Source organism: Tildeniella sp., from assembly GCF_059505325.1.
Map to the genome: position 1 here is coordinate 18561 of NZ_JCACKI010000064.1, position 115343 is coordinate 133903.

Here is a 115343-nt window from a genome sequence, read left to right on the forward strand (position 1 = left end):
CTGACCGCTGACCACTGACCGCTGACCACTGACCGCTGACCACTGACCGCTGACCGCTGACCGCTGACTGCTGACCGCTGACTGCTGACTGCTGACCGCCAGACAAGGATTGAATCTGTAGCTACAGTTTGGGGAAATGGTATAAGCCAAGTGCTGACGGCTAAAAGCTTGACACTTGAATCAGGGGCTTCGACTTATCCTGATGAGAAGCGCGCATAATGCTCCACGTACTAACGAGACATCTTGAGCCAGCCAAAAATTTGACCAACGGTGAGTTCCAGGTTCACCGCTTTGAGAACGGGCAGCCGATCATTCCCTTCATACAGCACTGGCTCTTGTTTTGGCAAAAAAGCAAGAATCGAGCGATCGCCTGGATCAATCAACCAGCCTAAACTGCAACCGTGCTGAAGGCAGTGCAGGATGTTGCCCGTGACACGGTTTGAACCCTGCTCAGGCGAAAGAATTTCAATCGTCCAGTCTGGCGCGATGAAAACATCTTCGAGCAGTTCGCCGCCTGTATCTAGCCCGATTTTACTCCAGGTTAAAATAGCAAGGTCAGGAATAATGGATCGTCCCCCAAATGTGCAGCGCAGTTCTGGAAACGCATAAGCAATTTGCTTTTCCTCAACTTCTTCATTGATTGTGCTGATCAACCTCGCTTGTAATCTAGAATGTCGAGTCTTTGGCATTGGCTTTTGGATGATTGCGCCATTGATGTATTCACTAGCAGGTTTTGTTTCTGGCAGCTTCAGAAACTCCTCTAGCGTGATGGGCTGCTGGGCGGCGATCGTCATAGCTTCAAAGTCTCACTACTTGGTGCAGAGAAATCAGTGCAGAGAAATCACTTGGGCATCACAAAGGTCGCTAAACCGTACAAACATCTTTGAGCCATACGACTTCTTCGGGGCTAAGAGTGGCAGAGAGTTTCGCCACGATCGCGGCGTTGTAGTGCTCCAGCCATTCACGCTGGCGATCGTCGAGGCGATCGCGATCGATCAGCCGCTGATCAAACGGAATGTAGGTGAGCGATTCAAAGCCATACCAGGAGAGCTTGTTGGGATCAGGCTTTGAGTCTGCCGCTGGTGTCTCATCTGTAGGAGTCAGATCCTTGACAACATAGAGATTCTCAAGGCGAATGCCGCCCCAGCCCGGTTTATAAAAACCCGGTTCAATGCTGGTTACCATGCCCGGTTCCAGCGGTTCGCTGACCTTTTTGCTAATGCCATTAGGACCTTCGTGGACGTTGAGAAACGCACCTACACCGTGACCTGTGCCATGTCCATAATCCAGCCCTGCAAACCAGAGGGTCGATCGCGTAATGCCATCCAGTTGCGCCCCAGTGGTGCCTTTGGGAAAACGCTGCATGGCACAGTTAATGTGAGCCTTGAGAACTTCGGTGTAGCACTCGATTTGCTCTGGAGTTGGATCGCCCACAATCAAGGTGCGCGTATCGTCTGTGGTGCCAGAGGCGTATTGTGCACCCGAATCGAGCAGCAAAAAATCGCCAGAATGCAGCACTCGCTGAGGGTTGGGCGTACCATAGTGAACGATCGAACTGTTTGCCCCAGCGCCTGCGATCGTGTTAAAGCTTAACCCTTGAAAGTCAGTTTCCTCGGCATAAAACCGCTCCACTGTGGCTGCCACATCGGTTTCCGTGAGCGCTTGATCACTGTTGAATTGATCGGAAACCCATTTCAAGGTGCGTGTTTTAGCGCGACTTGCCTTCAGATTTGCCTGTTGCATCTGCGTGATTTCGATCGCGTTCTTACGCGCTTTCATGCCCTCGATCGGGTTGTTTCCTTCAACAATTTTGCAGGCGATCGCGGCAGCGGGATCGGTAAGCAACTCATACGTGCCCATTGTGGTGTGCTGCGGATCAAGCAACACTCGATGGTTTGGAGCTTGAGCAACCAGCGCTTTCAGCGTCTCAGCATAGGCTTCATACGGCAGCAAGTTGACCTGCGGTTGCAAGAACGTGTGTAAGTCGGGCGGGATGCGATCGAGGTTAGTAAAAAGGTAGGCTTCGGCGGCTGTCACGATCGTATACGCGATGAAGACGGGATTGTAGGGCACATCCCAACCACGCAGGTTATACAGCCACGCGATCTGATCAAGCTTTGTAATGGGCAGAACGTCTGCATTTGCTTTTTGCAGCTTTTCCCTGACTCGCGTGAGCTTTTGCGCGATCGTCTCGCCTGTTTGAACATCCGGCAAGTAAAACAGCCTGGAATCGGCATAGGTAGGCAGCGGTTCTGCGTCTAACCAGGGCTGTTGCAGGCGGACGCGATCGACCAGATTGCCAGCCAGCGGCACCAGCGACACTCCCGACGGTTCTAACTGCTTCTCAAAGCTGCGAAACTGACTGACTGTAATGGTGAACGGGTCAAATCCCAGCCGAAAGGTAGACCCTGCTTTCGCTGCTTCTCGTCCTAACGCCTCCAGGGTTTCATCCAGCGTCTTTTGTCCCTCCAGACCCAGTTTCGACACCTGCATCAACGCGGGATCAACTTCCAGATCTGCCTGCTCGTAATAGCGCGAATCCACAAACAGCCACGCGGTTTCCTGCCCCACCAGCAAATCGCCAGCCGATCCCGAAAAGCCGCTCAGCCAGATGCGTCGCCGTTTTGCTTCCGGCAGATACTCGTTCAAATGTTCATCCGCCGCCGTGACAAGATAGCCATCTAACTGATGCGTTACCAGGAGCGATCGCAGCGTGGCAAACTTTTCTTGCGTCGTCGTAGACAGCGTTTGAGACGTGACTAAATCAGTAGAAGACATAGGCAAAAGATGAGCGTCTAGTCCGATTTATAGCACTTATGGATGGAATGAGGAGTGAAGAGAGTTTTGGGTAGCACTCTGCGCCGTGTTGCTAAAGAGTTTTGAGTTTTGAGTTCGGAAGTCTTCTCCCCAGCCTCCCTAGCTTCCTCTACTTCCCCAGCCTCCCTAGCTTCCTCTACTTCCCCTACTTCCCCTGCCTCCCCTGCCTCCCCTGCCTCCTGCCCTCTGCCTCCTGCCTTCTGCCCTCTGCCTCCTGCCCTCTGCCCCCTTTCTACGAACCAAGCTTAAACGCATCCACAAAGAGGCTGTAAATCAAGCCAATTTTGATCGCATTCAGGCAGTCCAGCCAGAGCGATCGCGCTACGTCTGGCTTCCGGCGATAGACAACAGCACTCAACAGTTCAGTCAAAGCAGCGAGAGTAGCGGCAATGACCACATCTAGCTGTCCTTGTTGCCCAGCGACCAACGCGATCGTTGGTCCCAAATAGTTGCCAAAGAGCAGGCTAATGATGAGAACGGATGACCGTCGCCACGGGTTACGTAGCCAACTGCTGAGGCGATCGCCCGTTACGTCCACCAAACTATTGAGACGAGTGTTTTGCATTGTTCTTTCCCCTCGATCGCCTGGTTAGCAGTTGCAAGCCCATATTGGAGCGGGTGAATACATACTGGAACGTTTTATCATTAACTGTATCTGGCTGGCTTGAAAATAGTATTGAGAATGCTGGGATCGGCAACCAAAGGGATATGGCGATCGCCCAAGTTGCGCTAGTCTTTTCAAGCTCTTTGTTGAGTATTTTGAATTTAGACCAGGTGACGCAGATTCTGACTTCACCATTACCTTTCGGCATTAAACTGGCACAGTGACTGGGAAGCAAACTTTATGGCTATGGCTCAAACCGCTCCAGGCAGCTTTTTGATTGAGCGTTCCCCCACTCCAATTTACCAAAGAATAACCAGCAATTATCGAAGCGCTCTGGAGCGTTGTCATCATCGAGTAATCTATTTTAACCCCAGCGAATACGCCAGTTTTGCTGACGCGCTAGAGGCGTTATTAAAACTCGCTCAATCTGGAGAAATCGAATACCTTCTCATTTTCGATAATTCATCACTGCTGCGGTTTTTCTTAGAGCAGTCCAACTGTTTTACTTTTGAGCTATTTCAGTCATTTCTGATCTTTATTCACCATGACAATATTTGGAGTAGCTTTGCTGACCACGAAATTGAGACTGGTAAACATCTTTTAGAAGGTTGGCAACGGGTTAAGCATCGAAGCATTCACTTCTGCATCGAATACACTAACTTCATCGATTTGAGGAGCATGGGATTTGAGCGGACTTACTCCATCTTTCATGCCTCTGAATTTGAAAGAATGCCGCTGCCGGAGTCTTATGCGTTTGATCTTTCGTTTGTTGGACATATTCTGCCCGGTATGGATCTGGTTGCTAACTCTTACAGCAACCTGCCTTTCTTTCACCGCATTGCGGCTGACTATTGGTCACGACTGATTGCACTCGATCGCGAAATTGAGCCGTCTGCTATGGCCTATGCTCAATTCCAGCTAGATGTTGACGATCGCCTACAAGAAATCAGAGAACGATCAAATTATCAATATGTGGTAAGTTGCCTATCATTATGCTTTCGGGGAGAGGTAATTCGGCGTATTAATCCCGTCTTCCCAATCAACATTATTGGAGGTGATCCCAGTTATTTGAAAGGGCTTCCGATGAATTATGTGATTCATCAGCAAAATATTACGTATCATGCCCCGACGAAGGATTATACAGAAACTCGTAGTCTTTACACTAGCACCAAAATTAATCTCAATGTCACTGGCATCCACTTTGATCGTGCTGTTGTTAATCGAGTCATTGATGTAGGTGCAGCAGGAGGGTTTATCCTCACTGATCGGAAGGCAGACCTCAAAAAGCTAACCTCAGTTAGCAAGGAAATTTCTTATCGAACTATTGAAGAATTAAACGAAAAAATTGCTTATTATCTAAGTCATGAAGATGAACGTTTAGAAATTGCCAATCAACTGCATCACGACGTTGTGCAACACTGTAGTTATGATCGGCTCGTTGCGTTCGTGCTTTCTAAAATTCAAGCCCCTTTAAATTCTGGTGAGCCAATGTATATCGATTTAGGCTGTGGCATTCATAAGCAAGAAGGGTTTATTGGAGTCGATGTCACTGGCGGCTCTGGGGTCGATGTCGTTGCCGATCTAAATCAGCGGTTTCCTTTTTCCGACAACAGTATTGATCTTGTTAGAGCATATGATGTGATTGAGCATTTACGCGATCGTATCCACACCATGAACGAAATCTGGAGAATCTGCAAACCCAATGCCCTGGTAGATATTCGCGTCCCTTCTACAGATGGTCGTGGAGCCTTTCAAGATCCAACACATATCAGCTTCTGGAACATTAACTCATTCAAATACTATTGCGTTGAGTTTCCAGCATATCTGGAGCTGTGCCAGAGCTACGGGTTTCAGGGTGCATTTAGTGTCGTTAAGTTAGAACATGAAGAAGAAGTTATTGATGATGTGATTCAAGTCAGGGCAACCCTTAAAGCAATCAAAGCAAGTTCTTCCTTGGTTGATTCTCTCTCCGAAAGATTCAATTTGAGGCAGAACAACCTGCTCCTTTGTCCAGACTGGCTTGAGCCAGAAGCGGTGCTTTACCCAGCAATTTTAGAAGTATTTCATACAGTTGCTCGAAATCTTGACTGTAAGCATACTAATCTTTTGATTAGCCAGGGAAACTTTCCGAACGGCGAAGTAACAATAGAAGACGTTCTCTACAATCTCGTATTGTCCACTTTTCTGAACGAAGGAATCGATCTTGCTAATGAAGGTCTAGAAATGACAATTGTTCCACCGCTCATGTTGGAAGAGTATGACGCGCTGCTTCAACGCGTAACGTGCCGAGTGATGCTGCCTCAAGAATATATTCAACCTGAGATGAACACAGGATTAGAAAAAATACCTGCATACTCTCTGCAAACGCTTAGAAATAGTGGGCTGCAACGTGCAGATTCAGTCTGACGGAACCATAAAGAAGCCCTCGCCCTGGTGGTTTGTCAAGGTTTAAGTAGAGAGACCAGGAGTTGATAGGTGGAGAGTGCAGGGGTCGATGGTCGGTCAGCAAGCAAGCTCATCGACTCATATACCCATCTAACCGTTCACTCAAAGTGGACACTCTACCAGGTTGCCAGAGCAAAGCCGTTAAGTGACCGTCAGGGGGGAATAACCTCGACGCGATCGCTCAAGAATGTTCTTCACCCTTATGAACCGAAAGTTGTTATTACTAAGGTAGGGCTATGAATGGCGGACAGGCAATGGCGGGCAAATCAGCTAGGCAAATGAAACCACGATGGCAATTTGCCGTTGGTGTGACCGCAGCGGCAGTCTTATGTTTGGTGAGCGCCTGGGTTGTGTTTAAACGCTTCACTGTTACCGCGATCGTGCCATCAACGCTGGACTCACTGTCAACGCCCATCGGTGCGCCAACACCAGCAGCGAAAGGACAGCCAATGCCTGCCCCAAGTAGCACAAACCTGCCTACAGTAACGCCAAGCAAGCCAGAAGTGCCTCAGTCCGTTGGCAAGCAGCCTGCTGGAGCGCCAGCCACCCGCCAAGGCGTTTTTAGAATTGGTAATCCTACTGGCTATCCAGTTCGCGTGGCGCTGTTGTCAAAGAAGACCTCTAGCGAATCCGCACTGCCTGGAGGCAACACTTCGACTGTAAAAGCGGTCAGTCAAGCCAACTACGAACTTCCGTCGCACTGGGATTTTGCCCCTGAAGAGGGTGGTGCCAGAGGACTGCTGGTTTCGTTGCCCGATCGCACCCTCAAGCTAAAGAAAGGCGATGTGCTAGTTGCTTTTGCCCAGGATGGCTCTGGACGATATTGGGGACCTTACGTCGTGGACGAAACAGCCCTGCCGCTGTGGAATGCTAAAGCCGTTGAGTGGCAGTTAATTTTGCAGCCCTAGGGCGCGTCATCAATTGGCTCTAAAACCCTGCGGTATCAGCCTGATCGCGCCCGCCCCAACACACCAGACTAGGGGCTGGAACCCTTGCTGCAAGTCATGTGTAGTTGTAATTGATGGCAGCCCCTAGAACATGCAATCCCAACGCTTGCAGCTTACAGCCCTGCAAACCACTCGTAACCGAGATCTTCCCAATAACCCTTCTGCTGCGCTAGTTCGCTGACCAGCGTCATACCCGTCACCCATTTGCTCAGCTTATAGCCTAGCTTAATTGGCGATGCCAACCGCAGTGGTGCACCATTCTTAGCCGGAAGCGGCGCACGGTTCATTTGATATGCCAGCACGGTTTGAGGATGCAGCGCAGATGCTAGATCCCAGCTTTCGTAGTAACCATCGGCTGAGTGGAAGTAGACATAGCGCACGTCTGCCTTTGGCTGCGCGAGTTGAATGAGATCTCGCAGCCTGACCCCACCCCACTGCACGATCGCCGCCCAACCTTCAACACAGACATGGCGCATCACCATTGAGGTTAACGGCATTTGCTGAATAGTCGTCAGGTCAAGGCTAAGTGGCTTATTCACAGCACCATCCACTGTGAGGCGAAACGTCGTCTGATCAATGCGAGGGATGAATCGAAACGTATTCTCAATCAATGCGTCTGGTTCGATCGCGCTCACTGGAAACTCTGGTATGAGCTTTTGCGGCTTCAGCAGCAATGCGTCGAGGCGATCGTTCACAGGCATAAACAGCTTACCCGCCACACTTTCGACCAGCGTGAGACCCGCACTGGTGACAATCCAGCCTGCACCAGTCAGTCCAGCGATTCTGAGAAAACTGCGGCGAGGGAGAGAATCGGGGGTATCGGAGGGGGAGTGCATGAGGGTAGGGGAGCAGGGGAAGCAGGGGAGGCAGAGGGAGTAGGGGAGCAGGGGAGCAGGGGAGGCTAGGGAGGCAGGGGAGGCAGGGGAAGTAGGGGAGGCAGAGGGAGTAGGGGAGCAGGGGAGAAGGTTTGAGTTGCGGGTTTTGAATTGCTGCTGACCGCTGACCGCTGATAGCTGACCGCTGACCGCCGTCTTTTCTTCACTCCTCCAGAAACATCGAATCAACCAGCCGATCGCCCCCTGCTTTGAGTGCCAGCCAGGAATGGACGATCGCAAACACAATGACTGTTGGCACCGTCAGGAAATGCACAACCCTGAGCGCAAACCAATCGCCAAACAAGTCCACAATCCAGTAAAACTGAGCCGGTTTATACATGCCGATCCCACTCAAGAGCGCCAGCAGCAGGATTGGGATAATCGACGTGTAAGCAATCCGGTGCCATGCGTAAAAACGGCGCTTCAGACTTTTGCTCTGCTGCAATGCCTTGATGTCGTTGCTGCCCACATATCGATGTTTCCAGCGCTGCGTCAGGAGAACGTATACGCCATACCAGAGCAGATTCAGCGAGAAAAACCACATCGCGGCAAAGTGCCAGTGTCGTCCACCCGCCAGCCAGCCACCAAGCAGACCAACAAACGGAAAATGGAAGCCTTCACGCCCACCAAAAACCGGATTAGCGTTGTAAATCTGCAACCCACTGGTCAGCATGAGAAAGAGACTGACAATGTTGACCCAGTGAAAGATTTTTGCAGGGGGTGCCTGGAGTGATCGACGCTGAGGCTTGACGACAGACGATGAAGTCACTGTTTCGGTTTGTAACGACTGCTCATTCTACTGTACAGCGTTGGGCGCGATCGGTGCTTGACTCAACGAACCACTCGCGCTTCCCGCTACCTCTTTCCCTCCCATACACAAAAACACAGCTTCTATACTGGAGAGAGAAACGGCTTTCTAGAGAACCAAAATGGCTCCGAATCCCGATATTATGCAAGCGGTTGAACGCCTCGATTACCGCGTTACGGTTGGTGATGTTGCCAGTCAGGCAGGGTTAAATGTGAACTTCGCCCAGCAAGGACTCTTAGCGCTTGCCTCCGATGCAGGTGGGCATCTTCAGGTCGCAGAGTCTGGCGAGGTGGTTTATCTATTTCCCCAAAACTTCCGCACAGTGCTGCGTCGTAAATACTTACAGCTACAGTTGCAAGAATGGTGGGGCAAGGTTTGGAAAATTCTGTTCTACCTGATTCGGATTTCTTTTGGCATTGTGCTGGTAGCATCCATTGCGCTGATTTTGGTGACGATCGTCATCATTGTGACAGCAGCAAACTCAAGCCGTGACGGAGACGATCGCCAGGATTCGGGCGGCGGTGCAATTTTTATGCCCAATGTTTGGCTGGGTCCAGATTTTTTCTGGTTTTTCTCGCCCAACTATTACGATCGCCCACGCCAGTACAGTCGCGCACGGTACGACGACAAGCCGAAGATGAACTTTTTAGAGGCAACCTTCTCCTTCCTGTTTGGCGATGGCAACCCCAATGCTGATTTAGAAGAACGTCGCTGGCAGGCGATCGGCACCGTCATCCGTAACCAGCGTGGAGCCGTTGTAGCTGAGCAGCTTGCACCTTATCTCGATCATCTGGGGCAAGGCTACAGCCGAGAATACGAAGAATATATGCTGCCAGTGCTGTCTCGGTTTAACGGTCAACCGGAAGTTAGCCCTGACGGAGATATTGTCTATCACTTTCCAGAGTTACAGGCAACGGCAGCGCAAACCCGTCCTAAACCCGTTGCTGCTTATTTCCAGGAATTTCCCTGGCGGTTTAGTCAGGCTAGTTCTGGGCAACTGACGGTAGCAGCAGCGTTGGGCGGAGTCAATCTTGTTGGCGCACTGGTGCTGGGCAAACTGCTTGCTGATGGTTCTGCTGCCATTGCCCTGGGGGGCTTAGTGGCATTTGTGCAGTCGATTTATTGGGTGCTCCTGGGTTATGGCAGTGCCTTTCTAGCCCTGCCGCTGGTGCGCTACTTCTGGATTCAGTGGCGCAATGGCAAGATTGCTACTCGCAATGCTGCCCGTCAGGAGGAAGCGATGCAGTTGAATCAGGCAGAGGCTAAACTGCGCGACAAAATTGCCTATGCCCAACAGTTTGCCCTCGAAACAGTCATTGGTACAGACGATCTGGCATACACCACAGAGCACGATCTATTGGAGCAAGACGTAGAGCAAGCATCCAAAATTGATGCGGAGTGGCAACGTCGCCTCCAAGGATACAACTAGGGCAGGGGCAGTCATAGCCAGAAAAGGCGATTAGCAAGCTCAGACTCAGATAGGTGTTGGTGTGCATGGCACCGTACGCATGGCTGAGACGTGCAAAAAAGAATCACGTCGAATTTACGGAGAGCGTTGAACTCTTCATTAAATCGATCGCGTAATAGAATGTGTATCGAGCAATACTGAGAGCATCGATCACCTTACAGCGAAGTGTGCGCTTGAAGACATGAACATTCAGCTTGGAGATATTCTGACTGCTGAAAATGGCGCTTTTTATCGAGTCATTGAGTGCAAAGAGGGCATTGTTTCGTTAAAACGCATGAACGGCTACACATCATTTTCTTGTAGCGCTGCGTTTGCTCAAGCTCAATTTCACTCTGTGCAGTCAACGCCTGCTCCCTGTAGCTGCGCTATCTGAGCGTGGCAGCTTGAAGCATTGGTGAGCCAGACTCAACACATTACTTTTGTAAAGAACGTGGCAATTCTGAGGCAACCGTGCAAAATGTTAGGAGCCAACTTGTCAGCCCGTCCGTTTACCCAGTAGCATCGCGATCGTAGCGGCTAGGCACGTCTGACCTGTTTGGAACGTTCTATCGGTGAGCCGCAACGTGACGTTAATGCACCTACAGACACTAGCAGCCTGTGCGCTAGCGGCGATCGCAACGTATGAAGGGGTTCACGCTGCCATAGCGTCTGCATCGACCGAACCGGATGCTCAAACGGCTGTCAGCACTCAGTATTACCAGGACTATCAGCCGCTCGCAGCACCCACCCCTGCGCCAATTACTCCTGCACCGACAGCGCCTGCACCGACAGCGGCACCCACTACTATTCCCGCGATCGGGTCTGATCAACCAGCAATCGACTTTGGTGCGCCTTTATCCTCAACCGCCACATCGCCAACGACTAGCCCATCGGCAACGGACACGCCAGCCTCAACTGTCAATCCATCAACACCTGCGTCGCCAACCTCGATCGATGCGCCCATCTGGGTAGTACCGACTCAACAAGCCACTACGCCTGAAACTGCTCCAGCCAGCCAAACAGGAACTGTAACAGTGCCACCGTTGCCAACAGCAACGCCAACGACGCTTCCCAGTCAACCGACTGCTACACCTCCCAGCCAACGTGCTACCACAGGCACGATCGCGTCGCCCGATTTGGTGGTGACGGCAACCGATGTTCAGGTGGTAGGAGTCGAAGCAGAGCTACAGCAAGTCGTTCGCAACACCGTCAAAACGAGACCGGGTGGCGGTACTAGCGGTAGCCAGCTCAAGCAAGATGTCGCAGATATTTTGGGCACTGGGCTGTTTGCCAATGCCAGCGTGAGCAGCCGTACCAATCCTCAAGGTTTGAGTGTAGTGTTTCAGGTGGAGCCGATCGTGGTGCGATCGCTCCGGCTATCAGGCGCACAGGCACTCACGCTGGATGTTGCCAACCAGTTATTTGGGGCGCAATTGGGTGCAGCGGTTAAACCCACGCTGCTCAACGAAAGCGTCAAGCGCATCAACGAGTGGTACGCCCAAAACGGCTACACGTTAGCGCGAGTACTGACGCTACAACCCACACGAGAAGGCATTGTCACCGTTGAAGTGGCTGAGGGCTATGTCGGCGATGTGCAAGTTCGCTTTGTCAACAAAGAGGGTCAGCCTGTTGATGACAAGGGACAACCGATCAAGGGGCGTACACAACCAGGTTTCTTACGCCGACAAATAAAACTGCAACCAGGGCAGGTATTCCGCGATGATGTTGCGCGCGCAGATTTGCGGCGGCTCAGCGAATTGGGCATTTTTGACGGTGCCAATGTTTCGTTTGAAGGCGATGCACGTCGGGTTGCCGTCATCTACAACGTGGTGGAAGGGTCGGCGCGACGCGTCAATTTTAGCGGTGGTTACAACGATGAACAGGGGCTTTTCGCCTCGATCAATTTTCAGGACAACAACTTTGCTGGCTTGGGACAACGGTTCAGTGCCAACGTCCAGCCTGGCACCTTAGATACCCAGTTTGATGCCCGTTTCGATAGCCCGTACCGCGATACAGACCCCAACACGCCTGGTTATGGTGCGAACGTGTTTCGGCGACAGGGTCTTTCTAACGTGTTTGATGATGAAATCAAGCTGCCAAACGGTAGCCGTGTGCGAGAACGGAAAATTGGCGGCGGTGTTAACGCAACGAGACCACTTGGATCAACCTGGAAAGGAACGGTGGGGCTGAACTATACAAATGTGAGCCTGCGCGATCGCGATGGCAACATTTTTGCCCAAGATCGTCGAGGGAATCCTCTTTCGCTCAGCGGTACGGGCATTGATGACCTGACAACGCTCTCTTTCACGGCGCTTCAAGACTTGCGCGATAATGTGGTCAATCCCAGCCGTGGCTCCGTCGTTACCCTGAGTACAGAACAATTTATCCCGATCGGTCGCGGTGAAGTGTTTGGTAATCGCTTGCAGGCAAATTACGCGACGTTCATTCCAGTGAGTCTGATCAAACCCGGTGCCGATGCTCAACAGCCGCAAGTTGTTGCCTTTAATCTTCAGGGTGGTACCACGTTCGGCGATCTGCCGCCCTACAATGCCTATGTGCTGGGCGGTCCTAATTCGGTACGCGGCTATGGTGCAGGCGATGTGGCAACCAGCCGCAGTTACTTTCTGGCATCCGCTGAATATCGCTTTCCGATCTATCGCTTTTTGGGTGGTGTCGTCTTTGCCGATTTTGCCTCCGATTTAGGCACCAGTGATGAGGTGCTAGGCGAACCAGGTGTGCAGCGGGGCAAACCGGGAACAGGGGCTGGCTTTGGCGTTGGTTTGCGAGTGAACTCGCCTTTTGGCATCATTCGCGCTGACTTTGGCGTGAGTGATCAAGGCGATAGTCGCTTTCAGTTTGGCTTTGGTCAGAGATTCTAGACCAGAGAAGATGTGAATTCAATCCATTAAAAACTGCTGGGATTAGAAACCGCCCGACTGGAAGGGCACAAGAAAAGCTACAACAAGGGAAGGGGTTTAAATGTATGCCCTTGCTGATCTGTGTTCCCTATCGCTCTGATGCATGACTGGTTCCCCTTTCGCTGCCGAACGCCTGCTTTTCACTCCAGCTACTCCAACGGTTGATGCCGTGCCCACAATTTTTGCGTTTCCGAATGAGTACAGCGTTGGTATTACCAGCCTGGGCTACCAAGTTGTGTGGGCAACACTAGCATCGCGTGCTGATGTGGAGGTGAGCCGTTTGTTTACGGATGCTCAGGAACCGTTGCCGTCAGCGCCAGAACTGCTCGGCTTTTCGCTGTCGTGGGAGTTGGACTATGTGAATGTCCTAAGCCTATTGGAGTCGTTGACGGTGCCGATTCGGGCAGCAACACGATCGGACACTCATCCGCTGGTGTTTGGGGGTGGTCCAGTGTTGACGGCAAATCCAGAACCCTTTGCGGCATTCTTCGATATCATTTTGCTGGGCGATGGCGAACTGCTGCTGCACGACTTCATCACTGCCTATCAAGCGGTGCGCCATGCCGATCGCCTCACCCAACTGCGACACCTAGCGCAAGTGCCAGGAATTTATGTGCCGAGCCTGTATGTAGCGACGTATCACAGCCCCGATGGTGCGTTGGAGTCGATCGCCCCTGTAGATGCAGGCATTCCAGCACGGATCGAGAAGCAAACCTATCGCGGTAATACTCTGTCAGCATCGACCGTCGTTACAGAGAAAGCGGCGTGGGAAAACATCTACATGATTGAAGTGGTGCGGAGTTGCCCGGAGATGTGCCGCTTTTGCCTTGCCAGTTATCTGACGCTACCGTTTCGGACGGCAAGTGTAGAGGAGTCGCTGATCCCCGCGATCGCGCAGGGGCTAACCGTCACCGATCGTTTGGGTTTGCTTGGCGCGTCCGTTACGCAACATCCCGAATTTGAGACGCTGCTGGATTACCTTAATCGTTCTGATTATGACCATGTGCGGCTGAGCATTGCCTCGGTGCGAACCAACACCGTCACCCCCAAACTGGCAGCCACGCTGACGAAACACGACACTCGCTCAATTACGATCGCCGTGGAAAGTGGGAGCGATCGGCTGCGTCAGATCATCAACAAAAAGCTGACCAACGACGAAATTATTCAGGCAGCGATGAACGCCAAAGCAGGCGGACTCAGCAATCTCAAGCTGTATGGGATGGTCGGCGTTCCGGGTGAGGAGCCAGAGGATCTCGAGCAAACGGTGGCGATGCTGCGGGACATTAAGAAAACTGTACCAGGATTGCGTCTGACCTTTGGTTGCAGCACTTTTGTACCCAAGGCACACACGCCCTTTCAATGGTTCAGCGTAAATGCTCAGTCTGAAAAGCGGCTGCAATGGCTCCAAAAACAGTTGCGCCCTCAAGGCATCGATTTTCGACCCGAAAGCTACAACTGGTCGGTGATTCAAACGCTGCTTTCCAGGGGCGATCGTCGCCTTTCTGATCTCTTAGAATTGACTCGCCACTATGGCGATTCGTTGGGCAGCTATCGTCGCGCCTTCAAAGAACTACGGGGCAAGCTTCCCAGCCTGGATTTCTACGTCTACACCGAATGGCAACCGGAACAAGTGCTTCCCTGGAGTCATTTGCAAGGTCCGCTACCGCAAGCAACGTTGCTCAAGCATTTAGCGAGTGCAAGGGAGCAGTTCAAGCAACCTGCTGAGGCGTTGAGGTAGAGGCGAGGGGAGAGGAGTGAGAAGTGAGGGGAAAGAAAGTAAATGCAGAATACGGCGGAATACTACTGTGCCTACTGTGGCGAGGAAAACACTACGTTTGTTGATGTTAGTGGCGGCAATCAGCAGTCGTATGTAGAGGATTGTCAGGTCTGCTGCCGACCAAATATTCTCTATGTACGCATTGATGAAGAGACGCTAGAGATTGAAATTGACAGCGAGTATGAAGGGTGAGGCACAAGGCGGGAGGCAGGAGGCAGGAGGCAGAAGCTAATACTCCTCACACCTCACTTCCGCGAAGAGGCAGGAGTCGGGAGGGAAGCGGCGGCACGATCGCGTTGCAAGTTCATCCTCTTGCTTCCTCACTCAGGTGTCGGGATTCCAATTGGATGGCTACAGGTACTGCGACAACAATGTTTCAAGCTGTGGGATCGCGATCGGTTTGCTGAGATAAGCGTTTGCCCCGGCAGTAATAAATTTTTCGCGATCGCCAGCCATTGCCATTGCCGTCACCATAATCACCGGAATGTCTTGCAGCTTGGGTTGGGCGCGGAGTTCGGCAAGTAACTCTAACCCACTGCGATCGCTCGCTAGCTGCACATCAAGCAGAATCAAGCGAGGTTGCAAGCGGTGCACCGTCTCTAAAAAGTGATCGCCATCGCTCAGATGTTCCACTTCATGCCCAAACGCTTGTAAGTAGTCCTCCAGCACGATCGCGCTACAGGTATCATCTTCAACTACCAGAATGCGTTGTGATGTCCACAGTTGGGCATAGAGTTCTTTCGCCGCTGGTGAAGCGACTGCTGGAGAGGGCAATCCTGCCGTTTGAGGATTGGGTAGGTAAAGCGTAAAGCGACTGCCTTCACCAACCAGCGAAGTCACTGTGATATCGCCGCCGTGTAACCGAGCAAGGTTGCGCGACAGCGCTAACCCCAGACCTGTGCCTGCATACTGGCGATTGAGCTGGCTGTCTAGCTGCGAGAACGGTGTAAAGAGCAGGGGCAACTGTTCTGAGGCAATGCCAATGCCAGTATCAGCCACCGTGAAGGCAATCCCTTCAGGCTGCTTCTCGACGATGAGGGTAATCGTCCCCGTTGGCGTGAATTTAATGGCATTAGAAAGCAAATTAATCAGGATTTGCTTCAGTCGGCGTTCGTCTGCTATGCAGGTGCCAACCGCGTGGTCAAACTGGTTGGCTAACTGTAAGCCGCGATCGTACGCCTGTTCGCGCACGAGGGTAAGGCAGTAGCTACAAAGGTCTAAGACATTGATTGAAACCGGGTTAAGGGTGTCTTGCCCTGATTCAACTTTTGCCAGATCCAAAATATCGTTAATGAGCAACAGTAGGTGATCGCCGCTGCTGTGAATGTGGCTGATATATTCTGCCTGCTTCGCATTTAGCGTTCCAAAAATTTGCTGCTCTAGCAGTTGCGATAAGCCCAGGATGGCGTTAAGAGGGGTGCGTAGCTCATGGCTCATGGTGGCTAGAAATTCGCTCTTGGCACGATTAGCGGCTTCTGAGAGCAGTTTCTCGTGCTCTAGCTCCTGCGTTCGTTCTTTAACCAGGTGCTCCAGCCGCTCATAGCTTTGGGCGTTGGAGATGGCGATCGCCGCCTGGTCTGCAATCCGCTGGAGCAATTGGATCTCTTCCTCAGTAAAGACGCGACGGCAGGTAGTAGTTTGTAGCGCGATCGACCCAAAAAGCTGACCGTGAATCAAAATGGGGGAGGCGAGAACAGAGACGGTTTGTGCCTGTTCAAGCTGCCGTTTACGAGCGTCGGTGAGTAGTTCCTGGCTGTAGTCAGGCGAATGGAAACAGCGACGTTGGTAAAAGTCTGATTTGGCATCCAGTAGATCGGGCCAGTCTGCCAGCGGCACCTTAAGACTAAGCTGTGAGACAACCTGTTCGTTTGCCCGCCATTCATTCCGCACCTCTGCCTCTTCTGCAATGGTCAGAATCAAGACGCGATCGACCTGGAACCCTTCCCCAATCAGGTTGGCAATTTCTTGCAGAATATAGTCAGCATCCAGGCTGGAGTTCAGCGTTTGGCTAATCTGGTTGAGCAACTGTTCGCGCTGTGCTTGCTGCTGTACCTGGCGAAACAGTTGCGCCTGCTGAATAGCGATCGCCACCTGCGTTGCCAGTGGCTCTAGCAGCGCAATTTCAAAGGGTTGCCACTGTCGCGCACCAGAGCATTGATGCACCGCTAAGATGCCCCAGAGCTGATTGCCCTGCACGATCGGCACCACTAGCTTTGCTTTGATGTCGAGCTGCTGCATGATTGCTAGATAATCGGCGGGTAGCACCAGTTGGGCAATATCGTTGACAACGTAGGTTTCGCCCCGCTCATAGGTGTCATTCTGGTCTCGATACCAGACTTGATGCAGGTTACTTGCTGTATGAACATCCCACTCAGGCGCGACTGCATCGGCAACCAGTACACCTGTATGGGCAGCATCAAAGCGGTAGATGAGCACGCGATCGGTCTGCAAAAACTGACGCACTTCCGCTACTGTGCGCTCCAGAATTTCTTCCAGGTTCAGCGATTGGCGGATACGCAGGGCGATCGCGCTCAGCACCCGATCGCGCTCAGCTTGCTGCCGGAGTTGCGCTTCAGCTCGCTTGCGATCGGTAATATTGCGCTCGATCGCCAGCACTTCATCCGTGCCGCAAACAACCATACGAGATTCCTGATCCCGTTGTTCGCCGTTGATCACGATCTGATATTCAAACGTTTGCACGTCGCCTGTTGCCAGGGTCTGTGCAATGTACTCTAAGCGGTTTTGTGCTAACTCTGGCGGTAGATACTCCTGAAATTTTCTGCCGATCAGTTGGTCAAGTGGTAGCGCCAGTTCAGCCGTTGTATCCGTCTTACAATCGAGGTTGGTACCATCACGGTGATGCCGAATCCAGAAATCTGGAATGACATGCAGCAACGCACTGGTCTTTGCCTCGCTTGCTCGTAGCGCTTGCTCAGCTTGCTTTTGCTCAGTAATATCTCGCCCGGTGCCCTGAAACTCGACAATGGTGCCCTGGGCATCAAAAATGGCGCGATCGGTCCATTGATGCCACCGCGATTCACCATCGGCAGTAATGAACAGTTGATCGGATGTTAGCGCTGGACATTCGTCGCTGATTGCAGCCAGCTTCTGCCGAATTTCGCCCTGCACCTGTTCTGGTGACAGCAAGATAAAGTTTTGCCCGATGAGTTCGGCGCGAGTTTTTCCATGAAAGCGGCAGTAGGCATCATTGACAAAGGTGATGGTACCGTCAGGCAAAAAGCGATCGATCATCTCCGTTTGATCTTCAACCACTGCCCGATAGCGGGCTTCACTCTGCTGCAAGGCAAATTCTGCCTGTTTGCGTTCGGTAATGTCTTCGCCTGTCCCTTCGTAGTACAGCAGCGTACCGTCCGCATCATAAACAGCGCGGGCATTCTCTGAGACCCAGATTTTTCGCCCGTCTTTGCAATACACTTGTGACTCAAACTCTGCGATCGTGCCGTGCGTCTGCACCAGGCGAATGAATTCAGCCCGTCGATCGCTATCTACATAAAGCTGATGCTGGATATCGGTCAAGCTTGCCATCAGTTCTTCTGGCGAATCGTAGCCATAAAGCTTTGCCAGTGCAGCATTAGCGCTTAAATAGTGACCATCTGGCGTGCTTTGAAAGATGCCTTCGATCGCGTTCTCAAAGATACTGCGATAGCGTACTTCCGCCTGCTGCAAGGCGGCTTCAGTCTGTCGTCGTTCAGCAATTTCGGCTTGTAAGGCTGCGTTTGCCTGCGCTAATTCGGTCTGCAATTCTAGGATCACCTGCGCGTGCGTGCGGTCGGTAAGACCCGCTTCAAGCTGCTGTTCATTGTCATCATCGCAGAGAAATTTTTGCAACGCTTCAAAGGCGGCATCATCTCGACAATATTCACGCAGACTCTGAAATCGTTCTGCCGTCATGAACTTCGCTGAAGTGTATGCATTTACCGTAGCAAGACTGATGTACTTTCGGTGACTGCTGGTCAAGTCTGTAACTGCTGGCGATCGCTGAAAACGTAAAGCTGCTTATGTAAGCCTTGCCTACTGCACCGATCGCAATAAAAAATGATTGACTATTTAGCCAGATCACAAAAGGTTGCCATTGCTGCTGAAACTGCATAAGAGCGATGTAAAACAGACAGCATGACCTTTTAGCTAGAGCGATCGCTGCACTGGTGAGAGCGCTAGATTTCTCTAAGCTAGATTTCTCTAAGGGAATTGCTATTTTAGCTTAATAAAAATTAGACTTATAAAGAATAATGCCAAGAAAGTCTGTACTTCTAACGTAAGCGATGCCTCAAGTTTCACTGCCTGTTTTAGCAGCCAAGGCTCACTCTGGGGACTGTATGATCAGTTTTCCAACTGACACTGTGCCAGCACTCAGCGTGCGCCCCGATCGCGCCGACCTGATCTTTACTGCCAAACAGCGCCAGTTGGAGAAACCATTGATTTTGATGGCAGCAACGATCGCCGAGCTTTGGTCATACGTCACTGGCAGTCCCGCAGAACGTCAAATCTGGCAGCAGGTGGTCGATCGCCATCTGCCTGGAGCCTTGACACTGGTATTACCTGCCAGCGATCGTGTACCGCCCACTATGAACCCGAAACAGCCTTCAACGATTGGGGTGCGGGTGCCCAACCACCCGATCGCGATCGCCATCCTTGCTCAGACGGGTCCTCTTGCCACTACCAGCGCGAATCGCTCTGGTCAACCAGCCCTGCAAACAATGGCTGAAATTGCGATCGCGTTTCCCCAGGTGTTCACACTCTTGCCGTCAGAAGTAAGCGCTTTGACAGCAGACACGCTAAGCCCATCGGGAGTTCCATCAACGGTTATCCGGTGGACGGGAAACAGTTGGGAAGTGTTGCGTCAGGGAGCAGTGGTGTTGGAGGATGAGGGGGTGAGAAGGTGAGGAGCGGAGAAGGCTAAAGTCTAAGATCTAAAGTCTAAAAAGCTGAAGGCTAAAGTCTAAAAGTTTAAGCGGCGGTCAGTCGTTAGTAGCCAGAATTAACTCAAAACTCCCCGCTTCCCTTGCCTCCTCTGCTCCCCATCTTCCTCTCTCCTCTCCCCTCACCTCAAATTAGGGCATCCTACCTGCAAGAGTCTATGATTTTCTGAGACTGTAATCTGCATTTAGCGTAGAGTCATGCATTGGACTGATGTGTTCTGGTTAGGGCTAGGGATTGGACTGGGACTGAGTTGGCGCTGGCGATCGAAGGCTCTGCTTGCTGCGTTGCCCTCTCAGTCGCTTCCTCAGGCAGAACCAAACCAGCTTGCTTTACAGTCGTTGCAACTGGCTTACCAGTTGGCGACTGAGACGAATCAGTTTAAGGGAGGCTTTCTAGCACGCACCTCGCACGAGCTGCGATCGCCGCTCAACGGCATCATTGGTATGCAGCAACTTATTTTGTCAGATTTATGTGATAGCCCTGAGGAAGAACGAGAGTTTATTGCTCAAGCAAATGAATCGGCGCTGAAAATGATCGCGGTTTTAGATCGTGTGTTAGAGGTAGCGAGGCTAGAGCACGGCACGATGAAGCTGGCGCTACAGCCAATTCAGTTAGCGTCATTGCTTCAAACGGTGCATGACTTGACTTACCTTCAGGCAGCCGATCGCAATCTTCAGCTCAAGGTGGCACTGCCTGACCCTGAACTCTATGTTCTTGCTGACCCACAGCGCTTGAAGCAGGTGTTGCTTTATCTTGTGGATGCACCGATCGCCCAAATGCAGGAAGGCAGCATCGACGTGTCTGTCCAGGTGGCAGTAGAAACAGGGTGCGCCCAGATTTGGATTGACAGCGACTGGATCGACGGCGACTCGTTTCCGCTTAGCGAACCGATCGATTGGCTCCGTAAGCCTGCTGCAACCTCAGACATTCCTTCTCCAGGTCTCAGCTTGCTCACCAGCCAGATGCTTGTCTTACTGATGCAGGGAACGTTATCGGTGTTGAACGTGCCCTCAACTAACGAGTCTACCGACGATTCGGAGCGCCATCGACTGCGATTCCAATGCTCTATCCCGCTAGTCGTGCCAGAGCCGGAGTAAGTAGGTAGCCACAATTAATTGTGAGGGAGGGGTTTGGGAGCGTTGCCCCCAGGCAGGGGGTTCCACCCCCTCCACCCCCAAAATCATCTTTGGTTTAATTCGCCCAGTAACTTAGAAGCCTTGTTTCTACGACAGTCCTTGATAGACCGTTTCGGCAACCCGCTTGAGGCGACGTAGCTGCGCCTGCATGTCGTCTTTAGTCCATTGAATAGCAAAGGTATTGAACCCAAAGCGAACGAGAGGATTGGGGATCATGAACTCAAAGCGGTTCAGCAAGCGTGTACCTTGCAGCTCAGGGTTACATTCCCAGCGATCGCGCCCTTTGAAAAAGCCGTTAAACTCCCACACGATGAGACCCGGTTCGCGTTGAATCACCACACTATTGAGCGTCGGCTGCAAGACAGGTAGCTGAATCACAAATCGACTGCGACCGCCCAACTCGGTAGACCACTCGTCGATCGGCTCACAGCGCAGCGCCGGGTTAAGCCAACGATGCATCAAGTCACGCTCGATAAGGCAGCGTTCTACCGTTGTGGCACTGGCATTAATTTGGATGGATTGTTCAAATACCCGTAGCTCGGACATAATTTTCTCGGTCAGGCTTTATTCTTCATAGAGATAGATGACTCAATTGAGAATGAAACTTAGTATGGCTGAACCGTTATGTGATGTTCCTTACATCCCCATAACGTTTTTTGGCACTGAATCGTTAAAGGCATTCGCTTTGGATGTCAAGCAATGGTAGAGCAGCGATCGCAAATCAAAACTCAGACCTTAACGATTATGCGGTATATCTTTAGTCAGCTAGCTTGACCGATCGGTTATTTTGTACGTTTTTCGCTGCATTTGAGGTTGATTGAGGCAATCATGGACGAAATTTCACAGCACTTTGAATATGCATTCAGGATGCAACTACCAATCCTGACAAGTGGTTTGCTGGCGCAAGCTCCACCGCCTGCACCCGTCGATTCAAGCCCGGTTGTTTCCCCAGTCACTCAATTCCTTGCAGCGCTTGGGCTAGGAGCACTGGGTCCGACGGTGCTAAACCTGGTGGGTGCCATTCTGATTCTTGTCATTGGCTTGATCATTGCGTTGATCGTTAGCAAGGTTGTGGCTGGGCTACTCAAGCGCACAGATATAGACAATCGTATTGCTGGAGCAGTGATCCGGCAGCAACCGGGTAGTGAGCCATTCCAGATTGAGAAGCTGATCGCCAGTATTGTCTTTTGGATTATTGCGGTTGTCGCAGTCGTGGCGTTTCTAGATGCGCTGAAGCTGACGACAGTGTCGCAACCGTTGAATAATTTTCTGAGTCAAATCTTTTCCTATCTACCAAAGCTTGGTTCGGCTGGCATCTTGGTGGCGATCGCGTGGTTACTGGCAACGCTGGCAAAAACGGTCGTCATTCGCATCGCGCAGAGCTTTGGGCTGGACGATCGCTTCGCCCAAACAGCGCCAGCGTCTGAACAACCAGTGTCTCAACAATCAGTGTCTCAACTCGGTGCACCCGCACCTGAAGCACCGCTACTGCTTAGCGAGACGCTGGGAACGGCGCTTTACTGGCTGATCTTTCTGTTCTTCCTGCCGCTGGTTTTAGGCGTACTCGATTTGCAGGGACCGCTTCAACCCGTGCAAAATTTGCTGAATGATGTTCTGGCAGCGCTGCCGAAGATCCTGAAAGCGGTGCTGATTGGTGTGGTCGGTTGGATTATTGCTCGCGTCGTTCGAGGCATTGTCACAAACCTGTTGACGGCGGCTGGTGCCGATCGCTTAGGCGCACAATTCGGTTTAAATCGTAGCACTGGCGGACAATCGCTTTCGTGGCTAGCGGGCACACTCGTTTATGTATTGATTTTAATTCCGACTGCCACTGCTGCTCTGGATGCGCTCCAGATTCCCTCGATCTCTGGTCCAGCAACGGCAATGCTTGATCAAATTCTCAGAGCGCTACCTCAACTGTTCACAGCAGTGCTGATTCTGGTCGCAGCCTACGTGCTGGGCAAGTTTGTCGCAGACCTGGTAACGAGCATTCTGACGAGCGTTGGGTTCAATAATATCTTTTACTGGTTGGGCATCCAGTCAACGCCGTTTACGTCTGTGCCACGGGCTGATGTGCCGCCGCCAATGATGGGACAAACCACGATTCAAGAATCGAACCTGTCAACAGCACCACCAACGCGTACGCCTTCTGAAATTGTCGGTGTCGTTGTGCTGGTAGGGATTGTGCTCTTCGCGGCGGTTGCTGCGATCGATGTGCTGAATTTCGCTGGTTTGAAGGCGATCGTCCTTGGGTTACTCACTATTTTTGGTCGAGTGCTGGCAGGGCTAGTCATATTTGCGATCGGGCTTTATTTGGCAAACTTTGCTTATGGTCTGATCAACAGCTCGAACACTTCACAGTCGAAAATCCTTGCCCAAACGGCGCGAATTTCCATCATTGCGCTAGTGACGGCAATTTCACTCGATCAAATTGGTGTGGGTCCTGATATTGTCAAACTCGCGTTTGGATTGCTGCTGGGAGCGGTTGCAGTGGCGATCGCGATCGCTTTTGGCTTGGGCGGTCGTGATGCAGCAGGCGAACAGGTGCGAGAATGGCTGGCATCGTTCAAGCAGAATAGACCGTACTAAGAGCAATCAGCGGTTAGCTATCAGCTATCAGCTCTTTAAGTAACGCGATGTGCGACTTTCCTGAAACGCCTGCTGAGACACCCTCACCTTAGCCCTCTCCCAGAAGGAGAGGGAACTGGAAAGTCCGAAAGCCCTTCTCCCTGGGGAGAAGGGTGGGGATGAGGGCAAATTTACTTGCACATCGCGTTAAGTAAGTGGGTCTAATTAAAGATAAAACCTGTGTAGGTTGGGTTGAGGCACAAAACCCAACGCCCGTATGGGTTACGCGATCGCTTTTCTTGTATGACGGAACGGCTTTATCCATCCTACATTTGATTCCAACCCCCCTACTTATGCCCTTAACGCAACCTTGACGGCTGAGTGCTGAGCCTTAACCTTAAAAATTCGTCAATTGAAAAACTCTCTGCTTAAAACACAGGGAGTTTTTTCATGTTTGGCAATTTGTGAAGTTTCGGTTGTAGACTTTCCGAAATCATTTATAGTACTCTTGTACTAAATACTCCTTTAGAATGAGGATAGTGGTTTCATTAGCAACTGGGAATACACGAGAGCTAGTGAGCCAGCTTTATCATCAGCCCCTTTCTGTAACCCAGAAATTACAGATGCTCGATCAGGGGCATATTGCTTACCCTACTTCATCAACGACTTTTACCGATCGAGGACTGGAACGATGCACCGTCGCAAATCTCGCACCAATAGTATGAAATATATGCTGGCTGGTGGGTCTGTCGTAGCAGCGTTTGGCTTGTTAGCAGACCCACGCGGCTTGTTGCCAACGCCTCCGCCGACTAAAACAGTTTGTCAAGAAGTTGTGCAGTCGAAGGCGATTTTGTCGAGGGAACAGCTCTCTAGACTGCTGGCGGTACCGGAGCGTTCTAACAAAGCGCAAGTACGCCAAGTCCTGAAAGAGCCGTATTGTCAGTTGCCGGACGTAAAGGTTCGAGCGGGCGTTTCCTCTCGTCGCGAAGCCTACCCATTAGCATTTGACTCTCAAACTTGGCTGGTCATCCTCTACGAGGGTGACGAGTATGCCAGTTACTCCTTCAGCTTCCGTCACTAGAATGCACACACCATCAATTTTTATCAGGACATTTGCGGGCATTGCTACGCTTCTACTGTCGCTTTTGCCGCTTGGTTGTGCCCGTACTCCAGGCAGTGACTCGACGATAGATATCAAACTCTATCAATCCTGGGAATTGCAACCGGACGATACTGTTGGCGATCGTCGTGTGCTCGGCGGTCTTGGAGATATTTCCATTGCTTTAGATGGCAATAGTGTCTATGCACCGTTTGATGGTCGCACCCAATACGACAAGCATCGTTGTCTGATCTTCTCTAGCCCCGATGTGCCTGCCTACCTGTTTCGCCTCTGTGGTCTCAACAACCCAAAACTGGGCGAAGTCAATCAAGGTGATGCCCTTGGCAAGGGTAATCTGCTTCGATTTGCGGCGTTACGCAAGCAGCCAAACGGTACCTGGGCGATCGTGGAGCCTGCCAAAGCCATTCTGGAACGCACCTTGAAAAAAACATAGGGAGAGGATTGGTCTCAGATTGCTCGTTGAGCCTTCGGCTATTAGCAGTCAGCGGTCAGCTATCAGCGGTCAGCAGCAATTCAAAATTCGCAACTCAAAACTGCTCCCCTGCTCCCCTGCTCCCCTTGCCTCCTCTGCTCCCCCACTTCCCATCACCCAACCCCTCTGCCCTCAGTTGCCCATGAAATCTCCTGCTCTGATTGCTCTCAGCCTGATTGCCTTTTTCTCCAGTGCGTTCGCTGCCCGTGCCGATACGCTGGCTGCTCCCACTGATAATGGTGGTGCGATCGACGTATCCATCAATACATCTGGTACGCCTAGTCCGTCTGACACTTCCACGCTAGCGAACGCAACCGTGCTGTCAGCCGAGAAGCAGACAACATCGCCTATTGATGCTACGCCAACTGCTCCCACTCCCACCACAGCGCTCAGCTTCGATCCGCCTGTGGCTTCTACTGCCGTTACTGCGCCACCACCTCCCACGCCTCCAACCGTCGCTTCAGCACCCTCAAGTAACACTGAGGCTGACCTTTTTACGGGTGGCTCTGACTCGCTGGTTGCCCGCACTGTGGGACACGCCGAAGGTACACGGACTGCTGATGGTAACAAGACTCGTGCTTACTACGGGCACTCTGACCCCGGCAATAACGTCTGGAACCTGGGCAGTTTTTCTTACCAGCACGGAGCCAGATCGCCGCAAGAAGCCGATGAGAAGCAGCTTCGGCGCTTGCAGAGGCAGGCGGATGTCATTCGTCAAAAAGCGGATGCTCACCGCTTGAGTTTGTCGCTGGAAGAGGAACTCAATGCGATCGACTTGGCAAATCAGGCTCCCTTAGCAGCATTAGACACACCGGGCTATGTGGAGTGGCTGAAAAAAGCGCGCGATCGTGGTCTGACGGGATCGGAGGCTGTCTTGTGGGCACGTACACAGTCGTACTGGAATCCACGGCTCAATCGCTGGGAAGCACCTGGACTGGGCAACACAGAAGGCAACATCAGCCATGATCAGAATCGACGGTTGACGGCGATCGCCCGAGCGCTGGATGTCTATCAACAGCAGACATTGGCACGTCGGAAGGAGGATGAACCGCAAGACAGAGTTGCCGAGAAGCCGCCTGCTGAAAAAGTAGCCGACCAGATTATCGCTCAGGATTTGCCTCAGCTCAAAACCAGAGCGATCGCGCAGGTAAGGAATTGATCTGATTCGTAGGAGGGTTACATGCAGCGCCCCTACGTTTTGTTTACCTTGCGTTAACCAGACCAACCGACAAGTCCGCTATTCTAGCGAGGAGGGTCGAATTAGATTCAGAACCCTGAACCAGCCGTCTTCTCGAAATTCTAAAATGTCTACGTTATTCGATTTGTTATCTGATGGCGGTCCAGTCATGATCCCCATGGCGGGTTTATCGGTGGCAACGGTTGCTTGTGCGCTGGAACGCGCCTGGTTTTGGTTTCAACTGTCGCGTGGCGAGGATCGCATTGCCCATGATGTGCTAGACGCAGCCCGTTACAGTCTTGATGACGCACGGACGATCGCTGAACGGAACCAGTCGTTGCCGATCGGACGCTTTTTGTTAGCACCGCTGAAGCTGAAGCGCCCAACACCCGAAACCTTTCGTCTGGCAATGGAAGCGGCAGGCGATCAAGAATTTGTGCACATGCGGAAAGGGGATAAGCTCCTCGAAACAGTCGTTGCTCTGGCACCACTGTTAGGACTGCTCGGTACCGTTACAGGTTTGATTACCACCTTCGCCAACTTGAATATTGGTGGCGGCGGTACAGGTGCCGACACATCTAAAGCAGCGGCTGGAATTGGCGAAGCGCTCATTGTGACAGCGGCGGGCATGGTGGTTGCCATCATTGCGCTAGCAGCCTTTCGCGTTTTTGTCACACTTCAAACAAAGCAGATCGACTATTTCTCAAAGATTGGTAGCGAACTTGAGGTGATCTACCGTCATGTTTGGTATGAAGCAGATGAGGTGAATGGCGATCGCTCGACTCATCCTACTCCCGAACCTGTTATTAGTGGACATTCGTAGCTTCCGTCGATCGCTGTCACTTACTACCAGGACGTGTCATGAAATTCAAATCGCAACAGCAAGGTTCCCAGATGCCAGAACCCAATCTGGTGCCCATGATGGACGTGATTCTGACCGTCCTCACATTTTTCATCATCGTTTCGATGTCGTTGACCAGCTTTCAAGCGGTTGACGTGCCCTTGCCCAGCAGTGACAGAGGCATCAGTAAAGAAAAGCCAGTCGATCCCATCATTGTTGCCATGAACCGCCAGGGGCAGGTTTTGATGAATAATGCCCCCGCCTCTGAGGCACAGTTGGCACAGATTATCGTAGCCTACCTGCAAAAGAACCCGAAAGGCACGGTTGTTCTTAAAGCAGACAAGCAGGTCACTTACGATAAGGTCGTTCAGGTGTTAGGTACGTTACGCGACATCGGCGGCGATCGCGTTTCGTTGGCGATCGAATAAGTTCACCTGTAGCTAATTCGGCTTTTTCGTCCAAATCACAGCAACAGTGCCACCAGCTTTACCTGGCACCAGGCTTAAGCCGCCTGTGAACTTGCCTTTCTTGAGTTCATAAAGCGAACCGCCTCCATACGTTCCTGCGTCAGTAACGCTCTCAAACCCTTTCAAAGCAGTTGCTTGTAGTGCCTGATAAACCTGGGCAGGAGGTTGACCGCCAATAATCCGTGTCTCAGAGATCCCATCGACATAGACCTCGTTTGAAGGGTTATCTTTGTCTGGCTCGAAGAAGGAACCTCCCTCTGAAACATCCAGAGAGGTTGCAGAATCATCTTGAGAGGTGGCATACGTCGCGTCAATCGCCTTGGCAATGTTGCCTAACTCCGGCGGTATGCCTACTACCTTGCCCTCTTTAATTGCCGCTAGTTTAGCTTTGTCTAATTTATCAGCACCGAGTAAGTAGAAGGTCTGTGAACCATCTTCTACAACACTCAGAAAGTAGCTAACGCCATCTTTGGAGACCTTAAACGTATTTGGCTCTGATTCGTCGCTCAACGTAAATTTCTGGATAGGCAGTGCTTTCCGAAAATGAGCCACAACTGAAACAAGAGAGGCACCGTTGGCGACTCGCAGATTTTCGAGACCCTGAAAACCACCCACTGAGCCTGGGTAATGGGGGAACGCAGCAAACGGGTCTTTTGTCGTCGTGTCGGTTGATCTACCGGCATCGCCAGAGCGCGGCGTGGCTGGCACTTTGGGTGCAGGCGGTGCATTTACCGCTGCCCTGGGACGATCGATCTTTGGCAGTGCTGGTTTCGCCAACTTTGCACGGGCAGCGGGTTTGGCGGTGGGCAACTGCGTGATTTTGACGGGATTTTCCTTGTCGTCTGGCTTTTTGGGTTTTTCCTCAGACGGTAGTGGCGTAAATAGAAATAGCACGTGCAGCCCGATCGCCGCCACTAGCATCGGTCGAATGAGCAATCGCACGGGCGCAGGTAAGTTTTTCAGAGACAGGGAGTTTGACATAGCAGTGAGTGCAGCAAGATGGAGTTGTGGAGACGATCAAGTAGCTACAGAATCACTGGTTACAATGCCTGTAAATGAGCTAACTAATAGTATGTGAATCGCAGGATTGTGCACAACGATGACAGCGGAGACGGGCAACATTTGCCTCTTATACAAGCATCATAATTGGCTCTTTGTGAGTAGACAGGTCGCCCAGACTACCAAATCGCACCGGATAGTAGCGATCGCGCTGATCAGACTCAATATAGAACGCTCTATTGTTTTTGAAGAGGCTAAATGTGTGCTGCCTACAGCGCGATCGTGGAGGCGTAAAGCCACCTCTGACGGGCGTTTAGTGAGCCGAATGAGTGTTGCATGTACGGTCACGATCGCTCGTATAGCGATCGCACAGTCTAGTTCATTGACCTATTCACCAAAGCTAAAAAGTGAAGATTTAAAGTGTCTTAAGCAAGCGTTTAACTAACCTTAACCTGCTGTTACGTTTCCTTTGGTTTTCACTTAACTGATCTGGTTGTACGGTTGTCATTGTTACCTAATCTAACAGTAAGTCTCTTCGTGAGGACAAGGCAAAATGGCATTCCCTTCAACTGCACTTCGTCGCGTCGTAACAGCATCAGCTGTGACAGCCGCGATCGCGCTTGGTCCCCTGCTCACTGCGATCGCGCAGGCAGTTCCCTTAACTGGCGCTGGGGCAACCTTCCCGGTGCCTCTCTACGAGCGCTACATTGCTGAGTTTAAAAAAAGCAACCCTGATATTGAAGTGAGCTACCAGGGTGTAGGTAGCGGTGCTGGCATTCGTCAGGTGATTGCTGGCACGATCGATTTTGGTGGTAGCGATGCCGCCATGACCGATGAAGATATGGCTAAGGTCAAGAACGGTGTCATTCTGGTGCCGACGGCTGGTGGTGCTGTTGCCGTCGTTTACAATTTACCCTTTGTGCCCAACCTCAAGCTGTCTCGCAGCGTGTTGCCCGACATTTTTGCTGGGAAGATTAAAAAGTGGAATGATCCCAGAATCGCCAAGATTAACCCCGGTGCAAAGCTGCCTGATTCTGAGATTAAGCCTGTCGTTCGTGCTGATGGTAGCGGCACCTCTTTCATCTTTACTAACCACCTGAGCGCTATCAGCCCTTCTTTTAAGTCTGAGATTGGTATTGGTACGGCTCCCAAATGGCCCGGCAACCCACTCAAGGGTAAGGGTAACCCTGGTGTTGCAAAAGCTGTTAGCGGTGCTGAAGGCACAATCGGCTACGTTGAGTACGCCTATACCAAGCAAAACCAAGGGATCCAGAGTGCATGGGTCGAAAACAAGAAAGGAAAGTTTTTGCCTCCTTCAATTAGTGACACAAACAAGGCGCTATCAACCGTAGTGATTCCTCCTGACACAAATCGCGTGTTTATCGGTGATCCTGACGATGGCTACCCCATTGCAGGGTTGACGTGGTTGATGGTTTACAAACAGTACGACAGTCCCGAAAAAGCGGCGGCGATCAAAAAGTTTGTAAGCTGGATCCTCAACGATGGTCAGAACCTCAATGCTAGTCTTGACTATGTGCGAATTCCTGCCAAGGACGCGCAGCGCATTGCTAGTGAAGTGAACTCTGGCGTGAAACCCTAGTCACGATCGCTTAACATAGCCCGAAGCGTCTTCTAGCTGAACTAGAGGGCGCTTTCAGTTATTTGCCCAGATCCCCGACTTCTGATCTAACCGCAAATGCATCAAGTCACTGAATGAGAAGTCGGGGATCTCTCATGCTTTACGCCTCACTCCTCTCCCCTCACTCCTCTCCTCATGAGTTCAGCCGAACCACCTCAATCAGTTTCTGTTTCCCTTCGCCGATCGACGGTAGCCGATCGTGGTGCCGATATTATGGCAGCCGATGGCATCACGTCCTGGACTAATCAGGGCTTTCTTTGGTTGACGCGAGGCTTTGCGTTGCTCACGGTGCTCACGCTGCTATGGATGGGATGGGTCATTTTTCAGCAGGCGCAACCTGCAATTAAAGAATTTGGTCTTGGCTTTCTCAGCAGCCAGGAATGGGATATTGCCAACGTGAAGTTTGGGGCACTGCCTTACATCTTCGGTACGATAGTGACTTCGACGATCGCCCTTTTCCTGGCGCTGCCCATCAGCCTGGCGGTGGCTCTGGTCACGAGCGAGAACTTTTTGCCGCCCTGGGTGCGATCGCCCATCGCGTTTCTGGTGGAACTCATTGCTGCGATTCCTAGCGTGATTGTGGGTCTTTGGGGCATCTATCTGCTCGTACCGTTTCTGCAACCGATTCAGCTCTGGCTCTACACGCATTTCAAACAGATTCCTCTATTTAGCACGCAGCCGTTTGGCTCTGGAATGCTGGCGGCTGGAGTGATTCTGGCAATCATGATCCTGCCGACGATCGCTGCGATTAGCCGCGAAGTGCTGCTAGCGATCCCGTCGGATTTGCGATCTGCCTCCATGTCGCTAGGAGCCACCCGCTGGGAAACAATTTTTGGGGTGATTTTGCCTGCCTCTGTATCAGGCATTTTGGGCGCGGCGATGTTGGGCTTGGGGCGGGCATTGGGCGAGACGATGGCAGTCACGATGGTCATTGGCAACTCGGCACAGATCAGTCCCTCGCTATTAAATGTGGGTTACACCATCCCGGCACTGCTGGCGAATGAGTTTGGCGAGGCGTTGGATGAACTGCACATTGGCGCGCTGATGTATCTGGCGTTGATTTTGTTTGCGCTGACGCTGGCGATTAACGTGGTGGCAATTCTCATGGTACGGGTGTTGGGCTATGGAAAATGAGGCGTTGGAATTGACAAAACCCTTGCCAGCAGGTCGTCGGCTGTTGAGCAATAGCATGACCACGATCGCCTTTTTGGGTACAGCGATCGCGCTGCTGCCGCTGCTGGCAATTCTGCTCAAAATCCTCTGGGAAGGGGTGCCGCATCTTAAGTGGGAGGTGTTGACCTCGCTGCCTGCGCCTGTGGGACTAGAAGGGGTACCCAATGGCTTTGCGAACGCCATTCAAGGCACCATCATCATGGTCAGCATCGCTGCGCTCATCAGCATTCCGATCGGGTTGCTGACAGCCATCTACCTGGCAGAATTTGGCAAGCAGCAGGCGATCGCGCAGGCTGTCCGCTTTATGATCCTGATTCTCAGCGGCGTACCGTCGATCGTGGTCGGTGTGTTTGCTTATGCTGTCATTGTGCTCAACTTCAAATTTTCGGCGTTGGCAGGCAGTTTTGCGCTGGCGGTCATCATGCTGCCGATCGTCGCACTGACTGCTGAAGAAGCGCTGAAGCTCGTACCCATGCACCAGCGGCTTGCATCGGCGGCACTGGGCGCGAACGCCTTGCAGACTACTTTTCGGACTGTGATCGCTGCTGCCTTACCAGGTATTACCACAGGCATTCTGCTTGCCGTTGCCCGGGCGGCGGGTGAAACCGCTCCGCTGATCTTCACAGCGCTGTTCACGCAAGGCTGGTCACAAGGCTTGCTACAGCCATCGCCATCGCTGTCTGTCATGATTTACAACTACGCTAATTCCGCGTATGTTCAACAAAACCAGTTGGCGTGGAGTGCGTCGGTGATTTTGGTCGGTATGGTTCTGCTGACTAATCTTCTCTCCCGTTTGCTTACCCGCAAACGCCTGATGAACCGTTAAACTATGTCATCCTCCAGTACGGACAAGTTCATGCACCCTGTTGATACTGCTTCGTCGTCGATCGCCACCGAAAGCCCCGCTCTGAGCGTAAAAAATCTAAGCTTTTACTACGGCAGCCAAAAAGCGGTTGAGAGTATCTCGATCGATATTCATCAACAGCAGGTGACAGCCATCATCGGTCCCTCTGGCTGTGGCAAATCCACCTTTCTCAAGGCGCTGAACCGCATCAGTGAACTCGAAACAAAGGTGCGCGTCGATGGCACTGTCGAATTCTTTGGTCAGAATATTTACAGCCCACGGGTGAACCTGAATCGGCTACGCCGCAAAATTGGCATGGTGTTTCAAAAGCCCAACCCCTTTCCCATGAGCATATACGACAACGTTGCCTACGGGGTGCGGGTCTTTGGTCGCTCCCCTCGCGCCTCGCTGGATGAGGTCGTTGAAGCTGCTTTGCGTGGAGCCGCTCTGTGGGATGAAGTCAAAGATAATTTGGGCAAATCCGCCTTAGGGCTATCGGGCGGACAGCAGCAGCGGTTGTGCATTGCCCGTGCTCTGGCAGTCAAACCCAAAGTGCTGTTGATGGATGAACCCTGCTCAGCGCTTGATCCGATCGCGACGATGAAAATCGAAGAGTTGATCGAGACGTTGCGGCAAGAGTTGACGATCGTCATCGTCACGCACAACATGCAGCAAGCATCCCGTGTGTCAAACTTCACTGCCTTCTTTAGCACGGATGAGAGCCGCATTGGTCAACTGGTGGAGTTTGGTCCCACGTCCCAAATTTTCATGCAGCCGTCAGAAACCCGTACCAGAGACTATGTGGAAGGGCGGTTTGGGTAACGCATTACCCTACTCGAAGTTCATCCAGCTTTGCTTTCACAGCCTGAATATCCTGCCACATCAACCATTTGGGTTGTCCTCGTTCGCGTGACTGGTTTCGCAGCAGGTACGCCGGGTGAAAAATGGGCATGTAGAAGCGATCGTCCTGCTCAATCCACTGCCCTCGCACCTTTGTAATGCCTTGCTTAATCCCTAATAAGCCCTTAAGTGCGGTCGCTCCCGTCAGCAGAATAATCTTTGGATTCACGATGCGGATTTGCTCTAACAGATAGCCTTTACACGCTTCGGCTTCATCGGTTGCGGGCGTACGGTTTTCGGGTGGACGACATTTCACCACGTTGCAGATGAAAATGTCCTGCTCAGCGCTCAACTGCACCGATGCCAGAATCTTGTCTAGCAGTTGTCCAGATTTGCCGACAAACGGTTTTCCCTGTTCATCCTCATTTTGTCCTGGTCCTTCACCCACAATCATGATGGGAGCCTGAACGCTGCCCCGCGAGACTACGGCATTTGTGCGGCTGTGCCCTAGCCCACAGCGAAAGCATCGGCTGCAATGCGCCTGCATCTGTTCCATCGTCTGATAGGTGCCAACGGGAATAGGCACTTTGGCACTCGTGGGAATTTGCTCAGGGTCAAAATCTTTGGGCGGTGGAGCCTCATTGCTGGTCGGAAGGTTAAAGAGGCTGATCTGGTCTTCAGTTGCCATGCTGCAAAATGCGTAGAGCGGTTGGTAAATGCCCGTTAGGGGTAGTCCTCAGAAGATACTTAGAGACTTGCGGTTTAATAGTCTACCAAGCAGATAGATTACGACTGCGCTCAATCTCCGGTGATCGCGGGTTGAGCGGAGCCAAAACCCAAACCACTGGGAGCTTATTTTCTTGCAAGTTCTTTATTTCTGTCGTCTCTAAATTCTAGGGTAATCGTTCTCGATTCAGCCAATGTGGAGTAAAGACTGGGCGCTTTGAAGTGTGAGCTGGTCGAAAACTAAACCGCTCGATCATTGCAGATAGGTAGCGGCTTCTGTCATTGTCACCTGAGGAAACGCTTTATAAAAGCGACTCACGCTGTAAAAGGGGTGCGGTGTTGCCAGCACAATCACCCGATCGCCATAGGATCGCAGCAGCGGCAACAGCTCAAGCGGTGCAACGGGCGCACAAAGCCAAATTTGGTCTGGCTGTTGCGATCGCACTGCCTGCACCGCTGCGGCAATGGTCATGCCTGTCGCAATGCCATCGTCTACCAGAAGGGCGATCGCCCCTTGGGGGCTAAAGCGAGGGCTGTCAGGAGATAGTTCTGCTAACTGAGCCTGCGCGTGACAAAGTGCCTCTTGCAGCGCCGCGTGGTACTGGTTGGCTGGAGCTAAGGTCGCCTTGGATGCATCTGAACCAATGTAGGAGGGCAATATAGACGTGCTACGACGGTGAGCATCCCAGACCACGTACCCATCGGCTGTCACAGCTCCGATCGCCAATTCCACATTATCGGGTCGGGTAATTTTTTTCGCCACAATAACATCTAACGGGCAGCCTAGTAGGGCTGCAATGGGGGCGGCGATCGGTAGACCACCCTTTGGCAACGCATACACGACAAAGCGCGCCGTTTCCAGCTCAGGGTGCTGGCTAGCTCTCTGCAAAACTGCCTGTGCCAGCTTTTCACCCGCCTCGTGGCGATCGGCAAAGTAAGGAATCGAGTCAGTCTCTCGAAACGGTAAAAATGGCATGGTTGCTCCCTCAACGCACTGGCAGGGATATCTTTTATAATGACCGATTTTCCGCAATCGGCTCCATCTCAACTGTTCTCCCAATGTGTTCAGCTTTGCCCATATCAAGCCGCGAAGGATAAAACCCACAAGATTCTTCTTCTGCCTGCTTCAGTGCCGTTTCCGGAATCACTTGCTCAAGCAGCGTATCGATTTAGTATCCCAAACAGCAGCGTTGGCTTGTTCTCCCGAAAGCGATACATTGAGCCTACCTGCATTCCCTATTTCTTTAACCCTCCCATGTGGCGACCATCTCAAACCATTCTTCGCTGGGTTCCCTCTGCAGTGGCACTGGCACTGCTGGCTGCTTGTTCACAGCCCCTTCCCGATCAGACGGCTGATGCTCCTAGCCCGATCGCGGCGCAACCTGAAACGTTTTCAACACCAACCCCTTCAGTAACGCCTTCGGGAAGTAGTCTGCCCAAATCGCCGACTTCAGCAGGACAGCCAAAACCGATCGCACCAGTTCCAGCCAAAATGCCTCCAGCGCCGATCGCCTCAGCGTCACCGACCAAAGCACTACCGCTCGAACGCACACCAACCTTTCGAGCAACCCCACGGATGGCAGGCTTTTCACCGGACAGCAACTATTTCATCTATCTCGAAAGTTCGCGGGATACAGGGGCTGGCGTGCCCAAATCAGTGTTGCAGTTGGTCGATGTCGCGTCTAATCGCTGCGTCGAAAACGGGTGCATCGAGACGCGGTATGGCGAAAAAGAGGCAGAAACGCATACGGCTGAAGCCGAAACCGATCTGTTGAAGCAAACGTGGAAAGTACGCCAGGATCTGAACCTGACACCACCCATCGCAGGCACAGAGATTCCGATTCTGTCTCGATCGCGCGCTGTTGATGGCAGTGAAACCGTCACGATTCGCCTCCACAATAGCCAACCCCTACAGCTTCGCCTGCGACAGAAAAGCACACAGGACAGAGCCTCAATGCAGTTGAGGGTGAACTACAACGGACAGGAGCGATCGCTCGACTCCCTCAATAACTTCAGAGACTACGTGCTGGACTATTCCATCCGTCAGGTGACGCTATCCCCCGATGGTAAGCGAGTCGCTGTTCTTATCACCGCCACCAAACCAACGTTTGAAGGGACATTGGGAACGACGATCGTGCAAGGGTTTGCACTTTAAGTCGGTGAGCGGAAGGGAGTGGGGAGTGGGGAGCAGGGGGAGTAGGGAGTAGGGGGAGTAGGGAGTAGGGGGAGTAGGGAGTAGGGGGAGTAGGGAGTAGGGAGTAGGGAGTGGGGAGTAGAGGGAGTGGGGAGTAGAGGGAGTGGGGAGTAGAGGGAGTGGGGAGTAGGGAGTAGGGAGTAGGGAGTAGGGGAGCAGGGGGAGCAGGGGCGTAATGACAACTCAGGATTCAAAGAAAAGCTGACCGCTGACCGCTGACCGCTGACCGCTGACCGCTAACCGCTAATAGCCCTCAAGGCTTGACTGACCCAGCTTCACAACTGCGTAGCCAGGCTCGAATAGCTTCGGCAGTCGCACTTTGGCTGCTGTCGCGGGGTGGCGTAACGGGCTGGCGATCGTTCTGATAAGCGCCAATCCGAGAAAAAAGGAGTGCCAGTTGCCAACCGTCCGTCGTTTGTGCCAAAAACAGCCAATGGAATTGCTGAAACTCAACGACCTGCCTGCCACTGTACTGCCGCTCTAGAACGGTGAAAAAGACCTGATGCAGACTAGTATCCGTTGGACTTTGATACTCGTTAGAGTCGGTTGGTAACGGCAAGAAATCAGGCTGACTGGCAACAATGGCATAGGTCGGGTTGGTGGTCTGCCGTGAAGCCAACCGGAAATTGGAGCGGTTGATATAGCCTGGTAAATCTCGCAAAAGGGCAGCCGTCAACGCTTCTAATGTAGTGGGACAGGTAAATTTGCGGGTGAGGCGGGTAGGGGAAGTAGGGAGTAGGGAGTAGGGAATAGGGTTATAAAGTAATGGACGGTTGGGATGAATAGGGAGGCGATCGCGATCGCTAGACAATGTGGCAGCCGTGACTGGTGCTAACAGCCCAACGATTCCCAGTCCAGCTAGTGTTCCGATTCTGACCAGTAAGCACTGCCAGCAAGTTCCGTTTCGGTTCATCACCATTTTTCTCCCCGCCCCTCTGTCGTTACACCCCACTCCCGACTCCCCACTTCCCTTTCCCTTACGCCACCGTTGCCAGTTCTTCGCAGATACGCTCAAACGCAGCAACGGGATCAGTGGCGGCTGTAATCGGGCGACCAATCACCAAGTAGTCTGCGCCTGCTTTAAGTGCTGCCGTTGGTGTGATGGTACGTCGCTGATCGTTCGCATCTGCCCAGGTTGGTCGAACACCGGGACACACGAGCAGAAAATTATCACCGCATGCCTGCCGCAACTGCTCAACTTCTTGGGGTGAACAGACAGCTCCTGCAAGCCCATTTTCTTGTGCTAGAAGCGCCATGTGCAACACGTATTCTGGCAGCTCAAGCGGAATTTTTAGCTCAAATGCCAGCGATCGCGCCGTTAAACTCGTCAACAGCGTAATTGCCAGCAGCTTTGGGGTGGGATATCCTGCTTCTACAGCACCTGCTGCCGCTGCCTGCTGCGCGGCTTGCAGTGCCTCTTTGCCGTTGGTCGCGTGCAGTGTCACTAAATCAATACCATAGCGAGCCGCTGCACCACAGGCACCCGCGACCGTATTGGGAATATCGTGAAACTTAAGGTCTAGAAAAATCCGCTTCTGCCGTTCCTTGAGTGCAGCCAAAATGCCTGAACCGCTGCTCACAAAGAGTTCCAAGCCAACTTTCCAAAAGATGACTTGAGGCAGTTGCTCAATGAGGGCGATCGCCGCACGCTCACTCGACACATCCAGCGGCACAATTACCCGCTCTGCAACAGACAGACTTACAAGAGAAGGATTTGCAACAGACATATCCATACCGCTCACTCGACGAGTTCAGTCTACAACCTGAAGCAACCAGCAGAGTAATCCTGGCTCTGAGTTTTGAGTTGATTGAGCGGTCAGCGGTCAGCTATCAGCCGTCAGCTATCAGCCGTCAGCAATCTTCTCACCACTACAATTCATAACCAAAACTCCTTCAGCTTTAGCCTTTAGCCTCTTGGCGGAAGTGAGGTGTGAGGTGTGAGATGTATTAGCTTCTGCCTTCTGCCTTCTGCCTCCTGCCTTCTGCCTTTAGCCTTCTGCCATGCAGTTACATGCCGTCCCTTGTAGCTACTTAATATCTGCAATCCGAAAGCCCATTTGACACTCAAACTGGTCGGGCTGCTGCTCGGTTGCCTTGCGGATAGCGTGACCACAGCGGAGCTGCCCACTCTGCCAGCGGGGTTTGCCGCTTTGGTCTGCCATGACGCACGTTTCGCAGACCGCCTGCGGGGTAATGAGCTGATTGTCCATGAGGATGACTAACACGCAACACCTCCAGTGAACGATCGATCCCTGAGTTCACCACCCTGACTTTATTGTATGGGTCTGTCAAACAAGTTGAGGATCGCTGGTACACAGCTTAATACACCTCATTTAGCATCATCGTATTGCTTGACTCATTTTGGCTCAATCGTCACTCTGTCTGCCTGTGAATAGGACGACTCTGATGGACTCAAAAGGGATTTTTCCTACCCCCGCGTGAGGGCTGCTAAAGTAGGAAAGAACGTTTGGCTGGATAACCCTTCTGAACGTTGTTGTTCCGCTTTTTGAGGGGTTTCCTCTGTGACTCGAACTGACTTAGATTTTCTTACCGAGACTGATCCCGCGATCGCCAGCATGATTCAGCAGGAACTCCAGCGTCAGCAGGATCACCTGGAACTCATTGCCAGCGAGAACTTTACGTCTGCGGCAGTGATGGCAGCGCAAGGCTCTGTACTGACAAACAAATATGCTGAAGGGCTTCCGGGCAAGCGTTACTACGGTGGCTGTGAGTTCATCGACCAGGTAGAAGCATTGGCGATCGATCGCGCCAAGCAGCTTTTTGGCGCAGCACATGCAAACGTACAGCCTCACTCTGGCGCACAGGCAAACTTTGCGGTGTTTTTAAGCCTGCTAGAACCGGGCGACACCATCATGGGTATGGATTTATCTCACGGGGGACATTTAACGCATGGATCGCCTGTCAACGTTTCAGGCAAGTGGTTTAAGGCGCAGCACTACGGCGTGAGTGCAGAAACAGAGCAGTTGGACTACGACCAGATTCGAGACTTGGCGCTGCAACACCGTCCCAAGCTGTTGATCTGCGGCTACTCCGCCTATCCTCGCATCATTGAGTTCGACAAGTTTCGGGCGATCGCCGATGAAGTGGGTGCCTACCTGCTGGCAGACGTGGCACACATCGCCGGACTGATTGCTACAGGGCATCATCCCAGCCCCATTCCTTACTGCGATGTCGTCACCACTACGACCCACAAAACGCTGCGTGGACCTAGAGGCGGCTTGATTCTGACTCGGGATGCTGAATTGGGCAAGAAGCTCGACAAAGCCGTGTTTCCGGGCAGCCAGGGTGGACCGTTGGAGCATGTCATTGCTGCGAAAGCTGTGGCGTTTGGCGAAGCGCTGAAGCCTGAATTTAAAACCTATAGCGGTCAGGTCATTGAGAATGCTCGTGCTCTGGCAGCTCAATTACAGGCACGTGGGCTGAAGACAGTCTCTGGCGGTACCGACAATCACCTGCTGCTGGTAGACCTGCGCTCCATTGGCATGACTGGAAAGCTGGCAGACCAGTTGGTGAGCGGTGTCAACATCACAGCCAACAAAAACACAGTGCCGTTTGACCCAGAATCGCCCTTTGTCACCAGCGGTCTACGGTTAGGTTCGCCTGCTATGACGACGCGCGGTATGGGGCAAACAGAATTTACAGAGATTGGCAACATTATTGCCGATCGCCTGCTGAGTCCCGATGACACAACCGTTGCCCAAAACTGCCGCCAACGGGTAGCTAACCTGTGCAGCCGCTTTCCGCTCTATCCGCATCTAAGCGTTCCAGTACCAGCGTTGGTGTAGAAGAAGTGAGAAGGCAGGGGCAGAAGGCAGGGGGCAGAAGGCAGAAGGCAGGAGGCAGTGATAATCATCAACTCCTGACTTTCGACGTTTAACGAAACAGCAGTAACCATAGTGGAATGGTGAAGAGGAGGGCGATCGTGCTCAGGGCAATGCTACTGGCGATCACCTCTCGATCGAGGTCATATTCCTCGGCAAGAATTAGTCCGGCGAAAGCACTGGGCATACCTGCCATTAAGACCAACGCTAACCGAGCATCGCCTGACAAACCTAGTAGCGTGGTGCCCAGCCCTACCGCAAGGGGCAGAATGATTACCTTGAGCACGGTTGGTAAGAGCGCAAACTGGATGCTTTGCCAACCGTGAAGCTGGCTCAAGCGCATTCCCATGAGCAAAAACGCACCGGGGATGACGAAATACAGAGAGGCATGTAACCCTTGCTCGATCGCATCAGAGGCTTCCATCGATCGCGTCAGGGAGCCGATCGTAAATGCCCACAAAGACGGCACTGATAGTACATCGCGGAGCTGCACCCACCAGTGATTTTGCTGGCGCGATAGCCCATAATAGCTGGCGAGAAACACCCCAACGCCATAAGTACCAACAATGTTGTGCGTCACGCTATAAAACACTGCCCATCCCACATAGGGTTGGCTAATCAACGCTGGCACCAAGCCCAGTCCGACAAAACCAGTATTGCCAATGGTTGCTGCCAGAATAAAGCTGCCGCGTTGAGAGCGATTGAGTCCGACGGTTGTGCTCTCAGTGGGTAGCGGTTCATCAAACGAGTCGATCGTGGCAGCGTCAGACAAACCAGACGTTACAGACGACAGCAGTTGTTGCGACGTTTGTGACTGTGCTGGTTGTAACTGTGCTAGTTGTGACTGTGCTGGTTGAGTTAGCCATTGCTGATAGGCTTGCAGACTCAACCAGGCAAGGAGCAGTCCTAAAACGAGAGCCGCGATCGTTACCGCTGGAGCCAGCCCTATAGTCTGGGCATAGTCTGTTTGCCGTGCCAGCGCCAAAATTTGCCAGGGAACACCAACCCAGTACAATACCCGACCAAGCAGGCGAGGAAAGGCTTGTGGAACAAACCGAAAGGCAATTAGCCCCAATCCAGTCCACAGCACTAGTGGCAAGTAGGCATCAAAAAGCGTACCAGCCATGATTAGATACCTACGGCTTTAAGAACGTGCGCTGCTTCTAAACGCTTGTTAGCGAAGTGTGACGATACCTGCTACAAAACGGTTGCCGCTACAAAACCTTACTGTAAAAGCTTCCAGTTTTGAATCCGCCAAACGCCGTCTTTTCGCACCAGGCTGTAATCAATGCGTAGGTTAGGACTGGATTCAGCGTTCTTGCGTTGGTCAGCTTCGTAATACTCAGTTGCTTCCGTTACGTCTGCTAAAACGCTTGCCTGGTCAGGATTGGTTTTACTCGGCTCTACCGAGCTAATCTTGACGCTATGTTCGTACTTACGGTACTGGTTACTACGCTTTGCCTCTGCTGCGGCTGCTTGCCATTCAGCTAGCTTTGGCTCTTCGAGGACGTTTGCTAGCGGCTCCAGCTTGTAATCGGGACCCATTGCATCCGCTTTTGCTGAGAGCCAGGTTTGGATCACTTTTTCGGCAGTGACGGTAGTGAGGACACCACTGGTTGCCGTCGCGCTAGCAGGGGTAACGGCAATCGTTGGTAACGCCTGGTCAATCAGCGGACGATCGAGCCGCAAGTTTAGCTGCTCTTCCTGTACAACAGGGGTAGAAACCCGTCGCCACAGTGAACCCGCCATGAAGCCCAAGGTCACGATCGCCACAATGACACCCAACGGCAACAACCAGGGGAGCAAGGTCGCCAATTTTGTTTTCGCAGGGCGCTCGCCGCGACGATTAACGGCTACAGTGCCACGTCCGTCACCGTTACCCTGGGAACGATTAGGGGCACGGACACGATCGCCCATTGGTCGCGTTGCTGTTGCGCTTCGAGTACGTGCCGTCTGTGGTATGCGCTCAGCGACAGGCATTGTGCCTTCCGTGGAGCGCTCAGGAGACATCGTTGCGGTGCCTGTACGAGCCGCAATATGTGCACGTGCGGTGTTGATCAGGTATTCGTGGCTCATTTCCTGCTCCAACGTTCGCTCAGTGGCAATATGACTACCTTCAGCCATGCTGGTTGCTTCCGGAATGCCATCACGCTGCGATCGTCCGTTCACCCCGGCTGTCACAGGAGCCGTCGCCGTTCGCTCAGCCCGACGACGGTTAGACGAGCCGATCGGTGTCGCTACGGCTGCATGAGCAGTCGATGAGTCCAGCGCCCATACTGCATCAGCGTCAGCATCATCCGGCAGTTCCTCTAGGTAGGATTGCACCTGCTGATCGGCAAAATAATCTTTCAAGGATGCCTGCTGTTGCAGCAAATCACGGAAGTGCGGAAACACTTCATCTTGCAACCAGCGCTCACCATACAGACACAGACCAGGAAGCAGATCCGGTGAACCCTGAGACTGTTCGCGAATAAACGCGATCGGTCCATAGTCTTGACTACGCTCGAGCGCGTGACTGGCGTTTTCCGTCTGACCTAGCAGCAACGCACAGACCGCCTGCTCTAGATGCACATCCTGACGGCTACTTAAGCGCGTCAGCATGAGTTTTGCCCGCCGCACCAAAGCTGGCTGCCGTTCGGCAAAGCCACGCGCCAGCAGAGCATAGACCGCCAAATAAGTTGCAACAGGTGAAGGACGCTGTGCTTCCTGCTCAAATAGCACCTGCTGTTCAGCAGCAGTCAGGTAGCCGCGTAACTGCTGAATGAAGCGCAAAAAGTCATCAATATTTAATCCAGACCGATCGTCACCTGCCCCGTCGATGCCATCCCGTTCTTGCAGCATGTCTTGCAGTAGCTGCATACCTTGATAGCGAAGGGCGGGTTGGTCTTCAGGAAGTGCCAATAGCTCAAGCACACGATAGGGTCGCAGCTTGTAGAGATCCGACTGAATTTCGCCGCGCACTTCGGCAAACAACCCTTCGCGTAAGAGCAACTGCTGACCTGTTTCTAGCGCTTCTGAGGCATTTTCATACTGTCGCTGCTGCCATTGTTCTCGCCCTAACTCCATGCAGGCGAGCGCTACCGTCAACACAATATCTGAAAAAACAATACCGGGATCGCCAAAATGACCGTCTTTCAGGCTAGCACTACCGCCCGTCAGAAACGGACGACCCAACCGCAGCACCAGCTCGTATTCACCCAAATCCTGTAGCACCAGCAGGGCACCCACAAACTGACTGTCCTGGATGTCAATGCTGGGGGTGTGAGAATCGCTGCCAACATCGCTTTCAAGCATCGGCTCGCGTGTCTGGTCGATCGCAGTCCCATTCACTGGTTCCAGCTCTGGTTCTAGCTCGTAGGCTCTAGCAAGAAACCGCGCGTCGTAGAGCTGACGCTGTTCTACATCAGAAAGCACCGCAAATGCCTCGTCAAAAAGCTTTTTGCGGGAGGCAATCGCGGCATCCGAGTATTCCCGTCGAGGCAGTTGCAGGGTGCGATCGCGGTGCGCCTGTCGCAACTGTTCAGCGGTTGCCTGAATTGGCAAACCCAGTATCCGGTAGTAGTCGAGCGGAATACGCACGGTTAACTTTCCTAGCGGTAAGCAATAAGGTTAAGCTATGGTAGCGGACAACGCCAGCCAAAAAGGTGCCATCATCATAGCGTGTCGATGCGAGATAGCGTGTAGATGCCAGAGTGGTAGTTTCCAGGATAAGCAAAAAACTCCTATAGGAAACATAAATTCTAGAAAACTTGACCCGTTTGAGTGAAAATAAAAAGCCCCCGCCAGGATTAAGTCATAGGAAGAAGCCAATGGTTCAAGAAAGAGTCTTTCCCACGTTTCAAGCAGCCACTGCTACAGTGACCAAAGATGAAGGGCTGCTGCTCTACGAGGACATGATACTGGGGCGCTTTTTCGAGGACAAATGCGCCGAGATGTACTACCGTGGCAAAATGTTTGGCTTTGTCCACCTCTACAATGGGCAAGAAGCCGTTTCAACGGGTGTGATTCAGGCAATGCGCCCTGGCGAAGACTACGTGTGCAGCACTTATCGTGATCACGTTCATGCCTTGAGTGCGGGTGTACCTGCGCGTAATGTGATGGCTGAGCTATTCGGTAAGGAAACGGGCTGTAGCAAAGGACGTGGCGGCTCCATGCATCTATTCTCAGCCGAACATCGCCTGCTGGGAGGCTATGCGTTTATTGGTGAAGGTATTCCTGTTGCTACGGGTGCCGCGTTTCAATCTAAATATCGTCGGGAAGCAATGGGCGATGCTTCTTCTGATCAGGTGACAGCGGCGTTTTTTGGTGATGGCACTACAAACAACGGTCAGTTTTTCGAGTGCTTGAATATGGCGGCATTGTGGAAATTGCCCATTCTGTACGTGGTGGAAAACAATAAGTGGGCGATCGGCATGGCGCACGAACGCGCGACCTCCCAGCCTGAAATCTACAAGAAAGCCAGCGTCTTTGGGATGCCAGGGTATGAAGTAGACGGAATGGATGTACTGGCAGTGCGCGCAATTGCTCAAGAAGCGGTTGCCCGTGCGCGTGCTGGCGAAGGTCCAACGCTGATTGAGTGCCTCACCTACCGTTTTCGGGGACATTCTTTAGCAGACCCGGATGAACTACGATCGAAGGCAGAAAAAGAAGCCTGGTTTGCTCGTGACCCGATCAAGAAACTGGCGGCACATCTGCTAGAACAAAATCTAGCGAATCAGGACGAACTAAAAGCGATCGAAAAGAAAATTCAGGCGATCGTCGAAGAAGCCGTCACATTCGCGCTAGAAAGCCCCGAACCGAACCCCAACGATCTCTATAAGTACGTATTTGCAGGCAATGACTAGGCGATCGACTCGCATTTTGATGTTTTACAAAGAGTGCTTGATCCACAATGCAAGCAGATGGTGCAAGGCATGTACGGAGACATTAAAAGACCAGTGCCCTACACTCATCTTGAGTCTCCAGCTCTGACAGTTTTGTCCCGCTCACGTCGTTTCATTTTCCTGAAGTACCGCTTGAGCCTTCTGTTTAATGATGAGTAACGTAATGTCATCAAAAATTTTCTGTTGACCAATATGGCGGCGTACGTCTTCAATCACGGCTGCTTTAATGACGATCGCGGGCTGGTTCCAGTGCTGGGAGACGACTTGACAGAGGCGCTCGATGCCATAGAGTACATCCGCACTATTGGCAGCTTCTGTGATGCCATCGGTATAAAGCACAATGCCATCACCAGGGTGTAATTGCAATTCCACTTGTGCAACAAATTCGGCAATATCATCTACTAGCCCCAATGGAAAGCCTAGATTGATTGTGTTCACTCGCTCGATCGCGCCATCAGCCCGCACAATCAGCACATCCTCATGTTGCCCACTCAATTTCAAATGACCCGATCGATAGTCTACGAGTGTCAGAGTCAAATTGCGATCGGACTGCATCCGTTTGGCATTGTCGTAAATCACACGATTGAGCGTGGTTAAAAAGCGAGCGGCATCGGTTTCTTGGTTCGTTAAGAGCGTGCGGACGGCGGTTTGCACCATCAACATCAGGATGCCACTTTCCAAGCCATGCCCGGTGACATCGCCAATCCCAATTTTGATGGCACCATCTTGATGCAAGACATCGTAGTAATCGCCACCGACTTCATCGGCAGGTTCCATAAAGCCAGCAATGTCTAAGCCTGGAATCTCGCTCAGTTCCTCCTGTTTGGGCAGAATAATTTGCTGGAGTTGTCGTGTAATATCGAGTTCGGCTCCCATTCGCAGATTTTCTGATTGCAGCCGCTGATTGAGTAAGGTGATTTCCTCATTCGCCTGAGCAAGCTGCACGGTGCGTTCTTCAACTTTTTGTTCTAACGTCCGATAGAAGGAAGCATTTTCGAGCGCGATCGCGGCTTGGGCTGACAGGATGTTGAGCACCGTCAAACGTTCTGGCGTAAACGTATCGGCTGCCAGAGTGTTTTCCAAATAGAGAATGCCCGTCAGGTTGCCCTGGTTGAGAATGGGCGAACAAAGAATCGATCGCGGCTGCGTCTGAAGAATATAAGGATCGGTGGTAAAGATGCCCTCATCTGCGGCATTTCCCAACACCACATTTTCTCGTGTGCGTTGGACGTAGTGAATGATGGAAACAGGTAACGTCTGGATGGTAACGAGCGATCGCGATTGGACTAAGATGGGTTCCTCGCGATCGATTTGCCCCTCCGCCTCGATCTTCAATTCACTCCCATCGGACAGCAAGAGATAGCCTTTTTGAGCGCCAGCATTTTCCATTGCCAGTTTCAACAGCTTTGCCAGTAAGTGCTCGAACACGATTTCGCCGGAAATTGCCTGCGCCGCTTCCACTACTGTTCTCAGGTCAAGCTCGGAGCCAGAACGGCTACTCGTTGAACCAGAGGCAGATATTTTAGTTGGGATCGTAGCGGAGTCACTGGCGAGCTTGCGATCTCTTTGAGTTACCCGCAACGGGTCGCGCAACTGCGGATAAGCAGCCTCCAACGCCTCGACTTTGAACGTTGCACCCCAGCGTAGATAGGCATGACGGGCATCCAACAGATAAAGCTGAGCCAGTTTTTCGCGTTCCAGGCTGATGAAAAACTTAGCCGCCAATTCATTCCCTAATGCCACTTCGTTGATGTAGTCTTGGGTGCTGGCTCCGTGAATGGCGCGATCGTAGTAGACAACCGCTTCCGCATAGTGCCCCATCACCCGCAAACGTTCTGCTTCTACCAGATCGTGACGGTGCTGATAATTTTCGGGGCAATACCGCGCCCAACGTTTTGCCTGACGCTGGTTGCGGGCAACCTGACGCAAATAGCGCCGCTGTAATGGTTTGGATGCCTGAGAACACAGCGCCAAACAGGCAAGCGATTCGTAGAAATAGCGATTGACATAGCCCGGTGTGACGGGTGCCGATTCTTCTAGTGGTTTTGCCAGTTTTGCCGCCTGCAAGGAGCCAGCATAGTCGCCGCTGTGATAGAACCACATGGCTTTCGCAATATGGCTGTAGAACAGTGGAATGCCCAGACGGTTCTCGACGAAAAAGGGCAGCAGTTCCGCTTCATTGAACACTGTGTCAACCAAGCGGGTTGGTTCCGCCGCGCTACCCTGCAAATTCAATACCAGTTGATGCCAGGGCTGCATCTGGTAGACGATCGCCTCCTGGTTAAACCGCAAAAGCTGGGATGTATATGCCTGAAAATCCGCTACCACTGTTGAGAGTGATTCTCCCAAGAACAGTTGGTGAATGCAGTATACAGAGACGGCAAGCGCAGCATACTCTTGATTGCCCAACTCCAAGCCTTCATGATAGGCGTTGAGCAAGACGGGTAACGAGAGGCGCAGCGGTTCTTTCCAGTGGCGAATACAGGATTCGTAGGCAATGACCGTCAGCGTTTTATAGTAGCGATCGTCCAGACGATCGAGGAGTCGCAGGCTGATTTGGGCAAACCGATACGCGCCGTCAATATCGGCTAACCCCACCCGCAGCATGACCCCGTAAGCGACCCCCTGCACGGTAGACATAGATGAACTGCCGTAGCGCATCACTAAATTCACGACCCGCAGTGCCAGGAGCGCAATCAGTAAGGGAGCAGCGTTGACGGATGCCAACCCACCAGAGCCTGCCAGTTTGATCGCCGCCAGTTTGTACGGATCGGTCATCGGCGGCAGGTTTTCCAGCTCGTGGGTCGATCGCCTGCCCACCACCCAGAAGTGGGTTCGCAGCAGTTCTAACCCCACTCTGAGACGACTGGGGTTACGCGGAATCGGTTCGCCTAGACGCTCCATCGCGCTGATGATGGTGTCCAGTGCGCCATCCATATTGTTTTGAGCCGTGTAAGCACCCGCTCTAACCTGATATGCCTGCACGCAATCGAGGACAGTTTTGGCATGGTGCAGAATCCGCTCGACCAGGCGTTCGGTTTCGGGAAAGTCGCCGTTCAGGTAAGCTGATTCTGCCGCTTCTTCGTGAAGTTCCAGGGTCAACGGGTACTGCTGCTGCCAGCTTTCGGCTCCCAAAAGGTCAATGCCCGTCAACAAATACCGCACAGCCGTTTCGTAGGCGGCGGAATCTTTTGCTTTCTTGCCTGCCGTCAGGTTGAGGGTAGCCAGTTCTTCGCGCTGGGACTGAACGGTGGTAAGGCTGATACCAATGTTGAGCTGGTTCACAATGTCAAAAATCTTCTCTTCGCGTGACTCTGGACGAGTGTGTGCGAGCAACAACTGCCCGATTTCGCGATGGATACTCTGCTTGGCAGATTCTGGAATGAGGGCATAGGCAACCTGCTGGACGCGATCGTGAAGAAACTTGAACCCAAGCTCCAGATCCTCTGATGACTGCGCTTCAAGGTTGATAAATTTGTAATTATCGCCCAACGGCAAGATCAACCCTTCATTGACGCTTTCTCGCAGGTCGGCAGCGATCGTCGCCTGAGGCTGCTTGGAAATAATTGCCAGCGTCCGCAAGTCAAACTGATTGCCAATGCAAGACGCTAACTTGAGTGCCTGTTGGGTTCTGGGGTGGAGCTTTTGCAGCTTGCCCGTCATCAACTCCACCACGTTGTCTGGGACTTGCGCGGCACGGATCTGGGCTAAGTCCCAGTGCCAGATCCCCTGTTGCTCATCAAAGTTGAGTAACCCCTCCTCATAAAGAGACTTCAAAAACTCGTTGATAAAAAAGGGGTTGCCCCCCGTCACCTGAAGTACCAGTTCTGCCAGGAGTGGAGCGGTTGCTACGTCGCCAAAGGTATCAACAATGAGCTGAGTAATGGTGGGTAGAGTCAGCGGCGACAGCTCAATCTGGCTGATCGTGACGTTTGCTTTGCGGATTTCTGCGATCGCCTTCATCAGCAGAGACACATTCGCCTCGTTACTGCGGTAGGCTCCCAGCAAAAAGAGATGGCGACTACCAGGAGCCGTCAGCAGCAGGTTGAGCAGTTTGAGCGAGGCAGAGTCTGCCCACTGCAAGTCATCCAGAAAGATGACAAGGGGATGTTCCGGTTGTGTGAATACCCGTATAAATTTCTGGAACACCAGGTTAAATCGATTTTGCGTTTCTCTGGCACCCAGTTCAGTAACCGTTACCTGCTCACCAATAATTAGTGCCATCTCTGGAATGACATCAATCACAATCTGCCCGTTGTGACCCAGCGCCTTGAGCAGGTGCGATCGCCAGCGATCGATCTGTTCCTGGCTCTCGGTCAGCAGTTGGCGAATCAGTTCCTGAAAGGCTTGAATCAGGGCAGAGTAAGGAATGTTGCGCTGAAACTGATCATATTTCCCAGTGATGAAGTACCCATTTTGACGGGTGATGGGTTTGTGGATCTCACTCACCAGCGCTGATTTACCGATGCCGGAATAGCCTGAAACGAGCATGAGTTCGCTGCGTGAGGGAGTGGGGAGTGGGGAGTGGGGAGTGGGGAGTGGGAAAGAGTTTTGAGTAGCGCTTTGCGCCGCTACGCTAGAAAGTTTTGAGTTTTGAGTTGAAGCAGTTGTTAGTGGTTGGTTGTTAGTTGCTAGTGGCAGATCTTTCTGACTTTCTTGATCCCAATTCCCGACTCCCGACTCCCGACTCCCGATTCCCCCTTCTGCCTTCTGCCTCCCGCCTTCTGCCTCCCCACTCCCTGCCACCCGCTCAAACGCTGCCAAGAGCAATGCCACTTCTGCTTCGCGTCCGTACAGCTTTTGAGGAATTTGGAATTTGCCGGAGGCATCCTGCTGTGCCAGGGCAAAGGGAGCGATCGCCCCATCGTTACGCAGTTGCTCTAAACAGCGTTGCAGATCGGCTTTAATGCCATAGGCACTCTGATAGCGGTCTTCGGCATTCTTTGCCAGCAGTTTCATCACCAGGTCTGAAACAGCCTGGGGAATGGGAGTGGCGGCGGACGCTTGACGATCGGGCGGTTCGGGTTGTTTTGCCAGATGGCAGTGAATCAACTCCATCGCATCAGCAACGACGAAGGGCGGTGATCCTGTCAATAATTCGTAGAACGTGGCACCCAGCGAATAGAAGTCGGTGCGGTAATCCAGAGCACGATTCATGCGACCCGTCTGCTCTGGTGAGAGATAGGGCAGGGTTCCTTCCAGTACGTTAGGACTGCGAATCGTGGGGTTTTCGCGGGACAACACTGTGGCATTGCCAAAATCGATCAGTTTGACCTGTCCAGACGTTGAATTGAGCAGGATGTTGGCAGGATTGATGTCTTTATGAATGACATCTGCCGCATGCACGCTGCCGAGACTGTCAGCAATGGCGATCGCCAGCTCCAAAAATGCCACCAGGCTCAAGCGATGTGAACGAAGCACGCTTTGTAAAGACTCGCCCCCAAAATCTTCCAGCACTAGCACCAGACCGTTTTGATGGGGAGCCAGGTCATAAGCTCTGATGATGCCATCCCCGTTGAGGCGGTTGAGAATGTCATACTCCAGACGATATCTGCCCAGTTCTTCCAGGCTGGGGTAGTCTGCCTGCATGAGCTTAAGAATGAGCGATCGCGGCTCAGATGTGCTTTCTCCCCGGTAAACCAGAGAGCGATTGCTCTCGTAAAGTTTTTCAAGCACGTCGTAGCCAGCGATCGCAACCATAGCCTTTTCCGCTAAAACAGCCTCTTGTAGGTTGGGTTGAGGTTACGAAACCCAACACCCCAGAAGACGTTGGGTTTCATGCTTCAACCCAACCTACGCCAATTATTTGATCCACGATCTTAAAACAGAAATTGGGTTCTCAAGACTGTACCAAACACAGTCGGGTTGCCGCTGAAATTATTGGCATTAAACGTGGCAAAAAACGTTGGCACAATCCCAATATTGTCGTTCAGGGGGTAAAAGTAGGCGGCTTCCAGATTGACCTCCGTGCCACCATCACCATAGCCTGCCACGAAAAATTGGCGACCCGACAAAATGTTAAACGGCACGACGACTGACACGGTGCCTAACGCCCCTTTTTTGCCAACATCAGGAAACGCCAGACCCAGTTGAAACGCTTCCACCTTGGCAGACCCACCCGCAATGAGAGGATTGATGGGATCAAGGTCAGAGTGGCTGTAGGAATAGCGCCCAAACAGAGCTAGATTCGGGGTCAACGTCCAATCAAAGTTAAACACAAAGTTGTCCGAGTCGATGTCATTTAAGCGACCGCTAAAGCCATCATCGACCACCCCTCTAATTGAGTTCGTGAGGAAAAAGGGAAGGGGCAATGTGCTTGCGGGTGGCGTTTGCAGATGGGCGCGGGTATACAAAAAGCGAAGCGTAATTTGAGACGTGGGCGAGTAGGCTAACTCTGCCAGAACGGAATAGGAGCCATTGAACAGTCCCCGCGATGGATTCGCTGGACCATCTCCTCCGAAGTACTGTAGCGACGCGTCGTTGCGTGCCAGGTAGCCCGCTTGAAATACCAGCTTGGGACTGATATCCCAACTGACGATCGCCCCTGCGCCCGACAGCCCACTGTTTGCCAGCGTGCTTTGATAGGAGTTCAATCCACTGGCACCAGCGACCACATTGGTATAGGGGTTGATATCAAAATGCCGAAACGCCAGAATGCGCGGACCGACGACAAAGCGAACCGCATTGCCAACGGGAAAGCTGTACTTCAACTCAAACAAGCCCACACTGTTGGCGGAGAGCGGATTCACCGGGTTAGAGTCGGCATAGGGCACACCAAAGGTGCTGGCAAACCCCGCCGAGCTAAACACACTGGAGGGAGGACTGCCGTTGCCAGCAGCCAGAATCGTCGTCAGCGCATCGTTGCCAGAGAAGGAAGAAGTCAGAATCAAGTAGGTCGATTGGCTGAAGGTCGTTTCAGGATTACGAGTGGTCGTCGTCACTACTGGTTCCAACTGACCTGTAGCAGGGTTGGGCAGCCGTAATGCCAGACGAGCCGCTGGTAGGGAACCCGCGATCGGAATGCCCTCGGCTCTGACATCACCCGACGCAAATGCCTGACTCAAGTTCAAGGAGGTCAACACGTTCAGGCGCGTTGTCGCCGAAAATTGTTGTTTTTCAAGGGTCACAGTCCGCGCCTCCAGGCTACCCATGCGACCACGCAGCACTGCCAGTTCGGTCGCAAACTCTTCCTGCATCTTTTGGAGCGCCACCAGGTCTTCTTTTTTCACCAGGTCGGCAGTGCCTGCTGCAATGAGTTCATTCACGCGATCGAGACAGGCGTTGAGTCCGGCGGCAAATTCGTACCGGGTTAGCGATCGATTGCCCCGATAGGTTTGGTCAGGGTAGCCCACAAGGCATCCGTAACGCTCGACCAGTGACTGTAATGCCTGAAATGCCCAGTCGGTAGGTTTTACGTCTGAAAGCTGCGAGACGGACGTGACTTGATCGAGGGTTGTTGAATCCACGTCTGCGATCGCGTCTAGCGTGTCATCAAGTGCGGTCAGAGTGAAGCGATCGGCACTTCCTGATAAGGCAGTTTGCGCCATGACTGCCTTATCGGGTGCTGCCACTGCCTTTGATGCTGCGATCGCGGCTGTGAAAGCGCCTGCTAAAACCGCAGCACTCCATAGCCATCCAGACAAACCAATTCTGCTTACCGTCACAATTCATGCTCCTCACACTTAAAGCCAGCTTTAAACCACCAACTGCATTAAACCGAATTCGTGCGATCGAATTTTCTACAGCCTGAAATCATTCATCAATCTTAAGGCACGAACCTCTTTGTATCTGTGCCATGATGGTTTGTGCCAACTAATCAACGAGACTGTTATGCCTCAAAACGACCACCTCTGGGAACAGCTAAACAACGTAAGCTTCCAGGAGGCAACATCGTCTGAGCAAGGGTCAGTTTCATTAGAAAACCTCCGTCGAGAGGTTAGTGATCTGAGGCAGGCAAATGCCGATCTGGAAATTTTGTTGGAAACGACGACTGAGCACTCTACGCGCATTGAAACAGAACTCCAAGAAAAAAACGAAACGATGGAGGAATACCTGCGTCACGTGTATTGCGTCACAGCGGCTGCCGCTGCCGTTGAAGAAGGAACGTTTCAGTCTAGTATGTTAGCTAGTGTGATTCCTCGCGACGACCAGTTGGGACAACTTGCCCGTATGTTTCAAAGCATGGTTGCTCAGGTAAAACATCGGGAAGAAACGCTGAAACGGCAGGTAGAAGAACTGAAGATTGAGATCGATCAAACCAGACGGGTGCAGCAGGTTTCTCAAATTACTCAAACTGAGTATTTTAAGGAACTGAAGCAAAAGGCAAAGCAAATTAGAGGGTCGTTTGGTTCATAAGCAGCAAGCTTCCGTAGGTTGGGTTAGCGTCAGCGTAACCCAACAAAACCGTTGCTTGCGTTGGGTTTCACGTTGTTTAACCCAACCTACAAAAAAGATTTGTCAGTCAATCAGGGGTCGTTTAGTTCGTAAGCAGCAGGTTCATAAGCAGCAAGATTATGGCTAAAGTTGTGTCTGTTCACTCGTTTCGGGGTGGCACTGGTAAATCAAATACAACCAGCAATTTAGCCGCCGTCATTGCCTCTCAGGGAAACCGCGTCGGCATTGTGGATACCGATATTCAGTCACCAGGGATTCATGCCCTTTTTGGTCTGAGTGAAGCAACCGTGTCGTTGGCGCTGAATGATTATCTGTGGGGCAAGTGCGCGATCGAAGCCGCCGCTTACGATGTCACCCATACCATTCAGTCTGCGCCGCTACCATCTGGCAGCGCGCTATACCTCGTTCCATCCAGCATCAAAGTAATTGAAATTGCGCGTATTCTGAACGAAGGATATGACGTGCAACTGCTGAATGAGGGGTTTCGCCAACTCATTGAGGCATTAAAGCTAGACTATCTTTTGATTGACACGCACCCTGGTATCAATGAAGAGACGCTGCTCTCGATCGCCATGTCAGATGTGTTAGTGCTGATCTTGCGTCCCGACAATCAGGATTATCAAGGAACGGCTGTAGCGGTGGATCTTGCCCGCGAATTGGAAGTGCCCAAGCTGTTGCTAGTGGTCAATAAAGCACTTTCTAAATTCAACTTTGCCGAACTCAAACAGAAGGTTCAGTCAACCTACGATGTGCCTGTTGCTGGCGTATTTCCGCTCAGTGAGGATATGGCTGAACTGGCAAGTAGCGGTTTGTTTTGCTTCCGCTATCCCGATCATCCCTGGTCACTAGAACTGCATCAGGTTGTTCAGCATATTCTCAGCACTGATTTGTAAAGAAGGCTGTACACCATGCTGATTGGTCGAGCAAGACGATAGTGTTATGATGCTTCCAGATTTAATTAAGCAATAGGCATTGGTTGAGGGCTGAGTGCATGGCTCAAATATTTGGGGATTTCACTGAGCACCTGCCTGCTTGCAAAGAATATCTCACGATCGTTCTATCGCCCAGTTCCGATTCCTTGCGAGAACGCTGGCATTACAACGGTCTCTCGGCGGATTTCATGGCAGACTATTTTGCGACGTTTTTTCCTAGACGCGAAGCGTCAGTCTCAAAGATTAACAGCAAAGTTGAAGTGAAAAGTGTCGTTAGTTTCATTGCCAATGAATTGCTAGAAAACGCCATGAAATTTAACGATCGCACGACTGAATATCCCATCAGTATTACGCTACATCTGTTGAAAGATCGTCTTGTTTTCATTGCAACCAATAGCCTTAATGCTCATGCAGTGAGTCATTTTCAGTCGTTTATTCAGCAAATCACGACGGCTGATCCAGGCGAATTATTGGTGCGACAGCTTGAAAAAAATGCTGAGAATGAAAACGAGACTGATTCGGGTCTAGGACTTTTAACGATGATGAGTGATTATCTGGCAAAAGTCGGTTGGAAATTTGAAACGATTCAGCACGATCCAGAGATTATGACTGTAACGACAATGGTTTATTTGATGCTTTAGTAAGCAAAGTAAATTGGGGGCGATACAAACAGAGGCTGAAGGAAATGGAAATTAAGACCGAAAAGTATAGCGTTCTGTATGATGCTGAGGCTAAAACCGTTACCTGTAAAGGGGCTTTGCGTTTAGCAGGTATGCAAGATTACGCGCCGATCGTGCAGTTGCTTGATCAGGTCATTGAAGACCATCCATCTGTTTTAAAGCTGAACTTGCAAGCGTTGGAATTTTTGAACAGTTCGGGCATTAACGTCTTATCAAAATTTGTGCTGAAGGTACGCGGTCAAAAGGACGTTCACCTGATTGTAAAAGGCTCAACCACCATCCCCTGGCAAGAGCGATCGCTCACCAACTTGCAACGACTAATGCCGCAGTTGGAACTGATATGGGAGTAGCTCTTGTTCAACAGTAATGATGTGATCTTACTTGTACTTTTATTAGCATCGGTTGTGACATCAATTGGGTATCTGGTAAGTGTCCACCAGGCAGCAAAGCAGTTACCTCGCATTGATTTATCAGAAATATTTGACAACAACGATCCTGCTGTTCAATCCCCTACCGTTTCAGTGATCATTCCGGCTTACAACGAGGAAGACAACATTGCAGAGTGCGTTAAGTCTATTTTGACCAGCACTCAACTATCAGAAGAGCATCTAGACGTTTGGGTTGTTGATGATCAATCGACCGATCGCACTTTAGAGATTCTCCAGACATTGCAGTTGCAACTGGCAGATCCAAGATTAAAGATCCTGTCAGGTCTGCCCAGACCAAACGGACAGGTATGGACTGGAAAAAACTGGGCGTGTCAACAGGGAGCAGACCGTGCCAAAGGAGACTTTTTCCTGTTTATTGATGCTGATGTTCGCTTGAAGCCAAAGTCAATTTCGGCTGTGATTCAAACAGCACTCGATCGCCAATTAGATTTCCTCACCTGCGTACCAACGATCGTCTGTGGCTCACTAATAGAGTGGTTGGTGCAACCTCTTATGTTCATCAATTTGATCGTTACGTTTAACTCTGAGATCGTTAAAGATCCAACAACAAAAACGACTTATGCGCTGGGTCCGTTTTTATTGTTTCGATCATCGATCTATCGTGCGATCGGGGGACATCAAGCTATTGCCGATCAGCCTGCTGAAGATGTCGCTCTGGCTCGGAATATTAAACATCAAGGCTTTCGACTACAACAGTTTTTAGGAGCCGAGCTTGCATCGCTCCGCATGTATCAAAACTGGACTTCTCTCTGGGAAGGTTGGACAAAAGTTTTATACATTGGCGCACAACGAAGTGTATCGCTCATGGCTCTCCTGGTGGTGGTAATGCTGCTCATCTACACCATTCCCTGGATTAGCTTAATAATAGCCATATTTCAATGCTTACAGGCTTTCACTACCCTTCATTATCTCGAATTCGGACTAGCTGTCTTGACAATTTTATTACAATATTGGATTAGACAAACGGGCGCACAGGCGCTCGGTTCGTCAACAAAATACTGGTGGCTACAAGGTATAGGAGGTTTGTTAGTAGCTGTTCTTGCGATCGCGTCCATCATTAAAACCGAAACGGGCTGGGGTTGGACTTGGCGAGGACGAAAATTGACACTGCCTAAAAAAGTGTAGGCGATGGAAGCGCTGTAGGAGACCTAAATTATTCATGAGCAGTACATGGTTATTTAAGTAGTTAGTGGTCAGTGATGAGTGATTAAATCGGGATCTAAAGCTGAAAGCTAACATCTTTCACAAATTGCATAGGATGGCTATATGAATAAACTCTGTTTCGTTCTAACTCTGACGGCTACTTCGGCATTAAGCGGCACTTTTTGGGCTTCTCTTTCTAGTCAGGCACAAGCAAAGTCTCCTGTTTCTCTCCCTCAACGCCTTGCCCAAGCGAATTGTTCTGCATCAGAACTATCTCGATCGAATCCGCCCTATCGATGCATCACACCAGCCATTCTCAGATGCCTAAAAAAGAACAATACTGGCGGCGGTGGTTCGCTTGACTATAAGGGCGGTAATAGCGGTGAAATTGTTGTCAAAGGTAACGCGGTTGGATCAGTCGCGCTCCTGGGGTTTCGCTTTGATGAATCAACTCAAACTTTAGACTTGAACATGAAAAAGAAGTTTTTTGCCGTTCCAGAACAGCGAATTTGGGATGGGTTTAAAGATACGATCTCGAAATGCAGACAAAACCCTAACCGTTAAAGTTGTCTTGCAGAAATCGATGTCAAAGCGGTCGGGCAAAACGGTTTGATGGGAAAGCGATCGTATCCTTCACCAGGGATTACCAATTAGAGTAAACGCAGCCCAGTAATACGGATGGGAGACATCCGCACCATCAAAACTCGCTAGTTCTGGTGGCAGCAATCGTCCACCACGTCTAGCCGCGATCGCAAAGCTATAGTTCAGGTTGACACGGCGCTTGAGCATGGCTATTTGCGCTTGTCGCAACGCTTCTACTTTAATGGGCGCTGTTTTGAGTTGGCGGTAAAACTCGGTCATCAGCACAGGCGTGACGGCATCGCTGACTGACCAAAGACTGGCGATCGCGGCTTTACTGCCTGCCATCACTGCCAGCCCTGCAAACCCTAACTCTGCCTGTGGATCGCCCAACGCTGTGCGACAGGCACTCAGCACCAACAACTGCACGGCTGGAGCGTTGAGCAAGCCCAAATCTCGGATTTGATCCAGATGCAACTGGGTATCCCAAAATTGAATGTAGGATTCATCGACTGACCCTGGCACAAACTCGGCGTGGGTTGCCAGGTGAATGATGCCAAACGGGTAAGCGGCAAGACGCGCTTTTAACGTTGCCAGAGTAAACGCTTGATTGAGCCAGTACTCGCTCTGCGAAGCGTTACCAGCAATGGTTGACACTTCTAATGGCACCCCAGGTAAGGATGGTCGTTCCTTGAAGGTTGACGCGCCCATTGCCAGTACCTTTGTTTTTTGCAAGTTGCTCAAGCGGCGATCGAGCAAATTAAAGGCTGGAATCAGTGCCAGATTATACGTTTCGATCAGAAACCGCTGACCATCGTGAAGCGCTGCCAGGGGAACACTACGGAGATCCTTGCCAGCACAGAAAATGAGTGTGTTAATCTTCTGTGCCTGTAGCTCTGACTCTAACGGCGCAATCATCCACTGATACAACTGTTGAGCCACAGGCAGGTAAGTGGTGCGGTTGGAATTTGGGTTCACCATACTGGCTTGGAAGGTTTGCACAGTCTTTCGCAATATCTCCTGGTTGGCAGCGCTGATCCGTCTATGCAAGGGCGATCGTCCCGGCATCACCAGCACTAATTCCAATTGCGTGTCTAATGGAATGGCGTAAATCAATGCGGGTTTCTTGCCTGTCAGAGCAGTAATTTGTTCTAAGTCGCGGGAGATGTCGTCAACTGTTCTCACCTGGCTTGTGAGTTTGCCCTCAAAGTAATCTTCGTACTGTTGTTTCCAACCCTGCTCGATCTGTTGAATGGCATCGGCAAGATCGCCGCGATCGAGCGTTTGCTTAAGGCGCTCAGGGTTCAACCGCAGAAACGTACCAGTCGGAGGTTCCGCTGTAACGAGAAGAGGGCGGGGAAGCGCTGCCTCAACAGTGGCATCAGGCACCATAAATGAGGGAGACAGCCCAGTCAGCGTTAAACTCAACGCCAGCGAAAACAACAAAGCAAACCGGATGAGAGTCATCGCGCCTCCTAACCAGACGATTATTATTCCTGGTTTAATAGTATTTTGGGTCTAGAACGTGGGTTAAACCAAGCTGATTGAAGAGAGATGTGGGATTTGGTGAGTCAATCGGGATCGCCAGGATTGACTCAGACAGAGGCTTAGGAACCACCTCGCTTACTAGAGGCTCAGGCTTCCCGTGGCTGAAGTCCAGCGCTATACTCCTTCCAGTTCTATACTCTTTCCAGTTATAGATGTGGTATCGGCGTTTCATGCGGTGGTTTTGATGTGGTAACTAAAACCTATCACGTCATCCCATTCGCTCTTTCGGTGCAACAACGCCCACTTGCAATAGAAATGAGTGGTCAAAATCATGAAATTTGTCTTTCTAGGCTCTGGCTCTGCGTTTACTGTTGGAGCAGATAACTTCCACTCAAATATGCTCTTGATCAGCGATCGTGGCAAGAGCTTCTTGATTGATTGCGGCTCAGATATTCGATTTTCCTTACTCTTAGCTGGCTTCTCCCACACCGATATTTCTGATATTTACATTAGCCACTTGCACACGGATCACGCGGGCGGTCTTGAGTTTATTGGCTTAAATACAAAGTTTGATCCAACGTGCGATCGACCCAATCTTTACCTCAGCAAAGATTTAGCTGGTGACTTATGGGAACGAACCTTATCGGGTGGAATGCGATCGGTGGAAGGAGATATTCTAGATCTGGAATCATATTTTAAGGTGCATAAAATTGACCGAAATAGTTATTTTGAGTGGGAAGGAATTCAATTTAATCTGGTCAAAGTAACTCATGTTAATAATGGCTATTTTATCATTCCTAGCTATGGACTGTTCTTTGAGGTAGAGGGTGTTAAAGTCTTTTTAACCACAGACGCTCGCTTAACGTTAGAAGACAATGCGACGTTCTACGAACAAGCCGATCTTATTTTTCATGACTGTGAAACTAGCCCCTTTCCTAGCGGGGTTCATGCCCACTATCACGAGTTGTTAGCGCTGCCAGCAGAAATCAAACGGAAGATGTGGCTCTATCATTATCAACCAGGGGCGTTGCCTGATGCCGAAAAAGACGGCTTTCAAGGCTTTGTAAAACGAGGGCAAACGTTTGATTTCTCCAATTCATTTCTACCTTCTAAAGAAAAGGTTTAATCCTTTTAATGATGCCTCCAGAATTCAACCAACAAAATCTGACGGGCGAACCTTATCAGATGAAGGGAAACCAATCATTTCTGCTGCATAATCCCCAAACAGTTTGGGTCGTGCAGTCAGGAGAAATTGGCTTGTTCAGGGTTGCGAGTAACGAGGGAATGCCGATCGGTGCGCGTCGCTACTTGTTTAGCTGCAAAGCTGGAGAAGCCTTATTCGGCATCGTACCAACCGACGATCAGCCATATGGGCTTTTAGCCGTAGCGCTTGAAGAGACCGACCTCCTTAAAGTAGACAGAAAAACCCTGGAGTTGTGGATCGCAGAGGCAAATCCAGCGGTGACCTCGCTCCTTGAGACCTGGATGAAGCACTATCAAGCGCTACTGGACACAGCAGGCGACGATCGTGCCTTTTCTCTGGAGCAGCGGTTAAGTAGTCGTAGTCCTGAGACATCGCTCTTCGCCCCAAATTTGACGCTGGAGTCGCTCCTGCAATTTAACACCCAATTTCTCGCCTCTCTGGATCAGTTTGAAGAGCAGGAGCAAGCGGCGGAGTGGTCGAGGTTTCAGATGCAGGATCGCTTTAATCATCAAGCCTCCGAAGCGGCGATCGCGTCTCTCGCTTCGTTGTTAAACCCTGATGTAGACAACGCCAGTCGGTTTGCGATACCCCCTGACCTGACCGCTGAACAGGCGCAATATCTGTCTCTCTACAAAGCGGCTCAGAGAGTCGCACAGGCGTTGGGCATCTCGCTTCAGCTTCCAGCCAAGTCGGAAAACCTTGCTCGCTTAAAGGAACCGTTGGATGCGATCGCGCGTGCCTCCCGTGTCCGCATTCGTCGGGTACTTCTCAGCGATCGTTGGTGGCGTAAAGATTGTGGACCCTTACTCGCGTACTTGCGCCCAGAAAATCGCCCGGTGGCGTTAATCGCATCCGCACCAGGTCGTTATCAACTGTTCGATCCAGTGGCAGGAACGTACACGCCCATCACTGCGGCAACTCAGGCACAATTGTTTTCCGTTGCATACGTCTTTTACCGTCCTTTGCCTGAACGCATCACTCAACTGCTAGAGGTGCTGCACTTTGGCTTAAAAGGGAGTACGAAGGATTGGTCTGTGATTTTTTGGGCTGGTATAGCAACCACGCTTCTAGGCATGTTGCTGCCGCAATGTCTCGCCATCCTTATTGATCAGGCGATTCCCGATGCCAACCATGAGCTACTACTCCAACTGGGTTTTGGGCTGTTGGCAGCGATCGTGGGTGGACTCGTCTTTCAACTGGCTCAAGGCGTGGCGCTGATGCGAATTGAGACATTGGTAGAGTCCTCGACTCAAACGGCGCTGTGGGATCGATTGCTGAGTCTGGGCGCACCGTTTTTTCGCCAATACTCCGTGGGGGATTTGCGCGAACGGGTTGCAGTAATGGGGAGCATTCGGCACCAAATCACGGGGGTTGTTCTACGCACGCTCTTTACCAGCACGTTTGCACTTTTGAATCTCGCCCTTTTGTTTTACTACAGTTCTTCGTTGGCAATGGTCGCCAGTGCTGTAGCGGTAATTGTCGGTATCGTGACGATCGCCGTTGGCAGCGTAACTTTGCGTCAGGTGCCGCCCCTACAGGCACTAGAGGGCAAAATTTTTGGGCTGATGGTGCAACTCATCAACGGGGTCGCAAAACTCCGCGTCACAGGGGCAGAGGCTCGCGCCTTCGCGCATTGGGGCAAGCAATATAGCCACCAGCAAATGCTGAAGCTCAAAATGCAGCAGCTTGAAGACACTTTGCTAGTGTTCAATCAACTCCTGCCCATCCTGAGTGCCGTGGTACTGTTTGGGGTAGCGGCACGGCTTGGCGTAACGCAGGCGGCGGGAAGACTCTCGACTGGAACTTTTCTGGCATTTAATGTTGCCTTTGGTAGTTTTATTGTCGGGGTGACAGAACTGAGCAATACTGTCTTGAATAGCTTGGTGGCGATCGCCCTCTGGCAACGAGCGCAACCCATTCTGCAAGCGCAACCAGAGGTAGACGGTGGCAAAACGGAGCCAGGGCAACTCTCTGGTAGCATCACCTTAAGCCACCTTACGTTTCGGTATCGCCCGGATGGTCCAGCCACCTTAGACGATGTGACCATTGAGGTGAGCAATAAAGAATTTATTGCCATTGTGGGACCGTCCGGCAGCGGTAAGTCAACGCTGTTTCGTTTATTGTTGGGCTTTGAAACCCCGCAAGCGGGTCAGGTCTACTACGATGGTCAGGACTTGCGTGGGCTAAACATTCATTCAGTCCGGCGACAGTTGGGGGTGTTGCTGCAAAATAGCCGCACGAGCACTGCCTCCATTTTTGAGAACATTGCTGGCAATGCCCTCATCACAATGGATGAGGCATGGGAAGCCGCCAATTATGCAGGGTTAGCCGACGAAATTAACGCGATGCCGATGGGGATGCATACCGTTGTCAGCGAAGGGGGCAGCAATTTGTCGGGAGGACAGCGGCAGCGGCTACTCATTGCCCGATCGCTCGCCCTCAAACCGCGCATCTTACTGTTTGATGAGGCAACCAGCGCTCTGGATAACCGCACACAAACCATTGTGAGTGAAAGCCTGGAACGGCTGCAAATCACCCGCATCGTCATTGCCCACCGCCTGAGCACCATTCGTAACGCCGATCGCATCTATGTGCTACAGGCAGGTCGCATTGTGCAACACGGTCGGTTTGAGGCATTGATCGAGCAAGACGGCATGTTCCGCCAACTGATGCAACAGCAGATCGCTTAGTGAGAAGTAAACCGATTGCTCTCTGCCCTATCGAGGCTTGATTGTACCCAGGCTGAGTTGCCCAACCGTTGGATCTCCAGGAATTTGACCTAAGCCAACTGACTTCAGCAACGCGCTCCACTCATTCGTCAGGGTGCGATCGGTTGGATTGGTACGCCGTAGCTCAGACAGCGTGGTTAACGTATCTTGCCAAATGCCAGCCTGAGCGTAGATATTGGGGCGCTTACGCGGAACTGCGGTCTTCAGAGCACTCGTAAGAGACTGATTCGGCTCAATGCGTTGAATCCAGGCAGTGACAAAATCATCTCTCAGTCGATCGTTTGGTTGGCAAACAACATTGAAGAACCATTGGTAATCCTTGCCAACCTCCAGAGGCGCTGCATCGGCAGGCAACCGAAAGCTAACGACACCCGGTTTTCCTGGAAGTACGATCGGGGTGCGATACACATCATTGTCATCCACATCTTTAAGCACAAACTCTGCCGCTTGAGCCGTCGTTTTGGGGAGGTATAAGAAGACCGTCGGATGCGATTCGGTGGTTAGCCCGATCTTGCTTGACGGCACCAAAACCGTGAGTGGTGTTCTTTCTTTAATACAGGAGCCACTGCGGGTTGCTCCTCCAGCCGTTGTTTTCGGCACCCCCCGATTAGGCGGCTTGAACTGTGCCTGGGTGGGGCTTGCCCAACTGAGACCGATCGCAACCGTAGCTAGAGTAAGAGACAGGGCAATCAAAGTTAGAGGAAATCTTTTTTTAAGCATTACAGAACGAGCCTCCAATCAAAGGCATAGACAGACAGAATAAGCACTTAACCATAGAGTACATCAACAGACTCACCGCCTTAATTGCCATCATATAGATAAAATAGTTTTTTTGTGTTAGTACTAAAAGACTATTTTTGCGTGGCAATCAAATGAAAGCAAACGGCAAAGGGAACTAGAGTTTAGACGATCGACTTTAGCCTTAGACCTGATTAACTGACAAATGTTCCACTGTAGGAATTTAGACTATAGACGATAGACTTTGAATCGTTTTCACCCTTTGACATCAGGTTTAGATGCCTTTTGGTCTATAACTCAGCCTCAATCCTCTAAGCGCGAAGGCAAGAAAAGGGCGTGAAAGGCTCAGCACCAGAAAGCCTTTTGACACCGCTCTAAATGCACGACTACAGCCAATTGCCGACCAGGACAAAGGGTGCCCAGTAATAAGGGGAGGGATATTTGGAAACCAAAAAAAGCTGAGCTTGCCTGAGCGCTTGAGCTTTAGACACATTCTGTTGGTTCAAGACTTGATAAAACTGCGTCATGAAAGCAGCCGTTGCCTCATCATTGACGGGCCACAGGGAGGCGATCGTGCTCCTTGCGCCAGACTGTACAGCGATGCCAGCTAAGCCCAACGCCGCGCGACTGTCTCCCGAAGCCGTCTGGCAAGCACTGAGCACCAATAACTCCAGGGCATTTGCCTCGTTTTTGTCTCGCGTTTGCAGTAGCTGGTCTAATTGCTTGACGCTGAGGCGTTGATCCCACGTAAGGATAAACGTTTGGTCAGCATTGGAGCTAAACTGCCCGTGGGTTGCCAAGTGAATCACACTATACGGAGCGTTGCCTAATTGCTGTTCAAGATTTTTGTTCGTTAGTTGCTCATTCAGAATCAGTTTGCTTGGAATCTGAGAGTGGATGTCTTTCACTTCAGTTCCCACACTGGGCAAGGCTGGAAAGCCCTGGGTAGACTCCGTTAAACCAGCAATTAAGGCATTAATTTGTTTATGTTCAAGGGGGCGAGGGTCGATAAGCTGTAAGCCCGGAGTCAAAGCAACGCCGTACTTTTGCACCAGATATTGGCTCCCATCGTAAAGCGCAGCCATCGGCAAATTCCGCAAGTTGCCATTCATGATGAACACCAACGTCTTGACTCCAGACTGGGCTAACTCTGCTTCTGCGGGACGAATGAGCCAGTCATAAATTGTTTTGCCTAACCGACGATGATCGCTGATGGGCGCACTCGGAATGAGAGATTGGCGAAATTGATTGGTGAGGCGATCGACCGCTTTGGGTGTAATGGCTGTGGAGTAATGCAACAGGCGCACCCGTCGCAATGTCTGAGGATCATAAAGACTTACAATCACCTCCAGGCGATCGTTGAGCATGATGGGATACACGATGGCTGCGGCTGGATCTACGCCCTCGATCGGCGCTTGTATTCCGCCGCACGCTTCCCGCAAAAAGTTTTCTAGCTCTGCGGTCTGGAGTGATTCGATCACCGATCGCGCGGCTTCTAAGTTGCGATCGTGTTGGGTTGGTTCGTCATGCTGCAACAACAGGTCAACCAACTCAAGATACACAGGTTCAGCACTGAGCCGGAACGAAAACTGCACATCCACATTGTCCGTGTTGATGGTCGCCAAATCTTTGCGGAGTGCATTGAGTGTCTCGACCGCCTGCGTGTAGGCAGCAATGGCTCCCTGAGTATCGTTCTGAGCCTTCAGCAGCCGTCCTAACTGCCACTGCCACCGATACGCAATATCGGCTGCATTCACCGTTCTAGCGAGTGAAAGTGCCTGCTGAGTGAACGTTTGAGCCACTTGCCATTGTTGGTTTTGCTCATATTCAGAACCGAGATACCCCACTGCATACGATTGCGCTTGGACATCGCCTAAGCTTTCAGCCTGCTTTGCGGTGGTGGTTAGCAGTTGCATTGCGAGGGCACGCGACGGTTCAGCACCCAGCTTGAGTAAGTTGCGGGCAAAATGAATGCGCGCATAGAGGTTGGTATGGCTTACAGGCAAGCGATCGAGTTGCGCCTGAATGGGAGCTGACAGCGCTTGTGCCTGTTGTTGAGAGTCGATGCCAGTACCATCAACCAGTAAGCTTTGCTGATTCAACAGTGCCTGAACATTGCTGGCAGGGGAGTCGCCAATCTTGGCTGCCTGCTGATAAAACTGGAGTGTTTGTTGATCAAATTTACGCCAAAGTACATACGATTGAATCTGAAAATCGCCCAAACTTTCAGCCTGTTTTGCAGCCGTTTCCAGGAGTTGAACCACGTCACTATTGGTCTGTTCGCTACCGAGTTTGATCAGGTTCTCAGCCAAGTGGATGTAGGCGTAGAGAGCTGTGTGGCTGATGGGTAAGCGATCGAGTTGGAATTGGATTTGAGGTGAGAGCGCCTGTGCCTGGAGCCATTGTGGAGAATTGCGGTTATTGCCCTTGAGCAGTGCTTGTTGTTGATTCAGCAATGCTTGAATTTTTCTAGCGTCTGGATCAGTAAAGCCTGCTGTCTGCTGATAGTACTGGAACGCCTCTTGATAGCTCGTTTGGAGTTCACTGGGTCGATCGGCATAGAGAGTTGCTTGAATATTGCGTTGAGCCAGAGTTGTACGCCCTAAACCGATTAATGCCGCCGCCATATCGGAGGACGATTTTATCTGTTGGGCAAGCTTCAGCCCCTGCTGCAAGACCGTCTGAGCGCTGGGTGATTGCTCTGACAAACGCCCTAGCTGACGCAATGTATCCCCATAGTTGAGAAGGATAGAAACCTGAAGCGGCAGCGGCTGCTCTCTGCGAGTGCTGTACAGCGGTTCTAAAAGTGCATCGGCTCGTTTATAAAAGCCCAATGATTTGAGCGCTTGTGCCTGATTTAGCACACTGAGGATGGCTCCAGTAGAATCACCGATCGCAGTATAGTTCTCTGCTGCTTGCTTCCAGGACTCCAGCGCTGGTTCAGCTTTCCCTAACGCGAACTGCAATTTGCCTTGAGTATTCAGCACCTGAGCAAGCACCTGCCGCTCCTCGCTGGTGAGGCGATGAGGCGGAGGATTGGCACTGGTCGAAGCGATCGCGGTTGCAGTTGGTTGTCCTAATAACTGCAAACTGGTGGCGATCGTCGTTGTTGCTTGAGTCCAGTCGCCCAGTTGTTGATATGCCAACGAAAGATTGCTCAATGCCATTGCTTGCAGCAGTCGATCGCCCTGAGAAGCTGCAACAGTGGCAGCTTGTTGCCAAAACTGCACAGACTGATCAAACTGTCCTGCTTTGTACGCCTCTCTGCCCTGCTGTAAAAGGCTTTGGGCATTCAATTCAGGCTGCTGCGCCACTACCCCGTTTAGATCTCGGTCTACTTCAATTAGCTGTGCGACTCCGGGAGCCAGTAAAAACAAGGTGGCTAAGAGGGCAAGCACCAGCACTATGACTCCTTTCAAAAACTTAGCGCGAGAAAGAACGGCGTACTGCCACCCCTTGCGGGTAACTCGGAATCGCCGTTTTGTCCTTGACTGCTGCCGTTTGAAGCCTAAAAAAGATTGTAGACCACGGAAAAATACAGTCCGTTTTCTTGCCATGTGTTTTTACTTGAATCGACAGATACCAGTGGAATGCCCCAGTCAAAGCGGAACGTGAAGCGATCGCCCTGCTGCCATCGTAAACCAAGCCCGATCGCCGCCAACGTGTTTGGATCAGTATTGGCGCGACCAGAACTGCTCCAGACGGCTCCAAAATCGACAAAGGGCACGATCTGTACAATGCCCTGGTTTTGACGAAACCGTGCGATCGGAAACCGGAGTTCAGCCGAGGCAAGCAACCCATTGTCTGCCAGCAACAGATCCTGGCGATAGCCTCGCACGCTGTCTTGTCCGCCCAGACCAAACTGCTCTAAGGAAAGCAGCGTGCGATCGGCTATCTGAACATTAGAACGCAACACCAGTAGGGTATCCGGTGCCAAAAGCCGCACCCATTGAAGTTGTCCTCGCCAGGAAACAAAGCGGCTGTCTGGAGATGTGTCATTGATTGTGGCATTCAACGCCTTGAAGCCAAAACTAAACTCCGAGCGAATTGCGAAGACAGACTGTTCCCCTCGTTCCGTCCATTCTTGAAAAAGCCGCAGGGCGGAAATCCGGGTGCGTCCCTCAGTGTTGGCTCCCAGTGACAACTGAAACGGCACACCCAAAATCGATGTTTCACTTTCTTGGCGCGAAGCCGTCACCCCCAATGCCACCAACCGGGATGGAGTCTCGATAAGGGGCTGGCGAAACGTCAAATCAAAGCTGCGGGAGCTTGCTTTCAGGTCTAGCGGTTCAAACGGTTCCTCGACAATGCGGTTAAAGCTGGTATTGAACGCAAAGCTGAATGTGCCATTGCGAGGATTCAGCGGCAACGTATAGTTGAAATCGATGACATTGCTGCCATCGGTATTGGCATACCCCACCTGCAAACCATCCCCCAGCCCCAACAGGTTTGCCTCACTCACCTGGACTCGCCGCCGCAAGCTACCGACAGCGGGCGATCGATTGTTATCAAGGGCAACTTGCACACCAAAGGTTTTTGCCTCTGTCACCCGCACTTCTAGTAAATTCGTGCCGGGTCGCGTCCCCGTCGAGAGTTCGGCGCTGATGCTTTGAATCAGCGGATTGACCTGGAGCAGTTGCAGAGCCTCGAGCAGGCGACGAGAATTGAGGGGTTTCTGGGTGGCGATCGCCAGCCGCGATCGCACATAGTTGGGGTTCAACCGTTTGGTGCCCGTGACCGTAATTGCCTCTAATGACCCTTCCACCACCTGAATCGTCACCACATTCCCTTCGATCGTCTGAGGCGGTGTTACAGCACCCGACGTAATGTAGCCCTGATCCGTGTAAAGTTTGGTGATCGCCGCCTGTACCTGAAGCAACTCTGCAAAGGCGATCGGTCGATTCGTAAAAGGGGCTGTAATCTTCGCGAGTTCTGCGGCGCTAAAAATTGTGCTGCCAACGACTTCAAACCGTTTCACTACAACTGTTCCCGGAACGGCTCCAGGCACCAACTCTCCAGGAGTGGAAGGATTGGGAGATGATGGGAGTTCGATCGGCGGTGCTTGAGGTGGAGGCACAGCAGGCGAAGGCAGCGGAGTCGGAGCCGAGGGCGGTAACAAATCTTGAGGCGGAACCTGAGCAATGGGTAAAGCTTGACTACTTTGAGCCTGAGTACTGGGAGTAAACGGTTGAGCCGCGCTAACCGACTGTGCACTCACAGGTGACGTGAAAAAAACAACCGATCCAAGACAAGCGCTTAAAAGACGATCTCTTACTGCTTCAGTGCTGACTTTTGTCTTTTTTTCACAATCCATTGCAACTCGCTGAAAGCAGCCGAAAACGGGAGGGTGCGATCGTCAAAACTTGAGCTAAAAGTACTGTACACCGCGAAAGGATGAAGAAACCGAGCGTCTGATGATTCAAGACGATCAAAATAACGTTCGCCATGCCTCAAGCGAGTCGATGAATGGCGAACGTTATGGCAAGAAATCCGAGAATCCGCGCTTCAAAAAACGATCGTGTTTCAGATATGCACATAGAGACATTACGTATAACGTCCCTACCCAAACCTGATTCAATAGCCGACTACCAACCGTAACGCTTTAGCCCATGCTCCAGCGCCTTAATGATCAGTTCTCCCACCAGTTTCGAGTCTTGAGTCGATCGACCCGTTAAAAAGGGGTAATCCAGAATGGTCGAGAGGGTATGCCCTACGCCACCGTGATATTGCCCGTCTGGTCCAACCGCATCCCGCAGAATATATTCCAGAGGATAGAACGGAGGACCAAAATTGGCGGAGGTGTTCATCGGCTTTCCATCATAGCCATACATCTGGGCAAAGCCAGTGCCGTCTTTGTAGTCATACTCACGGGCATGACCAGTGACATGCTTACCCCAAATGATGCTTTTTCGATCCGACCAGTCGCGGGCGAATGCCAGACAAGTGACGCAGTAGCATTCAGCCGCAATCAGCTTACCCTGCGCCAGGAAGCCCAGAATGACATCGTGTACCCGCTCGTTATTCACCATGTCTACCATCGGACCAGAGCCACCGGGCAACAGCAGCGCATCGTACTGCTCCAGGTCTTTCCAGGCTTGTTCCCGTTTGTTGTAGTAAGCTTCCAGGTCATGCCCAAAATTAGGGCTATTAAAGTAGGGCATGGCTGGAAACCATTCAGAGAGATTGATCGGCTTGGCTAGCAAATCCGACTTATCAACGTCCGTGGTTCGCTTGGCGTAGTGAGCATCTGTGACACACTTAGCCAGCGGTGGATCGACATACGTTTCATCCATGCTGGGGGGCAGTGCGGGTGGTTTGCGACCGTAGGCAGTGGCAAAATCAAAGGTGTAGCCAGCGTCGATTAATACATCATAAGGACCGACCAGTTCTTCGCCCCAGTAGCCCCATTCAGACAATATAATCAGAATCTTTTTCACAGGCTTCCTTACTCCATTTCGATTGACATGACAAAAGACACTTCCAGGGAAAGCTTACACACTACTCGAAGAGAAATTCTTCAGGTTTAGTTAATCCATTAAGAGTGCGAAGGTCTGATTGGATTAATCCAGACCGCCATGTAGATGTGTAGAAGCCCTAGCGTATGGAAATTTCCCACAGCGCGAATTCCCATCTACATCTAAGCATGGACAGGCGATCCATCTTTACAAACGCTTACAACACCTTACGCTTGAACGGCTTTACTATGGGTCAAGGGCGCGATCGGACGCAACAATACTATATAATTCTTTAGATAAAAATGCCCGAAACGAAACGCCCACAATTTTTAAGGCTGAGCTTCCATACAGCCGCTTAAACCGTGCGGAAACAGGATGCGGTGATTTAACGGTCAGCAATCAGCGGTCAATTGAGAATTTGAAGCTGACTGCTAGAAACTAACACAGGTCAATATTCACAAATCAAATTAGGATGGCTATACATTTGGATCTATTGGATCTGTAACGTGTTCCGTGAAGCGTTGGATGAAGTGAAAAACTTTTTGGCATCCGCGTCGAAAGATGACGGAGCTGGTTCTCATTTACCCTCCTACCTGTATGGCTATGGAAAAATTGCGCCTTCTGCTGGGAGAGTTAAATCAAGGTGATCTTGATTGGTTGAGCAAGGCGGGTCACAGCTTAGACGTAGTGGCTGGCAATGTTTTAGCACAGGCAGACCAGCCTCTCCATGAAATTTATTTTGTTTTAGATGGTTTGTTAGCAACGGTTGTCGCGAGTCCGAATGGGGATCGAGAGGTTTCTCGGTTCAAAGCTGGTGAGGGAGTCGGTTTTTTGACGTTTGTCGATCCCAGCCCTGTGACCAACGCCATTATCGCGATCGCCCCGTCACAACTTCTGGTCGTTCCACATGCCAAGCTAAAAACCAAATTGAACCAGGATTCAAGCTTTGCCACTCGCTTTTACCAAACCATTTCCGTGTTTCTCTCCAATCAGCTACGGGGTATTTCGACGTTACTGGTTCGCAGTCAGGCAGCAGCAGAACCACCGCTCAGAAAAGTCTTGCTGGTCTTTGGCGAGTTGTACGACAGCGATCTGGACTGGATGGTGAAAGTGGGTGTGCCGCAACGGCTCTCGATGGGAACGCTCTTAATTCAGGAAGGGACAGCTCTGGATGCAATCTACATTCTGTTAGAGGGTACGCTCGCCGTTTTTGTCTCCGCGATCGTGGATGGTAGACAAGTGAGCAAGGAGGTTGCCAGACTAGCAACGGGTGAAATACTGGGGGAGATGTCATTTATTGAAGCTCAAACGGCATCGGCGACGGTAAAAGCGGTTGAAAGCAGTCTTGTGCTCTCACTGCCACGGCTTCAATTAGTAGCCAAACTACAGCAGGATGCCCGGTTTGCTGCCCGCTTTTACCGCGCGATCGCGGTTGTTCTTGCCAATCGCCTGAAGGATCGCTTAACCCAGCATGGGTATGGCAAGCAAACCTACAACAAAGACCAACCCCTAGATCAAGAACTAGAGTACGAAGATGAACTGGATACGAATACTTTGGAACACGTCTCTCTGGCTGGCGTGAGGTTTGACTGGTTGCTGCGGCGAGTCCGAGGCAGCCTTTAAGGGGTAAACGGCAATGCTGAATCAAAAGCGCAAGATCTTCCGTCAAGAGTCGCTCGAACGGTTATCGTCTCCCGAACGGCTCGACCAACTCATGCAGGTGGTTGCCCCCAAAGACTGGCTGAGCCTAGCGTCCCTCGGCTCTCTGGTGCTGCTGGCGATCGGGTGGAGTGTGTTTGGCAAAATTCCTGTGACGGTGACAGGGCGAGGCGTGCTGCTCTACCCCTATCGGACGACCGAGCTACAGGTACGCAGTGGCGGTCAGTTGAAAGGGTTGACCATCAAAGTAGGCGATCGAGTGCGTAAAGGAGACGTGATTGGGGTGCTCGATCGTGCTGACCTGCAAGAGGAACTCAACCAACAAACACTCAAACTGGCTGCCTTTCAAAAGCAGGATCAACAGCTCAGTGCTTTAGCCAATCAACGAGCAACGGTAGATGTTCAGGTATTGCAACAACAGCGGCAAACACTTCAGCAAAGCCTTCAAGATACTCAGGGGTTAACGCCCACACGCAAGGCAAAAGACTTGCTTACTGTGCAAAAACAACGGCAGGCATTCCAGCAAACCCTGCAAGATAAGCAAGCGCTGATCCCCAACCTCAACCAACAACTGAACAACCGGAAGCAGTTGTATGCTCAAGGCGCGATCGCGTTTGATACGGTGCTGGAAGCCACGCAAGCGTATCAGGAGAACTTGCAACAAATTGCCAATCTCAATGCCCAGCTACAGGAGCTTGATAGTAAAGAAATTGCGATCGAACAAAGCTACCGGGATGCCATTCGGCAAACGTTGGCGCTGCAAGCCCAGTTGTCAGATCTCAACAGCAAAGCCAAAAGCCTGACACAACAAACCACGGAAGCTGCCATTACCCGCAAAAACCAACTGCAAGCGGTGCAGCAAACCATTGCTCAACTGGCGCTGCAATTACGAGATAATGGTCGGATTATCAGTAAATACAATGGACGAGTGTTGGAAATGAGCGCGAAGGTAGGACAGGTGCTCAGTCAAGGAGCGAAGCTGGGCATTATTCAGGCAGAAGGTCAAGCAGAAGGGGCATCTCAATCGCTATCAACGCTGGTTTACTTCCCGATCAAAGATGGCAAACAGATTCAACCAGGAATGACCCTCCAAATCACTCCCGACACCGTGAAGCGAGAACGCTTTGGCGGCATTCTGGGCAAGGTGAAAGCGGTGTCTGCCTTTCCCGTCACGAAAGAAGGCATCTTGAGTGCCGTGGGCAATGCTGAAGTAACGGAAAGCTTGATGTCGCAGGGCGGACAGGTGGAAGTATTGGCTGTATTGGACGCTGACCCAACCACTATGACTGGCTATAAATGGTCGTCTTCCAGAGGTCCTGAATTGCAACTTTCTCCCGGTACCACGGCATCCGTTCGGGTCACGGTGAGTCAGTGGTCGCCGATTACCTTTGTGTTGCCAATCCTGCGATCGGTCAGTGGGATCAACTAACTTGAGAGACTTGGTTTAAACGCTATTCTGAACTGCGCGATGGGGCTGCTCCATTACCCTTTAATCAAAACCCTGGATGCTCAACTCCAGCAATGGTTGGTGCAACGTCGTCAGGGTCGCAGCCGTCGGGTGAGAACGCCAACGGTGTTACAGATGGAAGCCGTGGAGTGTGGGGCTGCCGCCCTAGGCATTTTGCTCAGTTACTATGGGCGGATTGTGCCCTTAGCAGAACTGCGGCAGGCGTGTGGAGTCTCGCGCGATGGCAGCACTGCCGCCAATTTGATCAAAGCGGCTAAACGCTATGGGCTGGTGGCAAAGGGGTTTAAAAAAGGGCTGGAAGCGCTGCAAAACCTGCGTTGTCCCTATGTGGTGTTCTGGAATTTCAACCATTTTCTGGTAGTCGAAGGCTGGGGGCACGATCGCGTCTACCTCAACGATCCAGCCACCGGACCCAGAAGCATCACGTTTCAAGAGTTTGATGAAGCCTATACGGGCGTGGTGCTCGTGATGGAACCGGGAGCAGACTTTCGCAAGGGTGGACGCAAACCGAGTCTGATGCGATCGTTGCGCGATCGCCTGCAAGGATCGGTTGAGGCAGTGGTGTACTGTCTGCTGGCTGGGCTGCTGCTGGTCATTCCCGGTTTGGCAGTGCCCGTCTTCACCCAGATTTTTGTAGACAATATTTTGGTTGAAGGGCATCAGGACTGGCTACGCCCATTGCTGTTGGGAATGCTGATGACCGTCATCCTGAAGGGGTTTCTGTCGTGGCTACAGCTACGCCATCTACGCCGACTGAAGATTAAACTGGCAGTGAAGATGTCGAGCCATTTCCTGTGGCACATTCTGCGTCTGCCCGTGAGTTTTTATGCCCAACGGTATGCCGGAGAGATTGCCAATCGCACAAGCCTCAATGACAAAGTGGCGGATGTGCTCTCAGGACAGTTAGCGGTCACTGCGATCGATGTGGTGATGATGGTTTTTTATGCGCTGGTGATGCTCCAATACGACAAGGTGCTGACAGCCATTGGCATGGTGTTTGCGGGGATGAATCTGGTTGCTTTGCAGTGGGTGTCTCGACAGCGGGTGGATGCCAACATTCGACTCGGCATGGAAAATGGCAAAGTGGCAGGTGTGGCAATTTCGGGACTGCAAAGCATTGAAACCTTGAAGTCCTCTGCCCTGGAATCAGACTTTTTCTCACGCTGGTCTGGGTACTATACCAAAGTGCTCAACTCTCAGCAGGAGTTAGGCATTCAGAATCAAGTTCTAAGTGTGCTCCCCACGCTGCTTTCCCAACTGGCAGCCGTGTTGTTGCTCGTGGTGGGAGGTTTTCGGGTGATGGATGGCAACCTTAGTATCGGAATGCTAGTTGCCTTCCAAAGCCTGATGCAAAGTTTTCTCGAACCTGTGAAGCGATTGGTGAATCTGGGCAGTACGCTACAAGAATTTGAAGGAGATTTGAGCCGCTTAGAAGATGTGTTGAGCAATGCGATCGATCCTCAGTTACAAGAGACAGACAACCGTAATTTAGAGAAAGAGACAACAGCCTCTTTTGCCCCTACGCCAACGCGCTATCCGTCCGATCGCAACCATATCCATGCTGCCAACTTCCGATTGCAAGGGGCGATCGAATTACGAAACATTACCTTCGGTTATACACCCATTAACCCAGCGCTGATTGAGGACTTTAACTTAACCATTCAACCGGGTCAGCGCATCGCTCTTGTTGGCGGCAGTGGTTCGGGCAAATCCACCGTGGTAAAGCTGATTACAGGTTTATATCAACCCTGGTCAGGTGAGATTTATCTGGATGGACAGCCGCTTGCACAAATCCCACGACGCGTTCTCACCCATTCTCTAGCGCTGATCGAACAAGACCTGTTGCTGTTTGCTGGTACGGTGCGCGAGAACTTAACCCTGTGGGATTCTACGGTGCGCGATCGTAACCTCATCCATGCCTGCAAAGATGCCGTGATTCACGATGTCGTACTGTCGCTTCCTGGTGGCTATGATGCGGAATTAATCGAGGGGGGAGTCAATCTCAGCGGCGGACAGCGCCAGCGACTGGAAATTGCCCGTGCCTTGGTGCATAATCCCTCCATTCTGGTGATGGATGAAGCCACCAGTGCGCTCGACAGCGAAACCGAAAAGATGATCAACCGCAACCTGCGCCGCCGAGGCTGTACCTGCATTATTGTGGCTCATCGGCTAAGCACCATCCGGGATTGCGACGAAATCATTGTGTTTGATCAGGGGCAGGTTGTGGAGCGCGGCACCCATGACGCTCTGTATCAAACTGATGGCGTTTATGCCCAACTCATCCAAAGTGAAAGCCAATAATCAGAGCTTAGTCGCTCAACTTTTTGCGCTGAATTGCCAGCATTGTAATGTCGTCAAACTGGGGGGCATTATCGATGTATTTGAATAGCGTTGTTTTGATCCCATCCAGCAAAGCAGAGGCGGAAGCAATGGGTTGTTGTAACAGAGTCATCAGCCGTTTGGGGGTAAATAACGCGTGATCGGGCGCGCGTGCTTCAGTCACGCCATCGGTATAGCCAAACAGCGTATCGCCCGGTTCTAGTTGAATCTGCTGGACTTTAAATTTCATGTTGGGCATCATGCCAACGGCTGGACCCGTCGAATTTAGCGTTTGTTTCACAACACTATCTTGCAGTACAAACAGCGGCTCATGTCCACCATTGATATAGGTCAGCACACCCGTTGAAGGATTGAGTACCCCAAAAAAGAGCGTGGCAAACATGCTCATTTCAGCGTGTTCTTGAGCAATGTAATTATTCGTCAAGGCAACGGCTTTCAGTGCATTGATCTGGTCTAGATCGGTGGTGACTTGCGAATCAATTAAGTTAGCCAAGCCTTCATTTACATCGTTACCAATAATAGCGATCCCGCCCAAACGAGTTTGTCCAGAAAAGACTCGAATGAGGCTGCGAAATAATGCCATAAACAGCGCCGCACCGACTCCCTTATCGCAAACATCAGCAATCACGAGTCCAACATTGCCACCGGGAAGCATGAAGGCATCGTAGAAATCGCCTGCAACCTGACGGGCGGGGTAAAAACAGGCAGCAATTTCCCAACCGGGGAGTTGGGGCAACGTATTTGGTAGAAAATCTAGCTGGATCTGTCTCCCTTTTTCCAATTCAGCATCAAGGGCTTTGGAATAGGCTTCAATCTTCGTTTTCGCTTGATCGAGAGAGTGGTATGCCTGTTCGAGATTGCCATAGAGCTGAGCGTTTTCCAAGACCAGCGCAATCTGATCCGCCGTTACCTGCATCAAGTTGGCTTGTTCAGGGCTGAACTGTGCTGGTTCAGAGTGCAAGAGGGTGAGAATTCCCAGCAACATGTCTCCCCTGAGAATGGGCACTGCCAGCGCTGAACGAACGATATAGGGTTGATTGGGCAGCACAAACCAGCGATCGTCGTTCTCGGTGTCTGTAATTAAGCCTATCTGTCGGTGCCGATTGACCCAGCCAGCCAGCCCCTTGTCTAGAACACTACCAAGGAGACGGGCACGCACTTCTGCGACGGCTTCGCGTTGGGTCAAAATGCTGTCGGTAACCACCCCATTACTGTCAAGCAAAAACAAGCTGCCTTTCTCTGCGCCGATGAGTCTGCTGGAGACATCTAACGTTTCCAGCAAGGTTTCTTTCAGCACTTCTTCACTCGCGGCAGAGCGTGCCATCGCCACAAGCTTTTCCAGTAGCTCCCGTTGGGCATCAGACGCTGCTTTTGCAGTTCTCAACGCAGCAACATCCCGGCGCAGAGCTTCCAATTCTCTGTAATCGGCTTCTTCCATAGCGTGCTCTCAGGTCAACTACTTGTTATCGACACGCTAGACAGCGACCATTTCGGATTGCCACTAGCCATCACCAGGTGTCTGTAAATCAACTCTTCCAGAGAGGTTACTTTTGTGAAATTGTGCGATCGAGCATACCCATCCTATTGGAAAAAGTGGCATTGTCAAATGATTCGCTTTGAATGGAACCACCACACCTCTGTTGCATTACGACGATCATCGATCGTTACAATCTGCCCATCAAACCTGCCTTTCGTAAAGTTTCATTTCAGGATGCGTGACTTCTGCTGTGATTATCCCCCGATTGGGGATAATCATTGAGGAAAAATGCCAGGGTACTGCTCTCACAGATTTCGTAGTGTAAATCACGTCCAGCAACATTCGCCGGACTTCTCACTAAAGTCTTGGCAAGATGTATGACCTGAAAAAAGCAGGTTTTCGTTTGTGGGTGTTCTCTCTTTCAGGTTGACCACCAGGCAACGCTAAGGTTATGACTGATTTTGATCTGAAGTACTTGTGACGAACTTAACGCGATGTGCGACTTTCCCGATTGCCCTCACCCTAAATCCCTCTCCCAGAGCGGGAGAGGGACTTTGAGAAACTCTTGCTCCCCTTCTCCTGCCTTGGGAGAAGGGGCTGGGGGATGAGGGCTGACTTTAGTTGCCCATCAGGTAACTTAGTGCTTTTGTTCGAACAGTTGATTTAAGCAATTGATTAAGGAGTGCGCGATGGCTGGTAAAACGTACCGCTTTGCAATCATTGAGCAATTGCTGGCGGACGGTATTCGCTACATGTTTGGTAATCCAGGAACCGTTGAGCAAGGGTTTTTAGATGCACTCTGGGACTACCCAGAGCTGAAATACATTTTGACGTTGCAAGAAACTGTGGCGGTAATGGCAGCCGACGGTTACGCTCGCGCTACAGGGAATGTGGCAATTGTTCAGTTGCACAGTACGCCTGGGGTGGGCAATGGTATTGGAGCACTCTATCAGGCAAAGCGTGGTCATTCCCCGCTGGTGGTGATTGGTGGCGATTCTGGGGTGAAGTATCAAGGACTCGATGCCCAAATGGCAGGTGATTTGGTTGCGTTGGCAGAACCTGTGACGAAGTGGTCTACGATGGTCGTCGATCCTGCTTCGGTGCTGCGGGTGCTGCGGCGGGCAATTAAGATTGCCTCCACTCCACCTAGAGGACCGGTGTATATCTGTTTGCCTCAAGATATTTTGGATGCGCCTGTTGTCGAAACGGTCAGACCAACCTCCATTCCCTCTACGCGAGTGCTGCCAGATGATGAGACGTTGACCTCTGCCGCTCAACTTCTAGCCGCTGCACAGAAGCCCATGATTTTCATTGGTGATGGGATTGCGTTTTCGCAGGCTCAGGATGAATTGACTCGTGTGGCTGAAATTTTGGGAGCAGAAGTCTGGGAAGCCGATAACGGTGAAATCAATATGAGTCAGGCGCATCCTTTATACCAAGGGTTTACCGGGCATATGTTTGGGTTCCAGAGCAAGCCCATTTTGGCGAAAGGAGACGTAAATTTAATCTCCGGTACATACATTGTTCCAGAGGTGTTTCCAGAATTGGGAGAGGTGTTTGCACCGGGGGCAAAGGTCATCCACATTGATCTCAATGCCTACGAGATTGCCAAAAACCATCCGGTGGATCTGGGTATCGTGAGCGATCCCAAGCGGACGTTGGCAAAGCTGGCAGAGGTTTTGGAGACGGTGTTAACGCCTGAACAGAAGGCAGCGGCGAACCAGCGATCGACCGAAATCGGCAACACCAAAAAAGCGAAATTGGAAGCCGAGTTGGCGCACGATCGCACCATTCGTGATGATGTGCCCTTGCACCTGTCCCGGTTTATGGAAGAATTGGCAACGCAACTTCCAGACGATGCAATCATTTTTGATGAAGCACTGACCAATTCGCCTGCTATTCCGCGCTATCGCCCAACGACACAGCCCAAGCACTATTTTCTGACTCGTGGGGGATCGCTAGGAGTCGGCATTCCAGGCGCGATCGGTGCCAAACTGGCTCATCCCGATAAAACCGTGATTGGATTCACAGGTGATGGGGGTGGTATGTATACCATTCAAGCACTGTGGACGGCAGCACGGCATAATATTGATGCCAAGTTTGTAGTGTGTAACAACCGCTCGTACCGCATTTTGCAATACAACATCCAGCAATACTGGAAAGAGATTGACCAACCAGAGCGCGATTTCCCCCTCAGCTTTGATTTGTCTAAACCTGAAATTCGATTTGATGAACTGGCGCGATCGCTCGGCGTTGCTGCTGTTCGAGTTGAAAAGCCCGATGAGATTGCGGCGGCAATTCGGCAGGCGCTAGACCATCAAGGACCGTTCTTGATTGACTTACTGCTAGAGGGCAACGTGCATCCAGAAATGATTGGCGTGCGCTGCGGTCAGTAACCAAGAAGTTGAAGTTCTTCAAGAACTCCAACTTCTGTAGAGCTTAAATTAACGATAGGAGTCCGACGTGAGTAACCTTGCACCGTTAACTGAAACCGAAGTTCGCGAATTTGCGGAAGCCTGGTATCGTAAGCTGGATGTCCACGAGCCGCTAGAGAACTACCGCCCTCTGCTGGCGGAAGAGGTGGAATTGGTGTTTCCAGAAGCCACAGTGAAGGGATTTGAGGGTTATGCAGGCTGGTATGACCGGGTGATTAATATCTTCTTTGATGAAGTTCACACCGTGAAGGAAACCACATTGACCTCGGTATCTGACGAGAAGGCGACCGTCAAAGTGGTCGTCAAATGGGAAGCAAGCGTATGGAAACCACCCGCTCCCAACAGTGAACGGATTGTTTTGGATGCGTATCAGACCTGGGTTGTGGTGCGATCGCCCGCTACTGGAAAACCCGCCATTTTGACCTACATTGTGGACTCGCTGGACTACGCCCCTGGTTCAGCCACGCTGTAAGCGATCGCAGGCTAGGAATTGTTATTTATATTGTCGATCGCTTGGACTATGCCTAAGTGATCAGCCACATTGTAGTGTGTCCCATGCTTGCTCCATTGGATTGGGACGTGTGATCAGTCATCAGCTTACTGCTAGGAGTACCATCATGTTTGGAGCTTTCAAGGATGTCTATCGCATCCTGAATACCGATGTTAACGACTTGCTGTTCCGTAAGACCAAAGTCAACAGCGAGTTAATTATTGACCACTACGGCGTGAATTCACCCGAAGCGAAGTTGGCGATCGCTCGACGGTACTACGAAGAAATTCTCAACGATGCCAAGTTAGAAGTCTGCGACGAACTCATGTCAGCCGACTTCCTGTTCACCATTCCCACGCACCCCGATCCCTATTACGGACCGGATGGCTTTAAGAACTTAGTGACAATGCTGCATGGCGCGTTTCCTGACGTGCATCTTAAAGTAGAGCACCTTCTGGTCGATGGCGACACGGTTGTCGGACATTGGACAGGCAGTGGTACTCATGTGGGTGGTCCGCTCCATACGGTGAAAGGTGATGTACCTGCCAGTGGCAAACATTTTGTGATTGATGGGGTGAGTTGGCTCAAGATTGTGGATGGCAAAATTATTGAATCGCTTGCCAATGAAGACACTTTGAGCTTGCTCAAACAGATTGGGGTGATTCCCGTACCGCCTGGAGAGTCTGCCGCCGAAGCAAATAAAGCGATCGCTCGTCGCTATTTCAATGAGATTCTCAGCGGTGGCAATTTGGACTTAATTCCTGAAATCATTGCGCCAGAATTTGTCCTCCACTTCCCGCTCTTTCCTCGTCCCATCCACGGACAAGAAGCCTTCAAGCAGTTCGTCATCACACTTCGGACTGCCTTCCCAGATCTTCACTATGATCTCGATCGCGAAGCAGGCGATCAGGACAAAGCTGCCATTCGGTGGAAACTTTCAGCGACTCATCAAGGTGATTTTCTGCAGATTCCCGCCCGTGGCACCCCTGTCACACTGCAAGGCGTGAGTATCTTCCGTCTGCACGATGGACAAATTCTGGAGGCATGGGTCAACGAAAATGACCTGGGCTTACTGGAACAAATTCGTCCGCCTGAAGCCGAGTGAACGCTGCACTGGCTTCAACTGAAACCAAGCGATTGAAAATTTTAGGAGTGAATTCATGACTAGATGGAATGCGAAAAAACTACTGCCTGCGATCGCGGTCTTCACGGTGATGGGCTGCACGGGACTGGCAAGCCTTCAAGGGAAAACATTTGCTGGTCAAACCACAACTCCACCAGCCGCGACTACACCCAAACCCAAAATTACCAGAGCGTTCACGCCTACCGAAAATAATGCTCTAGTGGTCAAGGTGTATAACGGAGCCTGGAACCAGGGCAAACTCGAATTGCTGGATCAATATATTGCACCGAATGGTCTAGATCATTCGCCTCTTTCCACTGAAACGGGTACGGCTGGCTTCAAGAAAATTATTTCCAGCTTCCGGAGTGCAATGCCGGGTCTGAAACTGACCATCGAAGACGAAGTTTACAATAAAGATCGAGTTGTGCACCGCTGGAAAGTGCAGGGTAAGCATACAGGAGCGCCCCTGTTTGGTGTGCCTGCGTCCGGTAAAGACATTACCTTGACAGGTGTTTCGATCCTGAGAATGGAAAACGGAAAAATTGCCGAACGTTGGACGAATTTAGATCAGTTTGGCTTGTTGGCACAGCTTGGCATCATTCCACCGCCCAAAGCTCCCCCGGCTGCACCAAAGTAATGAAGGCTGGTTGCGGCGATCGCATCCATCATGCCGCGATCGCCGCACTATCAAAATTCCATCATCAGCCAGAGTGATCGCAATGCTAAAGTCTGCACGATTCAACAAGATTTTAATGTGGATGATTGCCAGTGTCGTGGCAATTTCGATGGTTCTGATGCCTGCTAGTAAGGTCTTTGCGGATGCTTCGATCGTTAGCGCAGATCACACTCTACTGGCAAAAAGTGACGTAAAGTCAGCCGCCGTAGTGACTCTGGCAAACCGCTTTAGCGTCTCTAAAGAGCAACTGCCCGATTTTTTAGAGCGGTGGAATGCGATCGGTACCTACATGAAAAAACAACCGGGCTTTGTCTCTGCCGCACTTCAGAAAGATATTCTCAATACCCGCGAATGGGTGATGTCTGAGCAATGGAAATCGCTAGAGTCCTATAAAAAAGCGGTTTCTACGGAACAGTTTCAGGCGTTGATTCAAGACTTTCCGGGAACAGCAACCTGGTTCGCTCAAGATCTGTTTCCCACACGTTAGTTAATTCAACAATGCCCCCCTTGTTGCGTCAGTTATCATCTCTTGCCTCAGCGACTCGTGCGTTCACAGTGCTAGTCGGCTATTCTTTTTGTGCGTTGACGGCTTCTGCAACCCCTATTTCTGCAACCCTCGTTGATGAACAGCCCATTGGTGAGCAGCCTATTGATAAGCAGCCTGAAATTTCTGCCCTGTCTGGCTCCGTGACCCATGCTGAATGGTCACCAAAGCAGGTTTATTTTGCTTCCGAATCAGCTTCGGATACGAAAGAGCAGTCCCGTCAGCCCTTTTCGCTCTGGCAAGAGACCGTGCTGGGGCAGGAGTCAGAAATTTGGTCAACGGCTGAATCACCCGTCCCTGCGATTTCCTATTCGGCTTCTGACTTGGGAGGTGAACTGGTTGCCGATGCGACAGTGGCGCAACAACCACCTTCTGCCGAACCACCTGCATCGCCACCGCCACCCTTCTCTGATGCGATCAATCTCCCGGTTCTACGATCGCTCAAAAAGCCCGTTGGCAAAAAGGTATTGGATACGGGGGTAGGCATCGCAGGCATTAACCTCAAAGACCCATCCGAGCGCTTTTGGACACGCGATTTTTTGACGGGTAACTGGGGTGGCACCCGCGATCGCCTCTTGCAGCAAGGCATCGACTTCTACCTTGCCGAATTTCTCGATGTTTACTCCAATGTTGGCGGCGGCAGGAGTCAAGATACGGCTGTCAATAACGTGGTGCTGGTCGGGCTTGACCTTTACACCACCAAACTAGGCTGGTGGAACGAGGGACAAATTCACATTACTGCTGTTGATATTCGCGGCGTGAGTGTTGGCAGAGATTATGCCGGATCACTCAGCAGCGTGTACTTTGTAGACCCACTCAAACGGGGGGCACGTCTGTTTGAGCTGTGGTATGGGCAGAAATTTGGGAACAAGAACCAGTACGAATTGCGGCTTGGCAAAATTTTTCCGTTTGTGAGAATTGCCGCGTCGCAAACCACAGGCATCTTCACCAACACTGCCTTTCAATATCCAACCTATCTCGGTGTTTCGCCCACCAGCGGACTGTCTACCGCCTTCGCGTCTGCGCCATTGGGCATTCAGTTCAGCTACACACCCGGACCACAATGGCTGTTTATTGGGCAGATTCAGGATGGTTTTGATGATCCCACCGGAGGGTTGAGCAATCAAGATGGCTTAAACACGCGGTTGAACGCGAGGGAGGGTGTGGAAGGGATTGTGGAAGCCGTGTATCGACCCAATCAAGAACGCGGCTCGACTGGGTTACCGGGATACTACCGCTTTGGGTTTCAGTTTCACTCAGGCATCTTCAAGAGCCAAAGCAAGAATATCACTGGGCAGTCGGTAGCGCTGTTTGGCGGCGATCGCAAAGAAGAACGGGGCAATCACGCCCTCTATTTCATGGCTGAACAAATGGTGTGGCGCGAGTCACTGAATCCTAGAGATCGAACCCAGGGCTTGAATGTCTTTTTCAAGACGGTAGTGTCACCCAATCAAGATATCAATACAATTTCGTGGAATGTGGCGGGTGGCTTAGCTTATGAAGGTTTGATACCCGGGCGCGATCGCGATGTTTTGGGTCTGGGCGTGTCTTACAGCCGTTACAGCAATGGTATTCGCAATTTCGATCGAAACAATCGACAAATCAATCCAGGGAGTACCATTCGCGATGCCGAAACCGTGCTTGAGTTGGTGTATGTGGCTCAAATTGCGCCCTGGTGGTACTTAATTGGTAGTCTTCAACGCATTATTCATCCCAGTGGCGACTCCGGGATTCCCGATGCCACAGTAGTGGGCATTAGCAGCCGCTTTGCCTTTTAGAGTCGTGATCCACCGTTCTGCAACCGTTCAATTTAAAGGAGCGTATTCATGGTTTTGGTATCTGGCGCAACAGGAACAAATGGCAGCGAAATCGTGAGACTGCTCTCGGCGGCGGGAGTTCCAGTGCGCGCCCTGGTTCGTAGCAAAGCCAAAGCAACCGCGATCGCCGATCTCCCCGGTGTTGAACTGGTAGAAGGCGACTTTGACCATCCCGACTCGTTGGAAGCCGCACTCAAAGGCATTGACAAGGCGTTTATGCTGCCGCCCTTTGTGAACAACATGGTGGAGTTGCAGCACAATTTTATTGAAGCGGCAAAACGGGCAGGCACGAAACATATTGTCAAACTCTCAGCGTTTGGGGCTGATCCAAATTCACCGATCGTGTTGGGCAAATGGCACGGGCAAAGCGAAAAAGAACTGGAAGCATCGGGGCTTGCCTACACGCATTTGCAACCCAATGGCTTTCTACAAAACTTGCTGGCGTTTGCTCAGTCGATCGCCACTCAGGGCACCTTCTTTCAGCCTGCTGCCGATGCCAAAATCAGCAACGTCGATGCCCGTGATATTGCCGCCGTCGCCGCTGCCGTGCTCAAAGAAGATGGGCACGAAGGTAAAACCTATGTCATTACTGGACCGGAAGCGCTGTCGTTTTCTGAAGTAGCAGATGTTTTCACCGACGTTCTAGGCAAGAAAGTCACCTATGTCGCTATTTCACCCGAAGAGTTCAAAGCCTCAATGCTGCAATGGGGGCAACCTGAATGGCTGGCAGACGCGCTCAACGAACTGTTTGGCATTTACCGGGCTGGCTACGGTGCCGTAGTGACAAACGTAGTGGCAGACGTTGCCAAGAAAACGCCGATCACTGTGGAACAGTTTGTGCGCGACCATGCGACGGCGTTCCAATCCGCTTAAGCACATTCATTGTCTTAGGCAAAGCGTCTCAAGCAATGTGATTGAATAGCCTGGTTTAGGAGATGGGGAATGGCGATCGCAACCTATGACTACATCGTAATTGGGGGAGGAGCCGCAGGCAGTGTGGCTGCTAATCGACTCAGCGCCAGTGCAGAGACTCGTGTACTGGTGCTGGAAGCCGGAGACGTGGATCAAGACCCCAACATCCACGACATCGGCAGTTTTGTAAAACTGTGGGGATCTGATCTGGACTGGAAACTGTTAACTGAAGCTCAACCGGGATTGGCGGGTCGACAAATTGTGATTAACCAGGGCAAAGTGCTGGGGGGCGGCAGTTCCATCAATGCCCTGATGTATGTGCGAGGTAACCCCAAAAACTTTGATGACTGGCGTACCGCTGGAGCCACGGGCTGGAGCTATCAAGAGGTGCTGCCCTATTTCAAAGCGCTGGAAGATTTTGAAGGGGGAGAATCGGAGTATCACGGAGTTGGCGGTCCGCTAAAGGTGCGCGATTGCCCTGAGCAAATCATGCGCTCTGAGGAGTTTTTGGTAGGGGCGACACAAGCAGGCTACGACGGTCCTCACTGGGACTACAACGGTGCTCGTCAGGAAAATGGTGCGGGCTATCTACAGTTTCACATTGACGACAATGGCAAGCGTGCCAGCGGCGCAACGGCATTTCTGACTCCGGTGCTCGATCGCCCTAACCTGACTGTACAACTACGATCGCACGTGACGCGGCTCCTCATTGAGGGAACACGAGTCGTTGGTGTGGAGTATGTGCAGGATGGGCAGGTACAACAGGTACACGCAGGGGAAGTGATTCTCAGTGCGGGAGCGCTACAATCGCCCAAACTGCTGTTGCTATCGGGTATTGGTGCCGCCACACACTTGCGATCGCTGGGCATCCCCGTGGTTGCCGATTTACCCGGTGTGGGGCAAAACCTCCAGGATCACCTGCAACTGCCGATCGTGTTTCGCACCAAAGACGATCGTCCGAAACCCGGTTTGCTCACAGGCAATACCCTGTTTGTCAATACGCGCACCAACACTCCCGATGCTGCGCCTGATTTGCAACTCAACTTCACACCAGCGGTTCCAGCGCAACTGGCTCCCATTCTAGATTTTGGTGGACCCGTTTCCATCTTTCTGGCAATTCTGGTGCAGCCTCAAAGTCGGGGTGAGGTGAAGTTGCGATCGTCCGATCCCCACGATCCACCCATCATCAATCCCAATTACCTGCAAGCCGATGCCGATCTGCAAACGCTGATTCAAGCCATCACGATCGCGCGTAACATCGCCAACACCAAAGCCTTTGCTCCTTTGAATGTGGGTGAAGTGGTGCCCGGTACAGATGATGCAGGGGCGATCGAAGGGTTCATTCGATCGCAAGCCTCGACCCTCTGGCATCCTGTTGGCACCTGCAAAATTGGGCAAAACGGCGATTCTGTGGTTGATCCCCAGTTGCGAGTGCATGGCATAGAAGGACTGCGCGTTGCCGATGCCTCTGTGATGCCTGTCATCACCAGTGGCAATACGGTTGCTGCTTCGTTCATGATTGGCGCAAAACTTGCCGATCTGATTCTGGCTGGTTAAAGGCTGGAAAAGCAACGAGTTGTTAGTTGTTAGTTGTTAGAGAAGGAACATACTGATGAAAAATGTACCTGACAGCCCTCTCGGAAAGCTGTACCGAGAACACATTGAACTGATTCTGAAAAAAGATATTGAATCCCTGCTGGATCAATACACAGATGATGCTCTGCTGATCAGCAGTTTTATGAAAGAACCCAAGTATTACAAGGGGCGTGAGCAGCTAAAGGAGCATATGCAGGGTATTTTGGGCATTGAAGGCTTAGAAACCGACATTGCCTTTTGGGCAGAAACCGACGATCCCCAAACGCTCATGATTGTCGAAGCCATCACGTTAAATGCGGGTGGGCAAGAAGCCAAAATGCGGTTCGCCGATAGCTGGGTGCTGCGCGATGGCAAAATTGCCATTCACTTTGCAGGGATGACTCAGTATCCTGATGGAAGCGTCGCATAAGCGAGTAGGTGTCAAGTGTCAAGTGTCAGGTAACGTCTGAAACCAACAAGTACCAATCAAAAACCAACAACCATTTCATTACACACAAGGAGAGCTTTCAATGTCACAAGCAGATTTGGATGTCGCACTGAAATTCTATGAAGTTTACAACGAGCACAAATTGGATCTGCTCGACGAGATTCTGGGTCCCAACTATGTGGGACACGTCAACGCCCATGACATCAAAGGAACAGAAGCGGCAAAAGGCTTCATCGGTGGGTTTGTAGCTGGGATTCCCGATGCCAAATACACCGTAGAAGACACGTTCACGGTGGATAACAAAGTGATTGCTCGTTGGATTTGCACGGGAACTCAAACGGGTAACTTCTTCGGTACACCACCCACAAACAATGCCATTAACGTCAACGGCATCACCATCTTTGAAATTGTGGATGGCAAAATCAATCAGCTTTGGAACAACTGGGATCAGTTCACCCTGGTACAGCAGCTACAAGGAAAGGGCTAATGGCTGCATCAACCAATGTGGAATTTGTCCAGCAAACCTATGCCGCCTTTGGGCAGGGAGACATTGCCGCTGTGTTGAACAATCTGGCGACAGAGATTGTTTGGGATTCGCGCTATACTCCCGGCATTCCGTTACACGGCACTTTTAGGGGTAAGGATCAAGTGATCACGTTCTTTACAAAGCTTGGGGAATCGCTGGAGGTGCAAGACTTTGTGCCCCAAAAATTTCTTGGAGAGGATGACACGGTTGTGGTGCTGGGCTACGAACAAGTGATTGCGAAGCCGACGGGCAAAGCGTACAAGAACGAATGGGTTCATGTTTGGACGCTTAAAGATGGCAAAGTTGTCACTGTGCAAGCATCCAACAACACGGCAGCGGCAGCAGCGGCATTCGCCAATTCTTGAGGATACTGATGCGATGAAAGCCCTGCTCCTTGACCGACCTGGATCGCCTGACACGCTGTATGTGTCAGATTTGCCGGAACCCCATCCGGCAGCAGGAGAGGTGCGTGTCAGAGTTCATGCTGCAGGGCTGAATCCAGCAGATTACAGGTTCGCTCGCCGAGGCTTCCCGCGTTGGCATTACCCTCAAATTTTGGGCTTGGATGTGGCAGGGGTAATTGATGCGCTGGGAGCGGATGTAACCCAATGGCAGGTGGGAGATGCCGTGTATTATCACGGGGATTTGTCGAAGCCAGGAGGGTTTGCAGAGTGGACGATCGCCCCTGCCCATGCGATCGCGCCCCTGCCCCAAGACCTCACCTTTACCGAAGCCGCTGCACTGCCCTGTGCGGGGTTTACCGCCTATCAATGCCTGCATCACAAACTTCACGTCGAATCTGGGCAAACGATTTTGGTACAAGCAGGAGCCGGAGGCGTGGGGGGCTTTGCCGTTCAGTTAGCCGCTGCTGCTGGACTTCAGGTGATTGCAACCTGTTCTGCCGCCAATGTTGACTGGGTGCGGCAGTTGGGAGCAACAGACGTGCTGGACTATCACGCGCAGGATATTCCTCTAGAAGTCCAACGGTTAACAAATAATCGTGGGGTAGACGCGATCGTGGATACGGTGAGTGCTGACACGGCTACCACCGGGCTAGATATGCTTGCGTTTGGTGGTGGCATTGCCTGTGTCGCTGCCTTACCCGACTTCAAGCACTTTCAATCATTTGGCAAAGCGCTTTCGGTGCATGACATTGCCTTGGGTGGAGCGCACCTGTCGGGCGATCGCACAGCTCAAGCACAACTGGCTCAAATTGGTCGAGAACTGGGCAAACTGGTGAGCGATCGCACGATTACCCCCATGTTGCAGGAGGTGATCTGCCTGGAGCAAATTCCCGATGGATTGACCCGCCTTGCTCAACGCCATGTGCGGGGCAAAGTTGTGGCTCAAATTCAACCTTAAATCAATCTTAAAAAAACAGGAACGCTATGAAACTGAAGGGCAAAAAAATTGGCATCTTAATTGAAAGTGATTTCTATGAACATGAAATTTGGTATTACCACTACCGATTTCCAGAAGAAGGTGCAGATCTCCACTTTCTCACGCGCCTTTGGGGTCAACCTTCGCTGACATTTAAGGGGCATGAATATCACGCGCCCTTCGAGTGTCACGAAAGCTTTGAAGATATCGACGATGCCACCCTCAAGAGCTACGATGCCATCATTGTGCCGTCTGCAATGGTGTCCGATCGCCTGCGCTACACCGAAGATATTAAGAAACTTCCACCAGCCACCGAGTTTCTTAAGCGAGTTTTCGCTGATCAAAGCATTCTTAAAGGTATTATTTGTCATGGGATGTGGTTAGTTTCGCCTGCGCCCGAATTAGTTCGAGGTCGCCCCGTCACCTGTCACACCAATCTTTATGGCGATGTGGTCAATATGGGAGCGATTTATACCGACAAAGATGTGGTCGTCGATGGTGATTTGGTGACTGGACGGAGTGGTGGTCATGCCCATCTGTTCGCAAAACAAATTATTGAAATTTTGGCAGAGCGTTAGAGCACAAAGCATTACTACAAAAACTAGAAGAGACATTTGATTATGGCGAAGTTACAAATCTTTTCTCAGGTTGCTATCACTGCCAAAGACGCGATCGCAACCGAAACGTTCTACACCCAGTACTTTGGCTTTAAACGAGCGCGAGTCGCAAAATTGCCTGATGGCGCTCAGATTGTGTTTATCAAAGCAGCCGAAAGCGCCTTTTATCTGGAAATCTTCCAGGCAAACGAAGCGTCTCCCCTTCCTCCGGCAACCAACGATGGCTATCAGTTTCCCTCAGTGCGCCACCTGGCATTTAAGGTAGACAGCGTTGATGCAAAACTGGCTGAGCTTGGCGATGCGGTCAAAATCACTCTAGGACCGCTCAATTTTGATGACTACATTCCCGGTTGGCGTACCGTTTGGTTTGCCGATCCAGACGGCAGAATCATTGAACTGAGCGAGGGCTTTGTGGATGAAGAAAATCCGCCACCCCTACCGAGCTAAATTTGCAGATGCTCAATTCGCTGGTTTCTGATGGGTAGCATAATTGAGAGTGATTTTGCTTTAAGGTAATTCTGAAACGCTCATCAGAAAATCTATGCAGCGATCGTAGTTTAAGGATAGTCAAACGGAACTGAAGCAATGTCTGATGAAACGAGAAGTGAATTAGTCAACGAAAAACTACCCGTTGCCTCTCATAACAATGAGCGACTCACAATGTTTAGTGACGGGGTGTTTGCAATCACGATCACTCTATTAGTGTTGGAGATTAAGGTTCCTGACATTGCTGCGAATTTAGTTGCCACAGAGTTGCCGAAAGAACTTCTGCATCTCGTGCCTAAATTTATTGGTCATATCCTTAGCTTCATTGTATTGGGGCTTTACTGGATTGCCCATCACAATATGTTTATTCACATCAAGCGCCATGACCATGTGCTGCTCTGGCTGAATACACTGTTTCTACTGTGTGTCGCTTCGATTCCCTTTCCTACTGGACTGCTAGGGCATTATCCCGATCAACAAGTTTCTGTCATTGCTTATGCGGGTACTCTCTTTTTAACAGGCGTTTTTCTCAACGTCATCTGGTGGTATGCAACGACTCATCAATTAGTCGATGACACTTTGGAACCGCAGTTCATTGCGTTTGTGCATCGCTATATTCGAGTTGCACCAGCTCTTTATCTAGTTTCCATTGCGGTATCGTTTCTGAGCCTGCCGCTTGCCAAAATACTCTTTGTGGCAGTGGCGATCGTCTATATCATCCCCAATCCTTACCATCGAAAATACTATAAGCAACTGGCACGCCGCTTTGAACAATAGTTTAGTAGCGCTAACGCAGCAAAAATAACCGTTCTTTCCATCAAAGCACCGTCAATCACTGCAACTACGGACTCATCAGACCTTTCACACCTACGGAGAACACGCAATGGTAGATCACTTGAGTTTTTCCTTCTCAGATACGATCGCTGGCTACGTCACCGACTTTGAGCGAACGGGTCCATCGTTTGGGATTAAAACATCGGATGGGCGGGAATACCGAGCGTACCTATCACCCACTGCCTACGGTCGGATTTACCAGAACCTGGAAGAGCCGTATAACGACGCTACGCCGCGCTTTGCCGAACTGCTTAGCCCTGGTCAGCATGTGTTTGCCTACGGCATCTTTTATCCCCAGGGTGAGGGGCACAAGTTTGAAGTCAAGTCTCTGATTTTTCCGGGCGATGCGATCGGGCAGTATCGGCATGAAGAGCAAGACTGGTGGGTGAAGCAGGTGCGCTCGATCGCAGACTGTTATCTGCGCTGGCAGTTTGGCTATCCCCACAAAGAAATCGATTACAAAGAATATCGCACCTACCTCAACCTGGCAGGCGCTAAAAAGCAAGATGACTTTCTTCAAGAAACCGATACCATCTCGCGGTTGGTGTATGGTTTTGCCACCGCCTACCTGATGACAGGCGAAGATCGCTTTCTGGATGCGGCTGAAAAAGGCACTGGGTACTTGCGCGATCACATGCGGTTCTATGACCCGGACGAAGATATCGTGTACTGGTATCACGGCATTCAGATCAAGGGCAATCGTGAACAAAAGCTGTTGTCTTCGGAACATGGCGATGCGTTTAGTGAAGATCGCGAATCCATTCCCATGTATGAGCAGATCTATGCACTGGCAGGTCCCATCCAGACCTACCGCATCACAGGCGATCCGCTGATCTTGAAGGACACCGAACTTACCGTCAAGCTGTTCAAAAACTTCTACCGTGACCCAGAGCAAGGCGGCTATTTCTCCAGCCTCGATCCGCTGACGCTCGATCCTCGCAGTGAAACCCTCGGTGTCAACCGCGCCCGCAAAAACTGGAACTCGGTTGGTGATCATGCGCCTGCCTATCTCATCAACTTGTGGTTGGCGACGGGTGAAGAGGAATACGCCGAGATGTTGGAGGATACGTTTGATACCATCTCCAAATATTTTCCCGACTTTGAGAACAGCCCCTTTGTGCAAGAGCGCTTCTTTGAAGACTGGTCGCACGACAAACAGTGGGTGGGACAACAAAACCGTGCGGTGATTGGGCATAACCTCAAAATTGCCTGGAACTTGATGCGGATGCATTCGCTGAAGCCCAAGCAAGAATATGCTGATTTGGCGAAGAAGATTGCAGATATCATGCCTGCGGTGGGCAGCGATCGTCAGCGGGGTGGCTGGTACGATGTCGTTGAGCGCAACCTGTCAGACGGTGAAGAACAGCATCGCTTTGTGTATCACGATCGCAAAGCCTGGTGGCAGCAAGAACAGGCGATTCTGGCTTATCACATTCTGCATGGCATCACCCAAGACCCGGAATATCTGCGTCATGCCCGCGAAGCTACCGCTTTCTACAATGCGTTCTTCCTGGATCATGATGACGGTAGCGTTTACTTCAACGTGTTGAACAATGGCACGCCCTTCCTGGTTGGCACCGAGCGGTTTAAGGGCAGTCACTCGATGAGTGGCTATCACTCCACTGAACTGTGCTACCTGTCAGCCGTGTATACCAACCTGTTGATTACCAAACAGCCAATGGACTTCTACTTCAAGCCCCAACCGGGAGCCTTTAAGGACAATATTCTGCGCGTGCAGCCAGATATACTGCCACCAGGAAGCGTCAAAATCAGTGCTGTTTGGATCAACGAGAAACCCTACACCAACTTTGATGCTGCTGGGTTGACAGTCAAACTGCCGGATACCAACGAACAAGTCAAAGTTAAAGTGCAGATCAGCCCCAGCTAGGAATGGGGAATAGGGAATGGGGAGTCGGGTAATTCTTTCCCCGACTCCCGACTCCCTCACTATTCAATCCATCGAGTGTCTGCGAATTCAAGTTGGAAGGATGAATGGATATCAACATTAAAAATCTTCAGGTGACGCTGCTTGAGTCAGAGACAACGGTTGATGATGCAACCAATGCGATCGTCAAAGAACACTCCAGCGTTAACACGATCAATCAAGTGGCGATCGTTGAACTAATTGGAGACATCGACGGCAGCACCGCTTCCACCGTTCAAGAGCAGGTGTTGCCGCTGGCTCAAACCGGAGGCAGAATCCTTCTGGATTTAACCCAGGTACCTTATATGTCTAGCGCTGGGTTACGGATGCTGTTGTCTGTTTACCGCCAGATATCCAGCCACAACGGGCAAGTGATTTTAGTGGGAGTCTCCGAAGAAATTCGAGACACCATGTCCATCACCGGGTTCCTTGACTTTTTTACCACCCGTGACACGCTTGATTCAGGCTTAGAAGCGCTCAAAGTCAAGGCAAGTTTGCCAACCTAGAAATGCCAACCTAGACAACCCGTTCAGAAGTCGGATTTCTGTCCTGGAAGCACTGACTGATCAACTTAACTAAAAGAAATCCGACTTCTAGGCTTATAAGGAAGCAACGGCAATGGAGCGCATTGATGTCCATCCAACTCACACCTACGGCGACTTCAAACTGCGTCGGGGCAAGCCTTTTCCATTTGGTGCCACGTTAGTACCGGGAGGGGTCAACTTCTCGATCTTTTCCAGTTACGCTACGTCCTGTACATTGGTGCTGTTCAAAAAACACGCTCCAGAGCCACTGGCAGAAATTCCCTTTCCCGATGAGTTCAGGATTGGAAATGTTTTTTCCATTGTCGTATTTGATCTAGATTACGAAACCATCGAATACGGCTACCGTATGGATGGACCGTATGATCCAAAAGCGGGGCAATGGTTCGATACCAGCAAAGTGCTGATGGATCCTTACGCTAAAGTCATTGGTGGACGAGATGTGTGGGGCGTGACACCTGATTGGAACAATCACTACCAACATCGTGCCCGGATTGCCTTTGATGATTTTGACTGGGAGGACGATCGCCCCCTGGAAATCCCACCGGAGGATCAGATCATCTATGAGATGCACGTCCGCAGCTTTACCAAACATCCATCGTCGGGTGTCAAACATCCGGGCACTTTTGCTGCCATTCGCGACAAAATCCCATATCTGAAAGAACTGGGTGTCACGTCGATCGAACTGATGCCCGTTTACGAATTTGATGAATTTGAAAACAGCCGCCCCAACCCAACCACGGGAGAAACGCTCTATAACTACTGGGGTTACAGCACTGTTGGCTTCTTTGCCCCCAAAGCGGGCTTTGCAGCAACAGGCAAACTGGGAATGCAGGTAGACGAGTTGAAAGCACTCGTAAAAGAACTGCACAAAAATGGTATTGAAGTCATTTTGGATGTGGTCTTCAACCACACGGCAGAAGGCAACGAGCAGGGTCCCACCATTTCGTTCCGGGGCATCGACAACAAGACCTACTACATGTTGACTCCCGACGGCTACTACTACAACTTTAGTGGCTGCGGCAATACGCTCAACTGTAATAACCCGATCGTTCGCAACATTGTGCTGGATTGCCTGCGCTATTGGGCAGCGGAATATCACATTGATGGTTTCCGGTTTGACCTTGCCTCAATTCTGGGACGTGACCCCTGGGGCGCACCTCTGGCAAATCCGCCGCTCTTAGAAACCCTTGCCTTTGATCCCATTTTGGCGCGATGTAAACTGATTGCCGAAGCATGGGATGCTGGTGGATTGTATCAGGTTGGTTCGTTTCCAGCCTTTGGACGCTGGGCAGAATGGAATGGTAAGTACCGCGATGGCATTCGCAAGTTCCTCAAAGGCGAACCGGGTCGAGTAGGAGATATGGCGCAACGGCTCCAGGGTTCGCCCGATCTGTACGCCTGGGCAGGACGCGCACCTGCTACTTCCATCAACTTCATTACCGCTCATGATGGGTTCACCCTGGCAGATTTAGTCTCTTACAACGAGAAGCATAATGAAGCCAATGGTGAAAACAACAACGATGGTGGCAATGATAATGATAGCTGGAACTGTGGTGCTGAAGGCTGGACAGACGATCCAGGTATCAATGCTTTACGCCAGCGCCAGATCAAAAATGCCCTGGCAATGCTGCTAGTGAGTCAGGGTGTGCCGATGATTCTGATGGGTGATGAGGTCGGGCGCAGTCAGAATGGCAACAACAATACCTACTGCCATGATAATGAGTTGAATTGGCTCAACTGGAAATTGTTGGAATCCAATACTGGTTTATTCAAATTTGCGAAACACGCGATCGCCTTTCGCAGGGCGCATCCAGTCCTTAGAAACCGCTGGCACTTCCGCAATACAGACTATGTCGGCAGTGGCTATCCAGACATTAGCTGGCATGGCACCAAAGCCTGGAATGCCGACTGGTCAGACTCTAACCGCACTCTGGCGTTTTTGCTCTGTGGCAAACATGCAAAAGATGGCACAGTATCTGACAATTTCATCTATGTGGCAATGAATATGCATTGGGACGCGCAATGGTTTGAAATCCCTGGATTGCCGCCTGGAACCCAATGGCATATCGCTGCCAATACCGGAGCACCGTCACCAGAGGACAGTTGGGAACCCGGTACAGAGCCAGTTTTAGAGAATCAATCTGGCATTTTGCTGGGCGATCGCTCAGTCGTCATTCTGGTCGGAAAGTAATGCTTTTTCAACGTTAACCATACACAAACCACAAAAACTATGTCTCTCACCGCCGTTCTAGATACCACTACCGCAGACACCGCCAAAATCACTCTGGTTGGAGAATTGGATGCAAGCACGGCACCAATCTTTAAGGAAGAAGTGGAAAAAGTAGCCAGTTTGAACGTCAAACGCCTGGTATTACTGCTGCAAGACCTGGAATATATGGCAAGTGCAGGCTTACGGGTGCTGATCTACGCGAAGCAAAAAATTGGACTGGATACTGATCTATATGTGGTGGGCGCACAAGAGACAGTACTGGATACCCTCACCAAAACAGGCTTCGTCAATAGTGTGTTTGTCGTTGATGATGAGTCAGCCATTGAGACCACTTGATCCATCATGCTAAACGGCTTATATCAGTGATGTGGATGGGAGATGAGTAGACGAGTAGAGGCATGACTCATCCGCTCATCCCACTCATCGACCCCACAACGGAGTCACTTGACTATGCAATCTCTTACTGTACCCGGTACGCTCGATTCGTTAAGCGCGATCGCAGACTTTATCAAAACGGCAGCAGCGACGGCGGGGCTGGATAAAAAAGCGTCTTACCGTCTCCGCTTGGCTGTCGATGAAATTGCTACGAATGTGATTGTGCATGGCTATGAGGAAGCAGGGCTTGAAGGGGTATTGGACTTAACGTTCGACGTGGATGAAAAGGCACTCACGTTTGGCATTGAAGATACTGGCGCAGCCTACGATCCACACCAGCATTTACTGCCTGAAGAAGATGCATTGAAACTTCCCCTTGAACAACGGCAGGTCGGTGGTTTGGGCATCTATCTGGCACTTCAGGGCGTTGATAAGTTTATCTATGAACGAGATGGCGATCGCAATCGCAACACATTTGTGATGAATCGCTGAAATTAGCTGTTTAGATCCCCGACTTCTTTGAGAAGTCGGGGATCTTGCCTTCAGAAGTAATTTATCAGAGCAAATGGTTAACATGATGCAAGACTCTTCACTACAGCCCCACGGTGAAGTCGTTGCGGCAAAAGCGGCGGCTGGCTTTCATGCGGACGAAATTAAGCCTGTTATTGATGCCGAGATTGAGTTTCTCTTTACCAGAGCGATCGAGTTTCGGCAGGAAACCATTTATTTCATCATTATCGATCGCTTTCATGATGGTGATTCCAGCAACAATGCCGGACCAAACCCAAACCTATATGATCCCACTCGGCAAAAATGGGGCAAATACTGGGGCGGCGACTTGCAAGGGATTATTCACAAACTGGACTACTTAAAGGCATTAGGCATTACAGCCATCTGGATCTCTCCCATCTTTGAGCAGGTGGAAGAATTGCAGTTTGAATTCGCCGCCATGCACGGCTACTGGACGAAAGACTTTAAGCGGATTAATCCTCGTTTTGTCGCTAAAGATGAGGAAACCTCGCTGTTTACCTGTGCGGTGTTTGATCAATTAGTCACTGAAATGCACGATCGGGGCATGAAGCTCATTCTCGATATTGTGTGTAACCACAGCAGCCCGGATGTCGGTGGGCATAAAGGTAGGCTCTATGATGACGGTGTTTTAATCGCTGATTTTCATCACGATACAAACAACTGGTATCACCACAATGGAGAAGTAACCGATTGGGAAGACCAGTGGCAGCTAGAAAACTGTGAAATGGCGGGACTAGCAGACTTCAACGAAAGCAACCCTGATTTTCGTCATTACATCAAAACTGCCATCAAACTATGGCTCGATCGGGGCGTTGATGCTTTACGCGTCGATACCGTGAAACACATGCCCATCTGGTTTTGGCAAGAGTTCACGGCAGATCTGCAAACCCATAAACCATCGATCTTTATCTTTGGCGAATGGGGCTTTAGCAAGCCGTGGGATCACGGCTCGGTGAACTTTGCCAATAAGTCTGGGATGTCAATTTTGGACTTTGGTTTCTGTGAGGCAATCCGGGCAGCGTTAGCCAAAGGCAGCGAAGGTGGCTTTCACCTCATTCAAAAAATCCTGGATCTGGATTACCTCTACGACACGGCAACTGAGTTGATTACCTTTATTGATAATCATGATATGCCGCGCTTCCAAAGCTTGAACGCTGACCCAGATATTCTGCGGTTAGCCATCAACCTGATCATGACCTCTCGCGGGATTCCGTGCCTGTACTATGGCACCGAGCAGTATCTCCACAACGACACTAACGGCGGCAATGACCCTTATAACCGTCCCATGATGGAACGGTGGGATACTGACACTCAGATTTGTCAAGACTTACAGTTGTTTTCTAAACTGCGACGGTTGAATCCATCGGTATCGTTGGGGAGTCAAGTCCAGAAATACATTACCCCGGATATCTATTGCTACGTGCGACGCTATCGGGATTCTCGCTGTTTTGTGGCAATGAACAAAGGACAGGCGATCGCGATCGATGTGCCCTCTACCGAGCTGGAAGACGGAGACTATAACTGCATCCTGACGCATCGCCGCTTTGAGGTTAAAGATGGCAAACTATCGGGGCTGCAATTGGGAGAGAAGGAAGCGATCGTCCTCAGCTACATTGGGGAACGTGTGAAGGGGCAAGTGATTGTGCGGGTGCAGTTGAATGGCATCAAAACCCAACCAGGCGATACTGTGGTTGTGATTGGCGATTGCCCGGAGTTGGGCAATTGGGAAATTAGCAAGGCGTATGCACTGGAATATATTAACCCTGGCACCTGGTTTGGTGAGATTGCGTTGCATGAAACGGCTGGCAAACCGATCGCCTATAAGTACGCAATGTGGCGCGCGAATCAACCACCACTGTACGAAAATCTCGTCTGCCGTCGCTGGATTTTAGTGAATCAAGGCACCATCAAATGGCGCGATCGGTGGGCATATTAGGCGGGTTAGAGTGCGATCGTCATGCCATCTCTCGCAAACGACCACGTTAATTCATGCAATTTGTGTGGTGAACGATGTATCATTTGAAGTTGTTTCTCGTAAAAGCACCGTGCCTGCCATTCTGCGGCGGCAACTTTGGCATCGGATGCTGCTGGATCATGATGCACAAATAACACCTGTTTGATCCCTTCCCGCATCGCAATTTCTAGCCCATCGGGTGCCGCACCATGTCCCCAATTAATCTTCTCTGTTGCCTCTAGCAGCGTGTACTGTGCATCGATAATCATTAAATCGACATTTTGATACAGCGGCAAATCCAACCCCAGATCTTCACGAGAAACGCGCTGAATTTCGTTATCAACGCAGTAAGAGAGCACCTTGCCACCCGCTTCAAACCTGTAGCCCCAGCACGGATCGGGGTGATCTAACTGGTACGGTGTCACCGTAAGATCATCAAACGTAACGGGCTGTCGGGGCATGAGCTGGTGGTATTCAATCTCCGCATCAATCTTTTCCAGAGGCACCGGGAAATAGGGCTTTTTAAACAGGGTGCGGAAGACCTCTGGTAGGTCTGGTTGCACCGCATACACATGAATTTTGTTGCCCGGAATGAACAGTGGCAGGAAGAAGGGCAAGCCTGAGAGGTGATCCCAGTGGAAGTGGGTAAAGAGGATGTGCAATTCCCCCTGACCGTGTCCACTGGCTCCTTTTGCCAACTCGTAGCCGAGCGATCGCATTCCACTACCACCATCAATAATCAGTCGCTGTTGGCTGGTGGATACTTCCACACACAGCGTCTCACCCCCATAGCCCCCAAAGCGATCAGCGGGAAGTTTAGCTAAATAATCGTCAACCTCAGATGCTTGCTGATGCCCCGCCGCAAAGAAGCCTTGAAACAAACCTTTGATCCGAGCTTCGATTTGCTCTGGAGCCTGAGGGGTCGGTAAGGAACCACGAGTTCCCCAAAGTTTGACGTGCATTAACGGTGAAGTACGCTTAAAGAATAATAGAAATAGCCAACAAGCTGATTATCCAACGCTTAACGAGCATGATAATCCGGTGCCGACTTAAGCGCTTAGCCTAAATTCTAGTTCAGGATGGGTTAAAGATACGCAAAAATCCGTGTTTCTACTGACTCAACAAATGCAGTATCTGAAGCGAACTGATACACAACCATCGTGTCAGGGAGTTTAAACTAAAGGATGAGGAAGGAATGCTCTGTTTTCTAGAAGACATCCAGAATTGGCAGGGTCAGCGTTAACCGTTTGGGGGCGAACCACTGGAGTAACTCCAGAATGCCGCCAACTGTGCTCATAACGGGGAGTTGCTTTGATTTGCTTCAACTCCTCTTCTGAAAGTTCGTCCCTATCCACGGACTGGTTTTCTTCTTCAGACACGGCTTTTCGATCGAGTAGACTTCATGCTTAGTATGGTCATTCTCGCTCTGAAAACTATCTGTCTGGAGGACGGAATTTTTTCTGACAGCTTTTTTGCTACACTACGCTTCGTGTCGATCGCCATCATCCATTCAACGAACCTTGCACTCAGGCTTAGAAGCCATCCAGGGGACTGCTTGAGTCGTTGCGGTAGGAGACTGAGCCAACAGCACGACATTGCCCTTCGAGTTGACAAGCCATCCCTGGGCTTGCACCAGTGGGGCGATTGGAGTCTCCCCATTGGCGTAGTTGGCGTTGCGGATCGATTGGTTAGAGGAAGGCATTGCTGGAGCAGAAGTTGGGCGATCGCCCAACGGTTGCCCCAGATCAACCAGCACCCCATCCTCACCTGTGGCATCGGTAGGGCTGGGCGGTAAGCCACCGCGACCAGTAATAACAAACTCACCCGCCGCCTGCTGCACGCCCGATGAACAAGCCTGCACAACCAGTTTGCTCAGGTCAACGATCGCCGTCTGAAGCTGCACTAACCCCTGGCTGGGGTCAATGCCTGGAGTCTGAATCGTGACTAAACCACTAAACTGAGCGCCCAAGGCAGAGGTTGCCGTAATATCGCTCTCTGGCGTAAGTTGTGTCCGAAACTGGGTGCCAAAGATCGCCTGTGCATCAATAACGACCCTGCCCCCAAAGCTTTCCTGGGAATTGGCGGTGATATCACTGTTTTCCAGGGCAACTAACGTATCAGTGTTGATGGTGATGTTACCGCCCGTCGCGCTTCCTGTGGCATTGGTGCTGATCAGACTATTACGACGCAGGCGCAAATCACTGGTGGTCAGGGTGATGTTGCCTTGCCCTGCCTTCGTTTCTGCCGCCAACAGCCCTTGATTATTGAGCAGAATCAACGGGGCAGTAATTTGCAGGTCGCCAGCTACACCTGTGCCTGTACCGCTGACAATGATTTCTCCTCCATCCTGCACCGTGAGTTTATCTGTAAACACCGAAAGGTTACCTGCGGCTCCAGCACTGGTCGAGCCAGCAGAGAGGAGGCTGAGACTGCGATCGCTCAGAGAACGTCCCGTCACCTCCACCGATTCAGCCGCATTCACGATTAAATTCCCTGCCTGCCCAGAACCAGACGTGCCTGTTGAAACTTGTGATCCATTCTGCACCACGAGCGTATCGGTATTGATGGTCAGGTTGCCCCCTTGCCCGGTTGCCCGCGTGTTATTGCCTGTCACACTGCCCACCCGCGCAAACAAACCGTTGACCTGGCTGGTACTACCGCCTGTGAGCTGAACAGCGGAGGCATTCACGGTCAGGTCGCCACCCGTTCCACTGCCAAAGGTCGTCGCGCTGATTTGTCCGCCGCCACTCACACTCAGATTGCCTGTGTTGATGACTAAATTGCCTGCATTCCCAGTGCCAGAGGCATTAGAGGCTACAGAGATGCCACTAAAAAGGGTTGAGTCGGTAGCCGAAACGCCACTTACTGTCACTAAGTTGAACGCATTCACCGTTAAATTTCCGCCCTGTCCCGCTCCGCTTGTAGACGCAGAGATGAATGCCCCGTCTCGAACCAGTAACTGCTTCGTATTGATAGTGAGTGTTCCGGCAGTGCTAGCCCCTGTAGTCTGATTGAACACACCGGTTGGGAATTCTCCAAAACCAGTGTAAACGCCTGTTCCCAACAGTTCAACCGATTCAGAAGCGTTAATCGTCAACATGCCACCGGGTAGCAGTGAACTTGCCGTATTGACAGTGGCAATCTGCGAACCACCTGCCAGTTGCACTTGCTTCCCCTGTACCTGAATGTCTCCACCATCATTGGCAGAAACGATAGAGTTTTGCAGAAGCTGGATGGTTTGAAAGGTGTTGACTTGACCGTATCCCAGGGTGAACCCACGATCGGCAAACGTTAGGCTGACAACGCTATTTCCTGCCACACTCCCTAGTTCAACCCGACCGCTGGGCGCTGCCACAAGATCATTTCCTTCTAGCCCACGGATTCCCCCTTCAATGGTCAGATCGCCGCCCAGTAGACCGATGGTATTGCCCGCTTTCTGGAGATCTGATCCGCTCACACGAATGCTGCCAGGGTTGCTGCCGAATTGGACTCCAATGGGAACACTCACCGTCAGCACTGGAGTCGTTGGAGCCGTGGCGCTGAACTCAGTCCCATCCGCAAACCGTATGCTGCTACCAGTGGTGGCAAGAAAGGAACCGCCAATTTGCAGGCTGGCATTGGGTCCAAACAAAATGCCGTTGGGGTTGAGCAGAAACAGGCTGGCAGTGCCGTTGGTGCGAAGGAGACCATCGATCGTTGAGCTTGATCCACCCGTGATGCGGCTGAAGATGTTTTGCACATCGATCGCATTGTTAAAAAAGGCAGACCCGCCTGTCGGTACGGAGAACTGGCTAAAGCTGTGGAACAGGTTACTGCCTCGCTGTGCGCCGCCATCAATCTGAATGTTGGGATCGCCAGAAACCTGCGATCGCTCCCCGATGGGCAAGGTTGTATCCCCTGCGATTTGAGCTTTTGCAGGGTCGATCGCAGCAAGGGTAAGCACAACCGCAAACAGGCAAGAAGTGATGGCTTTATCCGTGATTTCACTTGCTAGATTTTTACCATTTGTAATGTCACCGTCATGGTTAGAAGGAACGCTGAATTGACCCTTTCGCTGCGTCATAGAGGTAGCTTGCATCATTGGCAAGTTCTATATGTGGGTAGTATAATGCCCGATATACACTCAGGATTCCCGGAGATCGAGCGATGACGACGAACGAGCAAGCAACGAATGAAAAGGCAACAAAGGAAAAGGCAACAGATGCCAAAAAGACTGAAGAAACAAAGTTAGACTCACTTAAGCAAGAGAATGAGTCCGTCGAACTGTCTGAAGAAGAACTAGAGAATGTCGCTGGAGCAGGTCCGGCTCGAGGCGATCAAAGTAATTAATTAGAGCTAAACCCAGTTCTCTGTAAAGTCGCACGTGCAATGGCTCCAGTCTTTTGAGCAAATTAGAGAATGGGTAGAGGCTACGCTGATTAGCCTAGGCTGTAGAGCTGAGTGCAAGGCTTAAAATTTGTTTAAGTTCATCTTTGACATCAGTAGTCGCGATCGTTTCAGGTTGCGACTATTTTTATTGAGGTTTTGATTCAAGCGCTGATCAAGGTGCCACTCGTATGTGCGGCTTTGCTGGATTTGTTAATTTTCATCACCAGACCTTGCCTCGCCCCGAACGATCGCACGTACTCAACGCAATGGGTGAGCAACTCGCTCGTCGAGGACCCGATGATGAGCAGTGCTTCGATGATGGCACACTCTCATTTGTCTTCCGGCGGTTGGCGATCGTCGATCTGCCCGGTGGACAGCAGCCGATCTGGAATGAGGCTGGCACGCTTTTTGTAGCGGTGAATGGGGAAATTTACAACCATTGGGAGTTGCGATCGCACCTGCGAGAACCCCATACCTTTCGCACACGATCAGATGCCGAGATTGTGCTGCATTTGTATGAAGAACGAGGTGCAGATGCCCTGAATCTGCTGAATGGCATGTTTGCGATCGCCCTTTGGGATACGACTAAGCAACAACTTTTTTTAGCCCGCGATCGTCTGGGCATTAAACCGCTCTATTACAGTCAGGTGGGTTCGCAACTGATCTTTGGGTCTGAACTAAAAGCCTTGCTGGTTCATCCGGCTTGCCCCAACCGCCCTAACTGGTGGGATTTAAAAACACCGATTCCACAATCCAGCTATGTGCAAGGCATTCATCTCCTAGCGGCTGGTCACTACCTTCTTTACGACCAGTCTGAAGCACTGAAGCCAATCAACTATTGGTCACTTGAGCAACATTTTGTGACGGACGATCGAGCCGTATATGCGTCTCCTGATGACTACGTTGCCCAGTATGGCGAGTTGTTTGCCGATAGCGTCCAGAAGCGCCTGATGAGTGATGTACCAATGGGCATTTTTTTGAGTGGTGGCGTGGATTCATCGGCGATCGCGGCAGTTGCCGCTAAACTCAACCCGGATCTCAAGTGCTTTACAGTCATTGAGCCATGCACCATTGCTGCTGGAGATGCGATCGCCGCTCAACAGGTTGCAAACCATTTGCAACTTCCCTTCCATCCGGTTTTGTTTGATCACCATCAACTCATTCCGCAACTTGATTTTTCACTCGCTCAGTTTGAGTATTTTGTTTGGATGATGGACTCTCCCAGATTCGATCTGGAATGGTTCTTTAAACACGAGCTGCATCGCTATGCCAAAACGGTTTATCCTGAGTTGAAAGTGATGCTGCTGGGACAGGGAGCCGATGAGTTTGCGGGTGGATACTCCAACCCGGTACAGTCACCCGCTACAGACTGGCAGGGATATCTGAATGACTTGCAGCACAGCACGTTGACTCCCTTTTTTGCAGAACGTAATGTGCCAGAGTCATGGTTGCCCTGGTTAGAGGGAAGGGTTGCACTACCTGTTTCACCCAGACCCCTTAACGGCACCCTGTTTCATGGAGAAATGCTGCGTCGAATCATGCACTTGCAGTCTCATAATCTCTGGCATGAAGACCGAACGTCTTCTAGTCAGGGAATTGAGGCTCGCGTACCGTTTCTAGATCACCGCCTGGTGGAACTGCTGGCATCGATTCCACCGCAGTATCAGGCAGAATTGCTGTGGGATAAAGCCATTATTCGACGAGTGGCGCAGCAATGTTTACCAGAACCGTTTGCGCGGCGATCGAAGTCTGGATTCTTTTATGCCGCCACCGATCTCTCCTCAATCCATCAATTGATGTATCAACTGCTGGTGCAAATTTTTCCAGAGTTTTGCGACCACTATTTTGATATGGCTCCGCCGCTGTTTGCTCCAACGCGCCTTGTTGAGCTGTTTCACCAGGCTGGCAGCGCTAACGAAACAAGTATTAACGTAACAAAGAAGTTACTAAACTGTATGGCAATGACGATCTTTGCTGCCCTTTGCCAGAAAAGAGGGCAGGATCACTTCATCGGCTACTTAACGACTCCATCACTCTTGCAAATGGACGGTAGTTTTTGTTGAAGTATGATGGGCATACTTAGAAGCTGTAAAGGAACAATGTTATGTTTTGTAGCTGTTAGCGGTCGGTGGTCAGTGGTCAGTGGTCAGTGGTCAGAGAAAAGCTAATAGCTGATGGCTGATGGCTGATAGCTGATGGCTGATAGCTGATAGCTGATAGCCGATAGCTGATAGCCAATCCAAAAGTGTGCAGTTATTTTTTAACAAGCTTTTAGCGAGTAAGTTTATGTGGGATCAACTGAAGCGGCAACTCTGGCAGTGGCGTGGTGTTCTCATTACGGCTCCCAGCGTAACTATCTTTGTCCTGGCGCTCCGTTTCACAGGACTGTTAGAACTGTTGGAAATGGCAGCGCTCGATCAATTTTTTCAACTGCGCCCTCAAGAAGCGATCGACTCACGCATTGTCATTGTTGAGCTAAATGAGCCAGAGATTCAAAAACTCGATTGGCCCGCATCAGATGCCGTGTTAGCCCGTCTCATCAATAATGTGAAGAAACAGCAGCCGAGCGCTATTGGACTGGACTTTTACCGCGATAAGCCTGTTGGTCTGGGTTATCAAGAGTTCGTTAAGGTATGCGAATCAACTCCCTACTTAATTGGGGTGCAGAAGGTCGCCGAACAAATCGATAGCCATGCTGTTAATCCACCGCCTGTACTGAAGCAGCGGGATCAGGTGGGTGTCAATGACTTTCCCTTAGATCGGGATGGAAAGGTTCGTCGCGGTCTTATTTATGTATCACCCGAAGAGGGTGATGCCATCTTCAGCTTTGCATTCAAGCTGGCAGACCTGCACCTGAAGGCTCAAGGAATCTCCGTAGGCTTAACAAAAGATGATCTGGTCAAGGTCGGACCTGCGGTTTTGCCATTATTTCAATCGAGTGACGGAGGGTATGTGCGAGCGGAAGATCAGGGCTATCAAGTGCTGTTGAATTACCGGGGTTCCATTCAGCGCTTTCCCACCCTATCGATGGTGGATGTTTTAGAGAACCGCATCCCTCCAGACTCGCTCCGGGGACGCATTGTTTTGCTTGGTCCAACGGCTGAAAGCTTGAAAGATCTCTTCTACACGCCTTACAGCAGCAGTTTGTTCACGTCGACCAGACGGATGCCCGGTGTGGTGATTCATGCCAACAGCATCAGTCAAATTTTGAGTGCGGCATTAGAAGATCGCCCGTTCATCAGAACCTGGGGCTTGCAGTGGGAAAGCCTCTGGATCTTTGGTTGGGCGTTGATCGGTGCCACCTTAAGCTGGAGACAACGGTACAGTGGCAGCCTGACGAGACGATCGCCCTGGACGACAGCGGGCATTGCTCTAGCGGCACTCGGCTTAGTGGTCGGTAGCTATCTGGCATTTTTAGCGGGTTGGTGGATACCTTTGGTGCCTCCCATTCTGGCATTGACTGGCTCTGCGATCGTGGTCACTGCCTACATTGCCCGTTCGGCTGGCGAGATTCGCAAAGCGTTTGGACGATTTGTCACCAGTGAAATTGTGGCGAACTTGCTGGAAAATCCCGAAGGTCTAAAACTGGGTGGTGAGCGACGGAAAATTACGATCCTCACCTCCGATATTCGAGGCTTTACTGCCATCTCTGAGCGCTTACCCCCCGAAGAAGTGATTAGAATTATCAACCTCTACCTGGGCTATATGGCAGATGTCATTACCAGCTACCAGGGCACGATCGATGAATTTATGGGCGATGGCATTCTGGTGTTATTTGGTGCTCCGACTGCCCGCGAAGATGATGCGGTTCGAGCGATCGCCTGTGCCCTAGCGATGCAGCTTGCGATGGAGCCAGTCAATGAAAAAATGAGACAACTGGGACTCCCTCAACTAGAAATGGGCATCGGCATCAATACTGGAGAGGTGGTCGTCGGCAACATTGGGTCTGAAACACGCACCAAATATGGCATTGTGGGTGATCAGGTGAACCTGACCTACCGCGTTGAGAGCTATACAGTGGGAGGACAAATCTTTACCACCGAAGCGACACTCAAAGAAGTAGGTTCCACTGTAATTACCGATGGACAACGAGAGGTGCAACCCAAAGGTGTGCATGATCCCATCATGATCTATGAAGTGGTTGGCATGAGTGGAAAGTACAATCTACATTTAACCAAAGAGGAAGAGATTTTCTTTGACTTACCGCATCCAATGGTGATGCAATATGCCACGTTAGATGGGAAGCAAATCGATCGCACGGTAGTGAAAGGAAAATTAGTTAGACTATCCGCCAAAGAAGCAGAAGTGCGTCTGGATGAGGCGCACGCTATTCCAGCACCGTTGACTAATCTCAAACTAAACCTTTATATTCCTCAGCAAGACTCTGCCAGCAGCAAAAACTATGAGCAAGAAAAGGTACATAGAGTTTTGAAAAAACTCTACAGCAGAGATGCTCAAGAAGCAGACAGTTCTACCGAAACATCGCTGAGTGAAGATGTCTATGCCAAAGTCTTGGAAAGACCAGCGGAGAAGCACAGCTTCTACATTCGGTTTACGAACAGACCGCTAGACGTTGAAGCTCAGCTGAATGCAATTTATCAGTCGCTTCAACCCACTGGCGATTGAAGTAACTGACCTTAACGCGATGTGCAACTTTCCCGATCGCCCTCACCCTAAATCCCTCTCCCAGAGCGAGAGAGGGACTTTGAGGGAGTCTTGCTCCCCTTCTCCTACCTTGGGAGAAGGGGCTGGGGGATGAGGGCTGATTTTAGTTGCACATCAGGTGACCTTAGCAATCCTGAATCATGGGTGAGCAAGACTCAACGATTCAGTTAGCAGCTAAACAGGTAGCCCTAATTATTTGTAAGAAGAGGTTTAGATCCAGCCAGGAGTTTCACCCCTGCACCTAGTGATCTGGTTCACTTTACTTTGCGTTTAGCCCTCAACTGCTCTACAAGGATTGAAGCAAACCGTTCTTCCCAATCGCGCACCGTTTCATGAGTAAACTCAAACCCCCGCAGCAAGAAAAATTCTGAAATGTCGCGGAAACTCAGCTTGTAGCGGAACCGACACCGTAAGACTTGAAACACGCTATCGGTGGGCACCTCAATAAAATTGAAGGGAGTGCCCGTGCGTTCGGTAAAGGTGCGATATCACTCCTTACAGCGAAACACAAGATAGCCCAGGTCTGTTGTGCTTTGCAATTGGCTTGTGCGGGTAGAGCGGCAGTAAGGGCAATCCATAAAAGGTTCGCGATCGCTGCGATATTGATGGCGAAGATTAAGCGCGTTCAGACTCAAGAAGGCTGCCTCTAACAGTACTGTCTCTAGTCTGCCCCACTCCATAGCAAGCAGAGGTGCTGGCTGAGACCTCCCCGATCGCGTTGTCTATATTTCTGCACTGCCAACACGGCAGTGTGGTCAATGCTGTAATACCAATGCTATCAAATCGCCCTACAGATTCGTTTTTGCCGCTGACCGCTGACCGCTGACCGCTGACCGCTGACTGCTGACCGCTGACCGCTGACCGCTGACCGCTGACTGCTGACCGCCAGCCGAAGCTTGCCTGTGAGCCACAGTTTAGTGAAATAAGCCGCCATCAGTGCGTCCATGGCTTCATGAAGGTCCGCTAACTCTGTGACTAACTCTTCAGAAGTGGCAGCAGCAGCTTCTTGCGCTTCTTCCACCAGTTTTGCTCGGAGTGCTTGGTGAAAAGCTTCCTCGTTCATTGTCTCTACCGCACATTCCTGCCCTGCCGTCCGAATGATTTCGGGGATGCGTTGGCGAAGCCGCTCCTCTGAAGCCTCGCGCACCAGTTTATGAAAAACTGTTTTCACTAAAGCCTCTGGAGGACTACCTCAACAACACTGAAAAGTATGGTGACAGTTATGTCATTTTTACGTTGCTGTTATTCTCGTCGTTTTTGCGTGGTTGTGACAGTCAAGTGCGATCACTATTTCTCAAGTGCAGTAACGATTGTTTAGGTGCGATCACTATTTCTCGCACATAGCATTAAAGAATCGGTCTTATCTAAGCCGCCCCGATCGCAGAATGCTCACGATGAGCCAAAGACCAAGAAAGCTGGCAGAGAAAAACAGAGCGCTGCTGACCCAAAACAACCGCCCTGTGCGATCGTTCGCCAAAATTGTGGCGGCACCCATAATCAAAGCACCCACGACAATGCTGAACGACACGCGATTAGCAGAGTCATCCAGGCTGCGGCGGACGGGGTCGAGATCGCGCAGGTTCAGGTTCCACTGGAGGGTTTCGGAGGTGACGCGATCGAGCAGCAGTTCCAGTTGACGGGGCGATTGGAGTGATAGGGTTTTGATGTCTAAGGCTGTGCGTAAGAGTGCCTGAAGGGGTGCCTCACCCACCAATTGCCGTCGAAACAGGTCGGTCATTAAGGGTTTGATCTGATCAGACAGGTTAAATTCGGGGTCAAGCTTACGGGCAACGCTTTCCAGGTTTGCCAGCGTTTTGGCGTAGAGTCCCATGTTGCCGGGAACGCGCAGATGGTTTGCCCGCGCTCGTTGCAAAATTTCGTAAAACAACTGGCTGAAGTTGACCTGTGCCAGATTGAGGTTAAAGTAACGACGCAGCAGGCGATCGTAGTCGCTTTCCAGTTGTGCCAGGTTAACGGGCTGTACCGACTCGGCTAATTGCAGCGTGAGTTGAGTGCAACGTTGAGCGTCGAGATTGACGATCGCCAGCAGCATTTCGGTTAATACCTGCTGAGTGCGAGGATCGAGCCGACCAACCATACCGCAATCCAGTAGGGCAACGCGACCATCTTTGAGGTAAAACAGGTTGCCGGGATGGGGATCGGCGTGGAAGAACCCGTCAATGTAAATTTGCTGAAAGAATGCCTGCACTAAGAGGCTGACGATCGATCGACGTTCAGCCGTAGCATCGCCAGCATAGCCCGTGCCAGAGAAATTGCCTTGCAGCAGCGGCACACCGTCCAACCATTCCATCACCAGCAGCTTTTCGGTGGTCAACGCCCAATAAATTTCGGGCACCACCAACCGTTTAGGATCAAACCAGCGGCTGCTGGAAAGGTTGCTGCGGAGTTGGTCGGTGTGAGTGGCTTCCTGCATGAAATCTAGCTCAGCCAGCAGTGCGGTGGCAAATTCTTCTGCCAGTGCTTTCAGGTCGTAGTATTTACCGAAATTGGTACGCGAAACCAGATCTGCCAGTGTACGAATGAGGGCAATATCTTGATCGACGATCGCCTCAATGCCGGGACGCTGGATTTTGAGCGCAACTTCTCGCCCATCTGCCAGGGTTGCCCGATGGGTTTGGGCGATCGAGCCAGCCGCAACGGGCATGTGGTTGATGGTTATAAACGCTTCTTCGAGCGGACGACGCAACTGCTGCCGAATGACGACTTCCACTTCTTGCCATGCAACAGCAGGCACTTCTGCCTGGAGTGCGGTCAGTTCAGCAATATATTCTGACGGTAGCAAATCGGGACGGGTGCTGAGCAACTGTCCTAGCTTGACGTAGACCGGTCCCAGTTCAACCAGAATGTTACGGAGGACGGCTGGCGGTGGTAGCTGCGGCTCTTCGGCTTTGGTGCCGGTCAGCAGTCGCCGCATATAGCCCCAACCATTGCGGAGGACGACTTCTGCAATTTCGCGTTGGCGGGCACTGGATTGGGCGATACGAGAAAACATCTAGGGTTTTTGGTTGTTAGTTGTTGGTTGTTAGCGAACAGACGATTGTAATGACTCTAACAACTAACCACTAAAAACTAACAACTAGAGCAAGTCTCTAAACTGCGGATCGGCTTGAATTTCCTTCAATACCTGCTTGATTTCTTGAGTTCGGTCTTTTTTGACAATGAGGGTAACTTTGCCGTCGCGCACGATGACTGTATCTTCAAGACCGATGGTGACGATGAGATCATCGTGGTCTGTAGCGTAGAAGAGTGCACCGTGGGTGTCTAGCCCAACGTGTCTGGCGAGTTCGACGTTGGAGTCTTCGCCTTTGAGCAGGCGCTCGATCGCGTTCCAGTCGCCCAGATCATCCCAACCAAAGGCAACGGGCAGCACGTATGCCTGCTGGGTTTTTTCCATCAAGGCGTAGTCGATACTCTTTTTGGGTAAGGTGGGATAGGCATCGACCCCTTGTTCTTCTAGCGGGCTTAGAATTTCGGGCGCGTAAACCAGCAGTTCGTCTAACGCTACACCAGCGCGAAAGACGAACATGCCACTGTTCCAGCTAAAGCTGCCCGTAGTAAGAAACTGTTCGGCGGTGTCGCGATCGGGCTTTTCGGTAAAGCGGGTGACGCGATAAGCGGGAAAGCCTTCCTGCTCAGCCTTTGTGCCATACGTGCCAATCGTTTCGCCTGCTTGAATGTAGCCATAGCCCGTGGACGCAAAGGTGGGAGCAATGCCCAACGTGACGATCGCCTCTTCTTTGCTTGCTAGCTCTGCGGCTGCGTTTAGAGTTGCCTCAAAGGTCGCTTTATCAGCAATCCAGTGATCAGCAGGGAAAAAGCCGACTACCACATCTTTACCATAGCGTTCGGCGATCTTCAGGGTGCTCCAGGTGACGGCTGGGGCAGTGTCTCGTCCTTCGGGTTCGATCAGAAGGTTCTCTTCAGGCAGATCAGGCAGTTGTTCTCTCACGCCATCTGCGAGATGCGAGGCAGTGATAACCCAAATGGACTCCCAACCGCCTGCGATCGTCAATAACCGTTCTGCCGTTGCCTGCAATAAACTGCGACCGCTACCATCCAGGCTCAAAAATTGCTTGGGGCGATTTCTGCGACTGAGGGGCCAGAAACGCTCACCTTTACCTCCCGCGAGAATGACGGGCACTAGAGATGGAGTAGTCATCGTCGGCATTGGCTCCGTTAGAAGATCCGTGTCGCGTCGATCTTAGTGAATGCCTACACAATATCGTTAATTTTCTTTCGATCTTTACCGACTCTTTTCACTTAGCGGTATCTTTGCGATCGCGCTCAAGAAGTTTGCTCCCCGTTCCGGATCAGCCAGAAAAGTAGTGTTGCGTGCGCTTAAATGCTGCTAAAGATGGGCTTCAAAGCCAACACAAAGCCTGGAAGGACATCCTCGCCTGAGAGCGTTTCTGGCTTTTGCAAACTTTCGACAGCTTGTCCTGGACGATAAATTTCCACCCGCTGGTGTTTGGGATCAATGAGCCAACCCAGTCGCGTACCATTCTCGATGTACTCCTGCATTTTTGCCTGGAGGGTTTGGAGGGAATCGCTTTCGGAGCGCAGTTCAATGACAAAATCGGGGCAGAGGGGCGGGAATTTGCGCTTTTGTTCAAGTGTGAGGGCATCCCACCGATCGCGTTTAACCCAAGCAACATCGGGCGATCGGTCAGCACCATTCGGCAACTTAAAGCCCGTGGAGGAATCGAAGGCAATGCCTCGATCATCTACATCTGTCCAGTTGAACACTTGTTGATTGACTCTACCGCTGCGTGAACCACCTTCACCGCCTACAGGAGCCATGATGATCAATTCTCCGTTTGTCGTGCGTTCGATGCGTAAATCTCGGTTGTGCTGGCAGAGGTCATAGAACTGGTCGTCGGTCAGTTTCAGAGTAGGACTTAAGTTGAGGGTGAGAGCCGTCATTGCTTTGACCTGTGAAGGATTAGGACTCCAGTTCTGATAATTCTAACCAGCGATCGGTCGCAGTGTCGATCGCTGCATTCAACTCGGCGAGGCGGGCAGACAGCGTTTGTACTTCCGTAAAACCCGATGGCGGCTTACCATACAAGGTTTTTTCAATTTGCTCTTTCTCCGCTTCCATTGCGGGAATTTGAGTTTCAAGCTGCTCGAATTCGCGCTTTTCTTTGTAAGAAAGCTTTTTTGAGTTTTGAGTAGCGCTTCGCGCCGCGTTGCTAGAGAGTTTTGAGTTTTGAGGTAGGGGAGTTGTTAGTTGTTGGTTATTAGTTGTTAGAAGTGGTGCCTCGTTGCTCCCCTGCTCCCCTGCCCCTCTGCTCCCCTGCCCCTCACCCCTCATTCCTCTCTCCTCACTCTCCTCTGCCTGCTTATAGTCCAAATACACCGAATAATTCCCTGGATACTGGCGCAATGTGCCATCAGGCTCGAAGGCGAAAATGGTATCGACGACGCGATCGAGGAAGTAGCGATCGTGCGAGACAACAATGACGCAGCCGTTGAAGTCTTCTAAATAATCTTCTAGAACGGCGAGAGTCTGGACATCAAGATCATTGGTCGGTTCGTCCAGAATGAGGACGTTAGGGGCACTCATGAGAACTCGCAGCAGGAAGAGACGGCGCTTTTCGCCACCAGAAAGCTTGTTGATGGGCGCGTACTGTTGGTTGCCCGGAAACAGAAAGCGCTCCAGCATTTGGGAGGCTGTGATAACCGTGCCATCGGCAATTTTTACCAGTTCGGCGACATCTTTGAGGTAGTCGATGACGCGCTGTTCGGGGTTGAGGGTGAGATCGTCGGAGTGCTGGTCGAAGTAGCCGATGTGGATGGTGGTGCCAATTTCGACGGTGCCAGAGTCGGGCTGCGATCGTCCGGTAATCATGTCCATCAGGGTAGATTTACCAACCCCGTTGCCACCGATGATGCCGACGCGATCTTCGGGGCTAAATTCGTAGGTGAAGCCGTTGATCAGGGTGCGATCGCCATAGCCCTTTGAGACATCCACCAGTTCAATCACTTTCTTGCCGATGCGTCGTCCCGCCGTGGCAATATCAACTTTGCCGTGACCTTGTTTGAATTCGGTTGCCTGCAACGCACGGGCGCGATCGATCCGCGCCTTTTGTTTCGTGCTTCTCGCTTTAGGACCGCGTTTCAGCCATTCCAACTCGCGGCGCAGTAATCCTTGATGCTTGCGTTCGGTGCTGGCGGCAGAATCTTCTGCCAGTGCTTTTTTCTCTAAATAGTAAGAATAGTTGCCGCTGTAGGTGAACAAATCGCCACGATCGATTTCCAAAATGCGGTTGGTGACACGATCGAGGAAGTAGCGATCGTGGGTAATGAGCAACAGGGCACCCCGAAAGCGGTTGAGGTAGCTTTGCAGCCATTCCACCGAGAGCGCATCTAAATGGTTGGTTGGCTCATCCATCAGCAGCACATCGGGTTCAGACAAGAGTGCGGCTGCCAGGGCAATGCGTTTGCGGTAGCCGCCCGAAAGGTCGCCAATTTTGGCATCAAAATCCTCAACGCCCAGACGGGTCAGAATAATTTTGGCATTGGTTTCCAGATCCCATGCCCCAGTGGCATCTAAGCGATGCGTCAGATCGGACAGCTTCGCCATCAGTTGATCCTGATCGCCGTGCCCGTGCGCCAGCTTGTCAGAAATTTCCTCAAACTCTCGCACCAGCGTCATCTGATCGCCGCTGTCGGCAAAGACCTGTTCCAGCACAGTGCGATCGTCATCCAATTCAGGCTGCTGTGGTAGATAGACAATGCGAACGCCAGCGTTGACAAGAATCTCGCCACTGTCGATCGACTCTTGTCCCGCGATCATCTTCAGCAGCGTCGATTTACCCGAACCGTTGGTGCCAATAAGTCCTACCTTGTCGCCATCATCGAGGCTAAAGTTAGCACCATGCAAAATCTCTTTGATGCCAAAGTCTTTGTGGAGCGATCGCAGCGTGAAAATACTCATCGGACGATCCTAGCGTTTGACTTAAAGAACAATGGCTGTCTAACTCTTGCAGCACCGTTCTACGGTAGCACTCACAAGGGGGTAAGGAGGCAAGGGGGCAAGGGAGCTAGGGGGGTGAGTTTTGAGTTCAACACACAGCCTTTAGCTTCTAGCCTTCCCCCGCTCCCTCTGCCCCTTTTCTCCCTCTGCCCTCTTGCTCTCTTTACCGTACCTTTAAGGGCAGTAATCCGAACATCATGCTGACCGAAACGTAGGCTAAACCAGAGGTAGATAGTTTTACACAAGCGGCTGCATACAGTAAGAGTAGAGTTAGCTTGGAGCAACGATCACTATCACTAAGGGAAACGAAACATGAATGCGTGGCGCGATCGCCTCAATCAATTTACTGGCAAGACTCGGTTTGTCGTCTGCCGCGTGTTTGTTCACTTGGCGGGTGACGAAGTGGCTACACTGCTAGGCGTACTGAATAGCGCTGCCCGTGATGCTGTTGATACAGAAGGCGACATGGGTGCTCTTGGAGAAGGCTTAGTGGAAATTTGTCAGAGCTTGCTTCAGCACGACATTTACTGGCAGTCTGCTGCAAATGAAGGTAACGTCTTTTTTGATGAAGGTGAGGCAGGCGATTTTGTCACTGAACTCTTTACGGATTCGGCGCAGCGCTATCTCAGTACGCCAGCGTTAGAAGCGAATGGGGACACTGACGAGCTAGCCTTACCTGCGACCCGTCATCTTGTTGTCATGATCACAGTCGCTTCTGAGGGCGAAGTGCTAGAGCTGGAGACTGACCTTGCCAGCATGAGCGCACTGAAGGCAGGACTGACAGCGCTGATCAACCTGCACTATCAGGAAAAGCTACGAGCGATTCAGGTTCACTTCTCACCTGCACGATTAGGCGATGAACTGAGTGCTGACCAAGTGCTGGGCAATTTTCCAGAACTCATTCCACTCTAAACTGACTTTTCCTTTACTGATACGTTTGTTCACCGACACACATTCACTTACCGACTTATGCTTCGCAAATTTTTGGTTTTCTCAATGGCTTTGACGCTCATCTTCACGTCAGTTGGTTGTGGCAACCCTGATGCAGACAAATCGAATGCTGATGCGCGATCGCAGCCCACACAATCGACCAGTCCCGCTGCCCAAAGCCGTCTCTCGGACGGAGAGTATCCTGTACAGCAGGCAACCTACAACGATGACGGTGGCGAATACAACGTGGCACTGCTCAACACAAAACCGGGCGAATCGTCTGCGTTTCGTGCGACTAACTTACAGATGGCTCGTCTGACTAACGAGGAGGTTGCGGCTGGCAAGAAGAGCTACCTCAAGGTTGAAAAGGGTCAGCCTTCTTTGTACCTCACTGAAGACTTCAAGATTGAGTACGTGCATAACGTGACAGAAACGCAAAATAATCCTCAAACGGGTCGCCAAGAAACCGTCGTGGTGCGTCAAGAATCAAATTTCTGGACACCGTTTGCAGGTGCATTGGCAGGGCAAGCATTGGGTAGCCTGCTGTTTCGACCACAATATTACATGCCGCCGGCTTATCAACCCGGTGTGCCTATGGCTGGATACGGCGGCTACGGTTCCTCTTACAATCAAGCCGTGAATAGCTACCAGAGTCGTTATCAAGCTCCTCCGGCTGCGGTGCGTAATAACCAATTGCGGACAACGGGGCAGCTAAGAACGCCT

General features: G+C 51.3%; 92 protein-coding genes and 1 pseudogene (1 of these 93 only partly in view). 61 read left to right on the plus strand and 32 right to left on the minus strand.

What is annotated here, in order from left to right:
• Positions 1-230 precede the first annotated feature (230 nt).
• The 3 genes from AC5JO6_RS21380 to AC5JO6_RS21390 all read right to left on the minus strand — a co-directional run bounded on the left by AC5JO6_RS21380 (position 231) and on the right by AC5JO6_RS21390 (position 3382).
• Positions 231-794 (minus strand): Uma2 family endonuclease, encoded by a 564-nt coding sequence (locus AC5JO6_RS21380; RefSeq protein ID WP_496083060.1) that lies wholly within the window; start codon positions 792-794, stop codon positions 231-233.
• A 70-nt stretch (positions 795-864) separates the two neighbouring features.
• Positions 865-2778 (minus strand): M24B family metallopeptidase, encoded by a 1914-nt coding sequence (locus tag AC5JO6_RS21385; RefSeq protein ID WP_496083061.1) that lies wholly within the window; start codon positions 2776-2778, stop codon positions 865-867.
• 271 nt (positions 2779-3049) lie between these two features.
• Positions 3050-3382, minus strand: coding sequence for a DUF565 domain-containing protein (locus AC5JO6_RS21390; RefSeq protein WP_496083062.1), 333 nt, complete (start codon positions 3380-3382; stop codon positions 3050-3052).
• Here AC5JO6_RS21390 and AC5JO6_RS21395 point away from each other — a divergent pair.
• From AC5JO6_RS21395 to AC5JO6_RS21405, 3 genes are all read left to right on the plus strand, one after another.
• Positions 3382-3645, plus strand: a complete 264-nt coding sequence (locus tag AC5JO6_RS21395) for a hypothetical protein (RefSeq protein WP_496083063.1) — start codon at positions 3382-3384, stop codon at positions 3643-3645. The genes AC5JO6_RS21390 and AC5JO6_RS21395 overlap by 1 nt on opposite strands.
• A 16-nt stretch (positions 3646-3661) precedes the next feature.
• Positions 3662-5827: a glycosyltransferase family protein gene (locus AC5JO6_RS21400; protein WP_496083064.1), complete on the plus strand. Its 2166-nt coding sequence runs from the start codon at positions 3662-3664 to the stop codon at positions 5825-5827.
• Positions 5828-6102: 275 nt separating this feature from the next.
• On the plus strand, positions 6103-6774 hold the full coding sequence (locus tag AC5JO6_RS21405) for a hypothetical protein (protein ID WP_496083065.1): 672 nt from the start codon (positions 6103-6105) through the stop codon (positions 6772-6774).
• Positions 6775-6926: 152 nt separating this feature from the next.
• Here AC5JO6_RS21405 and AC5JO6_RS21410 read toward each other — a convergent pair whose 3' ends face one another.
• Positions 6927-7649 (minus strand): molybdopterin-dependent oxidoreductase, encoded by a 723-nt coding sequence (locus AC5JO6_RS21410; protein WP_496083310.1) that lies wholly within the window; start codon positions 7647-7649, stop codon positions 6927-6929.
• 202 nt (positions 7650-7851) lie between these two features.
• Positions 7852-8457 (minus strand): cytochrome b/b6 domain-containing protein, encoded by a 606-nt coding sequence (locus AC5JO6_RS21415; protein WP_496083066.1) that lies wholly within the window; start codon positions 8455-8457, stop codon positions 7852-7854.
• A 160-nt stretch (positions 8458-8617) separates the two neighbouring features.
• Between AC5JO6_RS21415 and AC5JO6_RS21420 the strand changes: the two genes are divergently transcribed.
• The 5 genes from AC5JO6_RS21420 (at position 8618) to AC5JO6_RS21440 (ending at position 14830) form a co-directional block, all read left to right on the plus strand.
• The gene (locus AC5JO6_RS21420) at positions 8618-9925 is read left to right on the plus strand and encodes a hypothetical protein (protein WP_496083067.1); all 1308 of its coding nucleotides are present in this window, start codon (positions 8618-8620) and stop codon (positions 9923-9925) included.
• A gap of 220 nt (positions 9926-10145) precedes the next feature.
• Positions 10146-10337 carry a hypothetical protein gene (locus tag AC5JO6_RS21425; RefSeq protein ID WP_496083068.1) on the plus strand — a complete coding sequence of 64 codons (192 nt, stop codon included), beginning with the start codon at positions 10146-10148 and terminating at the stop codon, positions 10335-10337.
• Between the two features lie 199 nt (positions 10338-10536).
• Positions 10537-12822, plus strand: coding sequence for a BamA/TamA family outer membrane protein (locus AC5JO6_RS21430; RefSeq protein WP_496083069.1), 2286 nt, complete (start codon positions 10537-10539; stop codon positions 12820-12822).
• A gap of 142 nt (positions 12823-12964) precedes the next feature.
• Positions 12965-14599 carry a B12-binding domain-containing radical SAM protein gene (locus tag AC5JO6_RS21435; protein WP_496083070.1) on the plus strand — a complete coding sequence of 545 codons (1635 nt, stop codon included), beginning with the start codon at positions 12965-12967 and terminating at the stop codon, positions 14597-14599.
• A 42-nt stretch (positions 14600-14641) separates the two neighbouring features.
• Positions 14642-14830: a CPXCG motif-containing cysteine-rich protein gene (locus tag AC5JO6_RS21440; protein WP_496083071.1), complete on the plus strand. Its 189-nt coding sequence runs from the start codon at positions 14642-14644 to the stop codon at positions 14828-14830.
• 159 nt (positions 14831-14989) lie between these two features.
• On the opposite strand, the gene AC5JO6_RS21445 is transcribed toward AC5JO6_RS21440, so the two are convergent.
• Positions 14990-18550, minus strand: coding sequence for a PAS domain S-box protein (locus tag AC5JO6_RS21445; RefSeq protein WP_496083072.1), 3561 nt, complete (start codon positions 18548-18550; stop codon positions 14990-14992).
• A gap of 371 nt (positions 18551-18921) precedes the next feature.
• Here AC5JO6_RS21445 and AC5JO6_RS21450 point away from each other — a divergent pair, with 371 nt between their 5' ends.
• Together AC5JO6_RS21450 and AC5JO6_RS21455 are read left to right on the plus strand one after the other, a co-directional pair.
• The gene (locus AC5JO6_RS21450) at positions 18922-19542 is read left to right on the plus strand and encodes an L-threonylcarbamoyladenylate synthase (RefSeq protein WP_496083073.1); all 621 of its coding nucleotides are present in this window, start codon (positions 18922-18924) and stop codon (positions 19540-19542) included.
• A gap of 234 nt (positions 19543-19776) precedes the next feature.
• The gene (locus AC5JO6_RS21455) at positions 19777-20676 is read left to right on the plus strand and encodes a sensor histidine kinase (RefSeq protein ID WP_496083074.1); all 900 of its coding nucleotides are present in this window, start codon (positions 19777-19779) and stop codon (positions 20674-20676) included.
• 126 nt (positions 20677-20802) lie between these two features.
• On the opposite strand, the gene AC5JO6_RS21460 is transcribed toward AC5JO6_RS21455, so the two are convergent.
• The gene (locus AC5JO6_RS21460; RefSeq protein ID WP_496083075.1) at positions 20803-21261 is read right to left on the minus strand and encodes an SRPBCC family protein; all 459 of its coding nucleotides are present in this window, start codon (positions 21259-21261) and stop codon (positions 20803-20805) included.
• 282 nt (positions 21262-21543) lie between these two features.
• Here AC5JO6_RS21460 and AC5JO6_RS21465 point away from each other — a divergent pair, with 282 nt between their 5' ends.
• The 6 genes from AC5JO6_RS21465 (at position 21544) to AC5JO6_RS21490 (ending at position 27321) form a co-directional block, all read left to right on the plus strand.
• Complete coding sequence (locus tag AC5JO6_RS21465; RefSeq protein WP_496083076.1) at positions 21544-23304, plus strand: mechanosensitive ion channel; 1761 nt, start codon at positions 21544-21546, stop codon at positions 23302-23304.
• Positions 23305-23974: 670 nt separating this feature from the next.
• On the plus strand, positions 23975-24364 hold the full coding sequence (locus AC5JO6_RS21470) for a hypothetical protein (RefSeq protein WP_496083077.1): 390 nt from the start codon (positions 23975-23977) through the stop codon (positions 24362-24364).
• 1 nt (position 24365) lies between these two features.
• On the plus strand, positions 24366-24836 hold the full coding sequence (locus AC5JO6_RS21475) for a hypothetical protein (protein ID WP_496083078.1): 471 nt from the start codon (positions 24366-24368) through the stop codon (positions 24834-24836).
• Between the two features lie 19 nt (positions 24837-24855).
• A complete protein-coding gene (locus AC5JO6_RS21480; RefSeq protein ID WP_496083079.1) occupies positions 24856-26034 on the plus strand; it encodes a hypothetical protein in 1179 nt (392 codons plus the stop codon).
• Between the two features lie 145 nt (positions 26035-26179).
• Complete coding sequence (locus tag AC5JO6_RS21485) at positions 26180-26875, plus strand: MotA/TolQ/ExbB proton channel family protein (protein WP_496083080.1); 696 nt, start codon at positions 26180-26182, stop codon at positions 26873-26875.
• A gap of 38 nt (positions 26876-26913) precedes the next feature.
• Positions 26914-27321 carry an ExbD/TolR family protein gene (locus AC5JO6_RS21490; protein ID WP_496083081.1) on the plus strand — a complete coding sequence of 136 codons (408 nt, stop codon included), beginning with the start codon at positions 26914-26916 and terminating at the stop codon, positions 27319-27321.
• A gap of 12 nt (positions 27322-27333) precedes the next feature.
• On the opposite strand, the gene AC5JO6_RS21495 is transcribed toward AC5JO6_RS21490, so the two are convergent.
• Positions 27334-28341 carry a hypothetical protein gene (locus tag AC5JO6_RS21495; RefSeq protein WP_496083082.1) on the minus strand — a complete coding sequence of 336 codons (1008 nt, stop codon included), beginning with the start codon at positions 28339-28341 and terminating at the stop codon, positions 27334-27336.
• 118 nt (positions 28342-28459) lie between these two features.
• Here AC5JO6_RS21495 and AC5JO6_RS21500 point away from each other — a divergent pair, with 118 nt between their 5' ends.
• The 5 genes from AC5JO6_RS21500 to pstB all read left to right on the plus strand — a co-directional run bounded on the left by AC5JO6_RS21500 (position 28460) and on the right by pstB (position 32837).
• Positions 28460-28804: a hypothetical protein gene (locus tag AC5JO6_RS21500; RefSeq protein WP_496083083.1), complete on the plus strand. Its 345-nt coding sequence runs from the start codon at positions 28460-28462 to the stop codon at positions 28802-28804.
• A gap of 108 nt (positions 28805-28912) precedes the next feature.
• Positions 28913-29959, plus strand: coding sequence for a phosphate ABC transporter substrate-binding protein PstS (pstS, locus tag AC5JO6_RS21505; protein WP_496083084.1), 1047 nt, complete (start codon positions 28913-28915; stop codon positions 29957-29959).
• 174 nt (positions 29960-30133) lie between these two features.
• Positions 30134-31132, plus strand: a complete 999-nt coding sequence (gene pstC / locus AC5JO6_RS21510) for a phosphate ABC transporter permease subunit PstC (protein ID WP_496083085.1) — start codon at positions 30134-30136, stop codon at positions 31130-31132.
• Positions 31122-31997: a phosphate ABC transporter permease PstA gene (gene pstA, locus AC5JO6_RS21515; protein ID WP_496083086.1), complete on the plus strand. Its 876-nt coding sequence runs from the start codon at positions 31122-31124 to the stop codon at positions 31995-31997. Before pstC ends, pstA begins: the two co-directional genes overlap by 11 nt.
• Positions 31998-32027: 30 nt before the next feature.
• A complete protein-coding gene (gene pstB / locus AC5JO6_RS21520) occupies positions 32028-32837 on the plus strand; it encodes a phosphate ABC transporter ATP-binding protein PstB (protein ID WP_496083087.1) in 810 nt (269 codons plus the stop codon).
• 4 nt (positions 32838-32841) lie between these two features.
• Here pstB and AC5JO6_RS21525 read toward each other — a convergent pair whose 3' ends face one another.
• Positions 32842-33543, minus strand: a complete 702-nt coding sequence (locus tag AC5JO6_RS21525; RefSeq protein WP_496083088.1) for a uracil-DNA glycosylase — start codon at positions 33541-33543, stop codon at positions 32842-32844.
• Positions 33544-33834: 291 nt separating this feature from the next.
• Entirely contained in the window at positions 33835-34557 is a 723-nt protein-coding gene (locus tag AC5JO6_RS21530) for a phosphoribosyltransferase (RefSeq protein WP_496083089.1), read from the minus strand.
• Between the two features lie 39 nt (positions 34558-34596).
• On the opposite strand from AC5JO6_RS21530, the gene AC5JO6_RS21535 reads away from it, so the two are divergent.
• Complete coding sequence (locus AC5JO6_RS21535; protein ID WP_496083090.1) at positions 34597-35736, plus strand: DUF2259 domain-containing protein; 1140 nt, start codon at positions 34597-34599, stop codon at positions 35734-35736.
• On the opposite strand, the gene AC5JO6_RS21540 is transcribed toward AC5JO6_RS21535, so the two are convergent.
• The 4 genes from AC5JO6_RS21540 to AC5JO6_RS21555 form a co-directional block, all read right to left on the minus strand.
• A complete protein-coding gene (locus AC5JO6_RS21540; protein ID WP_496083091.1) occupies positions 35733-35957 on the minus strand; it encodes a hypothetical protein in 225 nt (74 codons plus the stop codon). The two genes, AC5JO6_RS21535 and AC5JO6_RS21540, sit on opposite strands and share 4 nt — an antisense overlap.
• Before the next feature lie 71 nt (positions 35958-36028).
• A complete protein-coding gene (locus AC5JO6_RS21545; RefSeq protein ID WP_496083092.1) occupies positions 36029-36688 on the minus strand; it encodes a hypothetical protein in 660 nt (219 codons plus the stop codon).
• 64 nt (positions 36689-36752) lie between these two features.
• Positions 36753-37502 carry an orotidine-5'-phosphate decarboxylase gene (pyrF, locus tag AC5JO6_RS21550; protein WP_496083093.1) on the minus strand — a complete coding sequence of 250 codons (750 nt, stop codon included), beginning with the start codon at positions 37500-37502 and terminating at the stop codon, positions 36753-36755.
• Between the two features lie 300 nt (positions 37503-37802).
• Positions 37803-38000 (minus strand): hypothetical protein, encoded by a 198-nt coding sequence (locus tag AC5JO6_RS21555; RefSeq protein ID WP_496083094.1) that lies wholly within the window; start codon positions 37998-38000, stop codon positions 37803-37805.
• Positions 38001-38297: 297 nt separating this feature from the next.
• On the opposite strand from AC5JO6_RS21555, the gene glyA reads away from it, so the two are divergent.
• Entirely contained in the window at positions 38298-39581 is a 1284-nt protein-coding gene (gene glyA / locus AC5JO6_RS21560) for a serine hydroxymethyltransferase (RefSeq protein WP_496083095.1), read from the plus strand.
• An 88-nt stretch (positions 39582-39669) separates the two neighbouring features.
• Here glyA and AC5JO6_RS21565 read toward each other — a convergent pair whose 3' ends face one another.
• Positions 39670-40743: an AEC family transporter gene (locus AC5JO6_RS21565; protein WP_496083096.1), complete on the minus strand. Its 1074-nt coding sequence runs from the start codon at positions 40741-40743 to the stop codon at positions 39670-39672.
• 98 nt (positions 40744-40841) lie between these two features.
• A complete protein-coding gene (locus AC5JO6_RS21570) occupies positions 40842-43196 on the minus strand; it encodes an IMS domain-containing protein (protein WP_496083097.1) in 2355 nt (784 codons plus the stop codon).
• A 230-nt stretch (positions 43197-43426) separates the two neighbouring features.
• Between AC5JO6_RS21570 and pdhA the strand changes: the two genes are divergently transcribed.
• Entirely contained in the window at positions 43427-44461 is a 1035-nt protein-coding gene (gene pdhA / locus AC5JO6_RS21575; RefSeq protein ID WP_496083098.1) for a pyruvate dehydrogenase (acetyl-transferring) E1 component subunit alpha, read from the plus strand.
• Positions 44462-44602: 141 nt separating this feature from the next.
• Here the strand turns inward: pdhA and AC5JO6_RS21580 are convergent, their stop codons facing one another.
• Together AC5JO6_RS21580 and AC5JO6_RS21585 are read right to left on the minus strand one after the other, a co-directional pair.
• Entirely contained in the window at positions 44603-50200 is a 5598-nt protein-coding gene (locus AC5JO6_RS21580) for an AAA family ATPase (protein ID WP_496083099.1), read from the minus strand.
• A gap of 119 nt (positions 50201-50319) precedes the next feature.
• Positions 50320-52164 (minus strand): iron uptake porin, encoded by a 1845-nt coding sequence (locus tag AC5JO6_RS21585; protein WP_496083100.1) that lies wholly within the window; start codon positions 52162-52164, stop codon positions 50320-50322.
• Positions 52165-52330: 166 nt separating this feature from the next.
• Between AC5JO6_RS21585 and AC5JO6_RS21590 the strand changes: the two genes are divergently transcribed.
• The 6 genes from AC5JO6_RS21590 to AC5JO6_RS21615 all read left to right on the plus strand — a co-directional run bounded on the left by AC5JO6_RS21590 (position 52331) and on the right by AC5JO6_RS21615 (position 56662).
• Positions 52331-52855 (plus strand): histidine kinase, encoded by a 525-nt coding sequence (locus tag AC5JO6_RS21590; protein WP_496083101.1) that lies wholly within the window; start codon positions 52331-52333, stop codon positions 52853-52855.
• Positions 52856-53013: 158 nt separating this feature from the next.
• Positions 53014-53787 carry a MinD/ParA family ATP-binding protein gene (locus AC5JO6_RS21595; protein ID WP_496083102.1) on the plus strand — a complete coding sequence of 258 codons (774 nt, stop codon included), beginning with the start codon at positions 53014-53016 and terminating at the stop codon, positions 53785-53787.
• 98 nt (positions 53788-53885) lie between these two features.
• Positions 53886-54467 carry a slr1658 family protein gene (locus AC5JO6_RS21600; protein ID WP_496083103.1) on the plus strand — a complete coding sequence of 194 codons (582 nt, stop codon included), beginning with the start codon at positions 53886-53888 and terminating at the stop codon, positions 54465-54467.
• Positions 54468-54511: 44 nt separating this feature from the next.
• Positions 54512-54856 (plus strand): slr1659 superfamily regulator, encoded by a 345-nt coding sequence (locus tag AC5JO6_RS21605; protein ID WP_496083104.1) that lies wholly within the window; start codon positions 54512-54514, stop codon positions 54854-54856.
• 54 nt (positions 54857-54910) lie between these two features.
• Positions 54911-56080 carry a glycosyltransferase family 2 protein gene (locus AC5JO6_RS21610; protein ID WP_496083105.1) on the plus strand — a complete coding sequence of 390 codons (1170 nt, stop codon included), beginning with the start codon at positions 54911-54913 and terminating at the stop codon, positions 56078-56080.
• A gap of 141 nt (positions 56081-56221) precedes the next feature.
• Positions 56222-56662 (plus strand): hypothetical protein, encoded by a 441-nt coding sequence (locus AC5JO6_RS21615; RefSeq protein ID WP_496083106.1) that lies wholly within the window; start codon positions 56222-56224, stop codon positions 56660-56662.
• A 69-nt stretch (positions 56663-56731) separates the two neighbouring features.
• On the opposite strand, the gene AC5JO6_RS21620 is transcribed toward AC5JO6_RS21615, so the two are convergent.
• The gene (locus tag AC5JO6_RS21620; RefSeq protein WP_496083107.1) at positions 56732-58144 is read right to left on the minus strand and encodes a CHAT domain-containing protein; all 1413 of its coding nucleotides are present in this window, start codon (positions 58142-58144) and stop codon (positions 56732-56734) included.
• Positions 58145-58496: 352 nt separating this feature from the next.
• Between AC5JO6_RS21620 and AC5JO6_RS21625 the strand changes: the two genes are divergently transcribed.
• Complete coding sequence (locus AC5JO6_RS21625; protein WP_496083108.1) at positions 58497-59291, plus strand: MBL fold metallo-hydrolase; 795 nt, start codon at positions 58497-58499, stop codon at positions 59289-59291.
• 8 nt (positions 59292-59299) lie between these two features.
• Positions 59300-62059: an NHLP bacteriocin export ABC transporter permease/ATPase subunit gene (locus AC5JO6_RS21630; protein WP_496083109.1), complete on the plus strand. Its 2760-nt coding sequence runs from the start codon at positions 59300-59302 to the stop codon at positions 62057-62059.
• 27 nt (positions 62060-62086) lie between these two features.
• On the opposite strand, the gene AC5JO6_RS21635 is transcribed toward AC5JO6_RS21630, so the two are convergent.
• The 4 genes from AC5JO6_RS21635 to AC5JO6_RS21650 all read right to left on the minus strand — a co-directional run bounded on the left by AC5JO6_RS21635 (position 62087) and on the right by AC5JO6_RS21650 (position 69273).
• The gene (locus AC5JO6_RS21635; RefSeq protein WP_496083110.1) at positions 62087-62818 is read right to left on the minus strand and encodes a DUF928 domain-containing protein; all 732 of its coding nucleotides are present in this window, start codon (positions 62816-62818) and stop codon (positions 62087-62089) included.
• Between the two features lie 404 nt (positions 62819-63222).
• Positions 63223-66240: a CHAT domain-containing protein gene (locus AC5JO6_RS21640; RefSeq protein WP_496083111.1), complete on the minus strand. Its 3018-nt coding sequence runs from the start codon at positions 66238-66240 to the stop codon at positions 63223-63225.
• A 104-nt stretch (positions 66241-66344) separates the two neighbouring features.
• Complete coding sequence (locus tag AC5JO6_RS21645) at positions 66345-68150, minus strand: ShlB/FhaC/HecB family hemolysin secretion/activation protein (protein WP_496083112.1); 1806 nt, start codon at positions 68148-68150, stop codon at positions 66345-66347.
• 271 nt (positions 68151-68421) lie between these two features.
• Positions 68422-69273 (minus strand): type 1 glutamine amidotransferase domain-containing protein, encoded by an 852-nt coding sequence (locus tag AC5JO6_RS21650; protein ID WP_496083113.1) that lies wholly within the window; start codon positions 69271-69273, stop codon positions 68422-68424.
• 615 nt (positions 69274-69888) lie between these two features.
• On the opposite strand from AC5JO6_RS21650, the gene AC5JO6_RS21655 reads away from it, so the two are divergent.
• From AC5JO6_RS21655 to AC5JO6_RS21665, 3 genes are read left to right on the plus strand one after another with little or no spacing between them, the layout of a single operon-like run.
• On the plus strand, positions 69889-70914 hold the full coding sequence (locus AC5JO6_RS21655; protein WP_496083114.1) for a cyclic nucleotide-binding domain-containing protein: 1026 nt from the start codon (positions 69889-69891) through the stop codon (positions 70912-70914).
• A gap of 13 nt (positions 70915-70927) precedes the next feature.
• Complete coding sequence (locus AC5JO6_RS21660) at positions 70928-72379, plus strand: NHLP bacteriocin system secretion protein (protein ID WP_496083115.1); 1452 nt, start codon at positions 70928-70930, stop codon at positions 72377-72379.
• Positions 72380-72418: 39 nt separating this feature from the next.
• Complete coding sequence (locus AC5JO6_RS21665) at positions 72419-74719, plus strand: NHLP family bacteriocin export ABC transporter peptidase/permease/ATPase subunit (RefSeq protein WP_496083116.1); 2301 nt, start codon at positions 72419-72421, stop codon at positions 74717-74719.
• Between the two features lie 7 nt (positions 74720-74726).
• On the opposite strand, the gene AC5JO6_RS21670 is transcribed toward AC5JO6_RS21665, so the two are convergent.
• Complete coding sequence (locus AC5JO6_RS21670; protein WP_496083117.1) at positions 74727-76196, minus strand: PP2C family protein-serine/threonine phosphatase; 1470 nt, start codon at positions 76194-76196, stop codon at positions 74727-74729.
• Between the two features lie 728 nt (positions 76197-76924).
• Here AC5JO6_RS21670 and AC5JO6_RS21675 point away from each other — a divergent pair.
• From AC5JO6_RS21675 to AC5JO6_RS21775, 21 genes are all read left to right on the plus strand, one after another.
• Complete coding sequence (locus AC5JO6_RS21675) at positions 76925-78631, plus strand: thiamine pyrophosphate-binding protein (RefSeq protein WP_496083118.1); 1707 nt, start codon at positions 76925-76927, stop codon at positions 78629-78631.
• Positions 78632-78698: 67 nt separating this feature from the next.
• The gene (locus AC5JO6_RS21680; RefSeq protein ID WP_496083119.1) at positions 78699-79142 is read left to right on the plus strand and encodes a hypothetical protein; all 444 of its coding nucleotides are present in this window, start codon (positions 78699-78701) and stop codon (positions 79140-79142) included.
• Positions 79143-79287: 145 nt separating this feature from the next.
• Entirely contained in the window at positions 79288-80265 is a 978-nt protein-coding gene (locus AC5JO6_RS21685; RefSeq protein WP_496083120.1) for an ester cyclase, read from the plus strand.
• 55 nt (positions 80266-80320) lie between these two features.
• Positions 80321-80920, plus strand: coding sequence for an ester cyclase (locus tag AC5JO6_RS21690; RefSeq protein ID WP_496083121.1), 600 nt, complete (start codon positions 80321-80323; stop codon positions 80918-80920).
• An 82-nt stretch (positions 80921-81002) separates the two neighbouring features.
• Positions 81003-81446 (plus strand): antibiotic biosynthesis monooxygenase family protein, encoded by a 444-nt coding sequence (locus AC5JO6_RS21695; protein WP_496083122.1) that lies wholly within the window; start codon positions 81003-81005, stop codon positions 81444-81446.
• An 11-nt stretch (positions 81447-81457) separates the two neighbouring features.
• The gene (locus AC5JO6_RS21700; protein WP_496083123.1) at positions 81458-83281 is read left to right on the plus strand and encodes a carbohydrate porin; all 1824 of its coding nucleotides are present in this window, start codon (positions 81458-81460) and stop codon (positions 83279-83281) included.
• Between the two features lie 48 nt (positions 83282-83329).
• Positions 83330-84193, plus strand: coding sequence for an SDR family oxidoreductase (locus AC5JO6_RS21705; protein WP_496083124.1), 864 nt, complete (start codon positions 83330-83332; stop codon positions 84191-84193).
• A gap of 69 nt (positions 84194-84262) precedes the next feature.
• Positions 84263-85789 (plus strand): GMC family oxidoreductase, encoded by a 1527-nt coding sequence (locus AC5JO6_RS21710; RefSeq protein ID WP_496083125.1) that lies wholly within the window; start codon positions 84263-84265, stop codon positions 85787-85789.
• Between the two features lie 55 nt (positions 85790-85844).
• Positions 85845-86237: a nuclear transport factor 2 family protein gene (locus tag AC5JO6_RS21715; protein ID WP_496083126.1), complete on the plus strand. Its 393-nt coding sequence runs from the start codon at positions 85845-85847 to the stop codon at positions 86235-86237.
• 100 nt (positions 86238-86337) lie between these two features.
• Entirely contained in the window at positions 86338-86742 is a 405-nt protein-coding gene (locus AC5JO6_RS21720) for an ester cyclase (RefSeq protein WP_496083127.1), read from the plus strand.
• Positions 86742-87146 carry a nuclear transport factor 2 family protein gene (locus AC5JO6_RS21725; RefSeq protein ID WP_496083128.1) on the plus strand — a complete coding sequence of 135 codons (405 nt, stop codon included), beginning with the start codon at positions 86742-86744 and terminating at the stop codon, positions 87144-87146. The genes AC5JO6_RS21720 and AC5JO6_RS21725 overlap by 1 nt, the downstream gene beginning before the upstream one ends.
• Positions 87147-87159: 13 nt before the next feature.
• Positions 87160-88143, plus strand: a complete 984-nt coding sequence (locus AC5JO6_RS21730; protein ID WP_496083129.1) for a zinc-binding dehydrogenase — start codon at positions 87160-87162, stop codon at positions 88141-88143.
• Positions 88144-88169: 26 nt separating this feature from the next.
• The gene (locus AC5JO6_RS21735; protein ID WP_496083130.1) at positions 88170-88739 is read left to right on the plus strand and encodes a DJ-1/PfpI family protein; all 570 of its coding nucleotides are present in this window, start codon (positions 88170-88172) and stop codon (positions 88737-88739) included.
• A gap of 42 nt (positions 88740-88781) precedes the next feature.
• Complete coding sequence (locus tag AC5JO6_RS21740) at positions 88782-89225, plus strand: VOC family protein (protein ID WP_496083131.1); 444 nt, start codon at positions 88782-88784, stop codon at positions 89223-89225.
• A 138-nt stretch (positions 89226-89363) separates the two neighbouring features.
• Complete coding sequence (locus tag AC5JO6_RS21745) at positions 89364-90041, plus strand: TMEM175 family protein (protein ID WP_496083132.1); 678 nt, start codon at positions 89364-89366, stop codon at positions 90039-90041.
• A gap of 106 nt (positions 90042-90147) precedes the next feature.
• Complete coding sequence (locus AC5JO6_RS21750; RefSeq protein ID WP_496083133.1) at positions 90148-91986, plus strand: AGE family epimerase/isomerase; 1839 nt, start codon at positions 90148-90150, stop codon at positions 91984-91986.
• 104 nt (positions 91987-92090) lie between these two features.
• The gene (locus tag AC5JO6_RS21755; RefSeq protein ID WP_496083134.1) at positions 92091-92528 is read left to right on the plus strand and encodes an anti-sigma factor antagonist; all 438 of its coding nucleotides are present in this window, start codon (positions 92091-92093) and stop codon (positions 92526-92528) included.
• A 112-nt stretch (positions 92529-92640) separates the two neighbouring features.
• Positions 92641-94758, plus strand: a complete 2118-nt coding sequence (glgX, locus tag AC5JO6_RS21760; RefSeq protein WP_496083135.1) for a glycogen debranching protein GlgX — start codon at positions 92641-92643, stop codon at positions 94756-94758.
• 39 nt (positions 94759-94797) lie between these two features.
• On the plus strand, positions 94798-95133 hold the full coding sequence (locus tag AC5JO6_RS21765; protein ID WP_496083136.1) for an anti-sigma factor antagonist: 336 nt from the start codon (positions 94798-94800) through the stop codon (positions 95131-95133).
• Between the two features lie 114 nt (positions 95134-95247).
• Positions 95248-95664: an ATP-binding protein gene (locus AC5JO6_RS21770; protein ID WP_496083137.1), complete on the plus strand. Its 417-nt coding sequence runs from the start codon at positions 95248-95250 to the stop codon at positions 95662-95664.
• Between the two features lie 73 nt (positions 95665-95737).
• Positions 95738-97639 carry an alpha-amylase family glycosyl hydrolase gene (locus AC5JO6_RS21775; protein WP_496083138.1) on the plus strand — a complete coding sequence of 634 codons (1902 nt, stop codon included), beginning with the start codon at positions 95738-95740 and terminating at the stop codon, positions 97637-97639.
• A 5-nt stretch (positions 97640-97644) separates the two neighbouring features.
• On the opposite strand, the gene AC5JO6_RS21780 is transcribed toward AC5JO6_RS21775, so the two are convergent.
• Positions 97645-98619: an MBL fold metallo-hydrolase gene (locus AC5JO6_RS21780; RefSeq protein ID WP_496083139.1), complete on the minus strand. Its 975-nt coding sequence runs from the start codon at positions 98617-98619 to the stop codon at positions 97645-97647.
• Between the two features lie 548 nt (positions 98620-99167).
• Entirely contained in the window at positions 99168-101720 is a 2553-nt protein-coding gene (locus AC5JO6_RS21785) for a two-partner secretion domain-containing protein (protein WP_496083140.1), read from the minus strand.
• An 83-nt stretch (positions 101721-101803) separates the two neighbouring features.
• Between AC5JO6_RS21785 and AC5JO6_RS21790 the strand changes: the two genes are divergently transcribed.
• The 3 genes from AC5JO6_RS21790 (at position 101804) to AC5JO6_RS21800 (ending at position 106651) form a co-directional block, all read left to right on the plus strand.
• On the plus strand, positions 101804-101986 hold the full coding sequence (locus tag AC5JO6_RS21790; protein ID WP_496083141.1) for a hypothetical protein: 183 nt from the start codon (positions 101804-101806) through the stop codon (positions 101984-101986).
• Positions 101987-102213: 227 nt separating this feature from the next.
• The gene (gene asnB, locus AC5JO6_RS21795) at positions 102214-104088 is read left to right on the plus strand and encodes an asparagine synthase (glutamine-hydrolyzing) (RefSeq protein WP_496083142.1); all 1875 of its coding nucleotides are present in this window, start codon (positions 102214-102216) and stop codon (positions 104086-104088) included.
• Positions 104089-104311: 223 nt separating this feature from the next.
• A complete protein-coding gene (locus tag AC5JO6_RS21800; RefSeq protein ID WP_496083143.1) occupies positions 104312-106651 on the plus strand; it encodes a CHASE2 domain-containing protein in 2340 nt (779 codons plus the stop codon).
• 296 nt (positions 106652-106947) lie between these two features.
• Here AC5JO6_RS21800 and AC5JO6_RS21805 read toward each other — a convergent pair.
• The 6 genes and pseudogenes from AC5JO6_RS21805 to AC5JO6_RS21830 form a co-directional block, all read right to left on the minus strand.
• A pseudogene (locus tag AC5JO6_RS21805) lies at positions 106948-107268 on the minus strand (IS6 family transposase); the annotation flags it as partial.
• A 200-nt stretch (positions 107269-107468) separates the two neighbouring features.
• Positions 107469-107861: a nucleoside triphosphate pyrophosphohydrolase gene (locus tag AC5JO6_RS21810; RefSeq protein ID WP_496083144.1), complete on the minus strand. Its 393-nt coding sequence runs from the start codon at positions 107859-107861 to the stop codon at positions 107469-107471.
• A gap of 189 nt (positions 107862-108050) precedes the next feature.
• The gene (locus tag AC5JO6_RS21815; RefSeq protein WP_496083145.1) at positions 108051-109703 is read right to left on the minus strand and encodes an ABC1 kinase family protein; all 1653 of its coding nucleotides are present in this window, start codon (positions 109701-109703) and stop codon (positions 108051-108053) included.
• A gap of 84 nt (positions 109704-109787) precedes the next feature.
• Positions 109788-110870, minus strand: a complete 1083-nt coding sequence (locus AC5JO6_RS21820) for a mannose-1-phosphate guanylyltransferase (RefSeq protein WP_496083146.1) — start codon at positions 110868-110870, stop codon at positions 109788-109790.
• A gap of 179 nt (positions 110871-111049) precedes the next feature.
• Entirely contained in the window at positions 111050-111634 is a 585-nt protein-coding gene (locus AC5JO6_RS21825) for a Uma2 family endonuclease (protein WP_496083147.1), read from the minus strand.
• 19 nt (positions 111635-111653) lie between these two features.
• Positions 111654-113651 (minus strand): ABC-F family ATP-binding cassette domain-containing protein, encoded by a 1998-nt coding sequence (locus AC5JO6_RS21830; protein WP_496083148.1) that lies wholly within the window; start codon positions 113649-113651, stop codon positions 111654-111656.
• A 351-nt stretch (positions 113652-114002) separates the two neighbouring features.
• Between AC5JO6_RS21830 and AC5JO6_RS21835 the strand changes: the two genes are divergently transcribed.
• Both AC5JO6_RS21835 and AC5JO6_RS21840 read left to right on the plus strand, forming a co-directional pair.
• Positions 114003-114602 carry a DUF1517 domain-containing protein gene (locus AC5JO6_RS21835; protein ID WP_496083149.1) on the plus strand — a complete coding sequence of 200 codons (600 nt, stop codon included), beginning with the start codon at positions 114003-114005 and terminating at the stop codon, positions 114600-114602.
• Positions 114603-114686: 84 nt separating this feature from the next.
• Positions 114687-115343, plus strand: partial view of a hypothetical protein gene (locus AC5JO6_RS21840; RefSeq protein WP_496083150.1) — the 5' portion only. The gene runs 171 nt beyond the window's last position; the window shows 657 of its 828 coding nt (coding positions 1-657); the start codon lies at positions 114687-114689; its stop codon lies off the right edge, out of view.

Excerpts from the sequence above, each read along its gene's own strand:
- AC5JO6_RS21380 (WP_496083060.1), bottom strand. The coding sequence starts at position 794 with ATGACGATCGCCGCCCAGCAGCCCATCACGCTAGAGGAGTTTCTGAAG.
- AC5JO6_RS21385 (WP_496083061.1), bottom strand. The coding sequence starts at position 2,778 with ATGTCTTCTACTGATTTAGTCACGTCTCAAACGCTGTCTACGACGACG.
- AC5JO6_RS21390 (WP_496083062.1), bottom strand. The coding sequence starts at position 3,382 with ATGCAAAACACTCGTCTCAATAGTTTGGTGGACGTAACGGGCGATCGC.
- AC5JO6_RS21400 (WP_496083064.1), top strand. The coding sequence starts at position 3,662 with ATGGCTATGGCTCAAACCGCTCCAGGCAGCTTTTTGATTGAGCGTTCC.
- AC5JO6_RS21405 (WP_496083065.1), top strand. The coding sequence starts at position 6,103 with ATGAATGGCGGACAGGCAATGGCGGGCAAATCAGCTAGGCAAATGAAA.
- AC5JO6_RS21410 (WP_496083310.1), bottom strand. The coding sequence starts at position 7,649 with ATGCACTCCCCCTCCGATACCCCCGATTCTCTCCCTCGCCGCAGTTTT.
- AC5JO6_RS21420 (WP_496083067.1), top strand. The coding sequence starts at position 8,618 with ATGGCTCCGAATCCCGATATTATGCAAGCGGTTGAACGCCTCGATTAC.
- AC5JO6_RS21425 (WP_496083068.1), top strand. The coding sequence starts at position 10,146 with ATGAACATTCAGCTTGGAGATATTCTGACTGCTGAAAATGGCGCTTTT.
- AC5JO6_RS21430 (WP_496083069.1), top strand. The coding sequence starts at position 10,537 with ATGCACCTACAGACACTAGCAGCCTGTGCGCTAGCGGCGATCGCAACG.
- AC5JO6_RS21435 (WP_496083070.1), top strand. The coding sequence starts at position 12,965 with ATGACTGGTTCCCCTTTCGCTGCCGAACGCCTGCTTTTCACTCCAGCT.
- AC5JO6_RS21440 (WP_496083071.1), top strand. The coding sequence starts at position 14,642 with ATGCAGAATACGGCGGAATACTACTGTGCCTACTGTGGCGAGGAAAAC.
- AC5JO6_RS21445 (WP_496083072.1), bottom strand. The coding sequence starts at position 18,550 with ATGACGGCAGAACGATTTCAGAGTCTGCGTGAATATTGTCGAGATGAT.
- AC5JO6_RS21450 (WP_496083073.1), top strand. The coding sequence starts at position 18,922 with ATGCCTCAAGTTTCACTGCCTGTTTTAGCAGCCAAGGCTCACTCTGGG.
- AC5JO6_RS21455 (WP_496083074.1), top strand. The coding sequence starts at position 19,777 with ATGCATTGGACTGATGTGTTCTGGTTAGGGCTAGGGATTGGACTGGGA.
- AC5JO6_RS21460 (WP_496083075.1), bottom strand. The coding sequence starts at position 21,261 with ATGTCCGAGCTACGGGTATTTGAACAATCCATCCAAATTAATGCCAGT.
- AC5JO6_RS21465 (WP_496083076.1), top strand. The coding sequence starts at position 21,544 with ATGGACGAAATTTCACAGCACTTTGAATATGCATTCAGGATGCAACTA.
- AC5JO6_RS21470 (WP_496083077.1), top strand. The coding sequence starts at position 23,975 with ATGCACCGTCGCAAATCTCGCACCAATAGTATGAAATATATGCTGGCT.
- AC5JO6_RS21475 (WP_496083078.1), top strand. The coding sequence starts at position 24,366 with ATGCACACACCATCAATTTTTATCAGGACATTTGCGGGCATTGCTACG.
- AC5JO6_RS21485 (WP_496083080.1), top strand. The coding sequence starts at position 26,180 with ATGTCTACGTTATTCGATTTGTTATCTGATGGCGGTCCAGTCATGATC.
- AC5JO6_RS21490 (WP_496083081.1), top strand. The coding sequence starts at position 26,914 with ATGAAATTCAAATCGCAACAGCAAGGTTCCCAGATGCCAGAACCCAAT.
- AC5JO6_RS21495 (WP_496083082.1), bottom strand. The coding sequence starts at position 28,341 with ATGTCAAACTCCCTGTCTCTGAAAAACTTACCTGCGCCCGTGCGATTG.
- AC5JO6_RS21500 (WP_496083083.1), top strand. The coding sequence starts at position 28,460 with ATGACAGCGGAGACGGGCAACATTTGCCTCTTATACAAGCATCATAAT.
- pstS (WP_496083084.1), top strand. The coding sequence starts at position 28,913 with ATGGCATTCCCTTCAACTGCACTTCGTCGCGTCGTAACAGCATCAGCT.
- pstC (WP_496083085.1), top strand. The coding sequence starts at position 30,134 with ATGAGTTCAGCCGAACCACCTCAATCAGTTTCTGTTTCCCTTCGCCGA.
- pstA (WP_496083086.1), top strand. The coding sequence starts at position 31,122 with ATGGAAAATGAGGCGTTGGAATTGACAAAACCCTTGCCAGCAGGTCGT.
- pstB (WP_496083087.1), top strand. The coding sequence starts at position 32,028 with ATGCACCCTGTTGATACTGCTTCGTCGTCGATCGCCACCGAAAGCCCC.
- AC5JO6_RS21525 (WP_496083088.1), bottom strand. The coding sequence starts at position 33,543 with ATGGCAACTGAAGACCAGATCAGCCTCTTTAACCTTCCGACCAGCAAT.
- AC5JO6_RS21530 (WP_496083089.1), bottom strand. The coding sequence starts at position 34,557 with ATGCCATTTTTACCGTTTCGAGAGACTGACTCGATTCCTTACTTTGCC.
- AC5JO6_RS21535 (WP_496083090.1), top strand. The coding sequence starts at position 34,597 with ATGACCGATTTTCCGCAATCGGCTCCATCTCAACTGTTCTCCCAATGT.
- AC5JO6_RS21545 (WP_496083092.1), bottom strand. The coding sequence starts at position 36,688 with ATGAACCGAAACGGAACTTGCTGGCAGTGCTTACTGGTCAGAATCGGA.
- pyrF (WP_496083093.1), bottom strand. The coding sequence starts at position 37,502 with ATGTCTGTTGCAAATCCTTCTCTTGTAAGTCTGTCTGTTGCAGAGCGG.
- AC5JO6_RS21565 (WP_496083096.1), bottom strand. The coding sequence starts at position 40,743 with ATGGCTGGTACGCTTTTTGATGCCTACTTGCCACTAGTGCTGTGGACT.
- pdhA (WP_496083098.1), top strand. The coding sequence starts at position 43,427 with ATGGTTCAAGAAAGAGTCTTTCCCACGTTTCAAGCAGCCACTGCTACA.
- AC5JO6_RS21580 (WP_496083099.1), bottom strand. The coding sequence starts at position 50,200 with ATGGTTGCGATCGCTGGCTACGACGTGCTTGAAAAACTTTACGAGAGC.
- AC5JO6_RS21590 (WP_496083101.1), top strand. The coding sequence starts at position 52,331 with ATGCCTCAAAACGACCACCTCTGGGAACAGCTAAACAACGTAAGCTTC.
- AC5JO6_RS21595 (WP_496083102.1), top strand. The coding sequence starts at position 53,014 with ATGGCTAAAGTTGTGTCTGTTCACTCGTTTCGGGGTGGCACTGGTAAA.
- AC5JO6_RS21600 (WP_496083103.1), top strand. The coding sequence starts at position 53,886 with ATGGCTCAAATATTTGGGGATTTCACTGAGCACCTGCCTGCTTGCAAA.
- AC5JO6_RS21605 (WP_496083104.1), top strand. The coding sequence starts at position 54,512 with ATGGAAATTAAGACCGAAAAGTATAGCGTTCTGTATGATGCTGAGGCT.
- AC5JO6_RS21615 (WP_496083106.1), top strand. The coding sequence starts at position 56,222 with ATGAATAAACTCTGTTTCGTTCTAACTCTGACGGCTACTTCGGCATTA.
- AC5JO6_RS21620 (WP_496083107.1), bottom strand. The coding sequence starts at position 58,144 with ATGACTCTCATCCGGTTTGCTTTGTTGTTTTCGCTGGCGTTGAGTTTA.
- AC5JO6_RS21625 (WP_496083108.1), top strand. The coding sequence starts at position 58,497 with ATGAAATTTGTCTTTCTAGGCTCTGGCTCTGCGTTTACTGTTGGAGCA.
- AC5JO6_RS21630 (WP_496083109.1), top strand. The coding sequence starts at position 59,300 with ATGATGCCTCCAGAATTCAACCAACAAAATCTGACGGGCGAACCTTAT.
- AC5JO6_RS21635 (WP_496083110.1), bottom strand. The coding sequence starts at position 62,818 with ATGCTTAAAAAAAGATTTCCTCTAACTTTGATTGCCCTGTCTCTTACT.
- AC5JO6_RS21645 (WP_496083112.1), bottom strand. The coding sequence starts at position 68,150 with ATGGATTGTGAAAAAAAGACAAAAGTCAGCACTGAAGCAGTAAGAGAT.
- AC5JO6_RS21655 (WP_496083114.1), top strand. The coding sequence starts at position 69,889 with ATGGCTATGGAAAAATTGCGCCTTCTGCTGGGAGAGTTAAATCAAGGT.
- AC5JO6_RS21660 (WP_496083115.1), top strand. The coding sequence starts at position 70,928 with ATGCTGAATCAAAAGCGCAAGATCTTCCGTCAAGAGTCGCTCGAACGG.
- AC5JO6_RS21665 (WP_496083116.1), top strand. The coding sequence starts at position 72,419 with ATGGGGCTGCTCCATTACCCTTTAATCAAAACCCTGGATGCTCAACTC.
- AC5JO6_RS21670 (WP_496083117.1), bottom strand. The coding sequence starts at position 76,196 with ATGGAAGAAGCCGATTACAGAGAATTGGAAGCTCTGCGCCGGGATGTT.
- AC5JO6_RS21675 (WP_496083118.1), top strand. The coding sequence starts at position 76,925 with ATGGCTGGTAAAACGTACCGCTTTGCAATCATTGAGCAATTGCTGGCG.
- AC5JO6_RS21685 (WP_496083120.1), top strand. The coding sequence starts at position 79,288 with ATGTTTGGAGCTTTCAAGGATGTCTATCGCATCCTGAATACCGATGTT.
- AC5JO6_RS21690 (WP_496083121.1), top strand. The coding sequence starts at position 80,321 with ATGACTAGATGGAATGCGAAAAAACTACTGCCTGCGATCGCGGTCTTC.
- AC5JO6_RS21695 (WP_496083122.1), top strand. The coding sequence starts at position 81,003 with ATGCTAAAGTCTGCACGATTCAACAAGATTTTAATGTGGATGATTGCC.
- AC5JO6_RS21700 (WP_496083123.1), top strand. The coding sequence starts at position 81,458 with ATGCCCCCCTTGTTGCGTCAGTTATCATCTCTTGCCTCAGCGACTCGT.
- AC5JO6_RS21705 (WP_496083124.1), top strand. The coding sequence starts at position 83,330 with ATGGTTTTGGTATCTGGCGCAACAGGAACAAATGGCAGCGAAATCGTG.
- AC5JO6_RS21710 (WP_496083125.1), top strand. The coding sequence starts at position 84,263 with ATGGCGATCGCAACCTATGACTACATCGTAATTGGGGGAGGAGCCGCA.
- AC5JO6_RS21715 (WP_496083126.1), top strand. The coding sequence starts at position 85,845 with ATGAAAAATGTACCTGACAGCCCTCTCGGAAAGCTGTACCGAGAACAC.
- AC5JO6_RS21720 (WP_496083127.1), top strand. The coding sequence starts at position 86,338 with ATGTCACAAGCAGATTTGGATGTCGCACTGAAATTCTATGAAGTTTAC.
- AC5JO6_RS21725 (WP_496083128.1), top strand. The coding sequence starts at position 86,742 with ATGGCTGCATCAACCAATGTGGAATTTGTCCAGCAAACCTATGCCGCC.
- AC5JO6_RS21730 (WP_496083129.1), top strand. The coding sequence starts at position 87,160 with ATGAAAGCCCTGCTCCTTGACCGACCTGGATCGCCTGACACGCTGTAT.
- AC5JO6_RS21735 (WP_496083130.1), top strand. The coding sequence starts at position 88,170 with ATGAAACTGAAGGGCAAAAAAATTGGCATCTTAATTGAAAGTGATTTC.
- AC5JO6_RS21740 (WP_496083131.1), top strand. The coding sequence starts at position 88,782 with ATGGCGAAGTTACAAATCTTTTCTCAGGTTGCTATCACTGCCAAAGAC.
- AC5JO6_RS21745 (WP_496083132.1), top strand. The coding sequence starts at position 89,364 with ATGTCTGATGAAACGAGAAGTGAATTAGTCAACGAAAAACTACCCGTT.
- AC5JO6_RS21750 (WP_496083133.1), top strand. The coding sequence starts at position 90,148 with ATGGTAGATCACTTGAGTTTTTCCTTCTCAGATACGATCGCTGGCTAC.
- AC5JO6_RS21755 (WP_496083134.1), top strand. The coding sequence starts at position 92,091 with ATGGATATCAACATTAAAAATCTTCAGGTGACGCTGCTTGAGTCAGAG.
- glgX (WP_496083135.1), top strand. The coding sequence starts at position 92,641 with ATGGAGCGCATTGATGTCCATCCAACTCACACCTACGGCGACTTCAAA.
- AC5JO6_RS21765 (WP_496083136.1), top strand. The coding sequence starts at position 94,798 with ATGTCTCTCACCGCCGTTCTAGATACCACTACCGCAGACACCGCCAAA.
- AC5JO6_RS21770 (WP_496083137.1), top strand. The coding sequence starts at position 95,248 with ATGCAATCTCTTACTGTACCCGGTACGCTCGATTCGTTAAGCGCGATC.
- AC5JO6_RS21775 (WP_496083138.1), top strand. The coding sequence starts at position 95,738 with ATGGTTAACATGATGCAAGACTCTTCACTACAGCCCCACGGTGAAGTC.
- AC5JO6_RS21780 (WP_496083139.1), bottom strand. The coding sequence starts at position 98,619 with ATGCACGTCAAACTTTGGGGAACTCGTGGTTCCTTACCGACCCCTCAG.
- AC5JO6_RS21785 (WP_496083140.1), bottom strand. The coding sequence starts at position 101,720 with ATGACGCAGCGAAAGGGTCAATTCAGCGTTCCTTCTAACCATGACGGT.
- AC5JO6_RS21790 (WP_496083141.1), top strand. The coding sequence starts at position 101,804 with ATGACGACGAACGAGCAAGCAACGAATGAAAAGGCAACAAAGGAAAAG.
- asnB (WP_496083142.1), top strand. The coding sequence starts at position 102,214 with ATGTGCGGCTTTGCTGGATTTGTTAATTTTCATCACCAGACCTTGCCT.
- AC5JO6_RS21800 (WP_496083143.1), top strand. The coding sequence starts at position 104,312 with ATGTGGGATCAACTGAAGCGGCAACTCTGGCAGTGGCGTGGTGTTCTC.
- AC5JO6_RS21815 (WP_496083145.1), bottom strand. The coding sequence starts at position 109,703 with ATGTTTTCTCGTATCGCCCAATCCAGTGCCCGCCAACGCGAAATTGCA.
- AC5JO6_RS21820 (WP_496083146.1), bottom strand. The coding sequence starts at position 110,870 with ATGACTACTCCATCTCTAGTGCCCGTCATTCTCGCGGGAGGTAAAGGT.
- AC5JO6_RS21825 (WP_496083147.1), bottom strand. The coding sequence starts at position 111,634 with ATGACGGCTCTCACCCTCAACTTAAGTCCTACTCTGAAACTGACCGAC.
- AC5JO6_RS21830 (WP_496083148.1), bottom strand. The coding sequence starts at position 113,651 with ATGAGTATTTTCACGCTGCGATCGCTCCACAAAGACTTTGGCATCAAA.
- AC5JO6_RS21835 (WP_496083149.1), top strand. The coding sequence starts at position 114,003 with ATGAATGCGTGGCGCGATCGCCTCAATCAATTTACTGGCAAGACTCGG.